Source organism: Streptomyces sp. SAI-170 (assembly GCF_049739565.1).
Lineage (GTDB): Bacteria > Actinomycetota > Actinomycetes > Streptomycetales > Streptomycetaceae > Streptomyces.
On sequence record NZ_JBMGQD010000001.1, the window covers coordinates 2162153 to 2277495 of the forward strand.

A 115343-nucleotide genomic window follows, 5' to 3' on the forward strand; every position below is an offset into this window, starting at 1 on the left:
ACCGCTCGCCGACGGTGACCCGCAGCCGTGTCTCGCCCTCGGCGGACACCACCACCGGTGCGTACAGGGTGAGTTCGTCGATCACCGGGCACTCGGCGCGCGCCCCGGCGTGCCAGACCAGCTCGACCAGCGCCGTGCCGGGCAGCAGGACCGTGTCGTGCACCTGGTGCTGGGCGAGCCAGGGGTGGCTGCCGAGCGCGAGGCTGCCGGTGAGGACGAGGCCGTCGGAGTCGACGTCGTCGAGCACGGCCGCGAGGATCGCGTGGTCGGTGGCGTCCTGCCCCCGGCCGACGCCCGACACGGACCAGGCGGACGACTCCATCCAGTAGCGGCGGTGCTCGAAGGGGTAGGTCGGCAGCTCGACCGGCCGGCCCGCGGGCACGACCGCGGCCCAGTCGACCAAGACACCGCGGGTCCAGGCGTCCGCGACGCCCTTGAGAAGCTGGGCGAGTTGGTCACGCTCGCGGCGCATGAGCGGAACGAAGGTGACGTCCTCGCCGGTGACGGAGGCCGGGCCCATCGGGGTGAGGACCGCGTCCGGGCCGACCTCGACGAAGGTGCTGACGCCTTCGGACTCCATCCGCCGGACCGTGTCCGCGAAGCGGACCGTGTCACGGACGTGGTTCACCCAGAAGTCGACCGTGCACGGGTCGCCCGCCGTGAACAGCGGCAGGACGGGGTCGTGCAGTTCGAGTCCGGAGACCACCTGGCGGAAGTCCTCCAGCATCGGCTCCATCAACGCCGAGTGGAACGCATGAGAGACCCGCAGGCGGGACGTCTTACGGTCCTTGAAGTGCTCGACGACAGCGAGCACCGCCTCCTCGACGCCCGAGATCACCACCGAGCCGGGGGCGTTGACGGCCGCCAGCGAAACGCCGTCTGCGAGCAGAGGCGTCACCTCCTCCTCCGAGGCCTGCACCGCCACCATCGCCCCGCCCTCCGGCAGGGCCTCCATCAGCCGGCCCCGTGCGCTCACCAGGGCAGCGGCGTCCTCCAGCGACAGCACCCCGGCGACATGCGCGGCCGCGATCTCGCCGACCGAGTGACCACCGACCGCGTCCGGGCGCATGCCCCACGACTCCAGCAGGCGGAACAACGCGACCTCGACGGCGAACAGCGCGGGCTGCGTGTTGCCCGTGCGGTTCAGGGAGTCGCCCTCCCACATGGCCGGCCGGATGTCACCGTCGAGCGCGTCCAGCACCTCGTCGAGCGCGGCGGCGAAGGCCGGGAACGCCTCGTACAGCTCACGCCCCATCCCGGCCCACTGCGAGCCCTGGCCGGAGAAGACGTAGCCGAGGCCCCCGCCGGGGGTGAGCCGGACCGGTGTGTCCCCGGTGGCGGTCCGCTCCAGTGCGGCGCGCAGCTCGGCCGGGTCGTGGCCCAGGGCGACCGCGCGGTGGTCCAGGGCGCCACGGGCGGTGGCGAGGGAGTGGGCGAGGTCGTGGGGGTCGGTGCCGGAGTCGAGGAGGCCGGCGATGCGGCGGGCTAGGGTGCGGACGCCCTGGGGGCTGCGGCCGGAGAGGACCAGCGGCAGCACGGCGGGGGTCGCCTCGGCCGCGGGGGCCGGGTCCTCCTGCGGGGCCTGCTCGACGATGACGTGCGCGTTGGTGCCGCTGATGCCGAAGGAGGACACGCCGGCCCGCCAGGGCCGCTCGACCTCGGGCCAGGGGCGTTCGCCGGTGAGGAGTTCGACGGCTCCGGCGGACCAGTCGACCTGGGCGGACGGCTCGTCCACGTGCAGGGTGCGCGGGACGGTCCCCTCACGCATGGCCATGATCATCTTGATGACGCCCGCGACACCGGCGGCGGCCTGGGCGTGCCCGATGTTCGACTTGATCGAGCCGAGCAGCAGCGGCTCCGAGCGGTCCTGGCCGTACGTGGCGAGGATGGCCTGCGCCTCGATGGGGTCGCCCAGAGTCGTGCCGGTGCCGTGGCCCTCGACGACGTCGACGTCGGAGGCCGCGAGGCCCGCGTCGGCCAGGGCGGCGCGGATCACGCGCTGCTGGGAGGGGCCGTTGGGAGCGGAGAAGCCGTTGGAGGCGCCGTCCTGGTTGACGGCGGAGCCGCGGATGACGCCGAGGACGCGGTGGCCGTTGCGGCGGGCGTCGGACAGGCGCTCCAGGAGCAGCACACCGGCGCCCTCGGACCAGGAGGCTCCGTCGGCGGCGTCGGCGTAGGACTTGCAGCGGGCGTCGGGGGCGAGGCCGCGCTGCTGGCTGAAGTCGACGAAGATCTCGGGCGTGGCCATCACGGCGACGCCGCCCGCGAGGGCGAGGGTGCACTCGCCGGAGCGCAGGGAGCGGGCCGCCCAGTGCAGGGCGACCAGGGACGACGAGCAGGCCGTGTCGACGGAGACGGACGGGCCTTCGAGGCCGAAGGTGTAGGAGATGCGGCCGGAGACGAGGCTGCCGCCGCTGCTGCCGGCCGCGTAGTCGTGGTGCATGAGGCCGGCGAACACACCGGTGCGGCTGCCGCGCAGGGAGGCCGGGGCGATCGCCGCCCGCTCGCAGGCCTCCCAGGACAGCTCCAGGAGCAGCCGCTCCTGCGGGTCCATGATCAGCGCCTCGCGCGGCGAGATGCCGAAGAAGCCGGCGTCGAAGTCGCCCGCGTCGTACAGGAAGCCGCCTTCACGGACGTACGACTTGCCCTCGGTGCCGGGCACCGGGTCGTAGACGCCGTCGACGTCCCAGCCGCGGTCGTGCGGGAAGTCGCCGATGGCGTCGACGCCTTGGGCGACCAGGCGCCACAGCTCCTCCGGGGAGGTGACGCCGCCGGGGTAGCGGCAGCTCATGCCGATGACGGCGATCGGTTCGTCGGCGGCGACGGCGGCCGCGGTGCTCCTGGTGTCCGACTGCGGTGCGCTGCCCGCGAGTTCGCCGTGCAGGAAGCGGGCGAGGGCCTGCGGGGAGGGGTGGTCGAAGACGAGGGTGGCGGGCAGCCGCAGGCCGGTCGCGCGGCCGAGGCGGTTGCGCAGCTCGACGGCAGTGAGCGAGTCGAAGCCCAACTCCCAGAAGGCGCGGGTCGGTTCGACTGCCTGGCTGTCCCCATGGCCGAGGACGGCCGCGGCCTGGGCGCGCACCAGGTCGAGGAGCCGCTGCTCGCGCTGGGCCTCCGGCAGGGCGAGCAGCGCGTCCTGCCAGGAGTCGGGCCCGGCGGAGGAGGCCGCAACCGTGCGCCGGCTGAGCGGGACGAGGACGCGGAACAGCGGCTGGAGCTCGTCGCCCTGGGCGCGCAGCCGGGGCAGGTCGAGGCGGACCGGGGCGAGCACCGGCTCGGTCCGGGCGAGGGCCGCGTCGAACAGCAGCAGCCCGTCCTCGGTGCTGAGCGGGGCGACGCCGCTGCCGCTGATCCGGGCGTGGTCGACGGCGTCGAGGTGCCCGGTCATGCCGCTCGCGCTGCCCCACAGGCCCCAGGCCAGCGCGTGCGCGGGCAGGCCTGCGGCGCGGCGGTGCTTGGCGAGGGCGTCCAGGTAGGCGTTGGCGGCGGAGTAGTTGGCCTGTCCGGCGCTGCCCGCGAGTCCGGCCAGCGAGGAGAACAGCACGAAGTGGGTGAGGTCCCGGTCCGCGGTCAGCTCGTGCAGATGCCAGGCGGCGTCCGCCTTGGGCCGCAGCACGGCGTCCAGCCGCTCCGGTGTCAGCGAGCCGAACGTGCCGTCGTCGAGGACACCGGCCGCGTGCACGACGGCGGTGACGGGGTGGTCGGCGGGCACGGAGTCCAGGGCGGCGGCGAGCGCTACGCGGTCGGTGACGTCGCAGGCGAGCGCGGTGACGGTCGCCTCACCGGCGTCGGCGACACCGCTTCCGCTCCGGCTGAGCAGCAGCAGATGCCGGACCCCGCACTCGGCGACGAGATGGCCGACCACGGCCTCGGCGAGCGTGCCGCCGGCCCCGGTCACCACCACGGTGCCCTCCGGGTCCCAGCCGGGCGCCTCGGCCTCGCCGGAGGCGTTCGCCCGCACGAGACGCGGCACCAGCAGTGTGCCCTCCCGTACGGCGACCTCGGGCTCCCCGAGCGCCACGGCGAGGGGCAGCGCGGTCTGCGCGTCCCCGTCGAGGTCGGCCAGCACGATCCGGCCCGGGTTCTCCTGCTGGGCGGTCCGCAGCAGGCCCTGTACGGCGGCCGCGGCCGGGTCGGCGCCGTCCACCGCGCCTCGTGTGACGACGAGGAGGGTGCCGTCGGCGAACCGCTCGTCGGCCAGCCACGCCTGTACGTCGGTCAGCACCGCGCCGGCCGCCTCGTGCACGGCGTCGGGTTCGGCACCCGAGCGGCGGGGCGTGAGGACGACGACCCCGGCAGCGGCGTCGTCGGAGGTGTCCGCGAGCGAGGCGACGGCCGGCAGGCCGAGGGACAGCGTGTCCTCTCCGACGAGGGTCCAGGGGCGGGCGTCCGGTTCCGTGTCGGCGGCTGCCTCCTGCCACTCGACGCGGAACAGCGCCTCCTGCGCCGTACGGGCCGCGGAGGTCAGCTCCCGTGCCGTGAGCGGGCGCAGGGCCAGCGAGCCCACGACGGCGACGGGGGTGCCGGTCGCGTCGGCGACCTCCAGGGTCACGGCCCCGGAGCCCGCGGGGCGTACCCGGACGCGCAGGCTGGTCGCGCCGGTGGCGTACAGCTCGACGTCCCGCCAGGCGAAGGGCAGTTCGGGCCCGTCGGCGGCCTGGTCGCCGAGGCCGACCGCGTGCAGGGCCGCGTCGAGCAGGGCGGGGTGGAGGCCGAAGCCGTCGGGGCGCTGCCGCTCGGGGAGTTCGGCCTCGGCGAGCACGTCGGTGCCGTCGAGCCAGGCGGTGCGCAGCCCTCGGAAGGCGGGCCCGTAGGCGAGTCCGGTGTCCGCGAGCCGGTCGTGCAGGCCGTCGAGGCCGACGGGTTCGGCACCGGCGGGCGGCCACGCGGCGAGGGTGAAGCCGGGGCGGTGGGGTGCGGCGGTGAGGGTGCCGGTGGCGTGCCGGGTCCAGGGCAGGTCGGCGGGGGCGTCGGCGGGCCGCGAGTACACCGCGAACTCCCGCCGGTCCGCGGCCTCTTCGGCCGGGTCGACGTGCACCTGCACCATGACCGAGCCCTGCGCGGGCAGGATCAGCGGGGTGCCCAGGGTGAGTTCCTCCACCCGGGACAGGCCGACCCCGTCCCCGGCCCGGACGGCCAGCTCGACGAAGCCCGTGCCGGGGAAGAGGGTCCGGCCCTCGACGACGTGGTCGGCCAGCCAGGCGTGTGTGGCCAGTCCGATGCGGCCGGTGAAGGTCGTGCCCTGGCCGTCGGCGCGCTGGACGGCCGCGCCGAGCAGCGGGTGCCCGGTGGCCTCCAGCCCTGCGGCGGCGACGTCCCCGGCGACCGGGGAGTCGTCGAGCCAGTAGCGGCGGCGCTGGAAGGGGTAGGTGGGCAGGTCGACCTGCCGGGCGGTCTCGGGGAAGGCGGAGGAGAAGTCGACGTCGAAGCCGTACGCGAACAGCTCACCGGCCGACGTCAGGAACCGGTCCAGGCCGCCCTCGCCGCGACGCAGGGTGCCCACGACCGCGCCCTGCCGGCCGAGCACGTCGAGGTTGTCCTGCACGCCCATGCCGACCACGGGGTGCGCGCTGACCTCGACGAAGGCGCTGTAGCCGCTCTCCGCGAGGGTGGCGATCGCGTCGGCGAAGCGGACCTGGCGGCGCAGGTTGCGGTACCAGTAGCCGGCGTCCATCTCCGTCGTGTCCAGCCACTCCCCCGTCACCGTCGACAGGAAGGGCACGCGGGAGGCGCGCGGCCGGACCGGGGCGAGGACCCGCAGCAGCTCCGCCTCGATCTGCTCGACCTGCGGCGAGTGCGAGGCGTAGTCCACGGCGACCCGGCGGACGCGGACGCTCTCGGCCTCCAACTCGGCCTGGAGTGCGTCCAGTCCGGCCGGGTCACCGGCGACCACGACGGCCTTCGGGCCGTTCACGGCCGCCACCGACACGCCGTCCGGCAGCCTGGGCTCCAGGGCGTCGACGGGCAGTGCGACCGACATCATGCCGCCCGCGCCCGCCAGCGACCGGGCGATCACCTGCGACCTCAGGGCCACGATCAGCGCCCCGTCCTCCAGGGACAGGGCCCCGCTGACGACGGCCGCGGCGATCTCGCCCTGCGAGTGGCCCACGACGGCGTCGGGGCTCACCCCGTACGACTCCCACAGCGCGGCCAGCGACACCATCACCGCGAAGGAAGCGGGCTGGACCACGTCCACCCGGTCCAGGGCCGAGCCGTCCGGATCCCGCAGGACCTCCGTCAGCGACCAGTCGGTGAGCGGGTCCAGGGCGTCCGCGCACTCGGCCAGCCGCGCGGCGAAGACGCTGCTCTCCTCCGCGAGGCGGGCGCCCATGCCGACCCACTGGGTGCCCTGGCCGGGGAAGAGGAAGACCTTCTTGCCGCCGGGCACGGTCTCGACGGACGGCTCGGTGAACTCCTCCAGGGCGCTGATCAGTTCGGCTCGTTCGCGCCCGACCACGACCGCGCGCCGGCCGAACAGGGCACGCCCCTTCACCAGCGAATGGCCCACGTCGGCCAGGGAGTTCCCGGACTCCAGGTGCGCGCGGACCCGGTCGGCGAGGGCGGTCAGTGCGGCGTCGCTCTTCGCGGACAGCACCAGCGGCACCGGGGTGCCGTCCGGGTCCGGTGACCCGGCGGGCTCGGGGTCGCCCTCCTCCAGGATGACGTGCGCGTTGGTGCCGGAGAGGCCGAAGGAGGAGACGCCGACCCGGCGGGGGCGGTCCTGCGCACGGGACCAGTCCTGGGGCTCCGTGAGGAGTTCGACGGACCCGCGGGACCACTCGACGTGCGGGGAGGGCGCGTCCACGTGCAGGGTGCGGGGCAGGACGCCGTGGCGCATGGCCATGACCGACTTGATGACACTGGCGACGCCCGCGGCGGCCTGGGTGTGCCCGAGGTTCGACTTCACCGAGCCGAGCCAGAGCGGGCGTTCGCGGTCCTTGCCGTAGGTGGCGAGGAGGGCCTCGGCCTCGATGGGGTCGCCGAGGGTGGTGCCGGTGCCGTGCGCCTCGACGGCGTCGACGTCCGCGAAGTCGAGGCTCGCGTCGGCGAGCGCGGCGCGGATGACACGCTGCTGGGAGGGGCCGTTGGGGGCGGTCATGCCACTGGAGGCGCCGTCCTGGTTGACGGCCGAGCCACGGACGACCGCGAGGACGCGGTGGCCGTTGCGGCGGGCGTCGGCGAGGGTCTCCAGCAGGAGCATGCCGGCGCCCTCGCCCCAGGCGGTGCCGTCGGCGGCGGCCGCGAAGGGCTTGCAGCGGCCGTCGGCGGCGAGGCCCTGCTGGAGGCTGAACTCGACGAACGAGTCGGGGGTGGACATGACCGTGACGCCGCCGGCCAGCGCGAGGGAGCACTCGCCCCGGCGCAGGGCCTGCATCGCGGAGTGCAGGGCGACCAGGGAGGAGGAGCAGGCGGTGTCGACGGTGAGGGCGGGGCCCTCCAGGCCGAGGGTGTAGGCGATGCGGCCGGACAGGATGCTGCCGGAGGTGCCGTTGCCGAGGTAGGCGGCGAGCTCGTCGGGGATCGGCCGGACCCAGGAGCCGTAGTCGTGGTACATCACGCCGGCGAAGACGCCCGTACGGGTGCCGCGCACCGACTGCGGGTCGATGCCCGCGCGTTCGAAGGCCTCCCAGGACGTCTCCAGGACCAGCCGCTGCTGGGGGTCCATGGCGAGCGCCTCGCGCTCGGAGATGCCGAAGAAGACGGGGTCGAAGTCGGGGGCGTCGTGCAGGAAGCCGCCCTCGCGGACGTAGGTGCGGCCGGGGGTGCCGGGCTCGGGGTCGTAGAGGGCGTCGGTGTCCCAGCCGCGGTCGGCGGGGAAGGCGGTGACGGCGTCCTCGCCGGCGGCGACCAGCCGCCACAGGTCCTCGGGGGAGGTCACGCCGCCGGGGAACCGGCACGCCATGCCGACCACGGCGATCGGGGCGTGCTGCGCCTCCTGGAGTTCGCCGAGTTTCCGCCTGGTGTCGCGGAGATCGGCCGTCGCGCGCTTGAGGTAGTTGAGCAGCTTTTCTTCGTTGTTTGCCACCGACGTCACCCATCGCTCCGGTCGAAACTCGGCACGGCGCTCCACCTTGAACAGGAAATCTGCGTCGGGCCTTTACCGAGGACTGATGCGGATTCGCGTATGAGAAAAGGGGAATCCGCCAATACGCACGCAACGGTAGCGGCGCCGGTATGCCCGAACCACCCCTAAGGGCGCCCGTGCACCCGCTGTGGCCTGCGGGGTCCGTGGATTAGGGGTTGCGGTGCCCGGGGGTGCGCTGGCAGGTTGACGATGCCAATTCCCCACCCACGGGGCCAATTCCCCGTCCACGGGCCCGCCCGGAATGAGGCTACGGATTCGTCATGACTGCCGCATCGAGTGAAACGAAGTCGTGGATACGGCGCTTTGCGCCGGCCGACGAGGCGAGCACTCAACTGGTGTGCCTGCCCCACGCGGGAGGTTCCGCACCCTTCTTTCTTCCCGTGGCGCGCGCGCTCGCGCCGGGCACCGATGTGCTGGCCGTCCAGTATCCGGGGCGGCAGGACCGGCGCGAGGAGAAGGCCGTCGAGAGCATTCCGGAACTCGCCGAGCGGGTGACCCGGGCGCTCGTGGAGACGGTGGACCGTCCGGTGACGCTGTTCGGGCACAGCATGGGCGCCTCGGTGGCGTTCGAGGTGGCGCGGCGGCTGCCGGGGACCGGCGTCGAGGTGCTCGGGCTGATCGTGTCCGGCCGGTGCGCGCCGCCCTGCCGGTGTGTGTCGCGGCGGCGGCTGTCCACGGACGAGAACATCCTCGACGAGATCCGCCGGCTGAGCGGCACCGACGCCCGGGTGCTCAGCGACGACGACCTGGTCCGCATGATCCTGCCGGCGCTGCGCGCCGACTACGCGGCCGTGATGGCGTACCACAGCGAGCCCGACGCGCGGGTCCCCTACCCGGTGCTGGCGATGGTCGGCGACGCCGATCCGCAGGTGCCGGTGGAGGACGCGCGGGCGTGGGCGGACCACACGGACTCCGAGGAGTTCGAGCTGAAGGTGTTCCCGGGCGGTCACTTCTACCTCAACGACCAGGCCGCGGCGGTCATCGACGCCGTCCGGCGGCAGATCGCCCACTGGTCGGCCGCTTCCGTCGGGGGCCGCGTCGCCTGACCTCTGCCGTGTACGACGCCGACGCGCCGCCCTGCTGAACGGGGCGGCGCGTCGTCGTCGTACAGCCGTCAGTGGGTCAGGCGGCGGCGGAACAGGCGCATGGTGAGGCCGGCCGACAGCAGCAGGAGCGGCACCCACCAGGCGAGGGCGAGCCAGGCGCTGTCGTCGAGCGGGGTGCCGATCAGCAGGGCGCGCACGGCGTCGACGACCGGGGTGAAGGGCTGGTTCTGCACGATGACGCGCAGCACGGTCGGCATGCCGTCGGCGGGCACCAGCGCGCTGCTCGCGTACGGCAGGAACACCAGGATCAGGGCGTAGCCGCTGGCGGCCTCCACTCCGCCGGCGACGACGCCGAAGAGGGTGCCGATCCAGGCGACGGCGAGGATGAAGACGAGCAGGATGCCGAGGGCGGCGAGCCACTCCCCGGCGGTCGCGTCGGGCTTGAAGCCGACGAGCCGGCCGACGCCGATCACGATGCCGACGGACAGGATGTTGCGCAGCGTGGCGGAGACGACGTGGCCGACGAGGACGGCGGGGCCGAACATCGGCATGGAGCGGAAGCGGGTGACGATGCCGTTCTGGAGGTCGGAGGCGACACCGACGGCGGTGGCGGACGCGCTGAAGGAGACGCTGAGGACGAGGACGCCGGAGATCAGGTAGTTGACGTAGGCGGGTCCGCCGGTGTCGATGGCGGCGCCGAACATGTAGCGGAACAGCAGGAGCAGCATGACCGGCAGGGCGACCGCCTGGATCATCTGGTCCGTGCTGCGGGTGAGATGGCGCAGGCTGCGGCCGACTAGGACGGCGCAGTCCTCCAGGGCCAACGCGAGGGACGGCCGTTCGGGTCCTGCTGCGGCGTGGGTCATGCGGTGTCTCCCGAGTGGTCGGTCAGCAGGCGGAACACGTCGTCGAGTGTGGGTTCGTGCAGGGCGAACCGCTCCACGGTGAGGCCCTTGTCGGCGGCCTGGTCCAGCAGGTGCCGGATGTCGGCGGGGCCGTGGACGGGCACGGTGAGGGTGCGGCCGTCGGGGAGCAGGTCCCCGACGAACAGCTCGCGGGCGGCGCCGAGGTCCGCGGCCGGGAAGGTGAGTTCGGCGCGTTCGCTGCCGACCTGGCGTTTGAGTTCGGCCGCGGTGCCCTCGGCGACGACGCGTCCGGTGTCGATGAGGGCGATCCGGTCGGCGAGCTGGTCGGCCTCCTCCAGGTACTGGGTGGTGAGCAGGACGGTGGTGCCGGCGGCCATCAGTTCCTTGATGGTGTCCCACACGTCGAGCCGGCTGGTGGGGTCGAGTCCGGTGGTGGGCTCGTCCAGGAACAGCACGGGCGGGGAGTTGAGGAGGCTGACGGCGAGGTCGAGGCGGCGGCGCATGCCGCCGGAGTAGGTCCGCACCGGGCGGTGGGCGGCGGCGGTGAGGCGGAACTGCTCCAGCAGTTCGCCGGCCCGCCGCCGTGCCCCCGCCCGGCCCAGGTGGAACAGGCGGCCCATCATGACCAGGTTCTCGTGGCCGGTGAGCAGTTCGTCCACGGCCGAGTCCTGGCCGGTGAGCCCGATCATGCGGCGCACCGTGCGGGGGTGTGCGGCGACGTCGTGGCCGCCGATGGTGACGGTGCCGCCGTCGGCCCGCAGCAGGGTGCTCATGATGCGGACCGTGGTGGTCTTGCCGGCGCCGTTGGGTCCCAGCAGCGCGAGCATCGTGCCGGGTGCGACGCTCAGATCGACGCCGGTGAGGACGGTCGTCCCGCCGTAGGACTTGCGCAGTCCTTGCGCCTCGATCATGGGGCTGCTGGTCATCTGGGTACAACTCCCGGAGTGGAAGGGGTGGTCGGGGGAGGCGGTGCTCAGTCGGTCTCCCCGAGGGCCATGCTGATGAGGGCCTCGCTGTCCATGGAGTCGATCTCCGACGCGCCGACGGCTGCCGGGTCGTCGCCGGTGCTGTCGTCGGCGGTGCCCGCCAGTTCGAGCAGCCGGTCGAGGAGGCCGGTCTCCTTCAGCCGGGCCACCGGGATCCGGGCGAGCGCCTCGCGGACGCCCTCCTCGGTCACGGGTGCCCCGGCGGCGGCGGGTTCCTCCGCCACGGGTTCCGGCGCGAGTTCGGCGAGCAGGTGCTCGGCGAGGGCGCGCGCGTTGGGGTGGTCGTAGATCATGCCGGCGGACAGCTTCAGGCCGGTGACGAGGACCAGCTTGTTGCGGAAGCCCATCGCGGTGAGCGAGTCGAAGCCGATCTCGTTGAACGGCTTGTCGAGCGCCACCTCGTCGGCGTCCGCATGGCCGAGGATGCCGGCCGCGTGGGTCCTGACCAGGGTGAGCAGGGCGGGCATCCGCTGGTGCGGGGGCATCGCCGCGAGCCGGTCGCGCAGGCTTCCGGAGTCGGCCGGGGCGTCCTCGGCGCTGCGGCGGGCCGGGGCGGGCGTCACGCCGCGCAGCAGCGGCGGCAGTTCGCCCGGGTCGCGGCCGGCCAGTACCTGGGTGTCGAGCCGGATCGGCAGCAGCAGGGCGTCCGCCCGGCCGGTGGCCGCATCCAGCAGGGCCAGGCCGTCGGGGACGGTCAGCATGCCGATGCCGGTCTCCGCGATCCGGTCGCTCTCGGCGTCGGTGAGCGTCCCGGCCATGCCCTCCTCGCCGGTGTCCCACATGCCCCACGCGAGGGAGGTGCCGGGCAGTCCGGCGGCCCGGCGGCGGGCGGCGAGCGCGTCGAGGAAGGCGTTCGCGGCGGCGTAGGCGCCCTGGCCGGGTGAGCCGAGGACACCGGCCGCCGAGGAGAACAGCACGAACGCGGTGAGGTCGCGCTCGGCGGTCAGCTCGTGCAGGTTCAGCGCGGCGTCGACCTTGGGCCGCAGCACCGCCTCGACCCGCTCGGGCGTCAGCGAGGTGATGACGCCGTCGTCGAGCACGCCCGCCGCGTGCACGACACCGCGCAGCGGCCGGTCGGCGGGGACCTGGTCGAGCAGGGCCGCGAGTGCGGTGCGGTCGGCGATGTCGCAGGCGGCCGCGGTGACGGTGGCGCCGGCGGCGGTCAGTTCGTCGCGCAGCGCGGCCGCCCCGGGGGCGTCCGGGCCGCGGCGGCTGGCCAGCAGCAGATGCCGTACGCCGTGGGTGTGCACCAGGTGCCGGGCGACGGCGGCACCGAGCGCGCCGGTCGCGCCGGTGACCAGGACGGTGCCCTCCGCGTCCCAGGCCGGGGCGGCCGCCGTGGCGGCGGCCCGGACCATACGGGGTGCGCGCAGGGTGCCGTCGCGCAGCGCGGTCTGCGGTTCGCCCGTGGCGACGGCCGAGGCGAGCAGCCGTACGGGGACGGTCTCCTCGTCGGCCGGGAGGTCGACCAGCAGGATCGTGCCGGCGTGTTCGGCCTGCGCCGAGCGCACCAGGCCTGCGACGGCCGCCCCGGCGAGGTCCGTGGGGCTCTCGCCCGAGGTGGAGACGGCTCCCCGGGTGACCACGACGAGGGTGCGGTCGGTGGACGCGGGGTCGGCCAGCCAGGTCTGCAGCAGGCCCAGGACTCGCTGTACCTCGGCGTGGACGTCGTCACCGCCGCTGGGCAGCAGCACCACCGGCGCGTCCGTCGCCGCCGGGTCGGCGCCCGTGCGGGCGGCGAGGTCCCAGCGGTCGGGGCCGAGGAGCTGCCGGCCGACCGGGGCGGCAGTGGCCTCCACCGCGAGGCGCTGCCACTCCACGCCGAACAGGCTGTCGGTGGTGGCGGCGGGCGCGGCGGCCGGGCGGGTGTCCGCCGCGGACAGCGGGCGCAGCAGCAGCGAGCCGACGGAGGCGACGGGGCGGCCGGTGGCGTCGGCCAGCTCCAGGCTCACCACGCCCTGCCCGGTGGGCCGTACGTGCACGCGCAGCCGGGTCGTGCCGACGGCGTGCAGTTCGACCTGCTCCCAGGAGAACGGCAGGACGGGGTCGGCGGACGCGGCCGCACCGCAGCCGATGGTGTGCAGGGCGGCGTCCAGGAGGGCGGGGTGGATGCCGAACCGGTCGACGTCGGAGGCGGCGCGGGCGTCCAGCTCGACCTCGCCGAACACCTCGTCGCCGCGCCGCCATACGGCGTGCAGCGCGCGGAACTCGGGCCCGTAGGCGAGTCCTTGCTCGGCGAGGCCCTCGTACATGCCGTCGATCGCGAAGGGCTCGGCGCCGGCCGGGGGCCACTGGTCGAGGCCTTCGGTGCGGTGCGGGGCGCCGGGGGCGAGGGTGCCGCTGGCGTGCCGGATCCACGGCCGGTGCGCGTCGGCGCCCTCGGTGCGGGCGTGCACCTGGAAGGGGCGCCTGCCGGTGTGGTCGGGGGCGTCCACGGACAGCTGGAGGCGGACGCCGGTGCGGTCCGGCACGATCAGCGGGGCCTCGACGGTGAGTTCGGCGAGCTGCGGGCAGCCGACGGCGTCACCGGCGCGGATGGCGGCCTCCACGAAGGCGGCGCCGGGCAGCAGGACCACGCCGTTCACACGGTGCCCGGCCAGCCAGGGGTGGGTGCCCAGGGAGAGGCGGCCGGTGAACAACAGGCCGTCCGATCCGGCGAGTTCGGTGGCGGCGCCGAGCAGCGGGTGCTCCTCGGGTCCGGTGCCGACGCCGGCGCTCTCCACCCAGTAGCGCTTGCGCTGGAAGGGGTAGGTGGGCAGCTCCACGTGGCGCCGCTCGCCGAACAGGGCCCGCCAGTCGACGGACCGGCCGCTGATGTGCAGCCGGCCGAGGCCGGTCAGGACCGCCTGGGGTTCGGGCAGGTCCTTGGCGAGGGTCGGGGTGACGAGGGTGTCGTCGGTGCGGTCGGCGAGGGTCTCCTGGGCCAGCGCGGTGAGCGCGCCGCCGGGGCCGACCTCGACGAACCGGGTGACCCCGAGCTGCTCCATGGCGCGCACGGCGTCGAGGAACCGGACGGGGTTGCGGACCTGTCCGGCCCAGTAGCCGGGCGCGGTGAGGTCGTCGTCGGCCTGCTCGCCGGTGACGGTGGAGACGAGCGGGATGCGGGGCTGCGCGAACGCGGCCTTGCCCGCGACGGCGGTGAACTCGTCGAGCATCGGCTCCATGAGCCCCGAGTGGAAGGCGTGCGAGACGCGCAGCCGCCGGGTCCGCTCGAAGGTGGCGGCCACCGCGTCGACCGCCTCCGCCGGGCCGGAGATCACCACGGAACGGGGGCTGTTGACGGCCGCGATGTCGACCCCGTCGGTCAGGGCGGCCCGCACGCTGTCTTCGTCGGCGGCGACGGCGGCCATCGCGCCGCCCGCGGGCAGCGCCTGCATCAGGGCGCCGCGCGCCACGACCAGGGCGCAGGCGTCGTCCAGTGCGAGCACTCCGGCGACATGGGCGGCCGCGAGTTCGCCGATGGAGTGACCGGCGACCACGTCGGGCCTGATCCCCCAGGACTCCAGGAGCCGGAACACCGCGACCTCGACGGCGAACAGCGCGGGCTGGGTGTACTCGGTGGCGTCGAGCAGGGCCGCCTCGGGGGTGCCCTCCTCGGCCCACATGACGTCCTTCAGCGGGCGCGGCAGCCGGGGGTCGAGTTCCGCGCAGACGGCGTCCAGCGCGTCGGCGAACACCGGGAACTCCGCGTGGAGTTCGCGTCCCATGCCCAGGCGCTGGGAGCCCTGCCCGGAGAACAGGAAGCCGGTGCGGCCGCCCGCGCGGGGCGTCCCGGTGACCACGCCGGGGGCGTCCTCGCCGTCGGCGAGGGCCATCAGGCCGCGCAGGAAGTCCGGGTAGCGGCGGCCGACGACGACCGCGCGGTGTTCGAGCGCGGCCCGGCCGGTGGCCAGGGAGTGCCCGACGTCGGCGAGGGGCCGGTCGGGGTCGTCGTTGAGGTAGGACAGCAGCCGCTCGGCCTGCAGGCCGAGGGCCTCGCGGTTGCGGCCGGACAGCACCCACGGCACGCAACGGTCGGAGTCGTCGGGGGCGGCCGGCTCCTCGGCGGGCGGCTCCTCGATGATGACGTGGGCGTTGGTGCCGCTCACGCCGAAGGAGGAGATGCCCGCGCGGCGCGGCCGCTCCGTGCGCTCCCAGGGCCGGGCCTCGGTGAGCAGCCGGACCTCGCCCGCGGACCAGTCGATCTCCTCGGACGGTTTGGCGACGTGCAGCGTCCTCGGCAGCAGGCCGTGCTGGAGGGCCAGCACCATCTTCAGCACGCCCGCGGCTCCGGCGGCGGCCTGGGTGTGGCCGAGGTTGGACTTCACCGAGCCGATCAGCAGGGGCCGTTCGGGCGTGGCCTCCTGGCCGTACGTCGCCATCAGTGCCTGTGCCTCGATGGGGTCGCCGAGCCGGGTGCCGGTGCCGTGCGCCTCGACGGCCTCCACGTCGCCGGGGGCGAGTCCCGCCGAGGCGAGGGCCTGGCGGATGACGCGCTGCTGGGCGGGGCCGTTGGGGGCGGTGAGGCCGTTGGAGGTGCCGTCCTGGTTGACGGCGGAGCCGCGCACCAGGGCGAGCACGGGGTGGCCGTGGCGGCGGGCGTCGGACAGGCGCTCCAGGACCAGCAGGCCCGCGCCCTCGGACCAGGAGGTGCCGTCGGCGTCGTCGGAGAACGCCTTGCAGCGTCCGTCGGGGGCGAGGCCGCCCTGCCGGCTGAACTCCACGAACGTCTCCGGGGTCGCCATCACGGTGACGCCGCCGGCCAGGGCCAGGGTGCACTCGCCCTGCCGCAGGGCCTGCGCGGCGAGGTGCAGGGCGACCAGCGAGGAGGAGCAGGCGGTGTCGACGGAGACCGCGGGGCCCTCCAGACCGAGGGTGTAGGCGATACGGCCGGTGACGATGGAGCCGCTGCTGCCCGCGCCGAGGTAGTCGTGGTACTGCACCCCGGCGAACACACCGGTCCGGCTGCCCTTGAGGGAGCGCGGGTCGATGCCGGCCCGCTCCAGCGCCTCCCAGGACGCCTCGAGCAGGATGCGCTGCTGGGGGTCGATCAGGGCCGCGTCCTTGGGGGCGACCCCGAAGAACGCCGGGTCGAAGTCGCCCGCGTCGTACAGGAATCCGCCTTCGCGGACGTACGTGGTGTCGGGGCGGCGCCGGTCGGGGTCGTAGAGGCCGTCTATGTCCCAGCCGCGGTCGGCGGGGAAGTCGCCGATGCCGTCGCCCTCCTCGACGAGGAACCGCCACAGGTCCTCGGGGCTGCTGACGCCGCCGGGGAACCGGCAGGCCAGGCCCACGATGGCGATCGGCTCGTCCGCGTCCCGGGTGCGGACGACGGCCTCGCCGCCGGCGGCGGTGCCGAGCAGCTCGGCGAGCAGATGGTCGGCGAGCGCGGTCGGGGTGGGGTGGTCGAAGACCAGGGTGGCGGGCAGCCGCAGCCCGGTGGCGGCGGTGAGCGCGTTGCGCAGCTCGATCGCGGTCAGCGAGTCGAACCCGAGCTGCTGGAACTCCAGTTGCGGGTCCACGTCGGCCGCGGAGGCGTGCGCGAGGACGGCCGCGGTGTGCTCGCGGACCAGCTCCAGCACGGCGGCCGGGCGGTCCTCGGCGGACAGCACCCCCTCGACCCGGTCCGGCACCCGCACCGCGGCGGACGCCGTGCGCCGGGTGACCCCGCCGGTGAGGGCGTGCAGCGCCCTCGGTGCCTGGTCGCCCGCGGCCCGCAGGGCGGTGTGGTCCAGCCGCAGCGCGACGGTCGTGGCGGTGGCGTCGGCGGGGTCGGTGGCCGTGCGGAGCACCTCGTCGAGGAGCGCGAGGCCCTCGGCGGTGGTCAGCGGCGGCAGTCCCGTGCGGGCGTGCCGGAGCAGGTCGGCCTCGGTGAGCGTGCCGCCCATGCCGCCGATGTCGCCCCACAGTCCCCAGGCCACCGACAGCGCGGGCAGGCCCTGCGCCCTGCGGTGGGCGGCGAAGCCGTCCAGGAAGGCGTTGGCGGCGGCGTAGTCGGCCTGGCCGGGCGCGCCGAGCACGCCGGAGACGGAGGAGAACAGCACGAACGCGGCCAGGTCCAGGTCCCGCGTCAGCTCGTGCAGGGCGAGGGTGCCGTCGACCTTGGGCCGCAGCACCGCGTCCACCCGCTCGGGGGTGAGGTCGGTGACCAGGGCGTCGTCGAGGACGCCCGCCGCGTGGAAGACAGCCGTCAGGGGGTGCGCGGCGTCGAGGGCCTCCCGCAGGGCGTCGACGTCGGCGACGTCGCAGGCGGCGACGCTCACCCGGGCGCCGAGCGCGGTCAGCTCCTCCGCAAGCTCGTCCGTGCCACGGCGGCTGACCAGCAGCAGACGCCGTACGCCGTGCTCGGTGACCAGATGCCGGGCGAGGACTCCGCCGAGCGCGCCGGAGGCGCCGGTGAGCAGCACCGTGCCGTCGGGGTCGAACAGGGCGTCGTCCGCCTCGGAGCGGGCCGCGCGGGTCAGCCGGGTGGCGTGCAGCACGCCGTCGCGCAGGGCGAGTTCGGGCTCGCCGCCGGTGCGTACGGCGTGCAGCACGGGCGCGGTGAGGGCCGCCTCGGCGTCGTCCGCGTCCAGCAGGACGAGACGGCCGGGGTGTTCGGCCTGCGCGGCGCGCACCAGGCCGCGTACGGCCGCGCCCGCGAGGTCGGACACCGGCTCGCCCGTGGGGGCGACGGCGCCCGTGGTGAGCACGACGAGGGTGGCGTCGGCGGTGTGCGCGGACGCCAGCCAGTCCTGGAGGGCGAGCAGCGCGCGCCGGGTCGCGGCACGCACGGCCGCGGCGTCGGTGCCGGCCGTACTGCGCAGCACGACGGTGGCGGGCACGGGCGCGGTCAGGTCGAGGCCGCCGAACTCCGCCACGTCGACGGGTTCCTGGCTTACCGTCAGGTCAGGCAGCGGCACCAGGTCGACGTGGTACAGCGGCGGTCGTACGGTCGCCGCGGCGGTGGTGTCCAGTGCGCGGAAGGCGTTGGCCTCGACGGTGGCGACCGGGTCGCCGGCCGCGTCGGCGACGGTCACCGCGAAGGTGTCCGGGGCGACGGGGCTGAAGCGCACCCGCAGGGCGGAGGCGCCGCTCGCGTGGAGTTCGACGCCGGTCCAGGAGAACGGGACGAGTCCGGCGCCGCCCTCGGTGGCGTCGCCGCCGCCCGCCGCGCGCAGGGCGTGCGTGGCCGCGTCCAGGGCGGCCGGGTGCAGGGCGAACTCCTCGGCGCCGTGCGGCGGTTCCTCGGGCAGCCGTACCTCAGCGTAGATGTCCTCGCCGGAGCGCCAGGCGGCGTGCAGCGAGCGGAAGAGCGGCCCGTAGGTCAGTCCGGTGGCGGCGAAGTCGTCGTAGAGCCCGTCGAGCGGGAGCTCCACGGCGTTCTCGGGCGGCCAGACGGTGAGCGGGGTGCCGGGGCGGCCCGAGCCTGCGGTGAGGGTGCCGGACGCGTGGAGGGTCCAGGGTTCGTCGTCGGGGGCGTCCTCGGGCCGGGAGTGGACGGTGACGGTACGGCGACCGCTCGGGTCGGCGGCGCCGACGGCGAGCTGCACCTGGACGCCGCCGTACTGCGGCAGGGCGAGCGGTGCGCTGAGAGCGAGTTCCTCGACGCGGCCGCAGCCGACCCGGTCGCCCGCCTGGACGGCGAGTTCCACGAAGGCCGTGCCGGGCAGCAACACCGTCTCGCCGACGCGGTGCTGGGCGAGCCAGGGCTGCCGGGCGGGCGAGAGCCGGCCGGTGAGGACGACGCCGTCGCTGCCGGCCAGGGTGACGGCGACGCCGAGCAGCGGGTGCCCGGCGGCGTGCAGCCCGGCGGAGGCCAGCGCGTCCTGGGCGCCGCGCTCCTGAAGCCAGTAGCGGCGGCGCTGGAAGGCGTACACGGGCAGCGGGACGCGGCGGGCGCCGTGTCCGGCGAGGACGGCCGCCCAGTCGGGGTCGAGGCCGCTGACGTACAGCCCGGCGAGCGCGGTGAGCGCGGTGGCGGGCTCGGGCCGGTCCTTGCGGAGCAGCGGCAGCAGCACGACGCGGTCCTCGGCGGTGGTCAGGCTCTGCCGGGCCAGCGCGGTGAGCACGCCGTCGGGGCCGACCTCCACGAAGCGGGTGACGCCGAGCTTCTCCAGGGTGCGTACGCCGTCGTGGAAGCGGACGGCCTCGCGGACGTGCCGCACCCAGTACTCGGGGCTGCGCAGTTCGTCGGCGGTGGCCTGCTGTCCGGTGAGGTCGGACACCATCGGGATCGCGGGCTCGGCGAAGGCGATGCCCCGCACGACGGCGGCGAAGTCGTCGAGCATGGCGTCCATGCGCGGCGAGTGGAAGGCGTGGCTGACCCGCAGCTGCCGGGTCTTGCGGCCGAGTCCGGCGAAGTGGGCGGCGATGTCGCGGGCGGCGTCCTCGTCGCCGGAGACGACCACGGAGGTGGGGCCGTTGACGGCGGCGATGCTCACCCGGTCGGTCAGCAGCGGCCGTGTCTCGTCCTCGGTGGCCTCCACGGCGATCATCGCGCCGCCCTCGGGCAGGGCCTGCATCAGCCGGCCGCGCGCGGCGACCAGGGAGCACGCGTCGGCGAGGCCGAGCACCCCGGAGACATGGGCGGCGGCGAGGGCGCCGATGGAGTGGCCGATGAGCACGTCCGGGGTGACGGACCAGGACCGAAGGAGCCGGAAGAGGGCGACCTCGACGGCGAACAGGGCCGGCTGGGTGTACTCGGTGCGGTCCAGACGGTCCGCGTCCGCGAAGATCACCTCGCGCAGCGGGCGGTCCAGATGCGGCGCGAACGCCTCGCACACCTCGTCCAGCGCGGCGGCGAACACCGGGAACGCGGCGTGCAGTTCACGGCCCATGCCGACGCGCTGGGCGCCCTGGCCGGAGAAGAGGAACGCGGTCTGGCCGGGCGTCTGCGGGCCGGTCGGCACCTGCGGCGCGGCGGTCCCGGCGGCCAGCGCCGCGAGCCCGTCGCGGGCGGTGCCCACGCTGTCGGCGAGCACCACGGCCCGGCGTTGCAGCGGGGAGCGGCTGGTGGCGAGGGAGAACCCGAGGTCGAGGAGCGCGGCCGGGTCGTCGTCGCCGAGCCCGGCCGCGACCGGCGTGAGCTGCTCGGCCTGCGCCTGGAGCGCGGCGGCGTTGTGGGCGCTGACGGGCAGCGGCACAGGCATGCCGGCGGGCCAGGGGGCGGAGGCCTGCGTGTCGGGGGCGGAGGCCTCCGTGTCGGGGGCGGCCTCCGCGGGCGGGGCCTCCTCCAGGATCAGATGCGCGTTGGTGCCGCTGACGCCGAAGGAGGAGACGCCGGCCCGGCGCGGGCGTTCCGCGTCGGCGGGCCAGGGACGCTCCTGCTCCAGGAGGCGTACGTCGCCCTCCGACCAGTCGACCTCGGTGCTGGGCCGGGTCACGTGCAGGGTCTTGGGCAGCAGGCCGTGGCGCAGGGCGAGGACCATCTTGATGACGCCGCTGACTCCGGCGGCCGCCTGCGCGTGCCCGATGTTGGACTTGACCGAGCCGAGCCACAGCGGGCGGTCGGCGGGGCGTCCCTGGCCGTAGGTGGCGAGCAGCGCCTGCGCCTCGATGGGGTCGCCGAGGGTGGTGCCGGTGCCGTGGCCCTCGACGGCGTCCACGTCGGCCGGGGTGAGCCCGGCGTTGGTGAGGGCCTGGCGGATGACGCGCTGCTGGGAGGGGCCGTTGGGCGCGGTGAGGCCGTTGGAGGCGCCGTCGGAGTTGACGGCGGAGCCGCGGATCACGGCGAGCACCGGGTGGCCGTTGCGGCGGGCGTCGGAGAGCCGCTCCAGCAGGAGCAGGCCCGCGCCCTCCGACCAGCCGGTGCCGTCGGCGTCGTCGGAGAACGCCTTGCAGCGGCCGTCGGGGGCGAGGCCGCGCTGGCGGCCGAAGGCGCGGAAGGGTGAGGGGGTGGCCATCACCATGACGCCGCCCGCGAGGGCGAGGGTGCAGTCGCGCTGGCGCAGCGCCTGGGTGGCCAGGTGCAGGGCGACCAGCGAGGAGGAGCAGGCCGTGTCGACGGTGAGGGCGGGGCCCTCCAGGCCGAGGGAGTAGGCGATCCGGCCGGAGATCACCGAGGCGGCGGTGCCGGTGCTGAGGTAGTCGTCGGCGACGGCGGCCATCCGGTCGGCGGGGACGCCGTCGTAGTAGTCCTGGCTGCCGCTGCCGACGAACACGCCGACGGGCGCCTCGCGCAGCGACAGCGGCGGGATGCCCGCGCGTTCCAGGGTCTCCCAGGCGAGTTCCAGCGCCAGGCGCTGCTGCGGGTCGAGGGCGAGGGCCTCGCGCGGGGAGATGCCGAAGAACGCGGCGTCGAAGTCGCCCGCGCCGTCGAGGAATCCGCCCTGGGTGACGGCCTCGGTGCCGGGGTCGTAGAGCTCCTCGACGTCCCAGCCGCGGTCGGTGGGGAAGTCTCCGACGGCGTCGCCGCCGGCCGCGAGCAGCTTCCACAGGTCCTCCGGTGAGCGCACGCCTCCGGGGAAGCGGCAGCCCATGGCGACGACCGCGACGGGTTCCTGCTCGGCGGCCTCCAGTTCGCGCAGCCGTTCGCGGGTCTTGTGCAGGCTCGCGGTCACCCGCTTGAGATAGTCGACCAGTTTTTCTTCGTCAGCAGCCATCGCGTCTCGTGTCCTGTCCCCGTGGCCCGTCAGCTCGCGCCGAGTTCGTTGTCGATGAGGTCGAAGAGGTCGTCGGCCGTCGCGGTGCGCAGCCGGTCCGTGACCGTGGAACCGTCGTCCGTGCCGAGCGTTCCGGTGAGCCGGCCGACCAGGTGCGTCAGGCGTGCGGTGACCCGGGAGCGTTCGATCTCGTCCCGGTCGACCGCGGCCAACCGCGCCTCCAGCCGGTCGAGTTCGACGCTCAGGGGTACGTCCGCCGCCGACTCCCCGCCGCACAGCAGCGTCCACAGGTGGTCGGCGAGCGCCTGGGCGTGGACGTGGTCGAAGACGACGGTGGCGGGCAGTCTGCGGCCGATCGCCGTGGCGAGCCGGTTGCGCAGGTCGACCGCGGACACCGAGTCGAAGCCGATCTCCTTGAAGACCTGGCCGGGTTCGACGTCGGTGGCGTCGGCGTGGCCGAGGACGGCCGCCGCCTGGGCGCGCACCAGCTCCAGCAGGTGGCGGCGCTGCTCGTTCTCGGTGAGCCCGGCGAGCCGCTCCGTCAGGGCCGCGGCCCCGGCGTCCGCGGCCGGCTCGGCGCCGTCGGTCCGGGTGGCGAGGGCCCGCTGGGCGTCCGGCAGGTCGCGCAGCAGCGGGCGCGGGCGGCGCAGCGTGTAGACGGGGACGAACAGCTCCCAGTCGATGTCGGCGACCACCAGGTGGCTCTCGCCGCGGCCGACGGCCAGGCCGAGCGCCTCGACGGCCGTCTCCGGGTCCATCTCGGCGAGGCCCATCCGGCGCAGATGCGCGCCGTCCGCCTCGCCGACCATGCCGCCGCCGCCCCACGATCCCCAGGCGACGGAGGTCGCGGCCAGGCCGCGGGCGCGCCGGTGCTGGGCGAGCCCGTCGAGGTAGGCGTTGCCCGCGGCGTAGGCGGGCTGTCCGGAGGTGCCCCAGACGGCGGCTCCGGACGCGAACAGCACGAACGCGTCCAGGTCCCGCTCGCCGAGCACCTCGTCGAGTACGGCGGCCCCGCGGGCCTTGGCGCGCATCGCCGCCGCGAACTCCTCGGGGCTCACCTCCGACACGGGTGTCTCGGCGGTGAGGACCCCGGCCGCGTGCAGGACCGCGGTGAGCGGCTGGTCGTCGGGGAGGGCCGCGACCAGCGCGCTCACCGCGTCCCGGTCGGTGACGTCGCAGGACTCCAGGCGCACGTCGACGCCCAGTTCGGTGAGTTCCGCGGCGAGTTCGCGGGCGCCGGGGGCGGCCGCCCCGCGCCGGCTGGTGAGCACGAGACGTGCGGCGCCGGCCCGGGCCAGTCCGCGAGCCACATGGGCGCCCACTCCCCCGGTGCCGCCGGTGATCAGCACGGTGCCGTGCGGGCGCCAGGAGGGGCGGTCGCCGTCCGGGAGCGGGGCGCGCACCAGGCGCCGGGCGAAGGTGCCGGTGGAGCGGACCGCGATCCGGTCCTCGCCGTCGCCTGCGGACAGCACCCGGCACAGCCGGTCCAGCGCGTCGGCGCCGGGGTCCGGCGGCAGGTCGACCAGGCCGCCCCAGGTGTCCGGTACGTCCAGCGCCAGCACCGTCCCCAGGCCCCACAGCGCGGCGGAGTCCGGGTCGACGTCCTCGGCCGTGTCGACGGCCACCGCCCGGGAGGTGAGGCACCACAGGGGCGCCTCGATCCCGGCGTCGCCCAGCGCCTGGAGCAGCGTGAGGGTGCCGCCCACGGCGTACGGCAGACCGTCGCTCCCGGCGCCGGAGGGCGCCGCGAAGAGCACTCCGGCGGGCGTACGGCCGTCCAGAGCGGCCCGCAGCCGGGCGGCGAGCCCGGCACGGTCGGCCCCGGCGGCGGGGACGGTGACGACAGTGGCTCCGGCGTCGGTGAGGGCCTGGGCGGCGGCCCCGTCGAGGCCCACCAGCAGCCAGGTACCGGTCAGTCCGGTGTACCGGCCGCCGGTCAGCGGTGCCCAGGTGACCCGGTAGCGCCAGGCGTCCAGCGCGGCGGCGCGGGTGCGGTCGCGGCGCCAGGCGGACAGGGCGGGCACCAGCGCGCGCAGCGGCTCGGCGTCGGCGAGGCCGAGGAGCCGCGCGAGCGCCTCGGGGTCGTCGCTGTCGACGCCCGCCCAGAACGGGTCGGCCCCGTCCACGGCGGCCTCACCGGCGGGCACCTCGGGCAGGTCGGGGCTCCAGTAGCGGACGCGCTGGAAGGGGTAGGTGGGGACGTCGGTGGGCTCGGCGTGCGGGAAGAACGCCGTCCAGTCCACCGGCAGTCCGCGCACATGCCGTTCGGCGGCCGAGGCGGCGAACCGGGCGAGGCCGCCCTCGTCGCGGCGCAGGGTGGCGGTGACGACGGCGTCCGTCTCCAGCTCCTCCAGGGTCTCCTGGATGGACATGCCCAGGACCGGGTGGGCGCTGATCTCCAGGAAGGAGACCGGCCCGGCGGCCGCCAACTCCCGTACGGCGGGGGCGAATCGGACCCGGCCGCGCAGGTTGTCGTACCAGTAGCGGGCGTCGACCTCGGTGCCGTCGAGCCGCTCGCCGGTGACGGTGGACAGCATCGCCACCTCGGCCGTGCGGGGCCGCACGGGCGCGAGGTCGTGCAGCAGGCGCTCCTGAAGGGCGTCGACGTACGCCGAGTGGGAGGCGTAGTCGACGGGGACCCGCTTGGCGCGGACGCCGTCGGCCTCCAGCTCCTCGCGCAGCCGGTCGAGCGTGGTGCCCTCGCCGGAGATCACCACGGACCGGGCGCCGTTCTCGGCGGCCACGGAGACGGCCGGGCCGTAGGGCGCGATGCGCTTCTCGGCGTCCTCCGCGGACAGGCCGACGGCGAGCATCCCGCCCTCGCGGTCGAGGAGTTCGGCGATGGCCCTGGAGCGCAGGGCGACCACGCGGGCGCCGTCGTCCAGGGACAGCGCACCGGACACGGTCGCCGCGGCGATCTCTCCCTGGGAGTGACCGATCACCACATCGGGCTCGACGCCGTGCGCCCGCCACACGGCCGCCAGGGACACCATCACCGCCCACAGCAGGGGCTGTACGACGTCGACGCGGTCGGCGGGCGGAGTGCCGGGCTCACCGCGCAGTACGGCGGTGACGGACCAGTCGGTGTACCGGGCGAGGGCCTCCTCGCACTCGGCGAGCCTGCGCGCGAACACCTCCGACTGGCCGAGGAGTTCGGTGGTCATACCCGGCCACTGCGAGCCCTGCCCGGAGAACACGAACACGGTACGGCCCAGGGTGCCGGCCCGGCCGGTGACGACCGAGGGCGCCGAGGCGCCCCCGGCCAGGGCCCGTAGTCCGGCGGCGAGTTCGTCGCGGTCGGCGCCGACGACGACGGCCCGGTGCTCGAACTGGCTGCGGCCGGTCACCAGGGACAGGCCGAGGTCGTCGGGTCGTACGGCGGTGTCGTCCAGGCGGGCGGCCAGGCGGCGGGCGGACTCGCGCAGCGCGGTCTCGGTACGGCCGGACACCACGAGCGGGGTCACGGCGGGGGCCGGCTCCCGCTCGGCGGCCTCGGCTTCGGGGGCCTCTTCCAGGATGATGTGGGCGTTGGTGCCACTCATGCCGAAGGAGGACACGGCGGCGCGGCGCGGCCGGCCCGGGTCGGTCCAGGGCTCGGTCTCGGTGAGCAGGCGGACCGCGCCCGAGGCCCAGTCGACGTGCCGGGAGGGCGTGTCGGCGTGCAGGGTCTTCGGCAGCTCCCGGTGGCGCATCGCGAGCAACATCTTGATGATGCCGGCGACGCCCGCGGCGGCCTGGGTGTGCCCCAGGTTGGACTTGACCGAGCCGAGCCTGAGGGGCTGGTCGGCGGGGCGTCCCTGGCCGTAGGTGGCGAGCAGCGCCTGCGCCTCGATGGGGTCGCCGAGGGTGGTGCCGGTGCCGTGGCCCTCGACGGCGTCCACGTCGGCGGTGGTGAGCCCGGCGTCGGCGAGCGCCTGCTGGATGACCTTGATCTGGGAGGGGCCGTTGGGCGCGGTGAAGCCGTTGGAGGCGCCGTCCTGGTTGACGGCGGAGCCACGGATGACGCCGAGGACGCGGTGGCCGTTGCGGCGGGCGTCGGAGAGACGTTCCAGCAGCAGCACGCCGACACCCTCGGACCAGCCGGTGCCGTCGGCGTCGTCGGAGTACGCCTTGCAGCGGCCGTCGGGTGACAGACCGCGGCGGCGGGCGAAGTCCACGAAGATCGTCGGGGTGCTCATCACGGCGACGCCGCCGACGAGGGCCATGGTGCACTCCCCGGCACGCAGCGAGCGCGCGGCGAGGTGCAGGGCGACCAGCGAGGAGGAGCAGGCCGTGTCGACGGACACCGACGGGCCCTCCAGGCCGAGGCTGTAGGAGACCTGGCCGGAGATCAGACTGCCGCCGGGGGCGCCGCCCGTGTAGTCGTGGTACATCAGCCCGGCGAACACACCCGTCGGGGTACCGCGCAGGCTGTCGGGGGCGATGCCGGCCCGCTCGACGGCCTCGTAGGACGCCTCCAGGAGCAGCCGCTGCTGGGGGTCCGTCGCGCGGGCGTCGGCCGGTGAGATGCCGAAGAACGCGGCGTCGAATTCAGGGGCGTCGTGGAGGAATCCACCGCGGCGCACATACGTCTTTCCGGGCCGGTCGGGTTCCGGGTCGTAGATCCGGTCGATGTCCCAGCCCCGGTCCGCGGGAAAGTCACCGATGGCGTCGCGGCCCTCGGTGAGCAGGCGCCACAGATCCTCCGGGGAGGAAATACCGCCGGGAAAGCGGCAGCTCATTCCGACGACCGCGAGGGGTTCATGGTTGCGGGACTCCGACTCCCGCAGCCGCTGCCGGGTCTCCTGGAGATCGGCGGTCGCACGTTTCAGATAGGCGCGCAGCTTTTCTTCGTGTTCCATCGCCGTCCCGTTCACGAGATGCCCAATTCCATCGCAAGACACAGGCTTTTGCGGTGTCCGCCGCTTTCCCGGATTTCTCCGTGTTCTCGGCGAACGCTACCGAGGGGGGCTTCGCGCACCCACCCCTAAAATTCCGGCCGGGCCGTTTCTACCGGTCGGCCGTGAGCCCGGTGAGTTCCGGCACGAGGTCGCGCGGGCTCGGCAGGGCCGCGCACTCCGCGCCCAGTTGTCCCGCCCGGGTGCGCAGTGCGGAGTCGCCGGTGACGTCCCGCAGCGCGGCCGCGTCCAGGTGGGCGGGGTCGAGGACGGCGGCGGCGCCGTACCGGACGAGCCGCTCCACCACGCCCTCCTGCGCGGGGCGGTCCGACAGGACGAGCTGGGGCAGCCCGTGGGAGAGGGCCGCCGCGGCCAGGGCCGGAGCACCGCCGTGCACCACGCCCGCGCAGGACGGCAGGACGGCGTCGGCGGGGATGTCGTCGAAGAGCCGCACCTGGGACGGCAGCCGGACGCCGTCGGGGACGCGGTCCGCGGGACGGGCGCACACCAGCTCGGCGTCCGTGCCGGCCACGGCCTCGAACAGGGCGGGGATCGCCGCGTCGGGCACGTCGGCGGTCACCAGGACCCGGCGTACGCGCGGGGTGCGCCGCAGCCAGACGGGGATCACCTTGGGGCCGGTGTACGGCACGGGCCGCACGGACAGGGAGTCGTCGCCGGGCGTCCGCAGGGACGGCGGCAGACAGTCGAGGACGCGGTGCGGGGCGGTGTCGGTGTCCTGCGCCGGCGGCCCGAAGGGGCCGTCGACCCGGACATGAGGGGTGCCGAGCTGCGCCGCCGCGGCGGCACCGGCCGGTGCGGCGGAGTCCCACAGGACCAGCCGGGGCCGCCACAGCCTGCCGTGGGCCACGAGGCCGTCCACGTCGGCCGGTTCGTCCAGGAGGGCCTCCGTCTCCGGCACGTCCTTGCCGACGGCCACGGCCACCAGGCCCGTCGCGGTGACGGCCTCCGTGAACGCCGGCCGCGCGGCGATCTGCACCGCGTGCCCCGCCGTCCGCAACGCCCAGGCGAGCGGCACCAGTTGATGCAACCGGTCCTCGGCCGACGGCGTCACCAGCAGAACGCGCATGTGTTCCCTCCAGAGAACCAGCCCGCCGACACCGGACGGGCGACGGGACGTCACGGACGATAGCCCCGCCCTCACGCGAGGCGGACCCCTAAGCGGGCGGGGGTAGGGGCCGCGGCCTTACGCGTCCCCGGGGGCGAGGGGTAGGGGCGCCCGCGCCGATCCGGGCGGGCTCGAGACGGGCGGGGCCGGGCCCAGGGGCCGCCTGCCGGCCCAGGCCGCGCGGGTTCCGGCCCATGGACCGGCGTGCCGGCCCGTGGACAGGAGGTTCGGCCCCAGGGACCGACGTCGACCCGCAGGCCCCGAGTTCGAGCCCAAGGACACTTACCGGCCCGCAGACGGACAGCTTCCGTCCCAAGGGCCGATGCCGACCCGGACGGGCGCTGGCCCGGACGAGCGCCGGTTCGGACGGACAGCTTCCGGTCCAAGGGCCGACGCCGACCCGGACTGGCGCCGATTCAGCCCAAGGGCCCCCTGCCGGCCCTCAGGCGCGCGACTCCTCCGCGGCCCGGGCTGAGGCCGGGTCGAGGTGCCGCCAGGCCGGTGGCGCCGGTGGTCCCGGTGGGTCCGGGTAGGGGCGTCGCGGGAGTCCGCGGAAAGCGGGGTACGGGTCGGGCGGTGCCGGGTGGGGATAGGGGTTGACCCCGCCTCCCGGCAGCCGTGGGGCCGGCTGGGGTTCGCCGGCCGAGCTCCGACTGGCGCCCGGGCGGGACCTGTTGGTCCGCCTCGGCGCCGTAGGAGCGGCTACTCGTAGCGGTAGAAGCCGCGCCCCGACTTCTTGCCCAGCAGGCCACCCTCGACCATGCGCAGGAGCAGGGGTGGGGCGGCGTAGAGGGGTTCGCGGAACTCGTTGTAGAGGCCGTCGGCGACCCGGGCGAGGGTGTCGAGGCCGATCATGTCGGCGAGCCGGAGCGGGCCCATGGGGTGGGCGCAGCCCAGGGTCATGCCGCGGTCGATGTCCTCGGGTGTGGCGAAGCCGGCCTCGGCCATGCGCATCGCGGACATCAGGTACGGCACCAGCAGGGCGTTGACGACGAAGCCGGCCCGGTCCGGGGAGCGGACGACCTCCTTGCCCATTATCTTCGTCACGAACGCCTCGGTGCGCTCGAAGGTCTCCGGCGCGGTGTGCACGCACCCGGTGAGCTCCACCAGCGGCATCGCCGTGACGGGGTTGAAGAAGTGGGTGCCGACGACCTGTTGGGGCCGGCCGGTGGCTCCGGCGACCCGCATGACGGGCAGGGAGGAGGTGTTGGTGGCGAAGACGGCGTCCGGGTCGTCGACGATCGCGTCGAGCCGGGCGAACAGGTCCGCCTTGGCCCGCTCGTCCTCGACGATCGCCTCCAGCACGAACTGCCGGTCGGCCAGGGCCTCCAGCTCGGTGGTGAAGGTGATCCGGCCCAGCACCGAGGACCGTTCGGCCTGCGCCATCCTGCCCTTGACCACCGCCCGGTTCAGCGAGCCCTCGATCCGCCGCCGTCCGGCCTCGGCGGAGCGCTCCGAGGAGACGGCGACCAGGACCTCCACCCCGGAGCGGGCGCAGGTCTCGGCGATGCCGGAGCCCATCAGGCCGCAGCCGACGACGCCGATCCGGGTGAATCCGCTGTCGTTCACGAGCCCGTACCCGTCGCCTTCCAGCGCAGCACGCTGGTGCCGACCGCCATCCCGCCGCCGAACGCGGCGAGCAGCACGAGGTCGCCGTCGCCGAGCAGACCCGCCCGGTCGGCGTGGTCGAGGGTGACGGGCAGGGACGCGGCGCCGGAATTGCCGAACTCCTCGACGGTCAGGTGCAGTCGGGCCCGGTCGAGCCCGGCCTGCCCGGCGACCTCGCGCAGCAGGACGCCGTTGGCCTGGTGCGGGACGAGATGGGCGACCTCGTCGTGGCCGAGGCCGGTGCGGGCCAGGAGTTCCTTGACGGCCTGGGGCACCTTCTCGCGGACGTAGTCGCTGACGTCCCGGCCCCGCATCCGCAGGTAGTGGCCGCCCGCGTCGACGGTGTCGTACGACGCGGGGTTGCGGGTGCCGCCTCCTTCGATGACCAGGTAGGGCGCCTGGTCGCCGTGGCCGAGCAGATCGGTGCCGAGGATGCCGTACGGCTCCGGGACGGGCCCGAGGACGGCGGCGCCGGCCCCGTCGGCGAGCAGCACCCGGGTGCCGCGGTCGGCGGGGTCGGTGAACCGCGACCACAGGTCGGCGGCCACCACCAGCGCGTGCGCGCCGGGCCGTGCGGCGACCAGTTTGTGGCCGACGTCGAGCGCGGCGACGAATCCGCTGCACCCGATGTTGAGGTCGAAGCAGCCCGCCCGGTCCGCGCCGATCGCCGCCTGCACCAGGCAGGACACCGGCGGCAGCGGCGAGTCGGGGGTGGTGGTGGCGACGACGACGTAGTCGAGCCGGTCGGCGGGGACGCCGCTGCGCTCCAGGGCGCTTCGGGCGGCGGCGATCGCCAGGTCGGAGGTGGCCTGCTCGGGTGCGGCGTAACGGCGTTCGCGGATGGCCGTCTTGCGGACGATCCACTCGGGGGTCACACCGAGGCCCGGGGCGAGGTCCTCGTTGGTCACCACCTGCTCGGGGACGCAGGAGCCGGTGGCGAGTACGCCCACGGGTTGCTCAGACAAAGCTGCGCACCCCCAGCCGATTGATGCGGTCCTCACCGATCTCCTCGCGCTTGGCCCGGTCGGTGACGCCGAGGCCGGTCTTCGGGGCGAGGCAGAGCACGCCGGTCTTGCCGATGTGGGTGTTGTTCTGCACCTCGCGGGCGGCCTCGCCGATCGCGTCCAGCGGGTAGACGGCGCCGAGCACGGGGTGGATGCGGCCCATGTCGATGAGCCGGTTGCTCTCCCACTGCTCGGCCAGGTTGGCGGCGTGGCTGCCGATGAGGCGCTTGAGCTTCATCCACAGGTAGCGGTTGTCGTACTGGTGCTGGTAGCCGGTGGTGGAGCCGCAGGTGACGACGGCGCCGCCGCGGCGGACGACGAACATGGAGATGCCGAAGGTGGCCTGGCCGACGTACTCGAAGACGATGTGCGGGTCCTCGCCGTAGGCGTCGCGGATGATCCGGCCGAGCTTCTTGCCGGAGGCGATGACCTGCGCGGGGTCGGTGCCGTCGCCGTCGCCGATGCCCAGCTCGCTGCGGTTGATGACCAGGTCGCAGCCCAGTTCGCGCAGGGCCTGGGCCTTGTCCTCGGAGCCGACCACGCCGACGGCGATGCCGCCGCCCTGCTGGACCAGCTGCACGGCGTGCACACCGAGGCCGCCGGCGGCGCCCCAGATGAGGACGATGTCGCCCTGCTTCATGCGTGCGCCCCGGTCGCTGACCAGCATGCGGTAGGCGGTGCCGGCGCAGGCGGGCGTGGAGGCGGCCTCCTCCCAGGTGAGGTGGGCGGGCTTGGGGATGAGCTGGCTGGCGCGGACGATCGCGTAGTGGGCGAGGCCGCCGAAGTTGGTCTCGTAGCCCCAGGCCTTCTGGCCCTCGCCGAGCATGCCGTCGGCGTGGGTGACGGCTTCCTGGTCGTCGACCTGGATGGGGCTGGCCAGCACGTGGTCGCCGACCTTCCAGCGCCGTACGCCCTCTCCGGCGCGCACGATGACGCCGGCCGCGTCGGAGCCGAGCACGTGGTAGGGCTGGTCGTGCCGCTTCTCCCAACGGCCCATCTTCCCGTACGACTTGAGGAAGGCGAAGGTGGGCAGCGGCTCGAAGGTGGCCGACCAGACGGTGTTGTAGTTGACGGAGCTGGCCATGACGGCCACCAGCACCTCGTCCGGGGCGAGTTCGGGCATCGGCACCGGGCCGACGTGCAGTGCCTTGCGTACGTCCTTGTCCTCGGCGTCCCCGAAGATGCCGATGTCCTCGATGCGGGTGTGGGCGGCGATGTACTCGGCGGGCACCGGCAGCTTCGCCAGTTCCTCGGCACTCGCTTCGGCGAGCACCGCCTCGGCCAGCACGTCCATGCGAAACCCTTTCCTTCTCTGGTGGGGAGTGCGCGCCGGGGCCGAGGGGCCCCGGCGCGCGTCGAGCCGTGGCAGTGGTGCTCAGCTCAGGGAGTCGAGCCAGGTGCGAAGAGCCTCGGCGGTGGTGTCCGCGTGCTCCTCGACGATGCTGAAGTGGTCGCCGGGGATGACCAGTTCCTTGTCGGCGTGCGCCCAGGAAGAGCGCCAGCTGACGTCGGGCCCGGCCTCGCCGTCGGTCGTGTCCTCGGCGTTGTGGAACCGGTCGGTGGCGTGCAGCAGCAGCGTCGGTGTGGCGATGCCGGTGACCTCGATCTCCGGCATGAGGGTCACGTACCGGGCCATGGCGCTCAGCGAGGTCTTGTTGCCGAGCTGGCCCGCCCACACCTCCCGGGCGAGGGCGCCGATGGCGACCTCGGCGGCGAAGCTCTGGAACATCGCGTCGCCGGACACCGGGTAGGTGTCGAGCATGACCGCGCCGACCGGGGCCCGGTGCTCGCGGGCGATCCGCGCGGAGACGGCGTGCGCGAACAATCCGCCGCCGGAGTGGCCGAGCAGTGCGTACGGCGCGTCGCCGACGGTCTCGGTGACCGTGGCGGCGAGGACGTCGAGCACGGCATCGGCGGTCTCGGGCAGTTGCTCGCCGGCGCCGAAGCCCGGCATGGCGATCACGGAGACCTTGTGTGTGCCCTGGAACTGGGCGGCGATCCGGGCGTACTGGTAGACGCCGCCCATCGCGGCCGGGGTGCACAGGCACACCAGGTGCGGGGCCTGCTCGCCGTCCGAGAGCCGGACCACGTCGGGCAGCCGGTCGATGTCGGCGCGCGAGGTGAAGGAGGGGCGGATCTTGGCGACCCACTGGAGCATGCCGAGCCCCTCCTGGATGCGGCCGGCCCGGACCATCTCGCGGAACAGCTCGGGCACCGACTCCCCGTCGCCGCCCTCCGAGACGGGCTGCGGGGCGCTGTCGACGGTGCCGAGTTCGTCCGTGAGGTGGGCGGCGAGCCCGGCCGGGGTGCGGTGGTCGAACACCACGGTGGGGGCAAGCCGCAGCCCGGTCGCCGCGTTGAGCCGGTTGCGCAGCTCCACCGCGGTCAGCGAGTCGAACCCGGATTCCAGGAAGTGCCGTTCGGGCTCGATGGTCTCGCTGTCGCCGTAGCCGAGCAGGGTTCCGGCGTGTTCCAGGACCAGGTCCAGCAGGGTCTTGCCGAGCTGGTCCCGGCTCTGCCCGGCGAGCCTGCGGCGCAGCGCGGACACGTCCGAGGCGGTCGTACGGGACGCGGTGCGGCGGGCGGGCGCGACCAGGGCGCGGAAGGCGTGCGGCACGGCCCCGCCGTCCGGTGCGGCCTGGGCGACCGCCATCGGGATGAGCAGCGCCTCACCGCGGGCGACGGCGACGTCGAACAGCTTCAGCGCCTCCGCGTCCGAAAGACCGGTCATCCCGGCGCGGCTCAGGGAGTCCGCGTCGATGCCGGTGACCGCGTCGGGGCCGGTCGCGGTGGTCTCCCACAGGCCCCAGGCCAGCGACTGGGCGGGCAGCCCCTGGGCGCGCCGGTGGGCGGCGAGGGCGTCCAGGTAGCTGTTGGCGGCGGCGTAGTTGCCCTGCCCGGGGTTGCCGAGGACGCCGGCGACCGAGGAGAACAGCACGAACGCGCTCAGCTCCTTGTCGCGGGTCAGCTCGTGCAGGTTCCAGGCGGCGTCCGCCTTGGGCCGCAGCACGGCGGTGACCTTGTCCGCGTCGAGGGAGGTGACGGTCGCGTCGTCGACGACGGCGGCCAGGTGCACGACCGCGGTCAGCGGGTGCTCCTCGCCGATCGCGTCGAGCGCGGCCGCCAGCGCCTCCCGGTCGGCCGCGTCGCAGGCGACGGAGGTGACCTCGGCGCCCAGTTCGGTCAGCTCGGCCACCTGCTCGGCGCCCGCGCCGCGGCGGCCGAGCAGCAGCAGCCTGCGGGCGCCGAGTTCGGTGACCAGGTGCCGGGTGAGCAACCGGCCCACCGAACCGGAGGCGCCGGTGACCAGGGTGGTGCCGGCCGGGTCGAAGGCGATCCGGTCGGCGGCGTGTCCGGCGCCGGTGCGCACCAGCCGGCCGACGTGCACGGCCCCGTCGCGCAGGACGGTCTGCGGCTCGCCGCCGGCCACCGCCGCGGCCAGCGCGCGCAGCGAGGCTGCGCTGCCGTCGGTGTCGACCAGCACGAACCGGTCGGGGTTCTCGGACTGCGCGGAGCGCACCAGGCCCCGTACGGCGGCCCCGGCGAGGTCGGTGACGTCCTCGTCGCCGACGGCGACCGCGCCCCGGGTCAGCACCAGCAGCCGTGCATCGGCGAACTCCCGCGAGTGCAGCCACTGCTGTACGACGGTCAGCGCCTGCTGGACCGCGCTGTGCACGGCGTCCGGTCCGGCCGGGGCGTCCGCCGCGAGGGCGGTGGCGTCCAGGACGACCACGTCCGCGCCGGGCGTCCCGGCGGCGAGCCGGGCGAGGTCGCCTTCGGCGGCCAACGGCAGTCCGGCGGAGGCCAGTTCACGGGCAAGTCCGTCGGAGGCGCCGGTGAGCAGCGCCCAGGTGCCGGGCGCGGCCGTGGCGGTGGTGCGCACCTGCGGCCAGCTCCAGCCGAACAGCAGGTCGTGCCGGGGTGCCGGGCCGCTCTCGATCAGGCCCGCCGGGCGGATCACCAGGGACTCCACGGAGGCCACCGGGTCACCGGCCTGGTCGGCGATCAGCACGCTCACGGCGTCACCGCGGGTCGGGGTGACCCTCACCCGCAGCCGGGTCGCGCCGGTGGCGTACAGGTCGACGCCCGACCAGGCGAACGGCATGCCCGACTCGACGTCGACGGCCTCGGCGAGGCCCACCGCCTGGATCGCCGCGTCCAGGGCGGCGGGGTGCAGCCCGAACTTGTCGGCGGCGCGGGCGGTGTCGGCGTCCAGGGCGACCTCGGCGTACACCTCGTCCGCGTGCCGCCACACCGCGCGCAGTCCGCGGAAGGAGGGCCCGTAGCTGAAGCCGGCCTCGGCGAACCCGTCGTACAGGTCGGTGATGTCGACGCTCTCCGCGCCCGGCGGCGGCCACTGGGTGAGGCCGTCGGGCTCGGGGGCGCCGTCCGTGGTGAGCAGACCGGTCGCGTGCCGCGTCCACGGGGTGTCGTTGCCGGGGCCGGTGTCGGGGCGGGAGTGGACGCTGACCGGGCGGGCGCCGGCGTCGTCGGCCGGTCCCACGACGGCCTGAACGAGGACCTTGCCGTGCCGGGGCAGCAGCAGCGGTGCCTCCAGGGTGAGGTCCTCCAGGTGGTGGCAGCCGGCCTCGTCGCCCGCCCGGACGGCGAGTTCGACGAACCCGGCGCCGGGGAAGAGGACGGTCTCGCCGAAGGCGTGGTCGGCGAGCCAGCGGTGGGTGCCCAGGGACAGACGTCCGCTGAGGACGATCTCGCCGGTGCCGGCCAGTTCGACGGCCGAGCCGAGCAGCGGGTGCTCGGTGGCCTCGACGCCGGTCGACGCCATGCCGCCGCTCTGCCGGACCGCCGCCATGTCGACGTCGGGCCAGTAGCGCCTGCGGTGGAAGGCGTACGGCGGCAGCTCGGTGCGCGCCGCGCCCCGGCCGGTCAGCAGCCGGTCCGGCTCGACGGGGTAGCCGTCGGTGAACAGGCGCCCGGCCGCCAGGCAGGCGGCCCGGTCCTCGGGCACGTCCTTGCGCAGCACGGACACGACCGCGGACTCCTGGTCGTCGCCGCCCAGGCAGGTCGAGATCATCCCGGCGAGGGCGCCGTCGGCACTGAGGTCGATGTAGCGGGCCACACCCTCGGCCTCCAGGGCGCGCACGGCGTCCAGGAACCGCACGGTGCGGCGGCAGTTGGCGACCCAGTGCTCGGGGTCGGCGAGCTGTTCGCCGGTGACGGGCGTGCCGGTGACGGTGGAGACGATCGGCACCCGCGGGGTGTCGTGGGCGAGGTCGGCGGCGGCCTCGCGCAGGTCGTCGACCAGGGGTTCGAGGAGCGGGGAGTGTCCGGCGCGCGGGATCGGCAGCCGCTTGGTGCGGCGGCCCTCGGCGCGGAAGTGCTCGGCGACCTGCTCCACCTCGTCGGCGTCACCGGACACCACGACCGTGCGGGGGCCGTTGAGGGCGGCGATGCCGATGCGCTCGGTGAGCAGCGGCAGCACCTCCTCCTCGTCGGCCTCCACCACGACCATCGCGCCCTCGGCCGGGATCTCCTGGAGCAGCTGGCTGCGCTCGCAGGTGAAGCGGACGGCGTCGGCGAGGGTGAACACCCCGGAGACGTGCGCGGCGATGACCTCGCCGCCGGAGTGGCCCATCAGGTGGTCGGGGCGTATCCGCCAGGACTCCAGCAGCCGGGCCAGGGCCACGCCCATGGTGAACTGGGCGGCCTGTCCGAAGGCGACCTGGCCGAGGAGCTGCCCGGTCACCGAGCCGGGCTCGGCGAACATCACCTCGCGCAGCGGCCGGTCCAGGTACTCGTCGAACTCGGCGCACACCTCGTCGAAGGCGGCGGCGAACACCGGGAACGCCTCGTACAGTTCGCGTCCCATGCCGGGGCGCTGGCTGCCGTTGCCGGGGAACACGAAGGCGACGGGCCCGCCGCGTTCGGCGGTGCCGGTCACCACCGCGGGCGACTCCTCGCCGGCCGCGAGCGCGGCGAGCGCGGTGTCGAGTTCCTCGGTGGTGGCGCCGACGACGGCCGCCCGCTGAGCGAAGCGCGGCTCGCGCAGGGCCAGCGACAGCGCGATGTCGCGCGGGTCGGTGTCCGGGTGCTCGGCGAGGTGGGCGCGCAGCCGCTCGGCCTGGTCGGGCAGCGCCTCGGCGGTGCGGGCGGTCAGCACCCACGGCACGGCGTGGCCGTCGGGGGCCCGGTCGGGCACCTGGAGCTGCTCGGTGGGCTGCTCCGGGGCCTGCTCCAGGATGACGTGGGCGTTGGTGCCGCTCAGGCCGAAGGAGGAGACACCGGCGCGGCGCGGCCGGCCGTGGTCGGGCCACTGCATGGACTCGGCGAGCAGCCTGACGTTTCCGGTCGTCCAGTCGACCTGAGTGGTCGGCTCGTCGGCGTACCGGGTCAGCGGGAGCCCGCCGTGCCGGATCGCCTCGACCATCTTGATGACCCCGGCGACACCGGCGGCGGCCTGTGTGTGGCCGAAGTTGGACTTCACCGAGCCCAGCCACAGCGGCCGGTCGGCGGGCCGGTCCTGGCCGTAGGTGGCGAGCAGGGCGTTGGCCTCGATCGGGTCGCCGAGGGTGGTGCCGGTGCCGTGGCCCTCGACGGCGTCGATGTCGGTGGTGTCCAGTCCGGCGGCGGCGAGCGCCTTGCGGATGACGCGTTCCTGCGAGGGGCCGTTGGGGGCGGTGGGGCCGTTGGAGGCGCCGTCGGAGTTGACGGCGGAGCCGCGGACCACGGCCAGCACGGTGTGGCCGTTCCGGCGTGCGGCGGAGAGCCGCTCCAGGACGACCAGGCCGACGCCCTCGCCCCAGCCGACGCCGTCGGCGGAGTCGGAGTAGGCCTTGCAGCGGCCGTCGCCCGCGGTGCCGTCCATGTACTGGGCGAACGGCTCGGCGTTCACCAGCGCGGTGACACCGCCGGCCAGGGCCAGCTCGCAGTCGCCGTTGCGCAGGGCCTGCGCGGCCAGGTGCAGGGCGACCAGCGAGGAGGAGCAGGCGGTGTCGACGGTGACGGCCGGTCCCTCGAAGCCGTAGCTGTAGGCGATCCGGCCGGACACCATCGAGCTGAGGCCGCCGGTGCCGATGTACTGGCTGTGCGACTCCAGGGCGCTCAGCGGCCCGGTGTCGTACGTGGTCTGCATCGCGCCGGCGAACACGCCGGTGGTGCTGCCCTTGAGGGACAGCGGGTCGATGCCGGCCCGCTCCAGCGCCTCCCAGGTGGTCTCCATCAGCAGGCGCTGCTGCGGGTCCATCATGATCGCCTCGTTCGGACCGATCCCGAAGAAGGCGGCGTCGAAGTCGGGCGTGGAGGACACGAACCCGCCGAGCGGCGTGGTCTTGGCCTCGTCGATCAGGCCCAGCCAGTAGTCCATGTCCCAGGAGCGGTCGGACGGGAACTCGGTGAACGCGTCGCGGCCCTCCCAGACCAGCTCCCACAGCTGCTCGGGCGTGGTGACCTCGCCGGGGAAGCGGCAGGCCATGCCGACGATGACGATCGGGTCGTCCGCGACCGACGCCGCGGACACCGCGGGCGCGGCGGGCCCGGCCGCCGTGAGGGAGCCGTACAGCGTCTCGTACAGGTGCGTGGTGAGCGCGCTCGCGGTGGGGTGGTCGAAGACCAGGGTGCTGGCGAGCTGGGCGCCGGTGTCGGCGCCGATCCGGTTGCGCAGCTCCACCGCCGTCAGCGAGTCGAAGCCGAGGTCCTTGAACGCCCGCTCCGGGTCGATGAGTTCACGTGAGCCGTGGCCGAGGACATCGGCGACGTGCCCGATCACGGTCTCCAGGAGGGAGTCGTACGACGGTGCCGTGGACGCCGGGTCCGCGACGCCCGTGAACATCGTGTCGTAGAGGTGGGCGGTCAGGGCGTTGGCGGTCGGGTGGTCGAAGACCAGGGTGCTGGCGAGCTGGGCGCCGGTGTCGGCGCCGATCCGGTTGCGCAGCTCCACCGCCGTCAGCGAGTCGAAGCCGAGGTCCTTGAACGCCCGCTCCGGGTCGATGAGTTCGCGCGAACCGTGGCCGAGGACGTCGACGACATGGCCGAGGACCAGGTCGAGCAGCGCGGTCCGGCGCTCGGGCTCGGGCATCCGCAGCCAGGTGGCGAGGCGCGGGTCGGCCGCGCCGGTGGTGCGGGGTGCGCTCGCGGCGGCGCGGCGGGGCGTGCCGACGAGGCCGCGCAGCAGCTCGGCGCTGCCCGCGGGCGACCTGCGCAGTGCGGGCAGGTCCAGCTTGAGCGGGACCAGGAACGGGTCGGCCGAGGTGGTGGCGGCGTCCAGCAGGGCGAGGCCCTCGGCCTCGGTGAGGGCGGGCAGGCCGGTGCGGGCGGGGCCCTGGTGGCCGGGGTCGGCGAGGACGCCCGCCATGCCGGTGTCCTGCGCCCACTGGCCCCAGGCCAGCGACTGGGCGGGCAGGCCCTGGGCGCGCCGGTGGCCGGCGAGGGCGTCGAGGAAGGCGTTGGCGGCGGCGTAGTTGGCCTGGCCGGGGGCGCCGAGGACGCCCGCGGCGGAGGAGAACAGCACGAACGCCGTCAGGTCCTTGTCCCGGGTGAGCTCGTGCAGGTTCCAGGCGGCGTCCGCCTTGGGCCGCAGCACGGTGTCGAGGCGCTCGGGGGTGAGGGAGGCGAGCATGCCGTCGTCGAGGACGCCCGCGGAGTGCACCACGGCGCCGAGCGGGCGGCCGTCGAGCAGTGCCTCGGCGGCACGGCGGTCGCCGAGGTCGCAGGCGACGATCTCGGCCTCGGCGCCCAGCGCGGCCAGCTCGGTGACCAGCTCGTCGGCGCCCGGTGCGCCGGGTCCACTGCGGCTGACCAGCAGCAGCCGTCGTACGCCATGGGTCTCGGCGAGGTGGCGGGCGACGAGCCGGCCCAGCGCTCCGGTGCCGCCGGTGACCAGCACCGGGGCGTCGGTGTCCCACACGGGTGTGTCGACGGCGTCGAGCGTGGCGCGGGTCAGGCGCGGGACGCGGGCGCTGCCGGCGCGTACGGCGACGGACGGCTCGCCCAGCGCCAGCAGGGCGGGCAGCAGTGCGGGCACGTCCTCGGGCGCGTCGGTGTCGACCAGCAGGAACCGGCCGGGCTCCTCGGTCTGCGCGGTACGGACCAGGCCGTGCACGGCGGCGGCGCCGAGGTCGGTGACGTCCTCGCCGGGCAGGCCCACCGCGCCCTGGGTGACCACCACCAGACGGGCGTCGGGGAAGCGGGACTCGGCGAGCCAGGTGTGGACGGCGTCCAGCGCGCGGTGGGTCGCGGCGCGGGCGGCGTCGGCGTCGGGGCCGCCGGTCAGCCGGAGCAGGACGGCGTCCGGGGCGGAGTCGAGGGACGCCAGGTCCTCGAAGGCGGCCACCCGCAGCTCGGCCGGGGCGGCCGGGAGGGCGGCGGGCACCCACGCGACGCCGAACAGGGCGTTGCCCGCGATGCCGGTGGCGGGGCGGCCCGCGGCCGCCAGTTGCTCCTCGGAGACCGGGCGCAGCATCAGCGCGCCGACCGTGGCGACGGGCTGCCCGGTGACGTCGAACAGGTCCAGGGCGACGGTCCGCCCGGTGTCGGCGGGCTCGCCGGTCCGCCGTACCCGGACCCGGACGGCCGCGGCGCCGGAGGCGTGCAGCTCCACGTCGGTGAAGGCGTAGGGCAGGGTGACGGTGCCGTCGTCGGAGCCGGTGTCCGCGTCGAGGAGGCCGATGGCGTGCAGGGCCGCGTCGAACACGGCCGGGTGCAGCCCGAAGTCCTCCGCGGTGGCCTGCGCGTTGTCGGGCAGGGCCACGTCGGCGTACACCTCGCCGGACAGGCGCCAGCCGGCGCGCAGCCCGCGGAACAGGGGCCCGTAGTGCGAGCCGTTCTCGGCGAGTTCGTCGTACATGCCGTCCAGGTCGACGGCTTCGGCGCCGGCGGGCGGCCAGGCGGTGAGGGGGGCCACGGCGGTACCGGCTCCGGTGGGGGCGAGCAGGCCGGTGGCGTGGTGGGTCCAGGGCAGCTGCCCGGAGTCGTCCTCGGGGCGGGAGTGGACGTCGATGGTGCGCACGCCCCGGTCGTCGGCGGCGCCGACGGTCAGCTGGATGCGGATCGCGCCCTCGGGCGGCAGCACCAGCGGGGCGTGCAGGGACAGTTCCCGCACGAGCGGGGTGCCGGTCTGTTCACCGGCGTGCATCGCCAGGTCGACGAAGGCGGTGCCGGGCAGCAGGACCGTGTCGCCGACGGCGTGGTCGGCGAGCCACGGGTGGGTGGCGGTGGACAGCCGTCCGGTCAGGACCAGGCCGTCGCTGCCGGCGAGGACGGTGGCGGCGCCCAGCAGCGGGTGGGTCGCGGCGTCGACGCCGAGGGAGGCGGCGTCGCCCTCGGCGCGGGCCTGGAGCCAGTAGCGGGTGCCGTGGAAGGCGTAGGTGGGCAGCTCGGCGGTGCGGGCGCCGCGGGCGTCGAAGTACGCGCTCCAGTCGGGCTCGACGCCTCGCACGTGCAGCTGGGCGAGGGCGGTGGCGAAGGACGCCTCCTCGGGCCGGCCGCGCCGCAGCAGGGGCACGACGGCCGGGTTGTCCTTGGCGTCGGCGAGGCAGTTCTGGGCCATGCCCGCGAGGACGTTGTCGGGGCCGATCTCGACGAACCGGTTGACGCCCTCGGCGCGCAGCCCGTCGACCGCGTCGCGGAAGCGGACGGTCCCCAGCAGGTGGCGCACCCAGTAGTCGGGGGTGCGCAGGTCGTCCTCGCCGGCGAGGCGGCCGGTGACGGTCGACATGACGGCGATACGGGCGGGCCGGAAGTCCATCCGCTCGGCGACGGCCCGGAACTCCTCCACCATGGGCCGCATCAGCGGCGAGTGCGCGGCGTGGCTGACCCGCAGCCGCTTGGTGCGGCGGCCCTGCTCGGCGAACAGCCGCTCCAGGGCGTCGACTTCGTCGGCGTTGCCGGAGATCACCACCGAGTCGGGGCTGTTGATCGCGGCGATGCCGACGCCTTCGGTGAGCAGCGGGCGGACCGTGTCCTCGGTGGCGTTGACGGCGACCATGGCGCCGCCGTCGGGCAGCGCCTGCATCAACTGCCCGCGTGCGGCGACGAGTTCGGCGGCGTCGGCGAGGGAGAGGATGCCGGAGACATGGGCGACGGCGAGTTCGCCGGTGGAGTGTCCGGCGAGCAGGTCGGGGCGGATGCCGTAGTGCTCCATCAGCCGGAACAGCGCCACCTCGATCGCGAACAGCGCCACCTGGGCGTGGCCGACGCGGTCCAGGGCCTCTTCGTCGCCGTCGATCAGCTCGCGCAGCGGCCGGTCGAGGTGCTTGTCCACCTCGGCGCACACCTCGTCCAGCGCGGCGGCGAACACCGGCTCGGCGGCGGACAGTTCACGCCCCATGCCGAGGCGCTGGGCGCCGCCGCCGGGGAAGAGGAACGCGGTCGAGCAGGTCTCGCCGCGCACCACGCCCCGCTCGATCCCGGCGGGCGTGCCCTCGGCCAGGCCGGCGAGCGTGGCGAGGAGTTCGTCGCGGTCGGCTCCGGCGAAGGCGGCCCGGTACTCCAGGTGCGAGCGGGTGGTGGCCAGCGCCCGTCCGAGAGCGAGGGAGTCCGTCTCAGGGTGCTGCTGTACGTGCTCCAGCAGGCGGGCGGCCTGGCGGCGCAGGGAGTCCTCGTCGCGGCCGGACAGCACCCAGGGGACCAGGCCGGGGCGGACGGGCGCCTGCTCGGGCTCTGCCTCCTGGGGGGCCTCTTCGAGGATGACGTGCGCGTTGGTGCCGCTGAGGCCGAAGGAGGAGACGCCCGCGCGGCGGGGGGCGCCGTCGAGGGTGGTCCAGTCGACGTTCTCGGTGAGCACGGAGATCGCGCCCTGCGACCAGTCGACGTGCTTGCTGGGGGTGTCGACGTGCAGGCTCTTGGGCAGCACGCCGTGCCGCATCGACAGCACCATCTTCAGGATGCCGGCGACGCCCGCGGCGCCCTGGGTGTGGCCCAGGTTGGACTTGACCGAGCCGAGCCACTGGGGGCGGTCGGCGGGGCGCTCCTTGCCGTACGTGGCGAGCAGGGCGTCCGCCTCGATGGGGTCGCCGAGCTCGGTGGAGGAGCCGTGCGCCTCGACCACGTCGATCTGGTCGGGGGTGAGGCGGGCGGCGGCCAGGGCGCGGCGGATGACGCGCTGCTGGGCGGGGCCGCTGGGCGCGGCGATGCCGTTGGTGGCGCCGTCCTGATTGACGGCCGAGCCGCGTACGACGGCCAGCACCTGGTGGCCGTTGCGGCGGGCGTCGGAGAGCCGCTCCAGCAGGAGCACGCCGACGCCCTCGGACCAGGAGGTGCCGTCGGCGGACTCGGCGAAGGGCCGGCAGCGGCCGTCGCGGGAGAGGTTGCCGTCGAGGCTGAACTCGACGAAGGTGCGCGGGCTGGACATCACGGTGACGCCGCCGGCCAGGGCCAGGGTGCACTCGCCCTGCCGCAGGGCCTGCGCCGCGAGGTGCACGGTGACCAGGGAGGACGAGCAGGCGGTGTCCACGGTCACCGACGGGCCTTCGAGGCCGAGGGTGTAGGAGAGCCGGCCCGACATGGGGGCCGACGAGCCGTAGCTGCCCGGGTAGTTGTGGTACATGACGCCGGTGAACACCCCGACGGGTGTGCCCTTGGCGGAGCGCGGCGGGATGCCGGCGCGCTCGAAGGCCTCCCAGGAGGTCTCCAGGAGGAGGCGCTGCTGGGGGTCCATGAGGAGGGCGTCGCGGGGGGCGATGCCGAAGAAGTCGGCGTCGAAGTCGGCGGCGTCGTGCAGGAATCCGCCTTCGCGGACATAGGTGGAGCCCGGCCGCTCTCCGGTCGGGTCGTAGAGCCGCTCCAGATCCCAGCCGCGGTCGGTGGGGAACGGGCCGATGACGTCCCGGCCTTCGGAGAGGACCCGCCACAGGTCCTCGGGTGTGCGCACCCCGCCGGGGAATCGGCAGGACATGGCGATGATCGCTATCGGCTCGCTGTTCGCCTCAGTGAGGCGTTTGTTCTGCTCACGGAGCCGATCGGCCTCTTTCAACGACGCGCGCAATGCGTCGACCAGTCGCGATTCAGACATGCTCAGGTAACCCCTACGTCTTCGACCGTAGCGGGCCGGCTCACAGCGCCCGCCGTATTTCCCGGACGGAACTCATAACTCCCGTCACCCGGGCCCGATTGCGTGAATTCCGGCGAACCCCGGGGCGGCTCCAATGGCGACACTTTACGAGCGGCGCCGCGCGGTCCGTACCCCTAGCCGGGCTTGCGGCACCCCTCAGTGCGGCCGCCCCGGCCGATTCCCGTATCGACCGCGCAAGAGCCGGTCGGCGGGGCTGGATGGGCAGTGCGGCACTTTAGGGGTTACCGGGGAGCCCGGGGCGGTGACACGCTGCTATCCCCTGAAAACGACGCCACCGCCGCTCGCCCTGTAGTTCGCACCGTTTTTGCGCGAGGCGCCCGCGGGCGGCAATAGCGGTGAATCGCTAGGGGTTGACTACGCGCTGCGCTCACTGAGAGCTTCAATCACCGATCGCGGCCATGAATGAATCATTCGATTCAGGTCCTTCGTGGTCCTGGGCGGCCCACCGGCTGCCACACACGAGAAGGAAACCGATGCGGAGAATGATGCGGAGGTTGCTGATCGCCGTCGCCCATGGCGACGACGAGACCCTCGGCGCCGGCGGCACGATCGCGAAGCTCGCCGACGAGGGGGTGCGGATCAGCCTGTGCGTCCTCACCAACGACGACGGATCCCGGTCCAAGGACGGGCTGAACGCGACGCCCCGCTCCTCCGCGATCGAGGCGGCCGCGAAGATCCTCGGGATCGAGCGCGTCACCGTCCACCAGTACGGGGACAACCGGCTGGACACGGTGGGCCAGTTGGAGCTCAACCGGGCCTTCGAGCAGGAGGTGCGGGAGTTCGAGCCGGACGCCGTGTTCACCACGAGCACGAGCGATCTGAGCCTGGACCACCAGATCGTCAGCCGGGCGGCCCGGGTGGCCGGCCGGCCGGGCCGGGGCAGCGTCCGCGAGGTGCGCTGTTTCGAGGTGCGCTCGGCGACCGACTGCGGTGAGGCGTCGGGCATGCCGACGTTCCGCCCCAACTGCTGGCAGCCGCTGGAGGCCGAGCACCTGGAGCGCAAGCTGGAGGCGCTGCGGGCGTACGGCGCCGAGGTGGAGAACTGGCCCAACTCCCGCAGCGAGCGCGGCGTCCGCGCCCTCGCCGAGTACCGCGGTTCGCAGGTCTGCACCGAGTACGCCGAGGCCTTCGAACTGCTCAGGGCCGTGCTCTAGCCGGCCGCAGAAGAACAGCTTTCTTCCGAATTTCCCGAATTCCTTCCGGCCGGAACAGCCAAGGCCACATCACACGAGGTCGAGTGGACTATGCCGCATTCCCGCACCATCGAGAAGGCTCTGCCCGTCCCGAGCGAACTCGGCTCCGTCGCGATCGTCGGCATGGGGTACGTAGGACTGCCGACCGCCCTGGGGCTGCACGCGGCCGGAGTGCATGTCGTGGGCATCGACCGCGACGCCGACCGGCTGCGGGCCATCGAGGCACGGTCCGTCGATCTGATCGACTCCGACCACCGCCAGCTCGCGCGCTCGCTCGGGCAGGACGGTTTCGAACTGACCGCCGACGCGGCCCGGATGGCGGACGCCGACGTGGTGATCGTGTGCGTGCCGACGCCCGTCGACCGCCATCTGCTGCCCGATCTGCGGGCGTTGCAGGGTGCCTGTGACGAGGTCGTCCGGCACGCGCGGGCCGGCCAGACGCTCATCCTGACCTCGACGAGCTTCGTCGGGACCACCACCCGGATGCTGGTCGAGCCGCTGATGGACCGGGGGTTCACCCTCGGCGGCGACATCTTCGTGGCGTCCAGTCCGGAGCGCATCGACCCGGGCAACACCACCCACACCCAGCGGGACACGCCCCGCGTGGTCGGTGGGGTCACTCCGGAGTGCGCCGCGATGGCGGCCCGCGTGATCGACCTGCTGTCGGCGACCCACCAGGTGGGCTCGCCGGAGGTCGCCGAGATGACCAAGCTGTACGAGAACACCTTCCGGGCGGTCAACATCGCGCTGGCCAACGAGTTCGCGGACATCTGCGCGGGCTTCGCGATGGACCCGATGGAGGTCATCGCGGCGGCGGCGACCAAGCCGTACGGCTTCATGGCCTTCCACCCCGGTCCGGGGGTCGGCGGGCACTGCATCCCGTGCGATCCGCACTATCTGCTGTGGCAGTTGCGGGAGACCCGCACGGCCGCGCCGCTGGTCAGCGAGGCCATGACGGCGATCGCCGAGCGGCCGCGGGGTGTGGTGGACCGGATGCTGGGCGTGCTGTCCGACGCGGGCAAGGGCTTCGCCGGCAGCAGTGTGCTGGTGGTCGGCGTCTCCTACAAGCCCGGTGTGCTCGACGTACGGTCGTCGTCGGCGCTGGAGATCATCGACGAGCTGACCCGGCGCGGCGCGAAGGTCGAGTACTACGACCCGCTGGTGACACGGCTGACCCTGCCGAGCGGGGTCAGCATGGACTCCACGATGGAGCCGGCCGAGCAGGACTGGGACCTGGTCCTGATCCACACGGTGCAGCCGGAACACGACTACTCCTGGATCGCCGACGTCCCGCTGGTGCTGGACGCGACCTACCGCTTCGCCCCCACCGCCGCCGGCCACTCGGCGTAGCCCCTCACGTCCGCTTGCGAAAGGGATCGATCGTGCGTTGTCTGATCACGGGAGGGGCGGGCTTCATCGGCTCGCACCTGACCGAGCATCTGCTGGACCTCGGGCACGAGGTCGTCGTTCTCGACGACGTCAGCACCGGCAGCACCGGCAATCTGGGCGCGCTGATGGACGATCCGCGGGTGCGGTTCGTGCGGGGCTCGGTGTGCGACGCCGCGGCGCTGGAGAGCTGCATGGACGGCGTCGACCGGATCTACCATCTGGCCGCCGCGGTGGGCGTGTTCACCATCATGGGCAAGACGCTGGAGAGCCTGCGCACCAATCTGAACGGCACCGAGAACGTCCTGGAGGCGGCCCGTCGGCACGATGTGCCGGTGCTGGTGGCCTCCACCAGCGAGGTGTACGGCAAGAACACCACCGAGGGGCTCACCGAGGAGGCCGACCGGATCGTCGGCTCGCCGCTGAAGAACCGCTGGTCCTACGCCGAGGCGAAGGCGCTGGACGAGACGATGGCGTATCTGTACGGCGTCGAGTACGGCGTACGGACCGTGATCGTGCGGCTGTTCAACACGGTGGGCCCGCGGCAGAGCGGCCGCTACGGCATGGTGATCCCGCGGTTCGTGGCGCAGGCGCTGGCCGGTGAGCCGCTGACGCTGTTCGGCGACGGGCAGCAGATCCGCTGCTTCTGTCACGTCCTGGACGTGGTGCCGGCGCTCGTCGCGCTGCTGGAGGACGAGAGCGCGCACGGCACGGTCTACAATCTCGGCAGCTCCGAGCAGATCAGCATGGCGGACCTGGCGGCCCGGGTCATCGCGGTCACCGGCTCCACGAGCAGCGTGGTGAAGATTCCCTACGAGCAGGCCTACGGTCCCGGTTTCGAGGACATGCAGCGCCGGGTGCCGAACTGTGACAAGGCGCGCGCCCAGGTCGGTTTCCGGCCCACGCGCACGCTGGACGACATCGTCGCGGCGGTCGTCGCGCAGCAGCGCGCCGAGGGTGCGACACGCGAGTAGGGGTGGGGAGGGGTAGAAACGATCTTTCCTCAACGGGCAGGCTGTCGCCTGTCGTTCATCTGCCCACCAGCAGGTGATCAAAAGTTGGACCATCCCTGATCGCAGGGGCTGCGGTGAACACCCCCGATTCATTCACAGCACACCCACGATCTCCATATGGTCTGATACCTTCAACAAGGAACAACTGTGCTCACAGGTAAGTCTATTTACGGGGGATAGACTGTCTATGACGACTGTCGGCAACCAGTTCCAGATGAGTCCGGATGCCGCTCGGAGTTTCCTGCTCGACCAACTGGACCGGAGCAGGCGGGGAAATGGCCGCCTGATCATGCTGAGCGGGGGAATCGCAAGCGGAAAGACCTGTCTGCAGAACGAGCTGTTCGACCACGCCGAGGATCAGGGCTCCCTCACGCTGAGCGCCACGGGAGCCCCTGATGAGCAGGGCATCGGGGCCTCCGCGATCGACCAGCTGCTGGCCAACTCGCCGTTCCCGATCGACGTTCGCACGGGCGACGACCGTGCCGATCCGCACTTCTTACGCGATGTCTGCGACGCCCTGCTCAACCTGGCCAGGGAAAAGTCGCTCGTGATCGGCATCGATGATCTTCACTTCATCGACGAGACGTCCCTCAAACTGCTTCTCCAGCTGCACCGCAGAATTCGCTCGACGAAACTGCTCATAGTGCTCAATCAACCGGACTGGCGACAAAGTCCCTTCACCCGGCTGAGCGCCACCTTCGCACGACAACCACGTTACTACTCGGTACAACTGACGCCGTTCTCCGAATGCGGTGTGGAATCCCTGCTGAAGGAGACACTGAACGGCGACGTGGACGCGGCACTGACGACCGCGATCCATGAACTCAGCGCCGGGAACCCGATGCTGGCGAGCGCGCTGGTCCAGGACTACCAGGCCGGCGAGCGCACCGGCGAGCCCGTCGTGGGCGGCGCCTACGCCCGCGCCGTCCGGGCCCTGCTGGACCGTCCCGACACGGAGCTGCTGGAGGTCGCCTCCGCTCTGGCGATCCTCGACGGCCCCGGTGAGCCCGAGCAGATCGCCGGTCTCACCGACGTCCACTCGCAGGGGGTCGGCCGGCTGCTCGACGCCCTGGAGCGCTGCGGGCTGCTCGCCGGCGGGGCCTTCCGGCACCCGCGGGCCAGGACCGCCGTGCTCGACTCGCTGACCCCGGCCCTGCGGTCGCGGCTGCACGAGTCGGCGGCACGGATGGGGCACGAGACGGGCGCGCCCGCCGCCGACGTGGCCCGGCATCTGGTGGCCGCCGACGGCCGGCCGGCCGCCTGGTCGGTCCCGGTGCTGCGGCAGGCCGCCGAGCAGGCGATGAGCGGCAACGACGTCGCCTTCGCCCGGCAGGCCCTCGAACTGGCCCTGCCCTCGGCCGAGGACGCGGACGTGGAACGCTCCATCCGCCAGTCCCTGGTCTGGAGCAGTTGGCGGGTGAATCCTTCCTGCGCCGCCGCGCACATACCGTCCCTGCGGACGGCCGCCCGGTTCGGCACCCTCGACCAGGACGGCTGCTTCGCGCTGATGCGGCACGCGCTGTGGCAGGGCGACCGGGTCCTGTTCAACGAGACGTACCGCATCCTGTCCGAGTCCCCGGAGCCCCTCGACCCGCGCACCGAGGCGGAGTTGAGCCTCGCCTACTCCTGGTACTTCGGGCCGCCGACCGGGCAGTCGGCCGAGGACGAGCCCGCCACCCGGCCGCGCTCGACGCCCTGGGTGCAGACCACGGAGGCGCTCAGGCACGCATGGGGCCGGGCCGGCAGCGACGCGAGCCTGGCCAGCGCCGAGCGCATCCTGCAGAACTGCGGCCTGGGCAACACCTCCCTGGAGGCCCTCGCCACGGCCATCACCGCGCTCACCCTGGGCGGCCGCAGCTCCACCGCCGAGCAGTGGTGCGCCCGGCTGGACAAGGAGGCCCGCCGCCGGGGCGCGGTGACCTGGCAGGCCGTCCTGGAGACCCTGCGGGCCGGCATCCAGCTGCAGCGCGACGAGATCCCCGAGGCGGCCGAACGCGCCCGCTCGGCCCTGGACCTGCTCGACGTCCAGGGGTGGGGCATCTCGGTCGGGGACCCACTCGCCATCATGGTCTACGCGGATATATCCGCGGGGAACTTCCAGGACGCGGCCCGCACCCTGCGCATCCCGGTGCCGGACGCGATGTTCGACACCATGGTCGGACTGCGCTATCTGCGCGCCCGCGGCCACTTCCATCTGGCGACCCACCGCCCGCTGGCCGCGGTGAGCGACTTCCAGCGCTGCGAGCATCTGCTGCGCGGCTGGGACGAGAGCGCGCCGACGCCCGTGCCGTGGCGCAGCGACCTGGCGGAGGCGCATCTGCAGCTCGGCAACCTCAAGACCGCGCGCGAGCTGGCCAAGCAGCAGATGAAACTGTCCATGGAGTCGGACCCGTACGCCTGCGGTCTCGCGCTGCGCGTGCTCGCCTTCACCAGCTCCCCCAGCGACGACCACCGGCTGCTGGGCCGGGCGGCGAAGGTCTTCGAGGACGCCGGGAACCGCATGGAGGTCAGCCGGACCCTGCGCACCATCGCCCGCCTCCAGGCCCAGCGCCAGGGCGGCACGGCCACCGTCCGCGAGACACCGGCGCGGGTGCCGCGGCAGGCGACCGCGCTGCCCGCCCGGGTCACCTCGCCGCTGAAGCGGATCGGCATCCCGTACCAGCCGCCCGAGGACAAGGTGCGCGAGGCGGCCCGCCCGGACAAGCCGCGCCCGGCCGCATCGGACCCCTCCGTGCTCAGCGAGGCCGAACTGCGCGTCGCCCAGCTCGCCGTGCGGGGCTACACCAACCGGGAGATCAGCAGCCGGCTGTTCGTCACGGTCAGCACGGTCGAGCAGCATCTGACCCGTGCCTACCGCAAGCTCGGCATCCGTGGCCGGCAGGCCCTCGCCGACGAGCTGCGTCAGCGGCACCCGAGCTGACAGGAGCGGGCCGTGGCCGAGCACCTGCTCCGCCACGGCCCCTCCGTCGTCACGGGGCGAGCACCCCCGCGGTCGCCAGCACCTGCGGGGTGGGACCGCAGGCCAGCACCCGGCCGCGGTCCAGGACGGTGACCGTGTCGGTGCGGTCGGCGATCAGCGGGAGGTCGTGGCTGATCAGCACGAGGGCGGTGCCCCGGCGTTCGCGCAGACCGGCCAGCAGGTCCATGATCGCCTCAGCCGTCGCGGAGTCCAGCGCGGAGGTGACCTCGTCGCAGATCAGCACCTCGGGGTCGGCCGCGAGCGCGCGGGCGATGGCGATGCGCTGACGCTGCCCACCGGACAGCTCGTGCGGGTAGCGGTCCGCGAACGCGGGCGGCAGACCGACCTGTTCGAGGAGATCGGCGACCCGTTCCGGGACATCGGCGCGCACGCACCGGCGGTGCAGCCGCAAGGGCCGGCCCACGGCCGCCCCGACCGTACGGCTGGGGTTGAGGGCGCCCAGCGGATTCTGCGTCACCAGCTGCACCCTGCGCCGCTGCTCCCGCGACCGCCCGCGCAGCCCGCCGGGCAGGGCGCGGCCGTCGAGGACGATGCTCCCCCCGGTGAACCTCTGCAGACCCACGACCGCCCGCACCAGCGTGGTCTTCCCCGACCCCGACGCCCCTACGATGCCCACCGCCGCGCCCGGGGCGACGGCGAGGTCGACGCCGTCCAGGGCGAGTTGCCCGCGGTCGAAGGAGACACGCAGGTCGCGGACCTGGAGGAGAGGCGGGGCGAGGGCGTCCGCCGGGGCTTCTCCGGCAGGGGCTTCGGCCCCCCGCTCGGCGGCGCTTGCTCCCGCGAGGCCCCGTGGCCCCGGCAGGGGGGAGCCCAGCGCGACCACGTCGTCGGCGATGCGTTCCACCAGGGCCGGGTCGTGGCAGGACAGGGCGACGGCCAGATGGTGTTCGCGGGCCAGGTGGCACAGCAGGTCGCCGATCTCCTCGCGCAGTGCCGGATGGAGCCCGGCCGTGGGCTCGTCCAGGAGGAGGATGTCGGGGCGCCGGGCCAGCGCGCGGGCGATGGCCACGCGGCGCTGCTGGCCGCCGGAGAGCGCGGCCGGACGGCGGGCGGCGAGGCGGCCGTCCTCGTCGGGCAGGCGCACCTCGGCGAGGAGGGCGGCGACGGTGTCCCGCGTACGGTCGGCGGCCAGTTCACGGACGAGGGCGCGCACCCGCATCCGGGGGTTGAGGCCGGAGCCGGGGTCCTGGCCGACGTAGGCGAGGCGGTTCGCCCGCAGGGCCCGCAACTCCCGTTCGCCGAGGGCCAGGACGTCCGCGCCGAAGACCTCCACGGTGCCGGCCCTGCGGGTCGTGCCGGGCGGCAGCAGGCCGGTCAGGGCGCGCAGCAGGGTCGTCTTGCCGGACCCGGAGGGGCCGGTGAGGGCGGTGACCCGGCCCGGGCGCAGGATGAGGTCCGCGTCCGACAGCAGCAGGCGTCCGTCGGGCGCCGCGACGGTGAGCCCGGTGACCCGGGCGGACACGGGCGTGTCGGGGGCCGGTTTCTCCGACCGGTAGCGGGGATCGTGGCTCACAGGACGGGCACCGCCTTCCGGCCGGTCTGCGGGGCGAGGGCGGCCGCCGCGAGGTTGACGCTCAGCGCGAGCAGGCCGATGGCGGCGCTGGGGGCGACCACGGCCCAGGGGTTGAGCAGGATGCCGGCCGAGTTCTCGCGGATCATCAACGCCCAGTCGGCGGCGGGAGGTTGCGGCCCCACCTGGAGGAACCCGGCGGTGGCGACCAGGTAGACGGCGGCGACGAAACGCAGCCCGAACAGGGCCAGCAGGGTCGCCCGCAGATTGGGCAGGATCTCGCGCAGCACGAGATGCCCCAGCCGCTCCCCGCCGGCCTGCGCGGCCTCGACGTACCCGGTGGCGGCGAGCGGCGCGGCGGCACCCGCGGCGAGCCGTACGGCGTAGGGGACGCCGAGGGCGACGGCGGCGGCGACCACGGCGAGCCGGCCGCCGTCCGGCCAGGACAGCGTGACCAGCAGGATGCCGAGGACGGCGGGCAGCAGCATCAGCACGTCCGCGATCCGCTCGACGGCCCGCCCGATCAGCGGCCGGACGGCACCGATCGCGCCGAGCACGGCCGCGGTCGCGGTGACCAGCACGGCCACCAGGAGCGAGGACAGCACGAGGTCACGGCCGCCGGCCAGGAGTCGGCTCAGCACGTCCCGGCCGAGCTGGTCCCCGCCGAGGACGGCGTCCGCGCCGGGTTCGGCGTACGGGGCGGCCACCGGGGCGTCGACGGCGTGCGGGGCGATCCAGGGGCCCGCGAGGGCGAGGGCGACGAGCAGCAGGGCGGGCAGCACGCGCAGCACGGTGGCCCGGGTGCGCCGCCGGGCGGGCTTCGCGGGACGCGCCGGCGCCTGCGGGGAAGCGGCGTCCGTCATCGTCGTACTCCCGTCATCGCGTCCCGGATCAGGTCGGCCACCAGCAGGACCCCCGTGACGACCGCGCCGGCGAGCGCGGTGACCCCGGCGATGACGGGGCTGTCGCGGTCGGTGACGGCGGAGGCCAGGACGGAGCCGATGCCGGGGTAGTTGAAGACGGTCTCCACGACGACGGCGCCGCCGAGCAGCATGCCGGTGGAGGTGGCGAGACCGGCGGCGACGGTGGGCAGGGCGCCGGGCAGCACATGGCGGGTGAGGACGCGGTGCGGCGGCAGCCCGTCGAGGACCGCGGTCTCCACGTGCGGGGCGCGGGCCTCGTCGGCGAGGGCGGCGCGCACGATCCGGGTGTTCCAGCCGGTCTGCGGGATCGTCAGGGCGAGGGCGGGCAGCACGAGCATGGTCCAGGAGTCGGGGTTGCCGTCGGCGTCGGTGAGGGTGACGGCGGGCAGCCAGCCGGTCCACAGCGACAGCACGAGGACCAGCGCGACCGCCACCACGAACTCGGGCAGCGCCAGCACCGCGGTCGCCGAGCCCGACACCGCCCGGTCCACGCGCCCGCCCGGCCGCAGCGCGGCCCAGCAGCCGAGCGCCAGCGACAGGACGGCGGTCAGCAGCAGCGCGATGCCGCCGAGGAGCAGGGTGTTGGGGAAGGCGCTGGAGAGCAGACCGGTGACGGGTTCGCCGCGCGCGGAGGTGCCGAGGTCGCCGGTGGGCAGGCCGGACATCCAGTCCCAGAAGCGTTCCGGGACCGGCCGGTCCAGGCCGAGCAGCTCCCGGCGTTCCTGGATGTCGGCGGCGCTCTCGCCGCGCTCGGAGGTGGCGTTCGCGGCGTCGCCCGGCAGGAGTTCGACGGTGCCGAAGACCAGGGCGAGCAGCACGGCCAGCAGGGCGGCGCGCTTGACCAGCACCAGGCCGGTGCGGGCGAGCACGGACAGGACGACGGGCCGCGCCGGCCGGGCCGCGCCGGCCGGCGGGTTCACCTCCGGTGCCTTCCCGGTCGGCGCGGCCACGTCCGGGGTCAACGGGCCAGCCATGCCCGCTCGAGCTGGACCCGGCCGTAACCGGGCAGCGTGGGCAGCCCGTTCACCTTGGAGCCGGCCAGGTCGATGCCGTCGGCCATGCCCCACAGCAGATAGCCGGAGCGGTCGTACTGGATCTGCTGGAGTTCCTTGAGCAGCGTGGCGCGTTCGGCGGGGTCGGCGGTGCCGATGGCCTTCTCGTAGGCACTGTCGAAGGCCTTGTCGTCGAAGCCGGACTCGTTCTGGCCGCTGTCGGAGAGCAGGACCTTGCTGGCGAAGAACACCACCGAGTCGTTGGTGCCCCAGTAGGTGGTGTACAGGTCGCCCTTGAGCCAGGTCTTGTCCCAGAAGACGGCGGACTCCTGCTTGACGACCTTGATCTTCACCCCGGCCTCGCGGACCTGGGAGGCGAAGAGGGTGGCGGACTCGGCGAGGCCGGAGATGTCCTCGGTGGTGAGCAGTTCGTACGTCTTGGAGGTGTCGAACTCGGCTTCCTTCAGCAGCTGCTTGGCCCGGTCGAGGTCGCGGGCGCGCTGCGGGATGTCCTTGGCGTAGGCGGGGTCGCCGGTGCCGAGGATGTCGTTGGCGACGGTGCCGTAGCCGGAGAGCACCTGCTTCACCATGGCCTCGCGGTCGACGGCGAGGCGCAGGGCCTCGCGGACCCTGGGGTCGGCGAAGGGGCCGTCGGCGGTGCGCATCACGATCGGCATCGCCATGTCGTCGGGCCGGCGGACCGTCTGGATGTCGCCCCGTCCCTCGGCCGTCCGGGCCGCGACCGCGCCGACGTTGGAGGCGAGGTCGATCTGCCCGGACAGCAGGGCGTTCGCCATGGCCTGCGGGCTCTCGAAGATCTTCACCTCGATGGCGTCGAGGTGCACGTCACCGCCGTACCACTGGTCGTTGCGCACCAGCCGGGCGTTGCCGCCGCGGTACCAGTCCAGCTTGAAGGGTCCGGTGCCGGGCGCCTTGGCGATGTCCTTGTCGGTGGTGCCCTTGGGCACGACGAACGTGGTCAGGCGGGTGAGCTGCGGGAGTTCGGCGTTGGGGTGGTCGGAGACGAGGACGACGGTGGAGTCGCCGTCGGCGGTGATGTTCTTCTCCTGGATGCCCGGCAGCCGGGAGGCGCCGGCGGGCGTGGCGCGCAGCCGGCGCAGCGAGAAGACGACGTCGTCGGCGGTGACGGGCGTGCCGTCGTGGAAGGTGGCGCCCTTGGCGAGGGTGAAGCGCCAGGTCTTCAGGTCGGCCGAGTGCTGCCAGCTCGCGGCGAGCCGGGGCTCGGTGTTGGGCTTGGAGCCGGGCACGGTCAGGGTGTCGTAGACGAGGCTGATGACGAGGTAGTCGCTCTCGTTGGACTGGGTGCCGTGCGGGTCGCGGGTGACGGCGCCGGCCCGGCCGAGGGCGCCGACGCGCAGGGTTCCGCCGCGGCGGGGCTTGCCCGAGCCGCCCTTGGCGGACCCGGCGGGGTCGTCGGAACTGCCGCCCGAGCAGGCGGTGATCAGGGCTGTGGCGCCGAAGGCGCCGGTGGCCCACAGCAGTTGACGTCTCGTCAGGTCCACGTCGTCCTCGTTTTCGCTGCGCGGAACTTATTGCTGAGGTTTGCCTACCCTGACTCACAGCTGGGACACAAGACCGCACGGACTGTGATCTTCGCCAAAGTTAGGTAAGCCTTGCCTACATCCTATGAGATGGCTATGTTTCTGCACAGCCACCAGGCGGTCACGGACCGCGACCGGCGACGCCCGCATCCATCCCGCACGGAACGGACGGACCAGCCCCATGCCGACGGGATCCGCACCCGTACGCACGCTTTCCCCCCACGCCGCCGCCGAATTGACCGCGGCGGCCGAGAAACTCCTCATCGAGACGGCCGGTTCGACGACCGACCCGGCCCTGCTCCGCCAATTACCCTTTTCCGCAAGCGAGTTGAGCGACGAGGTCCGGCACGCCTGCCGCCCCGTCGACACCCCCGAAGGCCTGTACGTCCTGCGCGGCCTGGAGGTCGACGACTCCGCCGTCGGGCCCACGCCCGCCCACTGGTCCCGCGTCGGTGACGCGGGCGCCCTGCACGACGTCGTCCTGATGCTGCTCTCGGCCGCGATGGGCACGCCCATCGCCTGGGCCGGCCAGCAGGAGGGGCGGTTCGTGCACAACATCGTGCCCTCCCCCGGCCACGAGGAGGAGCAGACCGGCGCGAGCAGCAGCGTGCTGCTCAGCCCGCACACCGAGGACGCCTTCCACCCGGGACGCGCCCATCTCCTGCTGCTCTCCTGCATGCGCAACCACGACGCGGTCGCCACCACGGCGGCGAGCATCCGCCAGGTACAACTCTCCGACGCGGACCGGGAGTTGCTCGGCCGCCGGGTGCTGCCGATCCTGCCCGACGACGCCTACGCCGAGGCGCAGTCCTACAGCGGTGAGGCGCCGCCCGTGCCCACGCTGTGGGAGTCCGAGGACGGCCCCACCCTGCGCTTCGACCCGGCCTACACGCCCCTGGACCGGGCGCCCGAGGAGCACCGGGCCGCCTACGGCCGCCTGGAGACAGAGCTGGAGCGCGTCTCCGTCGCGGTGAGCCTCGCCCCCGGTGAGGTGCTGGTCGTGGACAACGACCTCGTGGTCCACGGCCGTGTCCCCTTCAAGGCCCGCTACGACGGCACGGACCGCTGGCTGAAACGTTCCTCCGTGCGCGTGCCGGGCCGCAGGACCCGGCCCGAGGCGGAGCGCTTCGAACACGGCTACGGACAGAAGGTTCTGGAGGCCCACGCATGACCGACACCCACGCCCCGGACACCGCCCTGCGCGTCCTGAGCACCAGCGACGTCGCCGGGATCGAGATCTCCCTCGCCGACGTCGTCTCCACGGTGGAGCAGGCGTACGGCACCCTCGCCGACGGCCGCTCCGACAATCCGCGCAAGCTGACCGTCAAGCCCGAGGACGGGCACTCGGTCGCGTACGCGATGCTCGGCAGGGACGGGGAGCGCGGCGTCGTCGCCGTCAAGACGTCCTACAAGTACGGCCTGCACGAGGACCGCGACAAACAGCACTACTACACGACGCTGACCATCTACGACGACGCCACCGGGCTGCCCGTGGCGATGATGGACTGCGGCCGGATCGGTGCCCTGCGCACGCCCGCGGTCTCGGCGCTGCTCGCCCGTGAGCTGGCCGCGCCCGGCAGCCGGGGCGCACTGGTCGTCGGCACGGGCACCCAGGGGCGGCTCGCGCTGCCGTTCCTGCTCACCACGATGCCGCAGCTGGAGCGGCTGATGCTGTTCGGGACGCATCCGGACGGGATACGTGCCGTACGGGAGCAGTTGCACGCGCACTTCCCCGACCGGGAGCTGGAGGTCGTCACCGATCTGCGGGCCGCCGCGCAGGAGGCCGACGTCGTGCTGGCCACCGCCGGGCCGAACACGCCCGCGTCCGTGGAGGCCGAGTGGCTGAGGCCGGCCGCGCTGTCGGTGCTGGTGGGATACGGCATCGCCGCGTCCACGCTGCACCGGGCCGACCGGGTCGTCGCCACGAGCGCCGCGCAGATGGCGGTCACGGGCACGGACATGGCCGACGCCGAGGGGCGGCTGCGGGACGTGGACGCCGAGTTCCCCGAGGTGCTCGCGGGGCGGGCGGCCGGGCGGACCGACGCCGGGCAGCGGATCTTCGCGTACAACAGCGGGCTCGTCGTCACCGACATCGCGCTCGGCCACCGGTTCGCCGAGCTGGCGATCGCCCAGGGGCTGGGTACGGTGGTGCCGCTGTGGCGGTGACGACGGTCGCGGCGCCGCCCTCGCTGCCCGCTCACATCGCCGCGGAGACCCAGGCGTTCCTCGACGCGCCGGTGCTGCTTCAGGAGCTGAGCCATGGGCTCGGCGGCCCGTACCACGCCCTGTTCCCGGAGCGGTTCGACACCAACGCCCGTGCCTTCACCGCGGTGTTGGAGGAGGCCGGGGTCGCGGGCAGGGTGTACTTCGCCAAGAAGGCCAACAAGGCCGCCGTGTTCGCCGAGCGGGCCGCCGTGCTGGGGCTCGGGGTGGACGTGGCGAGCCACGGGGAGCTGCGGGAGGCGCTGGCGGCGGGTGTGGCCGGCGCGGACCTGGTGGTGACCGGGCCCGCGAAGGGCGACGTCCTGCTGCGGGTGGCCGTGCTGCAGGGTGCGCTGGTCGCGGTGGACGCCTTGGACGAGCTGGAGCGGCTCACCGCGATCGCAGCCAAACTGGGGCGTGTTCCCAGGGCGTTGCTGCGCGTGCTGCCGGGCGGACAGCGCCACAGCCGGTTCGGCATGAGCCCCGAGGAGCTGCGCACAGCGCTCGGCAGGACCGACGGCCTCCAGGTCGAGGGGTTCAGCTTCCATCTCTCGGGCTACGACCCTCAGGCCCGTGCCGATCTCGCCGGTGAGCTCGTCGGTCTGTGCCGTGAGGCACGAGGCCTCGGCCTGCGGGCCGACAGGATCAGCATCGGCGGCGGGTTCGCCGTCGACTACGTCGGCGCGGACGACTGGCGGCGGTTCCAGCGGGAGCAGCTCCCCGAGCACTTCCACGCCGGCAAGTCCTTCCACGGCGGCTTCTACCCCTACCACTCCCCCGTCGCCGGGGCCGATGCCCTGCGGGCGGTCCTGGCGGCCACCCCGAAGGGCGAACAGGCCCCGCTGTCCACGCTCCTGCGGGACGCCGGCGTGGCCCTCCTCGTCGAGCCAGGGCGGGCCCTGCTGGACCAGGCCGGGTGCACCGTGTTCCGGGTGCAGGGCGTCAAGGAGCGGGACGGGCACGGGATCCTCACCGTCGACGGGAGCAGTCTGAGCCTTTCGGAGCAGTGGTTCGACAGCGAGTTCCTGCCGGACCCGGTGCTGGTCGCGAACGGGCCGCGGGAGACGCGCACCTACCCGGCCTGTGTGGGGGCCGCCACCTGCCTGGAGTCCGACATGCTCACCTGGCGCACGGTGCCCTTCCCGCACCGGCCGCAGGTCGGTGACCTGCTGGTGTACCTCAACACCTCCGGCTACCAGATGGACTCCAACGAGTCCCCGTTCCATGAGCTGCCCCTGCCGCCGAAGGTCGTCGTCGAGCCGGCTCCCGGTTCCCCCCGTCCCCGCTGGCGCCTCGACCGCCACCCGTAGGGAGAAACCCCATGAACCACCCCCTGCACCGCCCGGCCGTCGTGCGCCGGGTCTCCGAACTGATCGGCGCCACACCGCTGTTCGAGCTGTGCCGCACCGAGGACGACGTACGGCTGCTGCTGAAGCTGGAGCAGTTCAACCCGACCGGCACCGCGAAGATCCGGATGGCCCGGCAGATGGTGATCGACGCCGAGGAGCGCGGTCTGCTGAAGCCGGGCGGCCGGATCGTGGAGTCGACCTCCGGGAACACCGGCCTCGGCCTCGCGGTCGTCGCCGCCGAGCGCGGGTACACCTTCACCGCCGTCGTCGACCATCACGCCGCCGCCGACAAGCTGCGCGCGATGAAGGCGCTCGGCGCCGAGCTGATCTATGTCGCCGACGACGGCGACGAGGAGCTGAACACCGCCGCCCGCGAGGAGTTCGCCCAGAAGCTGGCCGCCGAGACGCCCGGCGCGTACTTCACCGAGCAGCACAACAACCCGGCGAACGGCGTCGGTTACCACCCCGTGGCCGACGAGCTGTACGCCGCGCTGGACGGTCGCATCGACCTCCTGATCGGGGCCGTCGGAACCGGCGGCGGGCTGTTCGGGACCGCGGGCCCGCTGCGCCGGACCGTGCCGGACGTGCGGATCGTCGGTGTGGAGCCGAAGGGGTCCATCGCCTTCGGCCCGCCCGCCCACGACTACTACCAGTCCGGCACCGGCACCCCCGAGGGCGCCACCATCGGCACGATGGTCGACTACGACCTGCTCGACGAGGGCGTGAAGGTCGGCGACGTCGAGGCGTTCGCCACCGCCCGGGCCGTCGCCCGGTGCACCGGGCTGCTGATCGGCGGCTCGGCGGGCGGCGTCGTCTACGAGGCCCTGACCCGGCTGTCGGCCCTGCCGCCGGGAACGACTATGGTCGCGCTGGTCAACGACGGCGGAGAGAAGTACATGGACACGGTGTTCGACGACGACTGGATGACGGCGCGCGATCTGCTCGATCCCGACGTCGAGCGCGAGGTCGAGGCGCTCCTCGCCAAGCACCGGCGCAGCCCGCAGGACCACGCGCAGGAAATGAACTGATGCCGCCCGCTCTCACCCGTCTGCTCACCGACAGCCGCGCCCTGGCCACGCTCGCCGTGCCGCTGGCCCTCACCCAGCTCGCGCAGGTCGCGCTCACCACCACCGACACCGTCATGATGGGCCTCATCGGCACCGAGGCCCTCGCGGCGGGCGGTCTGGCGATGGTGATCTTCAACCAGCTGCGCACGATGGGCGTCGGCCTGGTGACCGCGGTCGGCAACCAGGTCGCCGCCGCCGACGCGCGCGCCGAGTCCTCCGAGGGCGCGGCCGAGGCCCGTGAGGAACTGCGCGACCTCGTGCGCGCGAGCCTGCTGCTGGCCACCCTCGCGGGCGCGGCCGGCGCGGTGCTGATGGTGCTCGTCGGGCACGCCGTGCGCTGGCTCGGCCAGGACCCGGACGTGGTCGACGCGGCCCAGCCGGTGCTCTACGCGATGGCGCCGGGTCTGCTGCCGTGTCTGTGGTTCCAGGCGATACGGCAGTTCACCGTCGGCATGCGCCGCCCGCAGGCCCTGCTGCGCATCACCATCGCCTCGATCGCCGTCAACGCGGGCCTGAACTGGGTGTTCATCCACGGCACCTGGTTCTTCCCGGACCTGGGCCTGCCGGGCATCGGCCTGGCCACGTCGTCGGTGTACGCGCTGTCGTTCCTCGCGCTGTACGTCTCCGCCCGCCGTGACGAGCGGCTCGCGCCGCTGCTGTCCTTGAGCGTGTGGAAGACGCGTCCGGCCACGCTGCGCCGGCTGACCGGCCTCGGTACGCCGATCGCCGCGACCTACGGCTCGGAGGCCGGGTTCTTCTCGGTCGTGGCCCTGCTGATCGGCAGCTTCGGCACGGCGGCGCTGGCCGCGCACACGGCCGTCAACCAGCTCATCTACATCGTGTTCCAGATCGCGGTCGGGCTGTCCCACGCCGCGTCCCTGGGCGTCAGCCGGGAGCTCGCGCTCGGCAACACGGCGGCCGCGCGGCGCCTTCAGCAGACCGCGCTGGCCTGCGCGGCGGCGGTGATGGCCGTGGTCGCACTGGTCTACGCGAGCGTGCCGCAACTGGTGCTTGCGCCGTTCTTCGACACCGGGGACGACAAGGCGACCGACATCGCGGTGCAGTTGCTGCTGGTGGCCGCGGTGATGCAGTTCTTCGACTGCGCGCAGAACATCGGTGTGGGTCTGCTGCGCGGCCTGGACGACACCAAGGGCGGCTTCCGGGTCACCCTGGTCGGCTACTGGCTCGTCGGCCTTCCGGCGGCGGCCCTGCTGGGCTTCGCCGCGGGCCTGGACACCCTCGGGGTGTGGCTGGGTCTGCTGACGGGCCTGGCGACGACGGCCGTGCTCCTGCTGCGCAGGTTCGCGCGGGGTCTGGAGCGGCTGCCCGCGGCCGAGGCGGCGGCCGCCTGAACGACGGCCGCGCCGCGTACCGTTCAGCCCTCGACGAGGAGGATCTCCTGCTGCTGAGCCGCGTGGAAACGGGGCATCAGCAGCAGGCCGTTCTGGGGGCTCAGCTCCATCAGCGTGGCCTCGACCCGGGCGGCGCCGGGCTTCAGGGCGCCGGGCTGCGGGCGGCCGGAGTTCGACCAGCGGTGTTCGAGCCCGTCGCACACGGCCTGGGTGCCGCCGATGCCGTACCGGACCGACGGCTGGCTCTGGCCGACGGAGGAGCTGACGAACACCGGCCCGCCGGCGCCGGAGCAGCGGTAGGTGCCGGCGAGGGTGACCGTGCCGTCGGGCGCGATCCGGCCGGTCGTGTCGACGGTGACCGACTCGTAGGGGTCGGCGGTGGCGGACCCGGCGGGCACGCCGAGCAGCAGCAGCGCGGCACCGGCGGCCACGCCGAGGAAGGAACGGTACGTCATGGGGGAAACCTCCTGGTATGGGGGGATTCCACAGGTACCGGGCCGCCGGGCCGCGCGCGGTGACCTTCACCCCTTCGACGGCGTGTTGATCCGGCCTCTCGGCCGCTACGGCAGTACGGCGAACCCGTCCAGCTCCACCCGCGCCGCCTCGTCCCACAGCCGTACGACCTGCACCACGGCCATCGCCGGGTACTCCCGCCCGGCCAACCGCCGCCAGACGCGGCCCAGTTCGGCCGCGCACTCGCGGTACTCGGCGACGTCCGTGGCGTAGACGGTCACCCGGGCCAGGTCGGCCGGGGTGCCGCCGGCCGCGGCGAGCGCGGTGAGCAGGTTGCGCAGCGCCTTTTCGAACTGTTCCGGCAGCGTCCGCCCGGTCACCTTGCCGTCGCCGTCCAGGGCCGTCTGCCCGGCGAGGAACACCACCCGGGACCCGGTGGCGACGACGGCGTGCGAGAAGCCGGCGGGCGGGGACAGCTCGGGCGGGTTGACGCGTTCGGCGGTCATACGACGGGCCCCCTCGTGCTCGTCCGGTACGTCTCCTTGGCGATGATCCCGCGCTGCACCTCGCTGGCCCCCTCGTAGATCCGCGGGGCGCGCACCTCGCGGTAGAGGTGCTCCAGCAGATGGCCGCGGCGCAGGGCGCGGGCCCCGTGCAACTGGACCGCGGCGTCGACGACGTACTGCGCGGCCTCGGTGGCGAGCAGCTTCGCCATCGCCGCGCGCCGCGGGACGTCCGGGTCGCCCCGGTCGTACGCCGAGGCCGCCGCGTACACCATCAGCCGGGCCGCCTCGGTGCGCAGCGCCATCTCGGCGACCTGGTGGGCGACGGTCTGGAGGTCGCTCAACGGCCCGCCGAAGGCCTCCCGTTCGGCGGTGTGGGCGAGGCTCGCGTCGAGCGCGGCCTGGGCCATGCCGACCGCGAAGGCGCCGACGCTGGGCCGGAAGAGGGTGAGGGTGCCGAGGGCGACGCGCAGCCCGTGGCCCTCCTCGCCGAGGACGTCGTCGGCGGTGACCGGTACGGCGTCGAAGGCGAGGGCCCCGATGGGGTGCGGGGAGAGCATCTCCAGGCCGGTGCCGGTCAGGCCGGGGCGGTCGGCGGGGACCAGGAAGGCGGTGACGCCGTGCGGGCCGGGCGCGGTGCGGGCGAAGACGGTGTAGAAGTCGGCCTCGGGGGCGTTGGAGATCCAGCGTTTGTCGCCGGTGAGCCGCCATCGGCCGGGGCCGTCGGGTTCGGCCGCCAGAGACAGCGCGGCCGCGTCGGAGCCGGCGCCGGGCTCGGTCAGCGCGAAGGCGGCCACCGCGGAGCCGTCGGCGACCTTCGGCAGCCAGCGCTCGCGCTGGGCCGGTGTGCCATGGGCGTGCACCGGGTGGGCGCCCAGACCCTGGAGGGCGAGCGCGGTCTCCGCCTCGGTGCAGGCGTAGGCGAGGGACTCGCGCATCAGGCACAGGTCCAGGGCGCCGGAGGTGAACAGGCGCTCCAGCAGCCCGAGCCGGCCGAGCTCGGCGACGAGCGGGCGGTTGACGTGCCCCTCCTCGCCTTTCTCCGCGAGCGGGCGCAGTCGTTCTTCCCCCAGGGCGCGCAGCTTCGCACACCAGGCGGTTTGTGCCGGTTCGAGTGAGAATGCCGTCATCGCCGGTCCCCTCTGCCAGGCCTGCCCCGACCATATCGCGCTCCCTTGACTGCCGTCACCAAGGCGATACGCTCCTAGCGCGAGCCCACCACACCTAGGGGGCGCCATGCATCAGACGGCCCATGTCGACACCTTCGCGCGCGACCACCTCCCGCCGCGTGAGCAGTGGCCCGAACTCCGCTTCGACCTGCCGGAGCTGCACTACCCCGACCGGCTGAACTGCGCGGCCGAACTGCTCCACGGCCCGCCCGGCGAACGCCCGGTGTTCCACACCCCGGACACGACCTGGACGTACGGCGAGCTGCGCGCCCGGGTCGACCGGATCGCGCACGTCCTCACCGGTGAGCTGGGGGTGGTGCCCGGCAACCGGGTGCTGCTGCGCGGCCCGACCACACCGTCGCTGGCGGCCTGCTGGCTGGCGGTGCTGAAGGCCGGCGCCATCGCCGTCACGGTCCTCGCCCAGCAGCGCCCGCACGAGCTGCGCACCATGGGCGAGATCGCCCGGGTGGAGCACGCCCTGTGCGACATCCGCTCCGTCGACGACCTCGTCAAGGCGGAGATTCCGGGGCTGCGCATCACGACGTACGGCGGTGACGGCCCGGACGACCTGCTGCGCAGGCCCGCTCCGGACACGCCGTACCGGGCCGTGGACACCGCGGCCGACGACGTGGCGCTGATCGCGTTCACCTCGGGCACCACGGGTCGCCCGAAAGGGTGTGTCCACTTCCACCGGGATGTGCTGGCGATCGCCGACACCTTCTCCCGGCATGTGGTGCAGCCACATCAGGACGATGTCTTCGCGGGCAGCCCCCCGCTCGGCTTCACCTTCGGCCTCGGCGGTCTCGTCGTCTTCCCGCTGCGCGCCGGCGCCTCCGCCCTGCTCCTGGAGCAGTCCGGCCCCCGCCAGCTGCTGCCCGCGATCGCCGAGCACCGCGTCTCGGTGCTGTTCACCGCGCCGACCGCCTACCGGGCCATGCTCGCCGAGGCCGACGGCCAGGACCTGGGCTCGCTGCGCCGCTGTGTCTCGGCCGGGGAGAACCTCCCGGAGGCCACCTGGCACGCCTGGCACGAGCGGACCGGCCTGAGGATCATCAACGGCATCGGTGCGACCGAGCTGCTGCACATCTTCATCTCCGGCGCCGACGACGCCGCCCGCCCGGGTCGCACCGGCGTCCCCGTGCCGGGCTGGCACGCGCGCGTGCAGGACGAGAACGGCGACCCCGTGCCCGACGGCGAACCCGGACTGCTCGCCGTACGCGGCCCGGTCGGCTGCCGCTATCTCGCCGACCCCCGCCAGAGCGTCTACGTCAGAGGCGGCTGGAACGTCACCGGGGACACCTACGTCCGCGAACCCGACGGCTGGTTCCGCTATGTCGCCCGCGCCGACGACATGATCATCTCGGCCGGGTACAACATCGCGGGCCCGGAGGTCGAGGACGCGCTGCTGCGTCATCCGGACGTGGTCGAGGCGGCGGTGGTGGGCCGACCCGACGAGGCCCGCGGCCAGGTCGTCGTCGCCTTCGCCGTCCTGCGCGAGGGCGCGATGCGGGACCCGGACGCCCTGCGCGGCTTCGTCAAGGAGGAGCTGGCGCCGTACAAGTGCCCGCGCGAGATCGTGTTCCTGGACGCCCTGCCGCGCACGGCCACCGGCAAACTCCAGCGCTTCCGGCTTCGCACCGAGGGTGACCAGCAGTGATGCCGACGACCTAAGATGATCAACGTGTCCGACCAGCATGCTCCGCGGTCTTTGATCGTCACGTTCTACGGCGCGTACGGCCGCCTCTTCCCGGGCCCCGTGCCCGTCGCCGAGCTGATCCGGCTGCTCGCCGCGGTGGGCGTGGACGCGCCCTCCGTGCGGTCGTCGGTGTCCCGTCTCAAACGCCGCGGCCTGCTGGTGCCGGCCCGCACGGCCGAGGGCGCGGCGGGCTACGAACTCTCCCCCGACGCCCGCCAGTTGCTGCAGGACGGCGACCGCCGGGTGTACTCCACCGCGCCGCCCGAGGACGAGGGCTGGGTCCTGGCCGTGTTCTCGGTGCCGGAGTCGGAGCGGCAGAAACGGCATGTGCTGCGCTCCCGGCTGGCCGGGCTCGGCTTCGGCACGGCCACACCCGGCGTGTGGATCGCCCCGGCCCGGCTGTACGAGGAGGCCCGGCACACCTTGGAGCGGCTGCGCCTGGACCCGTACGTCGACTTCTTCCGCGGTGAGCACCTCGGCTTCGCGGCGACCGCCGAGGCCGTCGCCCGCTGGTGGGACCTGGCGGCGATCGCCAAGGAGCACGAGGCGTTCCTCGACCGGCACGCGCGCGTGCTCGACGCCTGGGAGCGGCGCGCGGACACCCCGCCCGAGGAGGCGTACCGCGACTACCTCCTCGCGCTGGACTCCTGGCGCCATCTGCCGTACACCGACCCCGGCCTGCCCGCGCACCTGCTGCCCGCCGGCTGGCCGGGCGCCCGCTCCGCGGCCGTGTTCCGCGGCCTGCACGAGCGGCTGCGGGACGCAGGCGCCGAGTTCGCCGGCGTCAGAGGCTGAGGCGCGGCTTCGGGGCGTCCGTGCGGCCGGTGTTGGGCCGCCGGCTGCCCGCCTTGTACGGGTCGGGCCAGACCACGCCCGGTCCGTCGTAGCCCTGCTCGGCGGCCGCGTGCAGCGTCCAGTGCGGGTCGTACAGATGCGGCCGGGCCAGCGCGCACAGATCCGTACGGCCCGCGAGGATCAGGGAGTTGACGTCGTCCCAGGAGGAGATCGCGCCGACCGCGATCACCGGGACGCGCGCCTCGGACCGGATGCGGTCGGCGAACGGCGTCTGGTACGACCGCCCGAACTCCGGCCGCTCCTCGGCCACCACCTGCCCGGTCGACACGTCGATCGCGTCGGCGCCGTGCGCCGCGAACGCCCGCGCGATCCGCACGGCGTCCTCGGCGGTGTTGCCGCCCTCCGCCCAGTCGGTGGCCGAGATCCGCACGGTCAGCGGCTTCTCCTCCGGCCACACCCGGCGTACCGCGTCGAAGACCTCCAGCGGGAAGCGCAGACGCCGCTCCGGGGAACCACCGTAGGCGTCGGTGCGCAGGTTGGTCAGCGGGGAGAGGAAGCCGGAGAGCAGATAGCCGTGCGCGCAGTGCAGTTCGAGCAGATCGAACCCGGCGCGGGCGGCCCGCCAGGCGGCGGCCGTGAACTGCTCGCGCACATCGGTCAGTTGGGCCCGGGAGAGCTGGCGCGGGGTCTGGCTCCCCGGCTTGTACGGCAGCGGGGACGCGGCCACCAGCGGCCAGTTGCCCTCGGGCAGCGGCTCGTCCAGACCCTCCCACATCCGCTGCGTCGAGCCCTTGCGGCCGGAGTGGCCGAGCTGGATGCCGATCGCCGTGCCGGGCGCCTGCGTGTGCACGAAGTCGACGATCCGCTTCCACGCCTCCCCCTGCCTGCCGTTGTACAGGCCGGCACAGCCCGGAGTGATCCGGCCCTCCTCGCTCACGCACACCATCTCGGTCATCACCAGCCCGGCCCCGCCGAGCGCCCGCGCGCCGAGGTGCACGAGGTGGAAGTCGCCGGGTACGCCGTCCTCGGCCGAGTACATGTCCATCGGCGAGACGACGACCCGGTTGCGCAGGGTCAGCCCGCGCAGCCGGAACGGGGTGAACATCGGGGGCGTGCCCGGCGGGCAGCCGAACTCCCGCTCCACGGCCTCGGTGAAGTGGGCGTCGCGCAGCCGGAGGTTGTCGTGGGTGACGCGACGGCTGCGGGTGAGCAGGTTGAACGCGAACTGCCGCGGCGGCTGGTCGAGGTGGAGGGCGAGGTTCTCGAACCACTCCAGGCTGGCCCGGGCCGCGCGCTGCGTGGAGGCCACGACCGGCTTGCGTTCCTCCTCGTACGCCGCGAGGGCCTCCGGCAGGCCGGGCTGCTCCTGAAGGCAGGCCGCCAGGGCGAGGGCGTCCTCGACCGCCAGCTTGGTGCCCGAGCCGATGGAGAAGTGGGCCGTGTGGGCGGCGTCCCCGAGCAGGACGAGGTTGTCGTGGGACCACTTCTTGTTGGCGACCGTACGGAACGTCGTCCAGGTGGAGTTGTTGGAGTGCAGCGGCCTGCCGCCCAGCGCCTCCGCGAAGATCTTGGCGCACCGGTCGATCGACTCGGCGGTGTCCTGTTCGTCGAATCCGGCCGCGTGCCAGACCTCTTCGCGCATCTCGACGATGACCGTGGAGGCGTCGTCGGCGTAGGGGTAGCCGTGGAGTTGCATGACGCCGTGTTCGGTTTCCGCGATCTCGAAACGGAAGGCTTCGAACGGGAAGTCGGTGGCGAGCCAGATGTAGCGGCAGCGGTGGGTGTCGATGGTGGGCCGGAAGGTGTCGGCGTAGGTCTGGCGGGTGGTGCTGTTGACTCCGTCGGCGGCGATGACGAGGTCGTGGGTGTCCTTGAGGCCGGGCGGGGCCTCGGTGCGGAAGCGGAGGTCGACGCCGAGGTCGTCGCACCTCTCGTGGAGGATCTGCAGGAGGCGCTTACGGCCGAGGGCCGCGAAGCCGTGGCCTCCTGAGGTGTGGCGGGTGCCGCGGTGGACTATGTCGATGTCGTCCCAACGGGTGAAGTGCCGTTGCATCGCCTCGTAGACGACGGGGTCGGCGTGCTCGATGCCGCCCAGCGTCTCGTCGGACAGAACCACTCCGAAGCCGAAGGTGTCGTCCGGGGCGTTGCGTTCCCAGAGGGTGATCTCGCGGGTGGGGTCCAGGCGTTTCAGCAGGGCTGCGGCGTAGAGGCCGCCGGGGCCTCCTCCGATGATCGCGATCCGGTGGGGGTGGCTTGTCGTCGTTGGCGGCTGCGGGTGCGTTGTGGTTCCTCGCGCAGTTCCCCGCGCCCCTGAGTTACTCACCCTCAACGCCCCTTCCACTTCGGAGGGCGCTTCTCCATGAACGCCGCGTGGAACTCGGCATAGTCCTCGCCGTTCATCAGCAAGGCCTGGGTGGACGCGTCCATCTCGACGGCCGCCGCCAGCGGCATGTCCAGCTCCGCCGTCAGCAGGGCCTTCGTCTGGGCGTACGCCAGGGCTGGGCCCTCGGCCAGGCGGCGGGCCAATGCGGCGGCTGCCGCGTCCGCCTGTCCCTCCTCCGTGAGTTCGCTGATGAGGCCGATGCGTTCTGCCTCCGGGGCTCTCACCTGGTCGCCCAGCATCAGCAGGCGGGTGGCGTGGCCGAGGCCGACCACCCTTGGGAGGAGGTATGCCGCGCCCATGTCGCCGCCGGAGAGGCCGACGCGGGTGAAGAGGAAGGCGAAGCGGGCCGAGGGGTCGGCGATCCGGAAGTCCGCTGCCAGGGCGAGGACCGCTCCCGCGCCCGCGGCCACGCCGTGGACGGCAGCGATCACCGGGAAGGGCGCCTCGCGGATGGCCCGGACCACCTGGCCCGTCATCCGGTTGAAGTCCAGGAGCTGGGCGGTGTCCATCGACAGGGTCGCGCCGATGATCTCGTCCACGTCGCCGCCGGAGCAGAAGCCGCGGCCCTCACCGGCCAGGACGAGGGCGCGTACGGCCCGTTCCCGGGACAGCTCGGCGAGCAGGTCGCGCAGGTCGGCGTAGGCGCCGAAAGTGAGCGCGTTGAGCTTGGCCGGGCGGGCGAGGGTGACGGTGGCGACGCCGTCGGTGAGGTCGAGGCGCAGATGGCGCCAGTCGGCGGTGCGGGTGGCGGAGCCGGTGAAGGGACTCATGACGTGCGGCCTCCTCGGGCGGGCACTGCCTCACAGAGCTCTGTCCCTTGAAGTTATCACCGATTCGTGACTGCCGTCACGAGAGCGCGACAGGCTGGCTCGTGCCCGGATGTCACAGATGTCACCGGGGCTCCCTGGGTCCTCTACAGCGTCGTAACAGCGGGAGTGGATGCGGGAGGCGGGGCGTTGCCCGGGGTAGGCCGCAGACAGCGGGGCCGAACGCCCCGTGCGACGCCCGTCGTGCGACTGCGCCGGGGGCGCCGTACCATTCCTAAGGTTGAAAGCAGGACAGCCTGATGATCACGGTCGGGACCCCCTGCGCCATGAACGGACTCACCTTGCACGAACGCCCCGCACCCCCCGCCTCCTGGCGCGTCGCGCTGCCGCACTCCACCGCGGCCGTGCCCGTGGCGCGTGCGCTGGTCCGGTCGGCGCTGACGGAGGGGGAGCACGGCGCGGACTGCGACACCGCGGAGCTGCTGACCGCGGAGCTGGTGGCGAACGCCGTCGAGCACACCGCCGGACCCGCTCCGATAGAGCTGGTCGTCCGGCTGGGGCCGACCGGCTGCCAGGTCGAGGTGCACGACCCCGACCCGGAGCCGCCCGGCGATCTCGCGCACGCCGCGGACGAGGTGCCCGACGTCTGGCAGGAGGGCGGGCGCGGGCTGCTGCTGATCCGCGCCCTCAGCTCGTCCTGCGGGCACCGCCCCACCGAGTCAGGCAAGGCGGTGTGGTTCAGACTGCCTGCGGTACCGCCTCAGCGGCGTCCTGGGCCGGCTGAGTGACCGGCGCCGTCAGGCGCGAGTTGCGGCGGCCGTAGCCGAGGTAGATCAGCAGGCCGACCGCCAGGAACACCGCGAACTGGATCCAGGTCTGCCAGCCGGTCTCGTACATCAGGTACAGGCAGAAGCCGACGCCGAGCAGCGGGACGACCGGGAACAGCGGCACGCGGAAGGTGCGCGGCAGCTCCGGCTCGCTGCGGCGCAGGGCGATCACCGCGATGTTGACGACGGCCATGATGGCCAGCGTGCCGATGGTGCACAGGTTCATCACCGCGTCCAGGGAGGCGAAGGCCGCCGGGACCGCGAAGACGACCGCGACGATCATCGTGCCGGCGACCGGCGTGGCGGTGCGCGGCGAGACCTTCTCGAAGACGGCCGGGACGAGACCGTCGCGGGACATGGACAGCAGGATGCGGGTCTGGCCGTACATCACGGCGAGCACCACCGAGGCGATGGCGACGACCGCGCCGAAGGCGACGATCCCGCCGCCGATCGTGGAGCCGGTGACCTGGTTGACGACGTACGACAGCGCGGCGGGGCGGCCGCCGACCTCGTCGGCGCCGACGGCCCCGATGGCGGCGAGCGCGACGGCGCAGTACAGCAGGGTGACGACGCCCATGCAGACCAGGATCGCGATGGGCACGTCCCGGCGCGGGTTCTTGGCCTCCTCGCCGGCGGTGGTGATCGCGTCGAAGCCGATGTAGGAGAAGAAGGCGGCGGTGGTGCCGGCGCCGATGCCGCCGAGGCCGGCCGGGGTGAAGGGGCTGAGGTTGCCGTCCTTGAAGGCGCTGTAGCCGATGGCGCAGAACGCGAGCAGGATGGCGAGCTTCAGCACGGCCATGGCGGCCGTCGCCCGGGCGCTCTCGCGCACGCCGCGCACCAGCAGCACGCACGCCATGGCGATGACCAGCACGGCGGGGAGGTTCGCGATGCCGCCCTCGCCGGGTCCGGCGGACAGCGCGGCGGGGAGCTGGACGCCGAGGACGCTGTCGAGCAGTTCGTTGACGTACTGGCTCCAGCCGACCGCGACGGCCGAGATGGAGATGCCGTACTCAAGCAGCAGGCACCAGCCGATGAGGAAGGCGGTGGTCTCGCCGAGGCTGGCGTAGGCGAAGGAGTACGAGGAGCCGGAGACCGGGATCGCGCCGGCCAGCTCGGCGAACGCGAACGCGGTGAACACGCAGGTGATCGCGGCGAGGACGAAGGAGACGACGACCGCGGGTCCGGCCTGGGCGACCGAGTCGGACAGGCCGACGAAGATGCCGGTGCCGACGATCGCGCCGACGCCGAAGCAGATCAGCTGGAACAGGCCCATCGTGCGACGCAGGCCGTGGCCCTCGCGGTCGGCACCGGATTCGGCGACCAGAAGGGCGGGGGATTTGATGCGGGGCATTGCGGGTGGTGCTCGTTTCTGGGGACGGGGTGCGCCCGGGTGGGGGCGCGCGACGGCCGCGGAAGGGGTGGCTCCGGGCCGCCGGACAGCATAAGGCCTGATCAGGCTGTGGTTTGAAGGTTGCCTCAGGCGAGCGTGGCGACGAGCACGGCCTTGATGGTGTGCAGCCGGTTCTCGGCCTCGTCGAAGACGATCGAGTGGGCGGACTCGAAGACCTCGTCGGTGACCTCCAGCGAGTCCAGGCCGTAGGTCTCGAAGATCTCCTGGCCCACCTTGGTGCCCAGGTCGTGGAAGGCCGGCAGGCAGTGCAGGAACTTCACGTCGGGGTTACCGGTGGCGCGCAGCACGTCCATCGTCACGGCGTACGGGGCGAGCGCGGCGATGCGCTCCTCCCAGACGCCCTTGGGCTCGCCCATGGACACCCAGACGTCGGTGGCGACGAAGTCCGCGCCGCGCACGCCCTCCTCCAGGGACTCGGTGAGGGTGACCCGGGCACCGCTGGACGCGGCCAGCTCGTGCGCCCGGTCGACGATCTCCTGGGCCGGCCAGTACGACTTCGGCGCGACGATCCGTACGTCCATGCCGAGCAGGGCGCCGGTGATCAGGTAGGAGTTGCCCATGTTGAAGCGGGCGTCACCGAGGTAGGCGAAGGCCATCCGGTCGAGCGGCTTGCTGCTGTGCTCGGTCATGGTGAGCACGTCGGCGAGCATCTGGGTGGGGTGCCAGTCGTCGGTGAGGCCGTTGTAGACGGGCACGCCCGCGTAGGCGGCCAGCTCCTCGACCTTGGCCTGGCTGTCGCCGCGGTACTCGATGCCGTCGAACATCCGGCCGAGGACCCGGGCGGTGTCCTTCACCGACTCCTTGTGTCCGATCTGCGAGCCGGACGGGTCGAGGTAGGTGGTGGAGGCGCCCTGGTCGGCGGCGGCGACCTCGAACGCGCAGCGGGTGCGCGTCGAGGTCTTCTCGAAGATCAGGGCGATGTTCTTGCCGGTGAGGTGCCGCTGTTCCGTCCCGGCCTTCTTGGCCGCCTTCAGCTCCGCGGCCAGCTCGACGAGACCGCGGAACTCCTGCGCGGTGAGGTCCAGCTCCTTGAGGAAGTGGCGGCCGGCGAGGGCGGTCGGGACAGTCGCCATGGGGGCGCTCCAGTAGGGGACGAGAACAAGGACGATGTAACTCTATACGAAGCTCAGAATTTCTATACGGCGTCTCGCTCCACGGGACAGCTCATACAGCGCGGCCCGCCCCTCCCCCGCCCCAGCTCGCTGCCCGGGATCTCGATGACCTCGATGCCCTGCTTGCGCAGATGCGTGTTGGTGGTGGAGTTGCGCTCGTAGGCGACGACCACGCCCGGCTCGACGGCGAGGACGTTGCAGCCGTCGTCCCACTGCTCACGCTCGGCGGCGTGCACGTCCTGGGTGGCGGTGAGGACCCTGATCTCGCTCAGCCCGAGCGCGGCGGCGATCGCGCGGTGCATGTGCTCGGGCGGATGGTCGGTGACCTTCAGCTCCTTCTCTCCGGCGCCCGGTTCGATGGTGTAGGAGCGGAGCATGCCGAGGCCGGCGTACTGGGTGAAGACATCGCCGTCGACCATGGTCATCACGGTGTCGAGATGCATCAGGGCGCGCCGCTTGGGCATGTCGAGCGCCACGATCGTCTGCGCCGAGCCGGCCGCGAACAGCTTGTGCGCGAGCATCTCGACGGCCTGCGGGGTGGTGCGCTCGCTCATGCCGATCAGGACGGCTCCGTTGCCGATCACCAGCACGTCACCCCCCTCGATGGTGGACGGGTAGTCGGCCTGGCCCTCCGACCAGATGTGGAACGGCTCGTCGCGGAAGAGCGGGTGGTGCCGGTAGATGGCCTCGAAGTGCACGGTCTCGCGCTGCCGGGCGGGCCAGCGCATGGCGTTGATGGAGACGCCGTCGTAGATCCAGGCGGAGGTGTCGCGGGTGAAGAGGTGGTTGGGCAGCGGGCGCAGCAGGAAGTCGTCGAGGTCCATCACATGGAAGCGGACCGAGGTGGGCTCGGTGTGCCCTTCCAGGAACTCGCGCTTGGTCATGCCGCCGACCAGCGCCTCGGCCAGGTCCCGGGCGGGCATCGCCTCGAAGGCGGCGCGCAGATGGCCGGTGGCCAGTGGCCCGTACTCCTTCTCGTCGAAGACCTGGTCCAGGACGAGCGCTCGGGCCGCCGGGATCTCCAGGGCCTCGGTGAGCAGGTCGCCGAAGAGGTGCACGGCGACCCCGCGGTCGCGCAGCACGTCGGCGAACCCGTCGTGCTCGGCGCGCGCCCGGCGCACCCAGAGCACGTCGTCGAAGAGCAGGGCGTCCTTGTTGCTGGGGGTGAGCCTTTTGAGCTCGAGATCCGGCCGGTGCAGGATGACGCGGCGCAGCCGCCCGGCCTCGGAGTCGACTTGGAATCCCATGCCTCCATCCTGACCATCGGCGACCGGCTTCACCCCCTTCTCGCCCGTTTCCGCTCATGCTCGTTTTCGTCCCCTTGACGATAATCGCGCGCTCCGCTTATCGTCTTGATGACGAGAACAAGCGAGGGGGCTCTTCCATGGCCGACATCACCCGGCGCCTCGGCATGCGCCATCTGCGGGGCGCGCCGACGTCGCACATCCGCCACCACCGTTCGGGGCGCCTGGTGCACGACGGGCCGGGGCTGAGCTTCTGGTTCCGGCCGCTGACCGCGGCCCTGTCCGAGGTGCCGGTCGACGACCGCGAACTGGCGATGACCTTCCACGCCCGCACCTCCGACTTCCAGGACGTCGCCGTCCAGGCCACCGTCACCTTCCGGATCGCCGACCCGGCGCTGGCCGCCGCGCGCCTGGACTTCTCCATCGACCCGGAGACCGGGGTCTGGCGGGGCACCCCGCTGGAGCAGCTCGGCACCCTGCTGACGGAGACGGCCCAGCAGCACGCGCTGGACGTCCTGGCCCGTACGCCGCTGTCCTCGGCCCTGGTCGACGGAGTGGCCGCGGTCCGCGAACGGGTCGCGGCCGGTCTCGCCGCCGAGCCCCGCCTGCCGGCCACCGGCATCGAGATCGTGGCCGTCCGCGTCATGGCCGTACGCCCGGAACCGGAGGTCGAGCGGGCGCTGCGCACCCCGGCCCGCGAGCAGATCCAGCAGGAGGCCGACCGCGCGACCTACGAACGCCGGGCCGTGGCCGTCGAACGCGAGCGCACCATCGCCGAGAACGAGCTGGCCAGCAAGATCGAGCTGGCCCGCCGCGAGGAGCAGCTGGTCGACCAGCGCGGCACCAACGCCCGCCGCGAGGCGGAGGAGAACGCGGCCGCGGACGCCGTACGGGCCCGGGCCGAGGCGGCCCGCACGGTGAAACTCGCCGAGGCGGAGGCGGAACGCTCGCTGAAGCTGGCGGACGCTGAGGCGGCGCGGTCGGTGAAGCTCGCCGAGGCGGAGGCCACCCGGTCCGGGAAGCTGGCCGCGGCCGAGGCGGAGCGCGCGGTACGACTCGCCCGCGCCGAGGCCGAGGCGGCCCGCGAGGTCGGCGAGGCCCGGGCCCAGGCGCAGGCGGCCTGGCTGCGGGTGCACGCGGACGCCGGGGTGGACGGCACGACGACCCTGCACGCCCTCACCGGCAGCCGGCTCGCCGAGAACCTGCCGCACATCGACAGCGTCACCATCACCCCCGACGTGCTCACCGGCCTGCTGGCCAGGCTGGGCGTCCAGGAGCGGGCATGAGCCTCGCGCCCCGGGCCGTCCTGGTCCACCGCACCACCGAGTACGAGGAACTCGTCGCCCGGCACGGCACCCACGGCCAGGCCGCCTTCTTCCTCGCCTCCCGAGGCCGGGACATCGAGGAGGTCGCCGCACGTCACCGCCGTACGCACCAGGCTCTGGCGCAGGTGACGGCGGCGATCCCGCTCGCCTGGCGGCAGGCGCGGGTGGAGCGGGCCGACCTGGACCGGTTCCTGTTCGCGCCGGAGGACACGGTGGTCGTCGTCGGCCAGGACGGACTGGTGGCGAACGTCGCCAAGTACCTCACCGGCCAGCCGGTCATCGGCGTCGACACCGACCCCGGCCGCAACCCGGGCGTCCTGGTCCGCCACCGCCCCGAGCACACGGCGTCCCTGCTGACCGCGACCGCGTCGGCTTCGGTGGAGGAACTGACCATGGTCGAGGCGGTGTCGGACGACACCCAGCGGCTGGTCGCCCTGAACGAGATCTACCTCGGAGCCGCCGGTCACCAGACGGCCCGCTACAGCCTGGGCCTGGAGGACGACGGGGGTGTCGTCGAGGCCCAGGCGTCCTCCGGGGTGCTCGTCGGGACGGGCACGGGCGCGACCGGCTGGCTGCGGTCGGTCTGGCAGGAGCGGGGCGCGCGGATGCGCCTGCCCGCGCCCACGGAGGACCGCCTGGTGTGGTTCGTCCGCGAGGCCTGGCCCTCCCCCGCCACCGGGACCTCCCTGGTGGCGGGGGAACTCCCCGCGGCCCACCGGCTCCGCGTCACGGTCGAGTCCGAGCGCCTCATCGCCTTCGGCGACGGCATGGAGTCCGACGCGCTGGAGCTGACCTGGGGGCAGTCGGTCAGCCTCCAGGTCTGCTCCGAGAAGCTGCGGCTCGTCGGTTAGAGCCGCGCTCGTCGGCTAGAGCCGCGGGTCCACCGGCTCCGACTCCAGGGCCAGCACCCCGAAGACCGCCTCGTGCACCCGCCACAGCGGCTCGCCCTCGGCGAGGCGGTCGAGGGCCTCCAGGCCGAGCGCGTACTCGCGGATGGCGAGGGAGCGCTTGTGGTTGAGGAACCGCCGGCGCAGCCGGGCGAGGTTGTCGGGGCGCGTGTACTCCGGGCCGTAGATGATCCGCAGGTACTCACGGCCCCGGCACTTGATGCCGGGCTGCACCAGCCGGCCCTGTCCGTCGCGGACGATCGCACCGACCGGCTTGACGACCATGCCCTCGCCGCCGCGCCCGGTCATCTCCAGCCACCAGTCGATACCGGCCCGCACCGACTCGGGGTCACCGGTGTCGACGTGGAGCCGCCGAGTCGTCTGGAGCAGGCCGGTGTTGTCGTGCTCCACCAGCCGGTCCAGCAGGGCGAGCTGCTCGTCGTGCGGCAGCCCGGCGAGGCTGCGGCCCTGCGCGGCCAGGATCTGGAACGGCGCCAGGCGGACACCGTCCAGGCCGTCCGTGGTCCAGCAGTAGCGGCGGTACGCCGAGGTGAACGCGGCCGCGCTGGAGGCGCGTTCGCGCTGCCGGTCCAGCAGGCCGGCCACCTCGACCCCGCGGGCCGCCGCGCCCTCCAGCGCGGCCAGCGCGTCCGGGAACACGGCCCCGGACGCGGCACCGACGGCCGCGTACTGCGAGCGCAGCAGCGAGGATGCCTTCAGCGACCAGGGCATCAGCTCGGCGTCCAACAGCAGCCAGCTCGTGTCGAGTTCGGCCCACAGTCCGGCCTCGTCGACCGCGGTCCGGATCCGGCCGAGGATCTCCTCGGTCACCGCCGCGTCGTCGAAGAACGGCCGTCCGGTACGGGTGTGGATCGAGCCCGTCGGACCGTCGACCCCGAACCGCTTCCGGGCCGCCTCGGCGTCCCGGCACACCAGCACCACCGCCCGCGAGCCCATGTGCTTCTCCTCGCACACGACCCGCTCGACACCGTCGGCGGCGTAACTCGCGAAGGCCTCCGCCGGGTGCTCCAGATAGCCGTCCACCTGCGAGGTCGCCGTCGGCGCCATCGTCGGCGGCAGGTACGGCAGCAGCCGCGGGTCGACCGCGAACCGGCTCATGACCTCCAGGGCCGCGGCCGCGTTCTCCTCGCGGATCGTGATCCGCCCCTGGTGCCGGGTCTCCACGACCCGCCGCCCGTGCACGTCCGCCAGGTCAAGCGGCCGCCCGTCGTGCCCGCCGGGCGCGTCCGACCGCAGCGGCTTCGCCGGCTCGTACCAGACCTTCTCGGCCGGTACGTCGACCAGCTGCCGCTCCGGCCAGCGCAGCGCGGTCAGCTTGCCGCCGAAGACGGCGCCGGTGTCCAGGCAGATGGTGTTGTTCAGCCAGGTGGCCTCCGGGACCGGGGTGTGGCCGTAGACCACGGCCGCGCGGCCCCGGTAGTCCTCCGCCCACGGGTAGCGCACCGGCAGCCCGAACTCGTCGGTCTCTCCGGTGGTCTCGCCGTACAGCGCGTGCGAGCGCACCCGGCCCGAGGTGCGGCCGTGGTACTTCTCCGGCAGGCCGGCGTGGCAGACGACCAGGCGTCCGCCGTCCAGGACGTAGTGGCTGACGAGCCCGTCGATGAACTCTCGTACCTCGGCCTTGAACTCCTCGCTCTCGCCCTCCATCTGCTCGATGGTCTCGGCCAGGCCGTGGGTGTGCTGGACCTTGCGGCCCCCCAGGTGACGGCCGTACTTGTTCTCGTGGTTGCCGGGCACGCACAGGGCGTTGCCCGACTTCACCATCGCCATCACCCGGCGCAGCACACCCGGGCTGTCCGGGCCTCGGTCGACGAGGTCGCCGACGAAGACGGCCGTACGGCCCTCGGGGTGCGCGCCGTCGACGTAGCCCAGCTTGGCGAGCAGCGACTCCAGTTCGGCGGAGCAGCCGTGGATGTCGCCGACGATGTCGAAGGGGCCGGTGAGGTGGGTCAGGTCGTTGAACCGCTTCTCGGTGACGACGGTGGCGTGCTCGATCTCCGCCACGCCCCGCAGGACGTGCACCTTGCGGAAGCCCTCGCGCTCCAGGTGCCGCAGCGAGCGGCGGAGTTCGCGGGTGTGCCGCTGGATGACCCGGCGCGGCATGTCGGCGCGGTCGGTGCGGGCCGCGTTGCGCTCGGCGCACACGTCCTCGGGCACGTCGAGCACGATGGCGATGGGCAGCACGTCGTACTGCTTGGCCAGGGCTATCAGCTGCTTGCGTGCGTCGGACTGGACGCTGGTGGCGTCGACGACCGTACGGCGGCCGGCCGCGAGGCGCTTGCCCGCGATGTAGTGCAGGACGTCGAAGGCGTCCTTGGTGGCGCTCTGGTCGTTCTCGTCGTCGGAGACCAGGCCGCGGCAGAAGTCCGAGGAGATCACCTCGGTCGGCTTGAAGTGCCGCCGGGCGAACGTCGACTTGCCCGAGCCGGAGGCGCCGATCAGGACGACGAGGGAGAGGTCGGTGACGGGGAGCGTACGCCCGGTCGTTGTCGCCTGTGTCATGCGGCCTTCGCCTCCTTGTCGGCCTTGGCGGTCTCGTCTGTCTTGTCCGTCATGGTGAACACGGCCATCTGGGTCGGCGGGCCGACCTCGGGGTCGTCCGGGCCCACGGGCACGAACTCCACGGCGTAGCCGTGCCGTTCGGCCACCGCGTCCGCCCATGTGCGGAACTCCTCACGGGTCCACTCGAAGCGGTGGTCGCCGTGCCGGACGTGTCCGGCCGGGAGGGACTCCCAGCGGACGTTGTACTCGACGTTGGGGGTGGTCACGAGCACGGTCCTGGGGCGGGCCGCGCCGAACACCGCGTACTCCAGTGCGGGCAGCCGCGGCAGGTCGAGGTGCTCGATCACCTCGCTGAGCACGGCGGCGTCGTAGCCCTTGAGCCGGCTGTCGGTGTAGGCGAGCGAGCCCTGGAGGAGTCTGACGCGCGAGGCCTGCCGCTCGCCCATGCGGTCCAGCTTCAGCCGGCGCGCGGCGATGGTCAGCGCCCGCACGGACACGTCCAGGCCGACGATCTCGGTGAACCGCACGTCCTTCAGCAGGGCCTGCACCAACTGGCCCTGACCGCAGCCGAGGTCGAGCACGCGCGCGGCACCGGAGGCCCGCAGCGCGGTGACGATCGCCTCGCGCCGCTGCACGGCCAGCGGAGTCGGCTTCTCCTCGTCCTCCGTCTCCGCCTCGACGGCGTTGTCGATATCCTCGACCTCGCTGTCGTCGGCCTCCGCGAGCCGGACCAGTTCGAGTCGCTCCAGCGCCTGCCGGGTCAGCGACCAGCGGCGGGAGAGGTAGCGGCTGGTGATCAGCTTCTGCTCGGGGTGCCCGGGCAGCCAGCCCTCGCCGACGCGCAGCAGCTTGTCGACCTCGTCCGGCGCGACCCAGTAGTGCTTGGCGTCGTCCAGGACCGGCAGCAGGACGTACAGATGCCGCAGGGCCTCGGCGAGGGTGAGCGTGTCCGCCTCCAGGGTGAGGCGTACGTACCGCGAGTCGCCCCACTCCGGGAACTCGCCGTCGAGGGCTATCGGTTCGGCGGTGACGGCCCAGCCCAGCGGCTCGAACAGTCGCCGTACGAGCTCGGCGCCGCCGCGGGCGGGCAGTGCGGGCACCTCGATCCTGAGCGGGCGCGGCTGCTCCGGCAGTTCCGGCCGGGCGTGGCAGACGCCCCGCATGGCGCTGGAGAAGACGCTGCTCAACGCGACGGCAAGCAGGGAGGAGGCCGCGTAGGGGCGGTCGTTGACGTACTGCGCGAGTGCCGCGTCGGGTGCGCCGCCGCGTCCCTTGCCCCTGCGGACCAGGGCCACCGCGTCGACCTCCAGGAGCAGCGCCGCCGTGCAGCGCTCGGGCTGCGCCTCGGGGTAGAGGACGTGGGCCGTGCCGTAGGAGGTGGAGAACGCCTGCGCCTTGTCCGGATGCTTGTGCAGCAGGTAGCCGAGGTCGGTGGCGGGGCGTTCGGCGGTGCCGGTGGTCGTGATCGTCAGGAACATGGGCGGGCCTCTCAGGCCGTTCGGTGATGGTCGACGCCCACTGTCGCACAGGGCCTGTGACCTGCGCCTTCCGTTTTCGCGACCTCTACGATTCCGGAATACGGAATATACATTCCACGACTCGGTATTCTATGGTCCCGACATCTGTCTGCAGACCGACAACAGGGGGCATGCATGAGCGAGAGTCGTGTCGCACTCGTCACCGGCTCGTCGTCCGGGATCGGCGCCGCGGTCGCGCGGCGGCTGGCCGCGGAGGGAATGCGCGTCGTGGTCAACTCCGCCCGGAGCGAGAAGGCGGGCCGGGAACTCGCGGCGGAGCTGCCGGACGCGGTCTACGTCCGGGGTGACGTGGCCGACCCGGCGGACGCCCGGCGGATCGTCCAGGCCGCGATCGACGCCTACGGGCGTCTCGACACCCTGGTGAACAACGCGGGCATCACCCGCTTCATCCCGCTCAGCGACCTGGACGCGGTGGACGCCTCGGTCTGGCGGGAGATCTTCGACGTCAATGTGATCGGCGCCTGGCAGGTGACCATCGCCGCGGTGCCCCATCTGCGCCGGTCCGACTCGGCCTCGGTGGTCAACGTCTCGTCCGTCTCCGCCACCCGCGCCCTGGGCAGCTCCGTGCCCTACGCGGTGAGCAAGGCCGCCCTCGACCACATGACGCGGCTGCTCGCCTCCCAGCTCGGCCCTCAGATCCGGGTCAACGCGGTCGCGCCGGGACTGATCGACACCTCCTGGTACGACGAGGCCGAGGACGTCTGGACGAGTTCGCGCGACTGGGTCAGCGAGCACACCCCGCTGCGCCGGGTGGGCACGCCCGAGGACGTGGCCGAGGCCGTGCTGCATCTGACCCGGGCGCGGTACACGACCGGTGATGTGCTCACGGTGGACGGCGGCCGGCACATCGTGTGAGACCGCACGCCGGCACCTTCCGCGGGACCGGCTGTGCGGCCGTCGTCCGCCGTGAGGGCCCCTCAGCCCAGCTGGGACTGCACCTGGGAGGAGATCAGCTCCAGGTGGTCCAGGTCGTGCAGGTCGAGCAGCTGGAGGTAGATGCGGCCGGCGCCGATCTCGGCGTAGCGGCCGATCTTGTCGACGACCTCGGCCGGGGAGCCGGCCAGGCCGTTGGCCTTGAGCTCCTCGACCTCACGGCCGATCGCGGCGGCGCGGCGGGCCACCTCCTGGTCGTCCCTGCCGACGCAGACGACGAGGGCGTTGGAGTACACGAGGTCGTCGCCGTCGCGGCCGGCGGCCTCCGCGGCGGCGCGCACCCGGCCGAACTGGCGCTCGCTGTCCGCCACCGAGGAGAACGGCATGTTGAACTCGTCCGCGTACCGGGCGGCCAGCCGCGGGGTGCGGGTCGGGCCGTGGCCGCCGACGAGGACCGGGATCTTCTCCTGCGCGGGCTTGGGCAGGGCCGGCGAGTCGGTGAGCTCGTAGTGCGCGCCGCGGAAGTCGTACGTCTTGCCGGGCGGGGTGGCCCACAGTCCGGTGACGATCTCCAGCTGCTCCTCCAGGCGGGCGAACTTCTCCTTCGGGAAGGGGATCGCCGTACGCCGTGTGCTCCTCGGCGAACCAGCCCGCGCCCAGGCCCAGTTCGACGCGGCCGCCGGACATCTGGTCGACCTGGGCGACCTGGATGGCGAGCACGCCGGGCAGCCGGAAGGTGGCCGCGGTCATCAGGGTGCCGAGCCGGATGCGCTTGGTCTCCCGCGCGAGGCCCGCGAGGGTGATCCAGGCGTCGGTGGGGCCGGGCAGGCCGTCGACGTCACCCATCTTGAGGTAGTGGTCGGAGCGGAAGAAGGCGTCGAAGCCGAGGTCTTCCGTGGCCTTGGCCACGGTGAGGAGGGTGTCGTAGGTGGCGCCTTGCTGTGGTTCGGTGAAGATGCGGAGATCCATGCCTTCCATCCTGCACCGTGACCGGGTCCGGCGATGATCGTTGCTCGTGCGCAGGGCTAGGAAGCTTGAGGCTAGGAGGCCGTTGGATGTCCGAGGAAACCGCGCCGAAGGGGCTGCTCCAGCAGATGGAGGAGCTGATGGCGGCGCTGAATGCCGACCTTTCCGCGTTGGATGCCGACCTTCAGGCCTCCGGGCGGGGCCCGGCTGAAGAGGAAGCGGCGTCCCTAAGGAACCGCGGCTAAGGCTTCCTCGCCGTCCGCGAGGCGTCTGAGCATCTCCAGCACGCGGTCCCGCGATTCGTCGGCCGCGTCGATGGCCTCCATGCACTGCCAGTACGTGCCCTCGTCGGCGGCGGCGCTCGCCACGCCGACCAGGGCTATGCCGACCTCTCCGAGGAGCCCGCCGAGGCTGAGGAGGGCCTGGCGGGCGTCGCCCAGTTCGGTCAGCTGGGCCGCGCGCAGTTCGCCGGGGCCCAGTTGCGGTTCGTCGAGGACGCCGCAGCCGCGGCCCGCCAGCTCGGTGAGGCCCAGCGCCTCGCCGCGCAGCTGGGGTGGGCCGAAGACCGCGAGCCTGCTGCCGATCGCCTGGGCGAGCGACTGCGCCTGCCACACCTCCGCCATGATCTGCGGCACCTCGCCGCTTCCCGCCAGGGCACGCCTGCTCGTCAGGATGAGCCGCACCGCGTCCATGCGCTGCCCCCGTCTGTCCCGACGCGCTCTCCGCACGTCCGCCCGAACTCCCTTGTCCACTACCCAGAGTGAAGCTCCGTGCGGCGAAAAGCCAGAGGAAGACGGAAATCTGTGGACAACAATTCGGATTCGGACTCGATTATGACTGCGGAGAGTGAAAGCGGACGGCGTGGTTCTACTCCTCAAGGTGCCGGGAAACGGCGCTCGTTGCGGTCGATCTTCGCATCCAGCGCGGCCAGTGCGTCGATGCCGAGCACCTCGCACAGCTGCAGGAGGTAGGCCAGCACGTCGGCCACCTCGTCGGTGACGCGGTGCGCGGTGCCGGGGTCGTCCATCACCCGCGCGGACTCCTCGGGCGTCAACCACTGGAAGATCTCGACCAGTTCGGACGCCTCGACACTGAGGGCGGCGGCGAGGTTCTTGGGGGTGTGGTACGGCTGCCAGTTGCGCGCGGCGGCGAACTCGGCGAGCCTGCGCTGGAGTCCGGCCACGTCCAGCGGCCGCGGATCTTCTGTCACCTGTCCAGGTGTACCACTGTCACGCCGGGCGTCCCCGCGACCCACGAGGCGTCGCTGACCGTGCCGACGCACCGGATGTGGCCGTGCTCGGCCATCCGTACGGCCAGCCGGGCCAGCTCCGCGCGCTGGCGGGGGTCGAGCGCCCGGTCGAAGCCGTCGGAGAGCACGGTGAGCGCCTGCAGGGCCGAAGGCACCTCGCCCGGGGGGTCGAGGTCGAGAACCCCGGGGCCGGTGAGCAGCACCAGGGCGAGGGCGAGGTGGCGCAGCTCGCCGTCGCCGAGGCGGGCGAAGCCGGTGCGCAGCCCGTCGCCGCGTTCGAGCAGCCCGCGGACCATGCCGCGGCCCTCGGGCTCGGCGACGACGTCCAGGACCGGGCCGGTGCACGCGGCGCGGACGGCCGCGACGTACCGGGCGTGCCGCTGGCCGCACTCGGCGCGGGTGCCGCCACAGCACGCCGGCGAGGTTGTCGCAGCCCGGCAGCAGCCGGCCCGAGCCGACGGGCACGGGCCCGCGCATCCGGCCGGGGTCGGGGTCGCAGGCGAAGACCGAGCGCAGCGCGACGACCATCTGCTCGGCGGCGGCGAGCACCCGCCGCTGTCCGTCCGTCTTGCCGGCCACGCGCAGCGGCAGCAGGGCCGTGCCCAGCCGGTCGTCGGGCAGCGGGGCGCGGGTGACGGGTGCGCTGCCCGCGGTGTGCCAGGCGGCCTGCACGACAGGACGGCTCGGATCGCGCAGAGCGGTCTGGAGGAGGACGACCCCGTCGGCGGACAGCCGCTCGCCGACGATCCGCAGCTCCGGCTCGGCCTGTACGGCGACGTCGAGCCGGACGGGTCCCTCGGGTCCGTCGGCCGTGCACCCGATACGGAACCCGCGGCGCCGCTGGGCGTCGGGCCGGGCCCACTCCGGCACGTAGGCCTCCGGCTCGGTGAACACGTCGTACAGCCCGGCACCGCCGCCGAGCCGCGCCAGCGCCTCGTACGCCCGCAGCGCCGTGCTCTTCCCGCAGCCACTGGGCCCGGTCAACAGCGTGACCGGCCCGAGCGGAAAGCCGACCCCGCGATGCCCGGCGAACGCGGACAGCCGCAGCTCGGTGATCCGGGGCCGCCCGACACCCCGCTCCGGGCCCGGCGGACCCTCCGGGCCGGCCTCGACCGACGGCTCCCGCGCCAACAGGGCCGGCTCTCCCGACGCCTCACGCGGCGCCGGGACGGACTCGGGACGTGCACTGCGGGAGGACGGGGCGGAGGACCCGGGGCGTACGACCATATGCGGACCGTAGGTCTCCGTTCCCAGGCGAACCGTTCCACCTCGACGCGTTTCCTACGATCGGGCGACCCAGGGGCCGCAGCACCGACGCCGCGCCCCGGGTCGGGGCCGCGCGGCGACTCCTGGCCGCGAGTGACCCGGCCGACACCGGGCCTCGACCGACCGGGCGCCTACGGGCCAGCAGTACCGACACGCGCCCCTGATCGCAGCCGCACGGCGCCCCCTGGGGCCGCGACCGATCAACGCCGGGCCCGCGACCGACCGATCGACATCGGGCCCTCGACCATGCAGGCGCCTACGGGCCCGCAGCACCGACACGCGCCCGGGTCAGAGCCGCACAGCGACCCCCAGGCCCGCGACCGATCAACACCAGGCCCACGACCGGCCGGCGGCGGGCCACGACCGACCGATCGGCATCAGGCCATCGACCGAGCAGGCGCCTACGGGCCAGCAGCACCGACACGCGCCCCGGATCGCAGCCGCACAGCGATCCCCAGGCCCGCGACCGACCGACGGCGGGCCCGCAACCGACCGGCCGACACCGGGCCCTCGACCGAGCAGGCGCCTACGGGCCCACAGCACCAACGCGCCCGGGTCACAGCCGCACAGCGACCCCCAGGCCCGCGACCGACCGACGGCGGGCCCGCAACCGACCGGCCGACACCGGGCCCTCGACCGAGCAAGCGCCTACGGGCCCACAGCACCAACGCGCCCGGGTCACAGCCGCACAGCGACCCCCAGGCCCGCGACCGACCGACGGCGGGCCCACGACCGACCGGCCGAAACCGGGCCCTCGACCGATCGGGCGCCTACGGGCCCGCGGGCGGACCGGTGGCCGCGGGCCGGCGGCCGGTCGGCCGCCCAGGGCGCTGCGACCGCCCGGCCGGCCGGCCTCCGGCCCGCCGTGGCACCTCGGGCGCCGGACGCACGGAGGTGTCCTCACACGCCCGGCACGCCCGCGCTCGCCATGAGGCCCTGGACCTCCGTGCCGGCCGGGGTCAGCAGGAAGACGTTGCGGTCCACCCGGTGCATCCCGCTGGCCAGGCCGAAGACGACGCCGGTGCTGAAGTCGAGGACACGCTTGGCGACCTCGGACTCCGCGCCGGTGAGGTCGAGCAGCACGGGGATGCCCGCCATCAGCGTCTCGGCGACCTCGCGGGCGTCGGCGAACACATTGACCCGCAGCACCACGAAACGGCGCCGCGTCTCGGTCGCCGCTTCCGGCAGCGCGCGGTGCCCCACCGACGACGGCCAGGCGTCGCGCCCCCGCAACGGCACGACCTGGGCGAGCCCCTCCCACTGTTCATCGGTGACGTCGTGGCTGTTCACCGGCTCCCCCCGATCTGACTCGCACTCATCGCCTGCACCAGCCAATTCTTACGCCAAGTCACCCGTTCAGCCCAACAGCGACACGGTGCGCGACAGCCTCGGACGTCGACCGGCGTCGCGCGGCATTGTCAGTGGCACCACGCATCATGGGAGGCGGACGGGACGAACAGCGCCTGCGGGGGGACATGTTGGAGAGCATGACAGCTGCCGAGCTGCGGAAGGCCTTCGGTCTGTCGGAGAGCGCCTGGGAGAATCTCCTCGCGGACCCCGGCATGATCGCCCCGGTCGATCCGAAGTACACGGACGGGGTCACCCAGTGGCACGGCCAGGCGTTCGCCCGCTGGCTCGCCCGCTCCCGTCCCGCCCTCGCCGACCACGTCCCACTGCTGCTGCGGCCGGCCGGCACCGCGGAACCCCGCTATCTGGGCGGCCGGTACGTCACGTCCGACGAGGCCGACGTCGGCGAGCACTTCGCCGGGTCGTGGCAGACGGACGCGGGGCTGCTGCTGATCGCCTATCCGCGGTCCTTTCCCATCGGCCCGCGCACGCTGCTCGACTTCCACGAGAAGGCGACGACGGTGGTCGTCGTCCGGCACGACTACGGCCTGTACGGCCCCGACCTCACGGCGGTCGACCGGGCCCGCCCCGACCTGCCGTACGAGCCTTGGTGGTCGGAGATCGCGGCGCACATCGGCACCCAAGTGCCCTGGTGGCCCTCGGAGTTGCGGCGGCCCGAGCATCTGACGGCCTGGCGGCCGGGGGACGCGCCCGTGCCCGTCGAGCCGGTCACCTGGCCGTCGTGGGAGCCCCTGTACGAACTGGCCGCGACCGAGGCGCCCGACTCCCCCGTGCGCGGGGCGTGCTTCACCATCGGGCACGAGATGCGCACCCGCGCCGCCGAGTCGGCGGTGCACGAGGTGGAGGAGATCCTCGACACAAGAGGCGGCAAGGACGGCTCCGCCAAGGCCCGCAAGGAACGCGCGGCGATGGTGCTGCCGGCCGTGCCCGGCACCGACGACCCCGGCCGTGCGGAGACCGTCCCGTCCGACGTCGTCGCCCGTGGGCTCGCCGAGCTGTGCGCGCGCACCGACGACCACGCGGTGGAGTGCCTGGAGCAGATCAGCATGTGGAGCGGGGAGGACCTGCCCTTCGGCGGTGCCTTCAGCCTCGACCGCAACGGTGTCACACGCCAGGGCGCGGAGTGGATCAACCGGCTGCGGCCGGTGCGGCCGACGGCCATCCACCGTCTGCTGGCCTACGACGACGCCAAACTGGTCGGGACCTTCGTCGACCCGGTCACCGGCAGCCCCGTGGTGGCGTTCAAGGGCCGGTTCATGTTCAACGACGCGCGCGCGATCAGCTATCTGGGCCACGCCCCCAAACGGCTGCCCGCCGGCTCGGTCCTGAAGGAGGTCGTCCTCGACGAACCGATCTGGGTCCGCACCCGCGACGGCGTGCTCTACCCCGCCCCCAGCATGGACGCCCCCGGCCTCTCCTGGGGCTACTCCGGCTCCGGCCCCTCGACCCTCGCCCAGTGCGTGGGCCGCCTCCTGGACGACGCCTCCGCCCACGCCGTCACCTACGGCATGCGCCCGCCGTTCGAGCCCGGCCTGGAGGCCCTCTTCCAGGTCGAGCACAAGAAGGGCACCCGCATATCGAGGGCGGAACTGGAACGCGCCCGCGCAGGGACCTCCTGACCCCGGCCGGCCTGTCCATGAGGGCGCGGCGCCCCGGACGCACCTGCCCGCCGCCACCGCCCGGCACGGCGCCCAACGGCCCCGCCGCCACCCACCCACGCCACGCACGCCACCCGAAAGGCCCGCCCCGCCCATGCCACGCCCCCACCGCAGCGCACCGTGGCAGATCGCCGATCTCTTCGCCCATGAGCGGGAGGCGATCGCCTACGCCGCCGTCGTCGACACCTGTCTGGCCGAACCGGCCGTCGCGCGGCGGCTGGGCAAACGCCCCCAGGCGACCGCGGAGAACGTCCGCGCGGCGATGCTGACCGAGGCCAACGTCCGACGGGCCCTCCAGCCGTGCGAGGAGAGCCGGCGGCGCTTCCAGGGGCTGCTCGGGCGGTTCGAGGCGACGCGGCTGCGCCGCGAGTACGTGCATGACCCGGTCGCCCCGGCGACCGTCGTGCTGTGTCTGCTCGGCCTGTTCTTCCTCGGCGCCCTCGCCGTGGCGTCCTGGACGGTCGTCGGCCTCGCCGCGCTGCCGCCCGCCCTGGCGGCGCTCGCGGTCCACCGGAACCCGCTGTGGCGCATGCGGGTACGGCACAACCTGAGCGAAGCGGCCCTGGCGGCCGTGCTGTGGATTCGAGGTGAACGGGCGGGCTCCGCCGAGCGGCGCTGGCGGCGCGACCTCCAACTCCACGGCGTGGGCCCGCTGATGGAGCGCGTGGTCGAGGCCCTCCTCGGCGACGACGTGGACTCGCTGCTGCTGCCGGACAGCTACGACGGGCTGCGCTCCCCGCGCAACCGGCAGTACGTGATCGGCAACGAGGCGGCCCGGCAGCTGGCGCGGAAGGTCGCCCAGCGCGAAGGCGGCACCATCGCGGTCAGCGGTCCGCGTGGCGCGGGCAAGACGACCCTGCTGGAGAGCTGCGCCGAGGAGGCGGACTTCGCGGTCGTCGTCCAGGCGCCGGCGAGCTATTCGCCGTACGAGTTCCTGCTGTCGCTGTACATCACGGTGTGCGAGCGGTATCTCACCGAGCACGGCCAGGACGTCCCGGAGTTCGCGCGGCTGTCGGCCTTCCGCAGAGCGGCCCGCAGTGCCGGCCCCGCCCTGCGCCGGGTGACGCGGTTCCTGCTGTTCGCGCTGCCCGCCGGGGCGCTGGTGGTGCTCGGCCTGGGCGCGGCGACGCGCTCGGCGGGTGTGCGATACGACGACCCGGCGCTGGACACCGCCCAGGACCTGTGGGACGGGCTGACCGACACCACGGTCGCCGTGTGGCGCGGGGAGCGGGTGGGCCAGGCACTCGCCGCGACACTGGCGGGGGTCCTGCTGTGGCGGCTGCGGCGCTCGGCACGGCTGGGCTCGCTGCTGAGCACCGGGCTGAAGGGAGTCTCACTGCTGGCTGGTTATGCACTGGTCGTCTCGGCGCCCGTCTCGCTGCTCTTCGACGACGACGTCCGGCGCAACGCCCGCGACCTGGTCGGGCAGTCGCCCGAGATGCTCGTGGCCCTTGCCGTGGGCGTCGGCCTCGCGGCGCTGATGTTGCCGAGGGACCTCGAGGCGCACGTCGGGGCGCTCCCCGCGCTCCCCGCGATCCCCCTGGCCGACGACCGCCGCTTCCGCCGGGGCCTGACCGGGGTCCTGCTCGTGGCGGACCTGTACCTGCTCAGCCGGGAACCCTCCCTGGGCAGCGTCGTGACCGACACCGGCAATCCACTGCGTGCCGCCGGACTGCTGCTCGGGCTGGTGCTGATCAGAGCGGGGTCGTGGACCGCGCCCCGGCCCGAGGCGCCGCTCGTGACCAGGTGCCGCAACCAGCTCTACCGGCTGCAGACGGTGCAGACCTCCGCCACCGCCGTGACCACCGGCCCGCCCCAGTTGCTGGCCGCGCACACGACCTCGCTGTCGACCGTGCCGCCCACCATGCCGGAGCTGGTGTCGGACTTCCGCGAGCTGCTGACGGACATCGCCCGGGAGCGTTTCCTGCGCCGGGGCAGGGTCGTGATCGCCATCGACGAGGTGGACCGACTCGGCTCGGACGCCCAGGCGCTGGAGTTCCTCGGCGAGATCAAGGCGATCCTGGGCGTGCCCCATGTGCACTGTCTGATCTCGGTGGCCGAGGACGTGGGCGCCTCGTTCGTGCGGCGCGGCCTGCCGCACCGGGGCGTGACCGACAGCTCCCTCGACGACATCCTGCATGTCCAGCCCTGCACGCTCACCGAGTCCAAGGACATCCTTCAGCGGCGGGCGCCCGGCCTGTCGGAGCCGTACAGTCTGCTCGCCCACGCCCTGTCGGGCGGCCTGCCGCGCGATCTGATCCGCTACGGGCTGCGCATCATGGAGATCGAGGACAAGACGCGGTTCTTCGAGCTGACCGACATCTCCCGGCAGATGATCCTGGAGGAGCTCGCCGAGACCCTGGCGGGTTTCCGTACGCTGCTGGCCAAGCAGCAGTGGACCCCTGAGACGAGCGCGGTCCTGCTCTCCTTCCGTGCGCTGATGGCTCAGCTGCGGCATCTGTGCCCCTGCCCGTCGGCCGACCTGCACCGGGCGCTGCACCAGGTCGCCTTCCAGGATCTGGACGGCCGGCTGGGGGCCGCGGCGGGGACCCTTCCCGAGCCGACCCGGCTGCTGGTCGACGAGGCCTCGGCGTATGTGCTGTTCTCGCTGACGCTGCTGGACATCTTCGGCAGACCGGACCTCACCCGCCGCCGGGCGGCGGCCGGGGGCAGTCCGGACGGTGACCCCGACCTGCTCGCCCAGGCGCGTCAGGAGCTGGAGATCTCCCCGTACAGCGCCCGTCCCCTCATCACCGCGATCAGGTCGGCCTGGGGCCTGAGCGCCACGCCGCCGGAGGGCGCGCTGCCGGGCCTGCCCTCGCCGCGCAGCGCCTCCTGCCCGCGGCACACGCCCACGGGCTGACGTCGCCGGGTTGCCCGCGGGGCGAGCCGGGTACCCGGCAGCCGTCCCGGAGGGAGGCCGTCCATGCCCGCGTCGGAGCTGCCCGACCCCGTCGTCCGACCGCCCGCCGTCGCGCAGGTGGACCGTGTCGCGCTGGAGGCCGCGCTGCGGGCCCGGGTGGACGGGGAGGTGCGGTTCGACGCGGGGAGCAGGGCGGCGTACTCCACGGACGCCTCGAACTTCCGGCAGACCCCGATCGGCGTGGTGGTGCCGCACACCCCGGAGGCCGCCGTTCAGGCGGTGGCCGTCGCCCGGGAGCACGGCGCGCCCGTGCTGTCGCGGGGCGGCGGGACCAGCCTGGCCGGGCAGTGCACCAACACCGCGGTCGTCCTGGACTGGTCCAAGTACTGCCACCAGCTGGAGTCCGTCGACACCGAGGCGCGCACCTGCGTGGTGCAGCCCGGCATCGTCCCGGACGAGCTGAACCGGCGTCTCGCTCCTCACGGGCTGCGCTTCGGGCCGGAGCCCGCCACCCATATGAACTGCACGATCGGCGGCATGATCGGCAACAACTCCTGCGGCGCCACCGCCCAGGCCACCGGCAAGGTCGTCGACAACATCGCCCGCCTGGAGGTGCTGCTCCACGACGGCACCCGCTTCTGGTGCGGGGAGACCGACGACGAGGAGTACGCCCGCATCGAGCGGCGCGGAGACCCGTGCGCGGCGGTGTACCGCTCGCTGCGCGCCCTACGGGACACCTACGCCGACGAGATCCGCCGCCGCTTCCCGGACATCCCGCGCCGGGTCTCCGGCTACAACCTCGACTCCCTGCTCCCGGAGCACGGGTTCGACGTCGCGGGCCTGCTGGTCGGCAGCGAGTCGACCCTGGTGACCGTACTGCGCGCGGAGCTGGAGCTGGTGCCGGTCGTGCCGGAACGGAGCTTGGTGGTGCTGGGGTTCGACGACGTGGCGCGGGCGGCGGACGCGGTGCCGGACATCCTGCCGTACGAGCCGATGGCGCTGGAGGGCGTGGACGCGCACCTCGTCCACGACGAGCGGCTCAAGCACCTCAACCGGCGGGCGCTGGAGCAACTCCCGGAGGGCAACGCCTTCTTGATGGTGGAGTTCGGCGGCGAGAGCGTCGCGGAGTCCGACGAGCGGGCGCACCGCATGCTGGACGCGCTCGGCGAGACGGAGCACGACGCGCAGGTGGCGTTCCTCGACGACCCGGCAGGCGAGGAGCAGTTGTGGCAGGTCCGTGAGGCGGGGCTCGGCGCCACGGCGCATGTGCCGCACCGGCCCGACACCTTCGAGGGCTGGGAGGACTCCGCGGTCGCACCCGAGCGGCTCGGCGACTATCTGCGCCGACTGCGGGCCCTGTTCCGGGAGTTCGGCTACGAGAGCGACACCGGGCCGAGTCTGTACGGCCACTTCGGGCAGGGCTGTGTGCACACCCGCATCCCCTTCGACCTGTACTCCGCCGAAGGGGTCGCCGAATACCGGCGGTTCATGGAGCGGGCGGCGGACCTGGTGGTGGAGTTCGGCGGGTCCTTCTCCGGGGAGCACGGGGACGGTCAGAGCCGGGGCGAGCTGCTGCCGCGGTTGTTCGGGCCGGTGCTCGTGGAGGCCTTCGGCCGGCTGAAGGCCGTCTTCGACCCGCTCGACCGGATGAATCCCGGCAAGGTCGTGGCGCCGTACCGGCTGGACGAGCACCTGCGGCTCGGCGGCGACTGGGCCCCGTACGAGCCCCGCGACCTGCACTTCCGCTTCCCGCACGACGGCGGCTCGTTCACGCAGGCCGCGAACCGCTGTGTCGGGGTCGGCAAGTGCCGTCAACTGAGCACCGAGGGCGGGCAGGTGATGTGCCCGTCCTACCAGGTCACCCTGGAGGAGGAGCACTCCACCCGCGGCCGGGCCCGGCTGCTGTTCGAGATGCTCGACGGACACGGCGACGGCCCGCTGCGCGACGGCTGGCGCTCCGAGGCCGTGCGCGACGCCCTCGACCTGTGCCTGGCCTGCAAGGGATGCCGCCGGGACTGCCCGGCCGACGTCGACATGGCCACGTACAAGGCGGAGTTCCTGGCCCACCACTACGCGGGCCGGCCCTGGCGGCGGCCGCGCTCGGACTGGTCGCTGGGCTGGCTGCCCGCGCTCGCCCAGGTGGTCGACCGCGCCCGGCTCGCGCCCGCCGTCAACGCCCTCACCCACTCCCCCGGCCTTCACAGGGCGGCCGCGCGGCTGGCCGGGCTCGCCGACCGCGAGCTGCCGCGGTTCGCCGGGGAGAGCCTCCAGCGGTGGTACACCCGCACCGGGCCGTACGGCGACGGCTCCCGCGGCACGGTCGTGCTGTGGCCGGACACCTTCACCAACTTCCTGCACCCGCACGTCGGCCGGGCCGCCGTACGGCTCGTCGCCGACGCGGGCTGGCGGGTCGTCGTGCCCGAAGAGCCGCTGTGCTGCGGGCTGACCTGGATCTCCACCGGCCAACTCGGCGTCGCCGAGCGTGTGTTGACGCGGACCGTGCGCCGTCTCGCCCCGCATGTGCGCGGCGGCGGCCTGGTGGTCGGTCTGGAGCCCAGCTGCACGGCCGTCCTGCGGTCGGACGCGGCCGAGCTGTTCCCGAACTCCCTGGACGTACGCCCTCTGCGGGACGCCACCGTGACCCTGGCCGAGCTGCTCACCGAACACAGTCCCGGCTACGAGCCGCCGCGGCGTTCCGGGCAGGCCCTGGTCCAGGTGCACTGCCACCAGCACGCCGTCCTCGGGTGGGACGCCGACGCCGAACTCCTCCGCCGCGCCGGAGTCGACGCCGAGCGCCTGGACACCGGCTGCTGCGGCCTCGCCGGAAACTTCGGCTTCGAACGCGGCCACCTGGAGGTCAGCCACGCCATCGCCGAGCGAGCACTGCTGCCCCGCCTTCGGGAGGCCGACCCCTCGACAAAGGTCCTCGCCGACGGCTTCAGCTGCCGCACCCAGATCCACGAGCTGAACAGCGCCGGCCACGAAGCCCTGCACCTGGCCGAGCTACTGGCCCCGGAGCCCCGTGACCGGACAGCGCCCTAGGCCACCTAGGGGCGCGGGGAACTGCGCGGCCAACCACACACGACCGGCGACCGCAGGACGGCAGCAGCCCCCACGGCCCCTAGGGGCGCGGGGAACTGCGCGACCAGCCACCCACGACCGGCAAGCCGCCAGACGACAGCAGCCCCCCCCACGGCGACTAGGCGGCGCCCCCTAATACCCCAGGTCCCCCGCCATCGCCCCCGGCGTCGCCGTCCTCGGGCACAGCCGGGCCACCGACGCCGCCAGCTCCGGATGGCACGGCATGATGTTGACGCCGGGCGCGCCGGACAGAGCGCGCATACGCCGGGAGATGTCGGCCCGCCGGAAGTGGTCCGCGATGGACGGCACCCGGTCCGCCTCCCGCAGCAGCAGCGTCAGCAGCTCGGCACCTCCGTCGGTGGCCATCTGCCAGTGCTCGGCCAACGGCCCCTCCACCGGGACCCGGCCGGCCCGAGCGGCAGCGATCAGCGCCATGCAGGCCTCCCTCGGTTGCCACTGCGCGTACCCGTCGCGCTCGAAGACGTCCAGCGCCGCCCCGACCGTCTCGGCGGCCCAGTCGCCGCTCGCCAGCCAAGACGCGCCCCAGGCCACCGCCGCCGGGTAGGCGACGGCGTTGGGCTCCAGGCCGGGTCGCGCGTCGGGCACGTACTGCCGTCCGTCGCAGTCGGCCAGCGCCTGCGCCGCCCAGCCGATCTGGCTCCAGTGCTCCTCGGCGTCGACGACCCGCGGCCGGGCCAGCGTGCGCTCCAGGACGTGTCCCACGCCCGGCAGGAAGAAGTCCGTGGGCTGCTCGGCGTGGCGCAGGGACTTGAGCATGCGGGGCGCCTGCTGCAGGCCCATGCTCTCCGCGACCCACTCGGCCCGCACCCCGCGCAGGTCGCGCACGATGTCGTCGACGAGGTCACGGCGACCGGTCAGCCACAGTGCCGTCACCAGGTTGGGCAGTTCCCGCAGGTCGGGCCGCATGCGCAGCCCGAGCCGCTTCAGCAGCCGGTTGCCGTCGACGGTCTCGGCGAGCTGCTCGCCCCACTGCCGCTCCCAGATGTAGGCGAGGGTGAGCACCTCCGTGATGCCGCGCGGACTGGCCAGCATGTACAGCGTGGAGGCCCACCGGTCGAGGACCAGCGTGCGCATCCAGTTCTTCGGCTCGCTGGCCGGCACCATGCCCAGCCGCGCCAGGCCCCGGCCGACGACGCCCTGGGTGATCGGGTCCTGCTCGAACTTGAAGATCTCGGTGAACACCTGCCAGCGGGCCTCGCGGGCGTCGCGCAGGGCGGCCAGCTCGGCCTTGCCGAGTCCGCGCTGGCAGCGTTCGACGGTGGACAGCAGGTCGTTGGTGAGCGGCGGATGGATCACGCTGCGCAGCAGCAGGTCGGTGATGTGGGAGGGCTGATCGCCCTGCGGGGTGATGAGGGTGTTGGCGGCGGTCGCGGCCTCGGAGGGGTCGAACTTGCGCAGCTGGCTCAGCGCGGTGGTGAAGGCGCCGACCCGGCGCTGCTCGCGCAGCTTGGTCGCCCAGTCCCAGTCCGGGTGCTCGTCGCTGAAGTTCCGCAGCACCGTGCGGGTGGCGTCGACGAAGCCGCCCGCCCGCAGGGTCGTCGCCATCACCTGGAGCTTCTGGGCCACGTCCCCCGCGCTCCACTGCACAGGGCTGCGCACCGCGCGGTCCACGTCGACCTTCTTGGCGAACTCCTCGCCGATGCGCGGGTTGAGGGCGAGCCCGAGGCGATGGGTGTGGACCATGCTCTGCGGGTCGAGGGACGGGTTCTGCATGCGCTGGACGAGCAGCCCGGTGTCGAGGCGTTCGGCGAGCTTCATCAGGAACCGCTGGCCGAAGTAGTCGTCCTCGATCAGCAGCATCGCCAGCTGCGGCCCCCAGGGCCGGGCGGCGCCCCGCTGGGCCTGGATGCTGCTGACGACCAGATTCAGCGCCTGCTCCTCCAGCTCGGTGCGGTACTCCGCGCCGGCCTCCCACAGGCCCTTGAGGAAGTGGTAGATGACGGCGGGCCGGCGCTCCTCGGCCATCAGGTCCCGGGCGAAGTCCGCGCCGAGTTCCTTCGCCAGGACGGGGCCGAAGCCGTCGCGGGTGTCGCAGTAGAGGTCGTCGGCGCGGCTGACGCTGCTGAGCAGCATGCCCGCGCCGCGGCCGTCCTTCAGCCGGCGGATGGAGACGGCGAGGTCCCGGGCGAGCTGGACGTCGGCGACGGGGCTGCCCTGCGGGGACTCGCGGTAGAGCAGGGACTTGATGGTCGCGCCGTGGATGTTGCGCACGGTGCGGATGAGGATCGCCGCCTCGGCGGGCGTGGACTTCTTCAGGATCGTGGCCAGGGCCCGCCCGAGCTGGAGGTTGTTCAGCAGCCGGTTGGTCAGGCCGCGGTTGTTGCGGGCCAGGTCGGCGAGGGCGGTGCTGATCTGGATCGCGTCCGCGTGGTGCAGCGCGGCGCGGATCTGCTGCTCGTACTGCTTGATGAGCGGATCCCAGCGGGCGGTGCCGTCGAAGTGCACGACGAGGGAGATCCAGGCGAGGACGGCGGGCAGCGGGGTGTCACGGGTGGGGTGCTGTTCCAGGAGCGGGCTGGTGGAGCGCTCCAGCGGGCGCAGCCCGTCGCGGCCGGCGTCGGCGCCGCGGGCCTCGCGGGCCCAGCGGTGGATGACGTCGTCCATGCGCCGGATGGCGATGAGGTCCTCGGCCCGGCGCGGGTCGGCCCCGCGGACGACAGCGTCGGCGCGCGCCTCCAGCCAGCCGCAGACGTCCGTGACGGGGGTGGTGCTGTTGCCGGAGAGCTGCAGCAGGGCGCGGACGAACCGGGAGCGCTCGCGCAGCATGGAGGGCCGGGCCAGGACGATGTCCAGGCCGCCGTCCGGCTTGCCGATCCAGGCGATCAGGTCGGCGACGGCGGTGGCGGGGAGCTGGTACTGGCGGTCCCACAGCGTCTTCAGCGCGGTCGTCAGATCGCGCACCCGCAGCTCGGGGGTCCCGGGCAGCTCGCTGAGCACGGGCGGGAGGGCGTCGGCGATCCAGGCGGACTCGCTGTGTTTGCCGCACAGCCGCAGCAGGCGCAGCGCGGTCGGCGGATGGGCGGTGGCGGCCCAGGAGGTGACGGCCCGGCGCAGGCTCGTGCGGTCGAGGAGCTGGGCGATGAGTTCGGGCTGGTAGGCGTCGCAGTTGGCGAGCAGGGCGCGGACGCGTTCGTGGTCGCTCGCGGCGAGCATGTCCAGCAGGTACCGCTCCAGGCAGGTGAGCAGGTCCTCACCGCCGTCGGCCGAGGTGCGCTCCAGGACGGCTTCGGCGCGTACGCCGCTGGGGATGCGGGCCAGTTGCTCGTGCACCACGACGCCGAGCGCGGTGCGGGTGGCCTCGGGGACGGCGTCGAGCAGGGCGACGGGCACGCCCTCGTCGAGCATCGAGACGGCGGCGAGCCGGCCGACGGCGGTGCGGGCGGCGGCGTCGAGGCCGGCGCAGGCCCGCTCGGCCAGTTCGCGCACCAGCCGGGAGGCGGCCTCGCGGCGCCCGGTGTCCCCGGCCGGGGTGGCGGTGACGCCGTCGCGCAGCAGGTCGGTGAGCACGCCGAGGTCGCCCGCGCTGCCCTCCACCGCGAGGGAGAGCGCGGCCTCGTCGGTGGTGCGGTACACGTCGGGGTGGTCGGCGACGAGCCGGGCCGCGATCCGCGGGATCTCCTCGGGCACCACGGGCGTCATGTACGCCATCACGCCATGGGTGTCCCAGGCGCTGACGGCGCCGTCGACGTACCGGGTGACGGCCAGCACGGCGACCTTCAGTTCGCCGAGCGACTCCAGTGCCGCGCCGATGTTGCCGTCGACGAGGGCGTGCAGGTCCTCCAGGACGACGAGCCGGGGCCGGCCGACGCCCTCGGCCTGGGCGGCGATGAGCGCGGCCCGCACGATGGTGGGCAGGCTGCCGTCGGTGGGCAGATGACGGCGCTGCGGGGCGATGGCGACGGTCTGCCAGCCGGCCTTCTCCAGCTTGCCGACGAGCTGGCGGGCGCACACGCTCTTGCCGCTGTTGCGGGTGCCGGACTGGATGACGCGGGAGGTGGGCAGCTGGAGGAAGCGGTGGGCGAGGACGCCGGCCTGGCGCAGTTCGACGAGCCGGTCGCCGCCCTCGTGCATCCAGGAGTCGGGGCCCTCCTCGGCGGCGCCGGCCGTGGAGTGCAGCAGGCGCCACTCGAAGGTCTCCAGGGTCTCGCGCGCCCACTTCCTGCGGGTGTCCTGCCAGCGCTCGCCCCACAGCAGCCGGGCGGCGCCCTCAAGACCCGGGTCGGGGTCGGAGCGGGTCTCGGTGCCGGTGCGCAGCCGCCAGCCCTCGGCGTCGCGCCACAGACAGTCCAGCCCGTCCTCGCCGGTGTCCGGCAGCACACGCCCGCCTTCGGCGTACGGTGTCCAGCTGCCGTCGTCGGCGCAGCCGGCCAGCACCAGCACACCGCGCTCGCCCGGGGTGTCCAGGCCGCCCTGTCCGGCGAGGTAGGTCAGTGCCACGGCGGCGGCGCAGGCGCGCGGGGCGACCACGGTGGGGCTCTGCGCGCCCCGGACGTCGATGAACGCGTCGACGGCCGGGGGCTGGAGCCGGCCGATGTCGGAGACGAGCCGGCAGGCCATCTCCAGGCCGCGCTCCACCTCGCCGGCGACGGCGGCGGGCAGCGCGGTCCAGGCCGCCCGCACGGCGCGGTCGGCGCCCGGGGTGGCGACGGTGGTGCGGTCGCGGAAGGCGACGCCGGCGCGGGCGACGATGTACCAGTCGTCGACCGGCTCCAGCAGCACCGGCACCTCGCCCGGCCAGGCGGCCGTGCGCTGGGCGGGGATGCTCGCCCGGTCGGCGGCCTCGCCGTGGGTGACGAGCTGGTCCAGCTCGACGAGCAGCCCCTCGTTCAGCTCGTTCAGACGAGCCACCAGATCGGTGTACGGGGTGCTGCCGGGGTCGGCGTACTCGGCGAGCAGGGCGCCCGCGCCGACCGGCGGCCCGCCGCCGAAGTAGGCGAAGGGGCGGGCGGGCAGCCGGCCGCCGGAGCGCAGGGTGCGGTTACCGAGGTCGATGACGGTGCGCAGCAGTTGTTCGACCCGCCCGGCGTCGGCCGGTATGCCCCTGAGGGCGCTGGCCAGCGCGTGCGAGGCCATGCGCAGTTCGTAGCCCAGCGGGGCGTCCCCCCGCGCGACGCCCGGTCCGGCGGCCTCGGCAACGCTCACGGTGTCCTCCTCGTCCGGCGTGCCCCTCGTCGGACGCGCCGTTGCTGTTCAGCGGGCGATGCGAATGACGCCCGCGGTGCTGCCCACGACGATCCGGCCCCGGGTGTCGACGTCCACGGAGCTGACGTCGAGCCCGAGTTCGAGGTAGTAGGCGGTGGTCCTTCGGGGTCCCAGCGAGGTCAGCCGGATGTCGCCGCGCTGTCCCGCGCTGATCAGCAGGGGGCCGTCGGCGCCGCGGCACACCCGCAGCTCGGTGACCGGGCTGTCGTGCGTGGTGATCCAGGTCCGCCGCTCGGGGTCGTCCCAGTCGGTGCGGTACACGGAGCCGTCGCCCGCACCGGTGTAGACGCCGTCGGCGTCGGCGGCGATCGCGGTGACACCGCGCGCCTTCTGGTCCAGTTCGAAGTGGTGCCGGTAGGCGCCGTCGGCGCCCCAGACGGTGACGTCCCGCGCGGTGCGGGCGGCGACCATGGCCGTGCCGTCGTGCCGTACGGCGGCCGCGGCACCGCCGAAACGCAGTCCGCGGGGGCGTACGACCGTGCTGTTCTTCCGGTTGTGGCGCCAGAACCAGCCGTCCGTGCCGGCGATGAGCAGGCCGGCCTCCGTCTGGGCGCAGCCGACGATCCGGCACCTGAGGTCGGGGTCCTCGAAGACCTGGCCGCGCGCGGGGTCGTCGAGGATCTGCATCCAGGCCGTGCCGTCGATCTGCCCGGCGAACAGGGCCGGTTCACCGCCGGCGTCGGCGAGGGTCTGGGCGGTCACCTGGGCGGTGCGGCGGGGCAGGGCGACCTCGTCCCAGGCGGGGTGGTCGCCGCGGCCCCGGGTGCGGTGCGCGGTGCCCTCGACGTCGACGAGGAGTTCGCGCCCGTCGGGCAGGCAGAAGACGTCGACGGCCGGCTCGCGGCCGATGAGGGTGGGCTGCCAGCCGACGGCGGACTGGCTCGCGCGGCGGGCGAGTTCGGGCAGCCGGTGCACCTGGGCGAGCAGGGCCATCCGGGACAGGGTGTGTCCGTCGGTGCGGTCGGAGTCGGCGAGCGCGGCGCACAGGGTCCGCAGCCGGGCGAGCCCGTCCTTGTCGTGCAGGACGGTCAACGCCCTGTGGAGCGCCTCGGAGTTCATCATGAGCAGGAACTCCGGGTCGTCCAGGAAGTCCGTGAGCCGGCCGGCCAGCCGTGCGTGGTGGGCGAAGTGCTCACGGGTGTAGCGGTCGGCGGCCGCCCAGTCCAGGGCGCCCGAGGAGCGGACGGGAAGTAACGCGGTCATCGCATCGACGAACCGGGCGTGCGCCTCCTGCTCGTCGACAGACTCAGCCAGGTACCGGGCGTACGGGGGACGCGCGAACCTCCAGCCGTGTCCGTACATGCCGCCCTCCGGAGCAGCGAGGTATTCCGAGGCCTTCTCCTGTACGAGGGTGAGGTCGGCCTGTGTCACCGGCCGGCCGCCCGCCCGTACGACGGCGGTCCACAGCCGGCCGTCGGCGGGCAGGCCCTCCCCCTGGGCCAGTGCCACCGGCAGCAGCAGGTCGGCCGCCCACTGGGTGTCGCCCTCATCGTTGAGGGTGCGGAGCTGTCCCAGGAAGATCCCTGCAGTGGTCCGCTCGGCGTCGACGCGCGCGGTGGCCGGATCCTGGGAGCTGTGGAACACGGCCAAAAGGTACGCCCGGAGCCAGGAGTGACCGGCCGCCTGGGCCGTGTCGCGCGCGAACTCGGCGGTCCGGCCCTGGTCGGCGTAGGCCCACTTGGTCCCTTTGCGTCGGCGCAGGACGTGGGTGACGAACTCGGCGATGCCGTCCGGGTCGACGTACTCCTCGCTGTCGAGGTCGACCTGAGGGCCGGTGAACCCCTGGGGCAGCTCGCTGGAGGCGAAGACGACCCGGGCGTGGTCGAGTTCGGCGATCGGCGCGATCAGTTCGGCGTACAGGCGGTCGGGTTCGGCGCAGGCGTCGACGGAGTCGAAGCAGATCGTGAGGGGTCCGGACCGCTCCCGTAACGCCTCGACGAGGGCCTGCGCGTCGCCGCGGTTGACCATGCCGTACGCGGCCGCCACGCGGGACACGGCCACGGCGACGGACCGCCCGCGCACGTCGAAGAGCTTGCCGAGGCTCGCGGGCGGGGCGGCCGGGGGCGCGTCGGGTCCGGTGGGCAGGGGGTCGCCCTGGGCGGCGGTGTGGATCCAGTCCAGCAGCATGGACTTGCCGGAGCCGGCGCCGCCGGTCACCGCCAGGCAGTGGGCGGCCTTGTCGCCGGTCAGATGGGAGATCACCGCGTCCGTCGCGGCGGCCCGGCCGCAGAAGGCCCAGCCGCTGCCGTCCTTGGCCTCGCGCGGCCGGCGGATCACGTACTGCATGTACCAGGGGTTGGGGAAGGCCTGAGTGTCGCCGGTCGGCGGCAGGAACTGCGGCCGGGGCGGCTCGCCCTGTGTGCGCAGCTTCCGCATACGGGCGTTGAGCTGGTCGAACAGCATCTGCATGGAGATGAACTCTTCGTCCGGCTGTGCCGGGGCGGTGCGCACGGCGTGCGCGAAGGACTCCACGAAGTGCAGCTGCTGGGCCTCCTGCACCCGGTCGACGGAGCCGAAGGCGGTGAGGACCGGCATCTCGTGGCCCTGTTTCTCCAGCTCGCCCTGCTGCTGCTTGAACCCGGACACGGACAGTCCGGCCCAGCAGCTGTCCAGCATGATCACGACCTCGCGGGGCCGTGGCCAGTCCTTGGCGAGCAGGATGTCGACCAGGTGGTCCGGGCGGAACATGCTGGTGAGCCGGTCCCTGTCGCTCCCGTGCGCGGCGATGTACAGGTTGCCCTTGCCGTCGTCGAGGGCGTGCCCGGAGTAGTAGAAGATCAGCAGGTCGGGCGGGTTTCCGTCGCCCTCGAGCGCGCGCTCGAAGCTCTCGACCACATGCGCCGCGTCCGGGTCGAGCCGTGAGTCGGTGTGGATGACGCAGTCGGCGGACTCGGCCAGGACGGCCTTCATCAGCCGCAGTTCGTCGGGCACCGAGGGCAGGCGTTCCAGGCCCTCGCCGAAGGTGCTGGTCCCCGAGACGAGCGCGACCCGGCCGGCCCGGAGGAGGCCCTCCGCTCCCAGGCCCTCCGCGCCCAGGGGCCCCGCTTCCAGGGCCTCCGCGCCCAGGGCCGCCGCCGTCACCGCTCCCCGGCGAGCAGGGCCGCGCCGACGGCCTCGGCCAGGTCGGCCGTGGTGAGGTAACGGGTGACGGAGTGACCGCCGAGGACGTAGCGGCCGGGGTGGCGGCGGGGCAGGTTGACGACGGGCCTGTCGTCGACGCGCTCGTCGAAGAGCGGGCCCAGCTTCTTCACCAGCGCGACCGGGTCCTCCTCGGCCGCGATGTTGACCCAGCTGCGCACATGCGGCCAGGCCTTGTCGGCGGGCGACCGGAGGCGGTCGCGGATCACGCCGAGGCCGAGGGGGGAGCCCAGGGTGACGAAGGTGTCGATGTTCCACTCGGGGTGGGCGCACAGAGCCTCGTAGGCGACGACGGAGCCGAGGGAGTGGGCCACCACGACCCGGGTGTCCGGGGTGACGACCCGCTCGAACCGCTGCTGTGCGCAGGCACGGACGGTGTCGTCGGGGTCCAGATAGCGGCGGACCTGGCGGACCAGCCAGATCACCACCTTCTCCGGCGGCCGCCCGAGCCGCTCGGACCGCTCCAGCCGGCGCAACGCGGCCTGCGCCAGGCCCTTGCCGCCCGTCACGGGCTCCTCGGTGCCCTCCGCGAACGCCTCCAGCAGCGCGGCCTCGAAGGGGTCCCGCACGTCCCCGCTCCTGAAGTTGGGGATGTCCGCGAGCTCGTCCTCGGCGACGGCGACACTCTTGCCGGGCTTCAGCCCCCGGTAGCAGTTGCCGTAGAACACGGCGGAGACCTGCTCGGGCGCGGGGACGGGGAGCGCGGCGTCGGTCATCGACATGCGCAGGGCGTCGTACCAGTCCGTGAAGGCTGTCTCCCGGTGCTTGTACTGGTATCCGATGCCGTGACACATCACCACGTGCGCCATGCGTCCCCCTGTCCAATGGACCTGGATTATAGGGGAGTTACGGCACTTGGTACCCGGTCCGCCGATATCGGGCCCGGACGGGTGAGGGCGGCCGTCTCCGAGCGGAAGCCGTGGCCGAGCTCGGGGGTGAGGCCGTGGTAGTGACGGAAGTTGTAGATGAGGGGACTCCAGCGGGCGGGGTCGATGTGCTGGGTGCCGGGCACCACGACACGTTCGTCGGCGTGGACGCGCAGCACCTCGCACTCGACGCCGAAGAACGCCCCGTCCCCGCCGGGGTTCATCGCCCGCACCCGCGCCTCCAGCTGCAACCCGCACTCGCCGACCCGGGGCGGTGTCACGAGGTCGGAGGGCACGGGGGTGAACCCGGCGGCCCCGAACTTGTCGGGCTCGTACCGGTACACCGCCCGCTTGGCCTTTGGCACCGGACTCGCCCCCGTCAGCGGACCGAGCCGCTCCACCCGCTCCCACAGCTCCGGCGAGGCCACACTGATCACCAACTCGGGCCGCCGGGCGAGGTTGTGCGCGGTGTGGCTGTCACTGCCCAGCCCGAGCACGATGTGACGCCCCAGCGCCCACGCGGAGGAGATCGGCGCGAGGTTGCAGCTGCCGTCCTCGTTCTCGGTGCTCAGCAGCACCACGGGGGTGCCGAAGTAGAGGATGCTCGGGTTGATGACCCGGTGGGTGTCGTTCGTCATGCACGGCAGGCTAGGAGCGGGACGTTTCGACGCCGGCCGAAGTGTCGGAGCGGCCAGGCCGTCTACGTCGGGCGACCCCGGCCGAAGTGTCGGAGCGGCCTTGCCGCCTCCGTCGGACAACCCCGGCCGAAGGCTCGGAGCGGCCTTGCCGCCTCCGTCGGGCAACCCTTCGACGCGCCTCGAAGCGTCGGCCGCCGACAATGGTGCGGTGACCGACACCGACGCCTTCTCCGTGGAGCCGGATCTCGCGTCCCTCGCGGCGTTGCTGGCCGACCGCACGCGGGCCGCGTTCTGTCTCGCGCTGCTGGACGGCCGGGTCTGGACGGCGACGGAACTGGCGCGGCTGGCCGGTGTCGCGCCCTCCACGGCGACCTCCCACCTCAACCGCCTGGTGGCCGGCGGCCTGCTGACCGAGGAACGCCGGGGCAGGCACCGCCATGTCCGGCTGGCCGGCCCCGGGATCGCCGAGATGATCGAGGCCCTCGCGGCCCGGGCCCCACGGCACCGGGTCGCGATCCGCTCCCTCACGGCGGCCCGCCGCCACCGCGGGATGTCCTTCGCCCGCGTCTGCTACGACCACCTGGGCGGCTCGCTGGCGGTGTCCCTCACCGACGCGATGACCGAACAGGGCTTTCTGGACTGGGAGTACGGCCCCACGCTCACCCCGTCCGGCACGGCCCGGCTCACCGCCCTGGGCCTGACCCCGGCCCCTCATCTGCGCACCTGTCTGGACTGGACCGAACAGCGCCTCCACCTCGCGGGCGCGCTCGCGGCGGACCTCTACGCCCACGCCCTGACCGAGTCCTGGCTGGTACCGGCCGAGGGCGCCCGCGTCGTACGCCTCACGGACCGGGGCCGGGAGGCCTTCCGGCGCCATCTGGGAGTGACGGTGCCGACAGAGGCGGCCACGACGAAGGACAGCGGATGACGACACCGCGGAGGAGTGCGGCCCCGTTCACCTGAGGTCGAACCCCGCTCACAGCCACCCGGCCCGCTCGGCCTGCAACGCCAGCTGGAAGCGGTTCGCGGCGCCCAGCCGTGCCATCAGGATCTGCAGGCGCCGGAACAGGGTGCGGCGGCTGACCCCCAGCTCCCGGGCGATGGCCTCGTCGCTCGCCCCGCCCGCGAGGAGCCGCAGCAGACGGCGGTCGGCCGGCGCGAGTCCGCCCGGCCGGGCGGTGCCGCCGTGCAGCGGCAGCGCGTTCTGCCAGGACTGCTCGAAGAGCGCCACGAGCGCGGACAGCAGACCGCAGGGCTGCACCACCAGCAGGGTGTTGACCACGTCCGCCTCGGTGATCGACAGCGAGACGAGCGCGTACGCCTCGTCGATGATCAGCAGCTTGACCGGCACCGACGGCAGCACCCTGGCCTGCTCGCCGGCCTCGATGCACGGTTCGATGACGTCCTTCAGATGCCCGGGGTGCTCCAGCGAGGCCCGGGAGTACACGACCCGCTGGGTGATCCCGCGGGCGAGCGTCGCGAGAGCGTCGTCACGCGCCCCTGGGACGGCGACGTACGGCGGCGACTCGAACTGCCGGATCTGTTCGCGGGCGCTCGCCCAGGCGTGCCGCATCCGCGCACCGATGGCGTCCCCGGTGACGACCTCGACGAGGTCGTCGTTGTACGCCGCCAGCCGATGCCGCCGGAACGACTCGAACGCGCCCCCGACGGCGATCCGCGACTCCTCGACCTCGGCCGCCCGGTGCCGGGCGAGGATCTCCAGGCCGGCGGCCGGCGGCACCGGAGCCACCACGTCCCCGGCCTCGTCGGCGGCGCTGGCCAGCCCGGCGTCGACGAGCTGCCCGTACGCGGCGGCGAGCTCCTCGTCCCCCAGCCCGGCCGCGGCGCCGACCGCGCCGAGCGGGGCGGGCGCCACCTCCAGCAGGGCGAGGTAGACGCGGCCGGCGGCCTCGTCGACCCCGAGGAAGCGCAGGGCCTGCCGGAGTTTCGCGTTCGTCATACGCCGCATTATCGACGGCCCGCGACCGACCGGATGGCCGATCCGTGCCACTGGCACTTCCTGGCACCCCCCGCGCATCCGGCGGGCTACGGTCCCTCGCACACGCACCCCACGAACGGGAGGGAACCTCGTGGCCAAGCGCCGTAAGAACGGTCTGTACGCAGGTGTCTCCGACGAGTTGTCCGCCCTGATGCGCACCGGCTGGGCCGACACCGAGCGGCACGACCTGAAGCTCGACGAGCAGGCCCCGTACGCGGCCCGCCGCCGCGCCGCCCTGTCCGCGCGCTTCCCCGGCGAACGTCTGGTGATCCCCTCGGGCAACCTCAAGGTCCGCTCGAACGACGACACCTACCCCTTCCGCCCGTACTCCGGCTATGTCCACATGACCGGCGACCAGGCCCGGGACGGCGCCCTCGTCCTCGAACCCCGCGCGGACGGCGGCCACGACGCCTACTGCTACCAACTGCCGCGCGACAGCCGCGACTCCGACGAGTTCTGGCTCGGCTACACCGCCGAGCTGTGGATGGGCCGGCGCCGGTCCCTCGCCGAGTCCGAGCGGGTGCTCGGCCTGGCCTGCCGCGACGTCCGCACCGCGGCGGCCGACCTCGCGGCCGCCCCCGGGGTGCCGACCCGGATCGTGCGCGGCGTCGACGCGACGCTGGAGGCCGCCGTCACCACGGACGAGGAGCGAGACGACGCACTGGAAGAGGCCCTGAGCGAGCTCCGCCTGGTGAAGGACGAGTGGGAGGTCGGCGAGCTGCGCAAGGCCGTCGACTCCACGGTCCGCGGCTTCACCGACGTCGTCGGCGAACTCTCCCGCGCCATCGCCTCGTCCGAGCGCTGGATCGAGGGCACCTTCTTCCGCCGGGCGCGCCTGGAGGGCAACTCCGTCGGCTACGGCACGATCTGCGCCGCGGGCGACCACGCCACGATCATGCACTGGACGTCCAACGACGGCCCGGTCCGCCCCGGCGACCTCCTGCTCCTGGACGCCGGCGTCGAGACCCACACCCTCTACACCGCGGACGTCACCCGCACGCTCCCGATCGACGGCACCTTCACCCCGGTCCAGCGCCAGGTCTACGACGCGGTCCACGAGGCCCAGGAAGCCGGCATGTCCGCGGTGAAGCCGGGCGCCCACTACCGGGACTTCCACGAGGCGGCCCAACGCTCCCTCACGGCCCGCCTCGTCGACTGGGGCTTCATCGAGGGCCCCGCCGACCGCGCCTACGACCTCGGCCTCCAGCGCCGCTTCACCATGGCCGGCACCGGCCACATGCTCGGCCTCGACGTCCACGACTGCGCCCACGCCCGCAACGAGGACTACGTCGACGGCGTCCTGCAACCCGGCATGGTCCTCACCGTCGAACCCGGCCTCTACTTCCAGCCCGACGACCTCACCGTGCCGGAGTCCTGGCGCGGCATCGGCGTCCGCATCGAGGACGACCTCCTCGTCACCGACTCGGGCCACGAGAACCTCTCGGCGGGGCTGCCGCGCTCCGCCGACGAGGTGGAGGCCTGGATGGCGGAGTTCGGGGGCTGAGCCCTTACTTGGCGGGCTCCAGGATCGCGACGCACTCGACGTGGTGGGTCATCGGGAAAAGATCGAACGCCCGCAGCGTCCGCACCCGGTACCCACCCTCCCGGAAGTAGGCGATGTCCCGCGCCAACGCAGCCGGATCGCACGCGACATAGGCGATGCGCCGGGCGCCCAGCGCGGCGAGCTGGGCCACCGTCTTGCGGCCCGCGCCGGCACGCGGCGGGTCGAGGACGATGAGGTCGACGTCGGTGATGCCGGTGCGGGGCAGGACGGCGTCGACCTTGCCCTGTTCGACGCGGACGCGGGGGAAGTCGGCGAGGTTGTGGCGGGCGTCCTCGACCGCGCGCTTGCCGGACTCGATGCCGAGGACCGCGCCCTTGTCGCCGATGCGGTCGGCGAGGGCGCCTGCGAACAGGCCCACGCCGCAGTAGAGGTCCAGGCACATGTCGCCCTTGCGCGGGAGCAGGCCCTGCATGACCGCGGTCACCAGGGTGTCGGCCGCCTTCGGGTGGACCTGCCAGAAGCCGCCGCTGCCGACCCTGTGGGTACGGCCGTCCGCGCGCTCGCGGACGAAGGGGCGGCCGTGGACGCGGTGGACGCCGCCGTCCTTCTCCTCGACCCGCATCACCGAGACCGGCTTGTCCAGCTCGACCAGCGGCAGGCGCGCGCCCGGGCGCGGGGTCAGGATGACCTGGCGGTCCTGGCTGCCCGTCGCCGCGATGGCCTCGACCGACTCCATGCCGGTCCAGTCGCGCTGCTCGATGCCGAGCTCGCTGACGCCCTCCGCGGCGATCATGCAGTGCTCGATGCGCTCGACCTCGTGCGAGCGGTGGCGGCGCAGTCCGGCGTGGCCCTCGGCGTCCACCGCGTACTGCACGCGCGTGCGCCACTGCGGCACCTGCCCCGCGGGCAGCTTGTCGCCCTCGGCCGGCATCACCGTGCCGTCCCAGCCGGCCTCCTCCGGGGTCAGGCCCGCGAGCCGCTTGAGCTGCTCGGCGATGACCTCGCCCTTGAAGCGCCGCTGGGCGCCCGGCTTGGCGTGCTGCCAGTCGCAGCCGCCACAGCGGCCGGGGCCGGCGTACGGGCAGGGCGCCTCGACCCGGTCCTTGGACGCCGACAGCACCTCGACGGCGTCGGCCCGCAGGAAGCGGTCGCCCTCCTCGCCCTCGGTCACCCGCGCCAGCACCCGCTCGCCGGGCAGGGTGTGCCGGACGAACAGCACCTGCCCCTCGGAGGTGCGGGCGATGCAGTGGCCGCCGTGGGCGACCGGGCCGACCTCGACCTCGTACTCCTCGCCCACCAGCGACTTCTTCGGTTCTGCCTGCATGGCGGGTGACTCCAGATCAGGGAAAGGTAGGGGTGACAGGGCCGCGGCCCCCTGTCGCGGGACGGCGACAGCCCGCGCTCGCGGGACAACAGCCCACCAGTCTACGTCGTCCGGTGCGGGCCTCCGCCCGCCGAGGAAGGGGCGCGGAGGGCCCGTCTCACTCCTTGCCGCTCGGCTCCTTCTCCCGCTCCTGCGCGGGGCCCCGGCGCACCGAACCCGGCGCGTTCCACTCCGACCGCTTGCGGGCGCGCTTCTTGGCGGCCTCGGAGGACTGGAGCTGGTACGGGACGGAGGTGACCATGATGCCGGGGGTGAACAGCAGCCGGCCCTTCAGGCGCAGGGCGCTCTGGTTGTGCAGCAGGTGCTCGTACCAGTGGCCGACGACGTACTCGGGGATGATCACGGACACCGCGTCGCGCGGCGATTCCCGGCGCAGGCTCTTGACGTACTCGATGACCGGCCGGGTGACCTCGCGGTAGGGCGAGTCGAGGACCTTCAGCGGTACGTCGATGCCGCGCCGCTCCCACTCGTCGCGCAGTGCCTTCGTCTCGGGCGGGTCGACGTTGACGGTGAGCGCCTCCAGGGTGTCGGAGCGCATCAGTTTGGCGTAGGCGAGGGCGCGCAGGGTCGGGCGGTGGATCTTGGAGATCAGCACCACCGAGTGGACCCGGGAGGGCCGCACGCTGTCGTCGCTGGGGCCCTCGGGGGCGGCGATCTCGGAGGCGACCCGGTCGTAGTGGCGGCGGATCGCGGTCATGGTGACGTAGAAGATCACCATGCCCAGCAGGGCGACCCAGGCGCCGTGGGTGAACTTGGTGATCAGGACGACGACCAGCACCAGGCCGGTGAAGAACGCGCCGAAGGTGTTGATCGCCCGGGAGCGGACCATGTGGCGGCGCTTGGCGACGTCGCGCTCCTCGGCCAGGTGGCGGTTCCAGTGCCGGACCATGCCGATCTGGCTGAGGGTGAAGGACACGAACACACCGACGATGTACAGCTGGATCAGCCGCGTGGAGTCGGCGCCGTAGATCCACACCAGCAGCGTGGCCGCGCCGGCCAGGAGCACGATGCCGTTGGAGAAGGCGAGGCGGTCGCCGCGGGTGTGCAGCTGGCGCGGCAGATAGCGGTCCTGGGCGAGGATCGAGCCGAGGACCGGGAAGCCGTTGTAGGCGGTGTTGGCGGCGAGGAACAGCACCAGCGCGGTGGCGGCGGCCAGCACGATGAACAGGAAGCTGCCCTTGCCGAAGACGGCCTCGGCGACCTGGGAGATCACCGGGTGCTGGATGTAGTCCGCGCCGACCGGTACGCCGCCGTCCAGCAGGTCCTTGGCGGGGTTCTCGGCCATCCGGACCTCGGACACCATCGCGAGGGCGATGATCCCGCAGAACATGGTGACGGCGAGCAGACCCATCAGGGCCAGCGTGGTCGCGGCGTTCTTCGACTTGGGCTTGCGGAAGGCCGGGACGCCGTTGGAGATGGCCTCCACACCGGTGAGCGCGGCACAGCCGGAGGAGAAGGCGCGCAGCAGCAGGAAGACCAGGGCGAAGCCGGCCAGGCCCTGGTGTTCGGCCTCGATCTCGAAGCCCGCGGTGGGCGCCCGCAGGGTGTCGTCCAGGACCAGCCCGCGGAAGGCACCCCAGGCGATCATGATGAAGACGCCCGCGACGAAGACGTACGTCGGGATCGCGAAGAGCGCGCCGGACTCCTTCACGCCCCGCAGGTTCATCAGCGTCAGCAGCACGATCACGCCGATCGCGCAGAGCACCTTGTGCTCGACGACGAACGGGACCGCGGAGCCCAGGTTCTCGATGCCGGACGAGATGGAGACGGCGACGGTCAGGACGTAGTCGACGAGCAGGGCGCTGGCGACGGTGAGCCCCGCCTTGGGGCCGAGGTTGGTGTTGGCCACCTCGTAGTCGCCGCCGCCGCTGGGGTAGGCGTGCACGTTCTGCCGGTAGGAGGCGACCACCGTGAACATCAGCACGACGACCGCGACGGCGATCCAGGGGCTGAAGTGGTAGGCCGACACGCCCGCGATGGACAGGACCAGCAGCACCTCGCCGGGCGCGTACGCCACGGAGGACAGCGGGTCGGAGGCGAAGACGGGTAGGGCGATGCGCTTCGGCAGGAGCGTTTCTCCGAGCCGGTCGCTGCGCAGAGCGCGCCCGATCAGAATCCGTTTGGGCACGTCGGTCAGTTTGGACACAACAGAACATCGTAAGGGCTCGAACAGCAGACCGCCCACCGGCCCACCGTCTTGTGCCTCACGAGTGAAATTCGGCCACCGGACCAGCAAGGCGCAACCGCGCCCGAGGCGTCTTCATGTCTATATGACAAACCCGTCCACCACGCCCCGTCCGCCGGCTGCGACAGCCCGTACACCCACTTCGGAGCCCCTTATGGCCACCGCCGCAGAACTCATCGGCGCCAGCGCCGCGCTCGTCGCCCTGACCGTCCTGACCCTCGCCAGTGTGCGCAGTATCAGCCGCCGCTGAGCGGGTCGGACCGTGCACGGGGGTGCCGTCGGCCGACCGTGCGTGTGTAGCTTGGTCGCCGGTCTGAGACCCTGTTTTGAGCGTTTCAGCCAAGTCAACGACCTTTGACACCGGAAGGACGGTCGTGCACATCGTCATCATGGGCTGCGGCAGAGTGGGGTCCGCTCTCGCCCAGACCCTGGAGCAACAGGGGCACACGGTCGCCGTGATCGACCAGGACCCCACCGCCTTCCGCCGCCTCGGCTCCTCCTTCGGTGGCCGCCGCGTCACCGGCGTCGGCTTCGACCAGGACACCCTGCGCGAGGCCGGCATCGAGGAGGCGGGCGCCTTCGCCGCGGTCTCCAGCGGCGACAACTCCAACATCATCGCCGCACGCGTGGCCCGCGAGATGTTCGGCATCGAGAACGTCGCGGCCCGCATCTACGACCCCCGCCGCGCCGAGGTCTACCAGCGCCTGGGCATCCCGACCGTCGCCACGGTCCGCTGGACGGCGGACCAGATGCTGCGCCGGCTGCTGCCCTCCGGCTCGGAGGCCCTGTGGCGCGACGCCACCGGCGGCGTGCAGCTCGCCGAGGTGCACGCCTCCGCCGCCTGGGTCGGCCACAAGATCAGCCGGCTGCAGGAGGAGACGGGCGTGCGCGTGGCGTTCCTGACCCGCCTCGGCGAGGCGATGCTGCCCACCTCGCAGACGGTTCTGCAGGAGGGCGACCTGGTGCACGTGATGATGCGCACCGACGAGGTCGAGAAGGTCGAGGCGGCGTTCTCCGAGGGTCCGAAGGAGGGCGGTCACTGATGAGGGTCGCCATTGCCGGTGCCGGCGCGGTCGGCCGGTCGATCGCCGGTGAACTGCTGGAGAACGGCCACGAGGTCCTGCTGATCGACAAGGCCCCCACCGCCATCTCCGTCGAGCGCGTCCCGCAGGCCGAGTGGCTGCTGGCCGACGCCTGCGAGATCACCTCCCTGGACGAGGCCGCGCTGCAGCGCTGCAACGTCGTCATCGCCGCGACCGGCGACGACAAGGTCAACCTGGTCGTCTCGCTCCTCGCCAAGACGGAGTACGGCGTTCCGCGCGTGGTCGCCCGCGTCAACAACCCCAAGAACGAGTGGCTGTTCAACGAGTCCTGGGGCGTGGACGTGGCCGTCTCCACCCCGCGCCTGATGTCGGCCCTGGTGGAGGAGGCGGTGAGCGTCGGCGACCTGGTCCGGCTGCTGCGCTTCAGCCACGGCGACGCCAACCTCGTGGAGCTGACCCTGCCGGAGGAGTCGGCCCTGGCCGGCACCCAGGTCGGCGATGTGGAGTGGCCGCAGGACACGTCCCTGGTCACGATCATCCGCGGCACGCGCGTGCTGACGCCGTCCAAGGACGACTCCCTCGAGGCCGGCGACGAACTCCTCTTCGTGGCCGCGCAGGCCCGCGAGGAGCAGCTGGAGGACCTGCTGTCGGTGCGCCGCGACGACACCGCCGAGTGAGTTCTCGTACGACGACGAAGGGCGCCCCTGCCGCACGGCGGGGGCGCCCTTTCCGTGAGGCGGTCGGGGCCTACTCGGCGGAGCGGCCGGCGGCCTCGCGCTCCTTCTCGGCCTGCTCGGCCTTCTCCGCGGCCTCCATCTCGGCGAACACGTCGATCGGCGCGGGCGCCTTCGCCAGGAACACCCAGGTCAGATAGACGGCGAGCAGGAACGGCGGGATCTTCAGGGCGACCAGGACCCAGCCGAGCTGGGTGGTGTCGGCCCACCAGTACAGCGGGAAGAGGATCGCGCACTTGGCGAGCAGGATCAGACCCCAGGCCCAGCTGGCCTTGGCGTAGGCCTTCTTGCGGCCGGGGTTGCGGGTGCGCCAGGAGAGGTTCTCCTTGAAGACCGGGCCGAGGATCAGGCCGATCAGCGGGACCCCGCACAGGGTCGTGACGATGTACGCCAGCGCCAGGCCCAGCGTGTAGAGCATGCCGGGCAGGTAGAAGTCCTTGGCGTTTCCGGTCATCATCGCGAAGACGACACCGAAGGCCACGCCGAAGACACCGCTGAAGGCGTGCTTGACGGTGTCCTTCGTCACGAGGCGGACCACGACCAGGACCAGCGACACCGCGAGTGCGGCGATCGCGGACATGTGCAGGTCCTTATTGATCGTGTAGATCGTGACGAAGAGGAGGCCGGGCACCACCGTCTCGACCATGCCGCGCACGCCGCCGAACGCCTCGAAGAGCGCGGCCTCCGTCACCGCCCTCGCATCGTGGGCGTCCTGCTGGGCGTCCTGGGTCGGCTTGTCGAGTGACGTCACCGGCTACTCCCGTCCGAGCGGTCTCAGTTCGTATTTCGGGTTGAACAGCACCCGGCGGCCCCGGCTCATCGAGACCCGGCCGGACGCGATGAGTCTGCGTCCCGGCTCTATCCCGACTATGGAGCGCCGGCCCAGCCACACCACGTCCAGGGCGGCGGAGCCGTCGAACAGCTCGGCCTCCAGGGCGGGCACGCCCGCGCGCGGGCGCAGGGTGACGGTGCGCAAGGTACCAGTAACGGTGACGACCTCGCGGTCGTGACAGTCGCCGATGCGGGTGCAGCCCGTGGTCTCGGCGTCCTCTCGCAGCTCCTCGGACTCCAGGTCCTCCTGCGACGAGGAGAGCCGGTCGAGCATGCGCCGGAACCGGCCCACCGGCTTGTCGGATCGAGGAACAGCACTCATGCCAAAAGCCTACCGGTCCCCACCGACACGCCAGTACCCCCTGGCTCTGCGGCCCTCAGGCTTCGCTGATCTCGCCGTCGCTCAGCTCCAGCACCCGGTCGGCCAGGTCCAGGAGGGTCGTGTCATGGGTGGCGACCAGCGCGGTGACCTTCTCGCTGCGCACTACGGCCCTCAGCAGCTCCATCACGGCGTGCCCGGTCTCCACGTCGAGCTGGGCGGTCGGCTCGTCGGCGATGAGCAGGGCGGGGCTGTTGGCGAGGGCTCGGGCGATGGCCACGCGCTGCTGCTGGCCGCCGGAGAGCTCGCCGGGCCGCTGGGCGGCGTGGTCGCCGAGCCCCACCAGGGCGAGGAGCAGCTCGACGCGTTCCTCGCGCTCGCGCACCTCGGCCCGGCGCAGCCGCAGCGGTACGCCGACGTTCTCGGCGGCGGTGAGGATGGGGATGAGCCCGAAGGACTGGAAGACGAAGCCGATGCGGTCGCGGCGCAGCTCCAGCAGCCCCTGCTCGCCGAGCCCGGACAGCTCGTGCCCGTCGACCACGATGCTGCCCCGGTCGGGGGTGTCGAGCCCGCCGACGATGTTGAGCAGGGTCGTCTTGCCCGAGCCCGAGCGGCCCTTGAGGGCGACCAGCTCGCCGGGGCGCAGCTCGAAGGAGACGCCGCGCAGGGCGTGGACGGCGGCGGCGCCGGTGCCGTAGGTCTTGTGGACGTCGGTGACGCGCACCATGGTCTCGGTGACGACCTGCCTCATGCTGTGCCTCCCCCGTGGGCCGGGCGCCAGTATCACGGACCGGCGCCCGGCCGATCAACGGTTTCAGTTCGGGTTGTCGCCGTGGGTGAGGGTCTCCCAGGCGACGAAGAGGTTGTTGCTGCCCGCCGGACGGTTGCGTTCCGTCAGTGCCTGGGTGTTGGTCATGGCGATGCCGAGCCGGTTGTGCAGGGCGTTGTGGCCGACCTCGGTGACCGGGCCGAGCCCGAGGTGCAGGCTGCCGCCGCAGAGCCAGCTGGGGACGGCCGTGCCGAGTTCGTACTTCGCCTGGAACCCGAGCGCGTGCCGCAACCGCTCGCCCACGTCGGTGCCGTACAGGTCCTGGCCCTGGATCCGGCTGGTCTCGGCGACGTGCGAGATGGCGGAGATGCCGTACCCGGTGTGGGTGAGGTCGCGGCAGGTCTCCTGGGTGAGGCCGGTGACGAAGGTGGTCTGGCCCTGCCAGTACTTGACGATCTTGTCGCGGGTGTCGAGGTTCTGGCTGGGCACGGTCTTCGGCAGTTCGCCGTCGGAGGCGAGGTAGACGTAGGCGGCGGTGCGGGTGCGGAACTTCTGCATGGCCTTGTCGTACGACGCCTTGTCCTCCAGGAAGACCGAGATGCCGACGGCGGCCTCCATCATCGACAGCTCCCAGTTCCCGTTGGAGTTCGAGCCGTTGATGATCTCGGGCAGGTAGACGTTCCGCAGCATGGTCGCGAACCGGCCGGAGTTCGCCCAGCCTCCGGTGTAGGTGTGCTTGATGATCTCGGCGGCCTTCGGCCAGGAGGAGCCCGCCCAGCCGGTCTGCAGGGGCGCGTTGCTGTTGGTGTGGTCCTGGAGGACGGCGGACCAGGCGTCCATGAGCTGGACGGCCTTCTGGGCGTAGCGCGGCTCGCGGGTGATGTACCAGGCGAGCGCGTTGGTGTACGCGGCGATCGCGTCCTCGCGCTCGTCGGTGCAGCCGTAGTTGGGGTTCGAGTACGAGCCGCACTCGACGACGGCGCGCGGCTTGGGGACGCGGTTCTGGTCGGCGTACCTGCTCGCCATCATCTGGTCGAAGGCGCCCTTCCAGGGCTGGGCGCCGGCGAGGACCTTGCTGCGGGCGAAGTCGAGCTGGCTCCGGGAGACGGTGACGCCGGGGTGCGTGAAGGTGGTGGGGGCGGACCGGGCGGCGGGTGCCGTGAAGGCTCCGAGGAGCAGTGAGGCCACCACGGCGAGCAGTGGGGTGCGACGCATAGCGACTCCGTTCTTGTATGTGAACGCGGAGCGCCTTTATGAACACAGGCGTTGGCCGGAGACCATAGGTACAGACCAATAGCCCGTCAAGGGGTCGGGCATGCGAAAGGGCCGCACCCGCGATGGGGTGCGGCCCTTCGTCGTACGGGACTCAGCGGACGTACGGGACTCAGCGGACCTCGGTGATCTCCGGGCCGCGCTGCAGCTGGCCCATGCCGCCGGAGAAGCGCGAGCCCTCCTCCTGCTGCTGGACACCCTCGGGGACCATCTGCGCGTCGTTCGGCAGCTTCAGGACGATCGGGTCGCGGGGCGCCATCGGGCCCTCACCGCGCACCACGACCGTGTCACGGAAGATCTGCTCCAGCAGCCCGGCCGCCTGCGGCTGCACCGCGCCCTGGCCGGAGATCACACCGCGCAGGAACCAGCGCGGGCCGTCCACACCGACGAACCGCACGACCTGGAAGCCGCCCGTGCCGTCCGGCAGCTGGACCGGCACCTGCGCGCGCAGCTCCCAGCCGAGGGGGCCCTCGACCTCGTCGATGATGCCGCCCTGCTGGGTGATGCCGGCGCCGATCTCCTCGCGCACCTCGCCCCAGATGCCCTCGCGCTTGGGGGCGGCGAAGGCCTGCAGCTGGATGGCGCTGTCGCGCAGCACGACCGTCGCCGCGACGATCGCGTCGCCCGCGACCTCGACCCGCAGCTCCATGCCGTCGACCCCGGGCACGAAGAGGCCGCCCAGGTCCACCCGGCCCTCGCCGGGCTCGCGGACCTCGGTGCTGTCCCACGGCCCGTCGGGGCGCGGCTCGGGCTCCAGCCTCACGCGC

The 115343-nt window shown here is 73.4% G+C and carries 61 protein-coding genes and 4 pseudogenes (2 of these 65 running past the window's edge); 24 read left to right on the plus strand and 41 right to left on the minus strand.

What is annotated here, in order from left to right:
• Nucleotides 1–8077, minus strand: partial view of an SDR family NAD(P)-dependent oxidoreductase gene (locus RKD23_RS09720; protein WP_424858208.1) — the 5' portion only. Its footprint begins 7328 nt before the window's first position; only the first 8077 of its 15405 coding nucleotides appear in the window; it begins with the start codon at nucleotides 8075–8077; its stop codon lies off the left edge, out of view.
• Between the two features lie 266 nt (nucleotides 8078–8343).
• Between RKD23_RS09720 and RKD23_RS09725 the strand changes: the two genes are divergently transcribed.
• Complete coding sequence (locus tag RKD23_RS09725; protein WP_404033250.1) at nucleotides 8344–9129, plus strand: thioesterase II family protein; 786 nt, start codon at nucleotides 8344–8346, stop codon at nucleotides 9127–9129.
• Nucleotides 9130–9197: 68 nt separating this feature from the next.
• On the opposite strand, the gene RKD23_RS09730 is transcribed toward RKD23_RS09725, so the two are convergent.
• The 9 genes and pseudogenes from RKD23_RS09730 to RKD23_RS09770 all read right to left on the minus strand — a co-directional run.
• Nucleotides 9198–9995 carry an ABC transporter permease gene (locus RKD23_RS09730; protein ID WP_424853324.1) on the minus strand — a complete coding sequence of 266 codons (798 nt, stop codon included), beginning with the start codon at nucleotides 9993–9995 and terminating at the stop codon, nucleotides 9198–9200.
• A complete protein-coding gene (locus RKD23_RS09735; protein WP_424853325.1) occupies nucleotides 9992–10921 on the minus strand; it encodes an ATP-binding cassette domain-containing protein in 930 nt (309 codons plus the stop codon). The genes RKD23_RS09730 and RKD23_RS09735 overlap by 4 nt, the downstream gene beginning before the upstream one ends.
• A gap of 47 nt (nucleotides 10922–10968) precedes the next feature.
• A pseudogene (locus RKD23_RS09740) lies at nucleotides 10969–21501 on the minus strand (SDR family NAD(P)-dependent oxidoreductase); the annotation flags it as partial.
• 71 nt (nucleotides 21502–21572) lie between these two features.
• Nucleotides 21573–26384 carry a type I polyketide synthase gene (locus RKD23_RS09745; RefSeq protein ID WP_424853326.1) on the minus strand — a complete coding sequence of 1604 codons (4812 nt, stop codon included), beginning with the start codon at nucleotides 26382–26384 and terminating at the stop codon, nucleotides 21573–21575.
• Nucleotides 26385–26532: 148 nt separating this feature from the next.
• Nucleotides 26533–27507, minus strand: coding sequence for a nucleotide disphospho-sugar-binding domain-containing protein (locus RKD23_RS09750; RefSeq protein WP_424853327.1), 975 nt, complete (start codon nucleotides 27505–27507; stop codon nucleotides 26533–26535).
• A gap of 741 nt (nucleotides 27508–28248) precedes the next feature.
• Nucleotides 28249–29115, minus strand: a complete 867-nt coding sequence (locus RKD23_RS09755) for a 3-hydroxybutyryl-CoA dehydrogenase (RefSeq protein ID WP_424853328.1) — start codon at nucleotides 29113–29115, stop codon at nucleotides 28249–28251.
• Nucleotides 29112–30119, minus strand: a complete 1008-nt coding sequence (locus RKD23_RS09760) for a 3-oxoacyl-ACP synthase III family protein (protein ID WP_424853329.1) — start codon at nucleotides 30117–30119, stop codon at nucleotides 29112–29114. Before RKD23_RS09760 ends, RKD23_RS09755 begins: the two co-directional genes overlap by 4 nt.
• Nucleotides 30112–31452, minus strand: a complete 1341-nt coding sequence (gene ccrA / locus RKD23_RS09765; RefSeq protein WP_424853330.1) for a crotonyl-CoA carboxylase/reductase — start codon at nucleotides 31450–31452, stop codon at nucleotides 30112–30114. The genes RKD23_RS09760 and ccrA overlap by 8 nt, the downstream gene beginning before the upstream one ends.
• A gap of 81 nt (nucleotides 31453–31533) precedes the next feature.
• Nucleotides 31534–43110 (minus strand): annotated as a pseudogene (locus RKD23_RS09770) (SDR family NAD(P)-dependent oxidoreductase); the annotation flags it as partial.
• A 548-nt stretch (nucleotides 43111–43658) separates the two neighbouring features.
• Here RKD23_RS09770 and RKD23_RS09775 point away from each other — a divergent pair.
• The 4 genes from RKD23_RS09775 to RKD23_RS09790 all read left to right on the plus strand — a co-directional run bounded on the left by RKD23_RS09775 (nucleotide 43659) and on the right by RKD23_RS09790 (nucleotide 49697).
• On the plus strand, nucleotides 43659–44339 hold the full coding sequence (locus RKD23_RS09775; protein WP_424853331.1) for a PIG-L deacetylase family protein: 681 nt from the start codon (nucleotides 43659–43661) through the stop codon (nucleotides 44337–44339).
• 90 nt (nucleotides 44340–44429) lie between these two features.
• The gene (locus tag RKD23_RS09780; protein ID WP_424853332.1) at nucleotides 44430–45728 is read left to right on the plus strand and encodes a nucleotide sugar dehydrogenase; all 1299 of its coding nucleotides are present in this window, start codon (nucleotides 44430–44432) and stop codon (nucleotides 45726–45728) included.
• Between the two features lie 32 nt (nucleotides 45729–45760).
• Entirely contained in the window at nucleotides 45761–46738 is a 978-nt protein-coding gene (locus RKD23_RS09785; protein WP_424853333.1) for an NAD-dependent epimerase/dehydratase family protein, read from the plus strand.
• A 226-nt stretch (nucleotides 46739–46964) separates the two neighbouring features.
• Nucleotides 46965–49697 (plus strand): AAA family ATPase, encoded by a 2733-nt coding sequence (locus RKD23_RS09790; RefSeq protein ID WP_424853334.1) that lies wholly within the window; start codon nucleotides 46965–46967, stop codon nucleotides 49695–49697.
• A gap of 49 nt (nucleotides 49698–49746) precedes the next feature.
• On the opposite strand, the gene RKD23_RS09795 is transcribed toward RKD23_RS09790, so the two are convergent.
• Genes RKD23_RS09795 through RKD23_RS09810 form a run of 4 tightly spaced genes read right to left on the minus strand, consistent with a single transcriptional unit; the run spans nucleotide 49747 to nucleotide 54705 of the window.
• Complete coding sequence (locus RKD23_RS09795; RefSeq protein ID WP_424853335.1) at nucleotides 49747–51270, minus strand: ABC transporter ATP-binding protein; 1524 nt, start codon at nucleotides 51268–51270, stop codon at nucleotides 49747–49749.
• Nucleotides 51267–52130 carry an ABC transporter permease gene (locus tag RKD23_RS09800; protein ID WP_424853336.1) on the minus strand — a complete coding sequence of 288 codons (864 nt, stop codon included), beginning with the start codon at nucleotides 52128–52130 and terminating at the stop codon, nucleotides 51267–51269. Before RKD23_RS09800 ends, RKD23_RS09795 begins: the two co-directional genes overlap by 4 nt.
• A complete protein-coding gene (locus RKD23_RS09805) occupies nucleotides 52127–53164 on the minus strand; it encodes an ABC transporter permease (RefSeq protein ID WP_424853337.1) in 1038 nt (345 codons plus the stop codon). The genes RKD23_RS09800 and RKD23_RS09805 overlap by 4 nt, the downstream gene beginning before the upstream one ends.
• The gene (locus tag RKD23_RS09810; RefSeq protein ID WP_424853338.1) at nucleotides 53149–54705 is read right to left on the minus strand and encodes an ABC transporter substrate-binding protein; all 1557 of its coding nucleotides are present in this window, start codon (nucleotides 54703–54705) and stop codon (nucleotides 53149–53151) included. Before RKD23_RS09810 ends, RKD23_RS09805 begins: the two co-directional genes overlap by 16 nt.
• Nucleotides 54706–54925: 220 nt before the next feature.
• On the opposite strand from RKD23_RS09810, the gene RKD23_RS09815 reads away from it, so the two are divergent.
• Genes RKD23_RS09815 through RKD23_RS09835 form a run of 5 tightly spaced genes read left to right on the plus strand, consistent with a single transcriptional unit; the run spans nucleotide 54926 to nucleotide 60714 of the window.
• Nucleotides 54926–55915 (plus strand): TauD/TfdA family dioxygenase, encoded by a 990-nt coding sequence (locus tag RKD23_RS09815; protein ID WP_424853339.1) that lies wholly within the window; start codon nucleotides 54926–54928, stop codon nucleotides 55913–55915.
• Nucleotides 55912–56910: an ornithine cyclodeaminase family protein gene (locus tag RKD23_RS09820; RefSeq protein WP_424853340.1), complete on the plus strand. Its 999-nt coding sequence runs from the start codon at nucleotides 55912–55914 to the stop codon at nucleotides 56908–56910. The genes RKD23_RS09815 and RKD23_RS09820 overlap by 4 nt, the downstream gene beginning before the upstream one ends.
• Nucleotides 56901–58256, plus strand: a complete 1356-nt coding sequence (locus RKD23_RS09825; RefSeq protein WP_424853341.1) for an alanine racemase — start codon at nucleotides 56901–56903, stop codon at nucleotides 58254–58256. The genes RKD23_RS09820 and RKD23_RS09825 overlap by 10 nt, the downstream gene beginning before the upstream one ends.
• Nucleotides 58257–58267: 11 nt before the next feature.
• Complete coding sequence (locus RKD23_RS09830) at nucleotides 58268–59323, plus strand: cysteine synthase family protein (RefSeq protein ID WP_424853342.1); 1056 nt, start codon at nucleotides 58268–58270, stop codon at nucleotides 59321–59323.
• Nucleotides 59323–60714 carry an MATE family efflux transporter gene (locus tag RKD23_RS09835; protein WP_424853343.1) on the plus strand — a complete coding sequence of 464 codons (1392 nt, stop codon included), beginning with the start codon at nucleotides 59323–59325 and terminating at the stop codon, nucleotides 60712–60714. The genes RKD23_RS09830 and RKD23_RS09835 overlap by 1 nt, the downstream gene beginning before the upstream one ends.
• 23 nt (nucleotides 60715–60737) lie before the next feature.
• Here the strand turns inward: RKD23_RS09835 and RKD23_RS09840 are convergent, their stop codons facing one another.
• The 3 genes from RKD23_RS09840 to RKD23_RS09850 form a co-directional block, all read right to left on the minus strand.
• Nucleotides 60738–61169: a DUF6299 family protein gene (locus RKD23_RS09840; RefSeq protein ID WP_424853344.1), complete on the minus strand. Its 432-nt coding sequence runs from the start codon at nucleotides 61167–61169 to the stop codon at nucleotides 60738–60740.
• Nucleotides 61170–61274: 105 nt separating this feature from the next.
• Nucleotides 61275–61673: a RidA family protein gene (locus tag RKD23_RS09845; RefSeq protein WP_424853345.1), complete on the minus strand. Its 399-nt coding sequence runs from the start codon at nucleotides 61671–61673 to the stop codon at nucleotides 61275–61277.
• Nucleotides 61670–62800: an acyl-CoA dehydrogenase family protein gene (locus RKD23_RS09850; RefSeq protein ID WP_424853346.1), complete on the minus strand. Its 1131-nt coding sequence runs from the start codon at nucleotides 62798–62800 to the stop codon at nucleotides 61670–61672. Before RKD23_RS09850 ends, RKD23_RS09845 begins: the two co-directional genes overlap by 4 nt.
• Before the next feature lie 106 nt (nucleotides 62801–62906).
• Here RKD23_RS09850 and RKD23_RS09855 point away from each other — a divergent pair, with 106 nt between their 5' ends.
• Nucleotides 62907–64496 carry an AMP-binding protein gene (locus RKD23_RS09855; protein ID WP_424853347.1) on the plus strand — a complete coding sequence of 530 codons (1590 nt, stop codon included), beginning with the start codon at nucleotides 62907–62909 and terminating at the stop codon, nucleotides 64494–64496.
• Nucleotides 64497–64511: 15 nt separating this feature from the next.
• The gene (locus RKD23_RS09860) at nucleotides 64512–65330 is read left to right on the plus strand and encodes a PaaX family transcriptional regulator C-terminal domain-containing protein (RefSeq protein ID WP_424853348.1); all 819 of its coding nucleotides are present in this window, start codon (nucleotides 64512–64514) and stop codon (nucleotides 65328–65330) included.
• Here RKD23_RS09860 and RKD23_RS09865 read toward each other — a convergent pair.
• Nucleotides 65320–67653 (minus strand): bifunctional salicylyl-CoA 5-hydroxylase/oxidoreductase, encoded by a 2334-nt coding sequence (locus RKD23_RS09865; RefSeq protein WP_424853349.1) that lies wholly within the window; start codon nucleotides 67651–67653, stop codon nucleotides 65320–65322. The genes RKD23_RS09860 and RKD23_RS09865 overlap by 11 nt on opposite strands.
• A 2-nt stretch (nucleotides 67654–67655) precedes the next feature.
• The gene (locus RKD23_RS09870; protein ID WP_424853350.1) at nucleotides 67656–68483 is read right to left on the minus strand and encodes an enoyl-CoA hydratase family protein; all 828 of its coding nucleotides are present in this window, start codon (nucleotides 68481–68483) and stop codon (nucleotides 67656–67658) included.
• Between the two features lie 323 nt (nucleotides 68484–68806).
• On the opposite strand from RKD23_RS09870, the gene RKD23_RS09875 reads away from it, so the two are divergent.
• Nucleotides 68807–69268: an ATP-binding protein gene (locus tag RKD23_RS09875; protein WP_424853351.1), complete on the plus strand. Its 462-nt coding sequence runs from the start codon at nucleotides 68807–68809 to the stop codon at nucleotides 69266–69268.
• Here the strand turns inward: RKD23_RS09875 and RKD23_RS09880 are convergent.
• The 3 genes from RKD23_RS09880 to RKD23_RS09890 form a co-directional block, all read right to left on the minus strand.
• Nucleotides 69219–70658 (minus strand): amino acid permease, encoded by a 1440-nt coding sequence (locus RKD23_RS09880; RefSeq protein WP_424853352.1) that lies wholly within the window; start codon nucleotides 70656–70658, stop codon nucleotides 69219–69221. The two genes, RKD23_RS09875 and RKD23_RS09880, sit on opposite strands and share 50 nt — an antisense overlap.
• A 125-nt stretch (nucleotides 70659–70783) precedes the next feature.
• Nucleotides 70784–71791: an ornithine carbamoyltransferase gene (gene argF, locus RKD23_RS09885; protein ID WP_424853353.1), complete on the minus strand. Its 1008-nt coding sequence runs from the start codon at nucleotides 71789–71791 to the stop codon at nucleotides 70784–70786.
• Nucleotides 71792–71853: 62 nt separating this feature from the next.
• Nucleotides 71854–73077 (minus strand): arginine deiminase, encoded by a 1224-nt coding sequence (locus tag RKD23_RS09890; RefSeq protein WP_404033338.1) that lies wholly within the window; start codon nucleotides 73075–73077, stop codon nucleotides 71854–71856.
• A gap of 137 nt (nucleotides 73078–73214) precedes the next feature.
• On the opposite strand from RKD23_RS09890, the gene RKD23_RS09895 reads away from it, so the two are divergent.
• Complete coding sequence (locus RKD23_RS09895; protein ID WP_424853354.1) at nucleotides 73215–74360, plus strand: SPFH domain-containing protein; 1146 nt, start codon at nucleotides 73215–73217, stop codon at nucleotides 74358–74360.
• Complete coding sequence (locus RKD23_RS09900) at nucleotides 74357–75250, plus strand: hypothetical protein (protein ID WP_424853355.1); 894 nt, start codon at nucleotides 74357–74359, stop codon at nucleotides 75248–75250. The genes RKD23_RS09895 and RKD23_RS09900 overlap by 4 nt, the downstream gene beginning before the upstream one ends.
• Nucleotides 75251–75265: 15 nt before the next feature.
• On the opposite strand, the gene RKD23_RS09905 is transcribed toward RKD23_RS09900, so the two are convergent.
• Entirely contained in the window at nucleotides 75266–77809 is a 2544-nt protein-coding gene (locus RKD23_RS09905; RefSeq protein ID WP_424853356.1) for a polynucleotide kinase-phosphatase, read from the minus strand.
• Complete coding sequence (locus tag RKD23_RS09910) at nucleotides 77806–79287, minus strand: 3' terminal RNA ribose 2'-O-methyltransferase Hen1 (RefSeq protein WP_424853357.1); 1482 nt, start codon at nucleotides 79285–79287, stop codon at nucleotides 77806–77808. The genes RKD23_RS09905 and RKD23_RS09910 overlap by 4 nt, the downstream gene beginning before the upstream one ends.
• A 174-nt stretch (nucleotides 79288–79461) precedes the next feature.
• Between RKD23_RS09910 and RKD23_RS09915 the strand changes: the two genes are divergently transcribed.
• Nucleotides 79462–80202 (plus strand): SDR family NAD(P)-dependent oxidoreductase, encoded by a 741-nt coding sequence (locus RKD23_RS09915; RefSeq protein WP_424853358.1) that lies wholly within the window; start codon nucleotides 79462–79464, stop codon nucleotides 80200–80202.
• Between the two features lie 62 nt (nucleotides 80203–80264).
• Here RKD23_RS09915 and RKD23_RS09920 read toward each other — a convergent pair.
• A pseudogene (locus RKD23_RS09920) lies at nucleotides 80265–81189 on the minus strand (LLM class F420-dependent oxidoreductase).
• An 86-nt stretch (nucleotides 81190–81275) separates the two neighbouring features.
• Between RKD23_RS09920 and RKD23_RS09925 the strand changes: the two are divergent.
• Nucleotides 81276–81431 (plus strand): hypothetical protein, encoded by a 156-nt coding sequence (locus RKD23_RS09925; RefSeq protein WP_424853359.1) that lies wholly within the window; start codon nucleotides 81276–81278, stop codon nucleotides 81429–81431.
• Here RKD23_RS09925 and RKD23_RS09930 read toward each other — a convergent pair.
• From RKD23_RS09930 to RKD23_RS09945, 4 genes and pseudogenes are all read right to left on the minus strand, one after another.
• Entirely contained in the window at nucleotides 81414–81878 is a 465-nt protein-coding gene (locus RKD23_RS09930) for a DUF6099 family protein (protein WP_424853360.1), read from the minus strand. The two genes, RKD23_RS09925 and RKD23_RS09930, sit on opposite strands and share 18 nt — an antisense overlap.
• A 182-nt stretch (nucleotides 81879–82060) precedes the next feature.
• Nucleotides 82061–82396 (minus strand): nucleotide pyrophosphohydrolase, encoded by a 336-nt coding sequence (locus tag RKD23_RS09935; protein ID WP_404033359.1) that lies wholly within the window; start codon nucleotides 82394–82396, stop codon nucleotides 82061–82063.
• Nucleotides 82393–83662: pseudogene (locus RKD23_RS09940) on the minus strand (ATP-binding protein). The gene RKD23_RS09935 and the pseudogene RKD23_RS09940 overlap by 4 nt, the downstream one beginning before the upstream one ends.
• A 939-nt stretch (nucleotides 83663–84601) precedes the next feature.
• Nucleotides 84602–84991 (minus strand): cell division protein SepF, encoded by a 390-nt coding sequence (locus tag RKD23_RS09945; RefSeq protein ID WP_404033364.1) that lies wholly within the window; start codon nucleotides 84989–84991, stop codon nucleotides 84602–84604.
• Between the two features lie 197 nt (nucleotides 84992–85188).
• Here RKD23_RS09945 and RKD23_RS09950 point away from each other — a divergent pair, with 197 nt between their 5' ends.
• The 3 genes from RKD23_RS09950 (at nucleotide 85189) to RKD23_RS09960 (ending at nucleotide 92632) form a co-directional block, all read left to right on the plus strand.
• On the plus strand, nucleotides 85189–86688 hold the full coding sequence (locus tag RKD23_RS09950) for a hypothetical protein (RefSeq protein WP_424853361.1): 1500 nt from the start codon (nucleotides 85189–85191) through the stop codon (nucleotides 86686–86688).
• 133 nt (nucleotides 86689–86821) lie between these two features.
• Nucleotides 86822–89590 (plus strand): hypothetical protein, encoded by a 2769-nt coding sequence (locus RKD23_RS09955; RefSeq protein WP_424853362.1) that lies wholly within the window; start codon nucleotides 86822–86824, stop codon nucleotides 89588–89590.
• Nucleotides 89591–89653: 63 nt separating this feature from the next.
• Complete coding sequence (locus tag RKD23_RS09960) at nucleotides 89654–92632, plus strand: FAD-binding and (Fe-S)-binding domain-containing protein (protein ID WP_424853363.1); 2979 nt, start codon at nucleotides 89654–89656, stop codon at nucleotides 92630–92632.
• Between the two features lie 171 nt (nucleotides 92633–92803).
• Here RKD23_RS09960 and RKD23_RS09965 read toward each other — a convergent pair whose 3' ends face one another.
• The 4 genes from RKD23_RS09965 to RKD23_RS09980 are packed head-to-tail and all read right to left on the minus strand — an operon-like array spanning nucleotide 92804 to nucleotide 102536.
• On the minus strand, nucleotides 92804–97834 hold the full coding sequence (locus RKD23_RS09965) for a hypothetical protein (RefSeq protein WP_424853364.1): 5031 nt from the start codon (nucleotides 97832–97834) through the stop codon (nucleotides 92804–92806).
• Nucleotides 97835–97882: 48 nt separating this feature from the next.
• On the minus strand, nucleotides 97883–100975 hold the full coding sequence (locus RKD23_RS09970) for a caspase family protein (protein WP_424853365.1): 3093 nt from the start codon (nucleotides 100973–100975) through the stop codon (nucleotides 97883–97885).
• Nucleotides 100972–101841 carry a hypothetical protein gene (locus RKD23_RS09975; RefSeq protein ID WP_424853366.1) on the minus strand — a complete coding sequence of 290 codons (870 nt, stop codon included), beginning with the start codon at nucleotides 101839–101841 and terminating at the stop codon, nucleotides 100972–100974. The genes RKD23_RS09970 and RKD23_RS09975 overlap by 4 nt, the downstream gene beginning before the upstream one ends.
• Nucleotides 101842–101867: 26 nt before the next feature.
• Nucleotides 101868–102536 carry a flavin reductase family protein gene (locus RKD23_RS09980; protein WP_424853367.1) on the minus strand — a complete coding sequence of 223 codons (669 nt, stop codon included), beginning with the start codon at nucleotides 102534–102536 and terminating at the stop codon, nucleotides 101868–101870.
• A 208-nt stretch (nucleotides 102537–102744) separates the two neighbouring features.
• Here RKD23_RS09980 and RKD23_RS09985 point away from each other — a divergent pair, with 208 nt between their 5' ends.
• The gene (locus RKD23_RS09985) at nucleotides 102745–103464 is read left to right on the plus strand and encodes an ArsR/SmtB family transcription factor (RefSeq protein ID WP_424853368.1); all 720 of its coding nucleotides are present in this window, start codon (nucleotides 102745–102747) and stop codon (nucleotides 103462–103464) included.
• A 48-nt stretch (nucleotides 103465–103512) separates the two neighbouring features.
• Here the strand turns inward: RKD23_RS09985 and RKD23_RS09990 are convergent, their stop codons facing one another.
• Nucleotides 103513–104496 (minus strand): helix-turn-helix transcriptional regulator, encoded by a 984-nt coding sequence (locus tag RKD23_RS09990; RefSeq protein ID WP_424853369.1) that lies wholly within the window; start codon nucleotides 104494–104496, stop codon nucleotides 103513–103515.
• Between the two features lie 130 nt (nucleotides 104497–104626).
• On the opposite strand from RKD23_RS09990, the gene RKD23_RS09995 reads away from it, so the two are divergent.
• The gene (locus tag RKD23_RS09995) at nucleotides 104627–106039 is read left to right on the plus strand and encodes an aminopeptidase P family protein (RefSeq protein ID WP_424853370.1); all 1413 of its coding nucleotides are present in this window, start codon (nucleotides 104627–104629) and stop codon (nucleotides 106037–106039) included.
• 4 nt (nucleotides 106040–106043) lie between these two features.
• Here the strand turns inward: RKD23_RS09995 and RKD23_RS10000 are convergent, their stop codons facing one another.
• Both RKD23_RS10000 and RKD23_RS10005 read right to left on the minus strand, forming a co-directional pair.
• On the minus strand, nucleotides 106044–107363 hold the full coding sequence (locus RKD23_RS10000; protein WP_424853371.1) for a class I SAM-dependent RNA methyltransferase: 1320 nt from the start codon (nucleotides 107361–107363) through the stop codon (nucleotides 106044–106046).
• A 157-nt stretch (nucleotides 107364–107520) separates the two neighbouring features.
• Nucleotides 107521–109569, minus strand: coding sequence for an APC family permease (locus tag RKD23_RS10005; protein WP_424853372.1), 2049 nt, complete (start codon nucleotides 109567–109569; stop codon nucleotides 107521–107523).
• A 413-nt stretch (nucleotides 109570–109982) separates the two neighbouring features.
• On the opposite strand from RKD23_RS10005, the gene RKD23_RS10010 reads away from it, so the two are divergent.
• Nucleotides 109983–110651 (plus strand): potassium channel family protein, encoded by a 669-nt coding sequence (locus RKD23_RS10010; RefSeq protein WP_404033413.1) that lies wholly within the window; start codon nucleotides 109983–109985, stop codon nucleotides 110649–110651.
• Complete coding sequence (locus RKD23_RS10015; RefSeq protein WP_404033415.1) at nucleotides 110651–111328, plus strand: potassium channel family protein; 678 nt, start codon at nucleotides 110651–110653, stop codon at nucleotides 111326–111328. The genes RKD23_RS10010 and RKD23_RS10015 overlap by 1 nt, the downstream gene beginning before the upstream one ends.
• A gap of 70 nt (nucleotides 111329–111398) precedes the next feature.
• Here the strand turns inward: RKD23_RS10015 and RKD23_RS10020 are convergent, their stop codons facing one another.
• From RKD23_RS10020 to RKD23_RS10040, 5 genes are all read right to left on the minus strand, one after another.
• A complete protein-coding gene (locus RKD23_RS10020; protein ID WP_424853373.1) occupies nucleotides 111399–112136 on the minus strand; it encodes a DUF3159 domain-containing protein in 738 nt (245 codons plus the stop codon).
• A 3-nt stretch (nucleotides 112137–112139) separates the two neighbouring features.
• On the minus strand, nucleotides 112140–112538 hold the full coding sequence (locus tag RKD23_RS10025) for an OB-fold nucleic acid binding domain-containing protein (protein ID WP_399650716.1): 399 nt from the start codon (nucleotides 112536–112538) through the stop codon (nucleotides 112140–112142).
• A gap of 55 nt (nucleotides 112539–112593) precedes the next feature.
• The gene (locus tag RKD23_RS10030; RefSeq protein WP_424853374.1) at nucleotides 112594–113286 is read right to left on the minus strand and encodes an ABC transporter ATP-binding protein; all 693 of its coding nucleotides are present in this window, start codon (nucleotides 113284–113286) and stop codon (nucleotides 112594–112596) included.
• A 63-nt stretch (nucleotides 113287–113349) separates the two neighbouring features.
• Complete coding sequence (locus RKD23_RS10035; RefSeq protein WP_424853375.1) at nucleotides 113350–114519, minus strand: alginate lyase family protein; 1170 nt, start codon at nucleotides 114517–114519, stop codon at nucleotides 113350–113352.
• Nucleotides 114520–114688: 169 nt separating this feature from the next.
• On the minus strand, nucleotides 114689–115343 hold the 3' portion of the coding sequence (locus tag RKD23_RS10040) for a DUF3710 domain-containing protein (protein ID WP_404033423.1). The gene runs 116 nt beyond the window's last position; only the last 655 of its 771 coding nucleotides appear in the window; its start codon lies off the right edge, out of view; the stop codon is at nucleotides 114689–114691.

Coding starts and splice junctions, on each gene's coding strand:
- RKD23_RS09725 (WP_404033250.1), top strand. CDS start 8,344: ATGACTGCCGCATCGAGTGAAACGAAGTCGTGGATACGGCGCTTTGCG.
- RKD23_RS09730 (WP_424853324.1), bottom strand. CDS start 9,995: ATGACCCACGCCGCAGCAGGACCCGAACGGCCGTCCCTCGCGTTGGCC.
- RKD23_RS09735 (WP_424853325.1), bottom strand. CDS start 10,921: ATGACCAGCAGCCCCATGATCGAGGCGCAAGGACTGCGCAAGTCCTAC.
- RKD23_RS09745 (WP_424853326.1), bottom strand. CDS start 26,384: ATGGAACACGAAGAAAAGCTGCGCGCCTATCTGAAACGTGCGACCGCC.
- RKD23_RS09750 (WP_424853327.1), bottom strand. CDS start 27,507: ATGCGCGTTCTGCTGGTGACGCCGTCGGCCGAGGACCGGTTGCATCAA.
- ccrA (WP_424853330.1), bottom strand. CDS start 31,452: ATGGACGTGCTGGCCGAGGCGGTGCTCGCCGAAGCGAGTGCCGAGGAA.
- RKD23_RS09775 (WP_424853331.1), top strand. CDS start 43,659: ATGCGGAGAATGATGCGGAGGTTGCTGATCGCCGTCGCCCATGGCGAC.
- RKD23_RS09780 (WP_424853332.1), top strand. CDS start 44,430: ATGCCGCATTCCCGCACCATCGAGAAGGCTCTGCCCGTCCCGAGCGAA.
- RKD23_RS09790 (WP_424853334.1), top strand. CDS start 46,965: ATGACGACTGTCGGCAACCAGTTCCAGATGAGTCCGGATGCCGCTCGG.
- RKD23_RS09800 (WP_424853336.1), bottom strand. CDS start 52,130: ATGACGGACGCCGCTTCCCCGCAGGCGCCGGCGCGTCCCGCGAAGCCC.
- RKD23_RS09805 (WP_424853337.1), bottom strand. CDS start 53,164: ATGGCTGGCCCGTTGACCCCGGACGTGGCCGCGCCGACCGGGAAGGCA.
- RKD23_RS09815 (WP_424853339.1), top strand. CDS start 54,926: ATGCCGACGGGATCCGCACCCGTACGCACGCTTTCCCCCCACGCCGCC.
- RKD23_RS09820 (WP_424853340.1), top strand. CDS start 55,912: ATGACCGACACCCACGCCCCGGACACCGCCCTGCGCGTCCTGAGCACC.
- RKD23_RS09830 (WP_424853342.1), top strand. CDS start 58,268: ATGAACCACCCCCTGCACCGCCCGGCCGTCGTGCGCCGGGTCTCCGAA.
- RKD23_RS09835 (WP_424853343.1), top strand. CDS start 59,323: ATGCCGCCCGCTCTCACCCGTCTGCTCACCGACAGCCGCGCCCTGGCC.
- RKD23_RS09840 (WP_424853344.1), bottom strand. CDS start 61,169: ATGACGTACCGTTCCTTCCTCGGCGTGGCCGCCGGTGCCGCGCTGCTG.
- RKD23_RS09845 (WP_424853345.1), bottom strand. CDS start 61,673: ATGACCGCCGAACGCGTCAACCCGCCCGAGCTGTCCCCGCCCGCCGGC.
- RKD23_RS09850 (WP_424853346.1), bottom strand. CDS start 62,800: ATGACGGCATTCTCACTCGAACCGGCACAAACCGCCTGGTGTGCGAAG.
- RKD23_RS09855 (WP_424853347.1), top strand. CDS start 62,907: ATGCATCAGACGGCCCATGTCGACACCTTCGCGCGCGACCACCTCCCG.
- RKD23_RS09860 (WP_424853348.1), top strand. CDS start 64,512: ATGATCAACGTGTCCGACCAGCATGCTCCGCGGTCTTTGATCGTCACG.
- RKD23_RS09870 (WP_424853350.1), bottom strand. CDS start 68,483: ATGAGTCCCTTCACCGGCTCCGCCACCCGCACCGCCGACTGGCGCCAT.
- RKD23_RS09875 (WP_424853351.1), top strand. CDS start 68,807: ATGAACGGACTCACCTTGCACGAACGCCCCGCACCCCCCGCCTCCTGG.
- RKD23_RS09880 (WP_424853352.1), bottom strand. CDS start 70,658: ATGCCCCGCATCAAATCCCCCGCCCTTCTGGTCGCCGAATCCGGTGCC.
- argF (WP_424853353.1), bottom strand. CDS start 71,791: ATGGCGACTGTCCCGACCGCCCTCGCCGGCCGCCACTTCCTCAAGGAG.
- RKD23_RS09890 (WP_404033338.1), bottom strand. CDS start 73,077: ATGGGATTCCAAGTCGACTCCGAGGCCGGGCGGCTGCGCCGCGTCATC.
- RKD23_RS09895 (WP_424853354.1), top strand. CDS start 73,215: ATGGCCGACATCACCCGGCGCCTCGGCATGCGCCATCTGCGGGGCGCG.
- RKD23_RS09900 (WP_424853355.1), top strand. CDS start 74,357: ATGAGCCTCGCGCCCCGGGCCGTCCTGGTCCACCGCACCACCGAGTAC.
- RKD23_RS09905 (WP_424853356.1), bottom strand. CDS start 77,809: ATGACACAGGCGACAACGACCGGGCGTACGCTCCCCGTCACCGACCTC.
- RKD23_RS09910 (WP_424853357.1), bottom strand. CDS start 79,287: ATGTTCCTGACGATCACGACCACCGGCACCGCCGAACGCCCCGCCACC.
- RKD23_RS09915 (WP_424853358.1), top strand. CDS start 79,462: ATGAGCGAGAGTCGTGTCGCACTCGTCACCGGCTCGTCGTCCGGGATC.
- RKD23_RS09925 (WP_424853359.1), top strand. CDS start 81,276: ATGTCCGAGGAAACCGCGCCGAAGGGGCTGCTCCAGCAGATGGAGGAG.
- RKD23_RS09930 (WP_424853360.1), bottom strand. CDS start 81,878: ATGGACGCGGTGCGGCTCATCCTGACGAGCAGGCGTGCCCTGGCGGGA.
- RKD23_RS09950 (WP_424853361.1), top strand. CDS start 85,189: ATGACAGCTGCCGAGCTGCGGAAGGCCTTCGGTCTGTCGGAGAGCGCC.
- RKD23_RS09955 (WP_424853362.1), top strand. CDS start 86,822: ATGCCACGCCCCCACCGCAGCGCACCGTGGCAGATCGCCGATCTCTTC.
- RKD23_RS09960 (WP_424853363.1), top strand. CDS start 89,654: ATGCCCGCGTCGGAGCTGCCCGACCCCGTCGTCCGACCGCCCGCCGTC.
- RKD23_RS09975 (WP_424853366.1), bottom strand. CDS start 101,841: ATGGCGCACGTGGTGATGTGTCACGGCATCGGATACCAGTACAAGCAC.
- RKD23_RS09980 (WP_424853367.1), bottom strand. CDS start 102,536: ATGACGAACGACACCCACCGGGTCATCAACCCGAGCATCCTCTACTTC.
- RKD23_RS09990 (WP_424853369.1), bottom strand. CDS start 104,496: ATGACGAACGCGAAACTCCGGCAGGCCCTGCGCTTCCTCGGGGTCGAC.
- RKD23_RS10000 (WP_424853371.1), bottom strand. CDS start 107,363: ATGCAGGCAGAACCGAAGAAGTCGCTGGTGGGCGAGGAGTACGAGGTC.
- RKD23_RS10015 (WP_404033415.1), top strand. CDS start 110,651: ATGAGGGTCGCCATTGCCGGTGCCGGCGCGGTCGGCCGGTCGATCGCC.
- RKD23_RS10025 (WP_399650716.1), bottom strand. CDS start 112,538: ATGAGTGCTGTTCCTCGATCCGACAAGCCGGTGGGCCGGTTCCGGCGC.
- RKD23_RS10030 (WP_424853374.1), bottom strand. CDS start 113,286: ATGAGGCAGGTCGTCACCGAGACCATGGTGCGCGTCACCGACGTCCAC.
- RKD23_RS10035 (WP_424853375.1), bottom strand. CDS start 114,519: ATGCGTCGCACCCCACTGCTCGCCGTGGTGGCCTCACTGCTCCTCGGA.